At 71.9% G+C, this 113,134-nt stretch carries 106 protein-coding genes, 1 pseudogene and 1 riboswitch (1 of these 108 cut by a window edge); of the genes and pseudogenes, 50 read left to right on the top strand and 57 right to left on the bottom strand.

Annotation, left to right across the window (positions count from 1 at the left end; translation table 11 throughout):
- The 11 genes from ACFY9E_RS33385 to ACFY9E_RS33335 all read left to right on the top strand — a co-directional run.
- On the top strand, positions 1-771 hold the 3' portion of the coding sequence (locus ACFY9E_RS33385; protein ID WP_390990505.1) for an ABC transporter permease subunit. 126 nt of this gene lie to the left of the window's left edge; only the last 771 of its 897 coding nucleotides appear in the window; its start codon lies off the left edge, out of view; it ends in the stop codon at positions 769-771.
- The gene (locus tag ACFY9E_RS33380; protein ID WP_390990502.1) at positions 768-2,054 is read left to right on the top strand and encodes a polysaccharide lyase family 1 protein; all 1,287 of its coding nucleotides are present in this window, start codon (positions 768-770) and stop codon (positions 2,052-2,054) included. Before ACFY9E_RS33385 ends, ACFY9E_RS33380 begins: the two co-directional genes overlap by 4 nt.
- The gene (locus tag ACFY9E_RS33375) at positions 2,051-3,238 is read left to right on the top strand and encodes a Gfo/Idh/MocA family oxidoreductase (protein WP_390990499.1); all 1,188 of its coding nucleotides are present in this window, start codon (positions 2,051-2,053) and stop codon (positions 3,236-3,238) included. Before ACFY9E_RS33380 ends, ACFY9E_RS33375 begins: the two co-directional genes overlap by 4 nt.
- Positions 3,235-4,080 carry a DUF6807 family protein gene (locus ACFY9E_RS33370; RefSeq protein WP_390990496.1) on the top strand — a complete coding sequence of 282 codons (846 nt, stop codon included), beginning with the start codon at positions 3,235-3,237 and terminating at the stop codon, positions 4,078-4,080. Before ACFY9E_RS33375 ends, ACFY9E_RS33370 begins: the two co-directional genes overlap by 4 nt.
- A complete protein-coding gene (locus tag ACFY9E_RS33365) occupies positions 4,077-5,591 on the top strand; it encodes a family 43 glycosylhydrolase (RefSeq protein WP_390990493.1) in 1,515 nt (504 codons plus the stop codon). The genes ACFY9E_RS33370 and ACFY9E_RS33365 overlap by 4 nt, the downstream gene beginning before the upstream one ends.
- A 34-nt stretch (positions 5,592-5,625) precedes the next feature.
- Positions 5,626-7,614 carry a pectinesterase family protein gene (locus ACFY9E_RS33360; RefSeq protein WP_390990491.1) on the top strand — a complete coding sequence of 663 codons (1,989 nt, stop codon included), beginning with the start codon at positions 5,626-5,628 and terminating at the stop codon, positions 7,612-7,614.
- 51 nt (positions 7,615-7,665) lie between these two features.
- Positions 7,666-9,027: an extracellular solute-binding protein gene (locus ACFY9E_RS33355; RefSeq protein WP_390990488.1), complete on the top strand. Its 1,362-nt coding sequence runs from the start codon at positions 7,666-7,668 to the stop codon at positions 9,025-9,027.
- A 116-nt stretch (positions 9,028-9,143) separates the two neighbouring features.
- Positions 9,144-9,941, top strand: coding sequence for a GDSL-type esterase/lipase family protein (locus ACFY9E_RS33350; protein WP_390990485.1), 798 nt, complete (start codon positions 9,144-9,146; stop codon positions 9,939-9,941).
- 29 nt (positions 9,942-9,970) lie between these two features.
- The gene (locus tag ACFY9E_RS33345) at positions 9,971-11,281 is read left to right on the top strand and encodes a polysaccharide lyase family 1 protein (protein ID WP_390990482.1); all 1,311 of its coding nucleotides are present in this window, start codon (positions 9,971-9,973) and stop codon (positions 11,279-11,281) included.
- 95 nt (positions 11,282-11,376) lie between these two features.
- Positions 11,377-12,489: a pectinesterase family protein gene (locus ACFY9E_RS33340; protein ID WP_390990479.1), complete on the top strand. Its 1,113-nt coding sequence runs from the start codon at positions 11,377-11,379 to the stop codon at positions 12,487-12,489.
- A 4-nt stretch (positions 12,490-12,493) separates the two neighbouring features.
- On the top strand, positions 12,494-13,633 hold the full coding sequence (locus tag ACFY9E_RS33335) for a dienelactone hydrolase family protein (protein ID WP_390990476.1): 1,140 nt from the start codon (positions 12,494-12,496) through the stop codon (positions 13,631-13,633).
- 3 nt (positions 13,634-13,636) lie between these two features.
- Here the strand turns inward: ACFY9E_RS33335 and ACFY9E_RS33330 are convergent, their stop codons facing one another.
- A complete protein-coding gene (locus ACFY9E_RS33330; RefSeq protein WP_390990473.1) occupies positions 13,637-15,853 on the bottom strand; it encodes a family 43 glycosylhydrolase in 2,217 nt (738 codons plus the stop codon).
- Between the two features lie 246 nt (positions 15,854-16,099).
- On the opposite strand from ACFY9E_RS33330, the gene ACFY9E_RS33325 reads away from it, so the two are divergent.
- Positions 16,100-17,254, top strand: coding sequence for a pectate lyase (locus ACFY9E_RS33325; protein WP_390990470.1), 1,155 nt, complete (start codon positions 16,100-16,102; stop codon positions 17,252-17,254).
- 227 nt (positions 17,255-17,481) lie between these two features.
- Here ACFY9E_RS33325 and ACFY9E_RS33320 read toward each other — a convergent pair whose 3' ends face one another.
- The 3 genes from ACFY9E_RS33320 to ACFY9E_RS33310 form a co-directional block, all read right to left on the bottom strand.
- Positions 17,482-18,315 (bottom strand): pectate lyase, encoded by an 834-nt coding sequence (locus ACFY9E_RS33320; protein WP_390990467.1) that lies wholly within the window; start codon positions 18,313-18,315, stop codon positions 17,482-17,484.
- Between the two features lie 85 nt (positions 18,316-18,400).
- Positions 18,401-19,252, bottom strand: coding sequence for a hypothetical protein (locus tag ACFY9E_RS33315; RefSeq protein ID WP_390990464.1), 852 nt, complete (start codon positions 19,250-19,252; stop codon positions 18,401-18,403).
- Positions 19,249-19,848 (bottom strand): SigE family RNA polymerase sigma factor, encoded by a 600-nt coding sequence (locus tag ACFY9E_RS33310; RefSeq protein WP_390990461.1) that lies wholly within the window; start codon positions 19,846-19,848, stop codon positions 19,249-19,251. The genes ACFY9E_RS33315 and ACFY9E_RS33310 overlap by 4 nt, the downstream gene beginning before the upstream one ends.
- A 270-nt stretch (positions 19,849-20,118) precedes the next feature.
- Between ACFY9E_RS33310 and ACFY9E_RS33305 the strand changes: the two are divergent.
- Positions 20,119-21,574, top strand: a pseudogene (locus tag ACFY9E_RS33305) (NCS2 family permease).
- Positions 21,575-21,648: 74 nt separating this feature from the next.
- Here ACFY9E_RS33305 and ACFY9E_RS33300 read toward each other — a convergent pair.
- From ACFY9E_RS33300 to ACFY9E_RS33275, 6 genes are all read right to left on the bottom strand, one after another.
- The gene (locus ACFY9E_RS33300; protein WP_390990907.1) at positions 21,649-23,106 is read right to left on the bottom strand and encodes a penicillin-binding transpeptidase domain-containing protein; all 1,458 of its coding nucleotides are present in this window, start codon (positions 23,104-23,106) and stop codon (positions 21,649-21,651) included.
- Positions 23,107-23,181: 75 nt separating this feature from the next.
- Positions 23,182-23,844: a response regulator gene (locus ACFY9E_RS33295; RefSeq protein ID WP_390990459.1), complete on the bottom strand. Its 663-nt coding sequence runs from the start codon at positions 23,842-23,844 to the stop codon at positions 23,182-23,184.
- Positions 23,841-25,094 (bottom strand): histidine kinase, encoded by a 1,254-nt coding sequence (locus ACFY9E_RS33290; protein WP_390990456.1) that lies wholly within the window; start codon positions 25,092-25,094, stop codon positions 23,841-23,843. The genes ACFY9E_RS33295 and ACFY9E_RS33290 overlap by 4 nt, the downstream gene beginning before the upstream one ends.
- Positions 25,091-26,086 carry a hypothetical protein gene (locus ACFY9E_RS33285; protein ID WP_390990454.1) on the bottom strand — a complete coding sequence of 332 codons (996 nt, stop codon included), beginning with the start codon at positions 26,084-26,086 and terminating at the stop codon, positions 25,091-25,093. Before ACFY9E_RS33285 ends, ACFY9E_RS33290 begins: the two co-directional genes overlap by 4 nt.
- 88 nt (positions 26,087-26,174) lie before the next feature.
- Positions 26,175-26,648, bottom strand: coding sequence for a GNAT family N-acetyltransferase (locus ACFY9E_RS33280; RefSeq protein ID WP_390990451.1), 474 nt, complete (start codon positions 26,646-26,648; stop codon positions 26,175-26,177).
- A gap of 3 nt (positions 26,649-26,651) precedes the next feature.
- Complete coding sequence (locus ACFY9E_RS33275; protein WP_031109054.1) at positions 26,652-27,425, bottom strand: IclR family transcriptional regulator; 774 nt, start codon at positions 27,423-27,425, stop codon at positions 26,652-26,654.
- A gap of 132 nt (positions 27,426-27,557) precedes the next feature.
- Between ACFY9E_RS33275 and ACFY9E_RS33270 the strand changes: the two genes are divergently transcribed.
- From ACFY9E_RS33270 to ACFY9E_RS33250, 5 genes are all read left to right on the top strand, one after another.
- Positions 27,558-29,087, top strand: coding sequence for an aldehyde dehydrogenase family protein (locus ACFY9E_RS33270; protein WP_390990449.1), 1,530 nt, complete (start codon positions 27,558-27,560; stop codon positions 29,085-29,087).
- A 99-nt stretch (positions 29,088-29,186) separates the two neighbouring features.
- Complete coding sequence (locus tag ACFY9E_RS33265) at positions 29,187-29,795, top strand: DUF1349 domain-containing protein (protein ID WP_390990446.1); 609 nt, start codon at positions 29,187-29,189, stop codon at positions 29,793-29,795.
- Positions 29,796-29,841: 46 nt separating this feature from the next.
- Positions 29,842-30,336, top strand: a complete 495-nt coding sequence (locus ACFY9E_RS33260; RefSeq protein ID WP_390990443.1) for a GNAT family N-acetyltransferase — start codon at positions 29,842-29,844, stop codon at positions 30,334-30,336.
- 73 nt (positions 30,337-30,409) lie between these two features.
- Positions 30,410-31,132: a DsbA family protein gene (locus ACFY9E_RS33255; protein WP_390990440.1), complete on the top strand. Its 723-nt coding sequence runs from the start codon at positions 30,410-30,412 to the stop codon at positions 31,130-31,132.
- Between the two features lie 96 nt (positions 31,133-31,228).
- Positions 31,229-32,281 (top strand): aminotransferase class V-fold PLP-dependent enzyme, encoded by a 1,053-nt coding sequence (locus tag ACFY9E_RS33250; protein ID WP_390990439.1) that lies wholly within the window; start codon positions 31,229-31,231, stop codon positions 32,279-32,281.
- Positions 32,282-32,366: 85 nt separating this feature from the next.
- Here the strand turns inward: ACFY9E_RS33250 and thpD are convergent, their stop codons facing one another.
- From thpD to ACFY9E_RS33220, 6 genes are all read right to left on the bottom strand, one after another.
- Positions 32,367-33,266 carry an ectoine hydroxylase gene (thpD, locus tag ACFY9E_RS33245; protein WP_390990904.1) on the bottom strand — a complete coding sequence of 300 codons (900 nt, stop codon included), beginning with the start codon at positions 33,264-33,266 and terminating at the stop codon, positions 32,367-32,369.
- 16 nt (positions 33,267-33,282) lie between these two features.
- A complete protein-coding gene (locus tag ACFY9E_RS33240; RefSeq protein WP_390990436.1) occupies positions 33,283-33,681 on the bottom strand; it encodes an ectoine synthase in 399 nt (132 codons plus the stop codon).
- Positions 33,682-33,725: 44 nt separating this feature from the next.
- On the bottom strand, positions 33,726-34,997 hold the full coding sequence (gene ectB / locus ACFY9E_RS33235; RefSeq protein ID WP_390990433.1) for a diaminobutyrate--2-oxoglutarate transaminase: 1,272 nt from the start codon (positions 34,995-34,997) through the stop codon (positions 33,726-33,728).
- Positions 34,998-35,056: 59 nt separating this feature from the next.
- Positions 35,057-35,563: a diaminobutyrate acetyltransferase gene (gene ectA, locus ACFY9E_RS33230; RefSeq protein WP_390990430.1), complete on the bottom strand. Its 507-nt coding sequence runs from the start codon at positions 35,561-35,563 to the stop codon at positions 35,057-35,059.
- 339 nt (positions 35,564-35,902) lie between these two features.
- Positions 35,903-36,439, bottom strand: coding sequence for a DUF664 domain-containing protein (locus ACFY9E_RS33225; protein WP_390990428.1), 537 nt, complete (start codon positions 36,437-36,439; stop codon positions 35,903-35,905).
- A gap of 72 nt (positions 36,440-36,511) precedes the next feature.
- Entirely contained in the window at positions 36,512-37,612 is a 1,101-nt protein-coding gene (locus ACFY9E_RS33220) for an aminotransferase class V-fold PLP-dependent enzyme (RefSeq protein WP_390990425.1), read from the bottom strand.
- A gap of 134 nt (positions 37,613-37,746) precedes the next feature.
- On the opposite strand from ACFY9E_RS33220, the gene ACFY9E_RS33215 reads away from it, so the two are divergent.
- Entirely contained in the window at positions 37,747-38,838 is a 1,092-nt protein-coding gene (locus ACFY9E_RS33215; protein WP_390990422.1) for an amidohydrolase family protein, read from the top strand.
- A gap of 156 nt (positions 38,839-38,994) precedes the next feature.
- Positions 38,995-39,897, top strand: coding sequence for an SCO1860 family LAETG-anchored protein (locus ACFY9E_RS33210; RefSeq protein WP_390990419.1), 903 nt, complete (start codon positions 38,995-38,997; stop codon positions 39,895-39,897).
- Positions 39,898-40,058: 161 nt separating this feature from the next.
- Here ACFY9E_RS33210 and cobC read toward each other — a convergent pair whose 3' ends face one another.
- From cobC to ACFY9E_RS33135, 15 genes are all read right to left on the bottom strand, one after another.
- Positions 40,059-41,114 carry an Rv2231c family pyridoxal phosphate-dependent protein CobC gene (gene cobC, locus ACFY9E_RS33205; protein ID WP_390990416.1) on the bottom strand — a complete coding sequence of 352 codons (1,056 nt, stop codon included), beginning with the start codon at positions 41,112-41,114 and terminating at the stop codon, positions 40,059-40,061.
- Positions 41,104-42,036 (bottom strand): CbiX/SirB N-terminal domain-containing protein, encoded by a 933-nt coding sequence (locus ACFY9E_RS33200; RefSeq protein WP_390990414.1) that lies wholly within the window; start codon positions 42,034-42,036, stop codon positions 41,104-41,106. Before ACFY9E_RS33200 ends, cobC begins: the two co-directional genes overlap by 11 nt.
- Positions 42,033-42,620, bottom strand: a complete 588-nt coding sequence (locus ACFY9E_RS33195) for a precorrin-8X methylmutase (RefSeq protein WP_390990411.1) — start codon at positions 42,618-42,620, stop codon at positions 42,033-42,035. Before ACFY9E_RS33195 ends, ACFY9E_RS33200 begins: the two co-directional genes overlap by 4 nt.
- Complete coding sequence (gene cobJ / locus ACFY9E_RS33190; RefSeq protein ID WP_390990408.1) at positions 42,617-44,308, bottom strand: precorrin-3B C(17)-methyltransferase; 1,692 nt, start codon at positions 44,306-44,308, stop codon at positions 42,617-42,619. The genes ACFY9E_RS33195 and cobJ overlap by 4 nt, the downstream gene beginning before the upstream one ends.
- A complete protein-coding gene (gene cbiE, locus ACFY9E_RS33185) occupies positions 44,305-45,543 on the bottom strand; it encodes a precorrin-6y C5,15-methyltransferase (decarboxylating) subunit CbiE (RefSeq protein ID WP_390990406.1) in 1,239 nt (412 codons plus the stop codon). The genes cobJ and cbiE overlap by 4 nt, the downstream gene beginning before the upstream one ends.
- Complete coding sequence (gene cobM / locus ACFY9E_RS33180) at positions 45,540-46,358, bottom strand: precorrin-4 C(11)-methyltransferase (protein WP_390990403.1); 819 nt, start codon at positions 46,356-46,358, stop codon at positions 45,540-45,542. Before cobM ends, cbiE begins: the two co-directional genes overlap by 4 nt.
- Positions 46,359-46,414: 56 nt before the next feature.
- The gene (cobI, locus tag ACFY9E_RS33175; protein ID WP_390990400.1) at positions 46,415-47,146 is read right to left on the bottom strand and encodes a precorrin-2 C(20)-methyltransferase; all 732 of its coding nucleotides are present in this window, start codon (positions 47,144-47,146) and stop codon (positions 46,415-46,417) included.
- Positions 47,143-48,504: a cobyrinate a,c-diamide synthase gene (locus tag ACFY9E_RS33170; protein WP_390990398.1), complete on the bottom strand. Its 1,362-nt coding sequence runs from the start codon at positions 48,502-48,504 to the stop codon at positions 47,143-47,145. Before ACFY9E_RS33170 ends, cobI begins: the two co-directional genes overlap by 4 nt.
- Positions 48,501-49,100: a cob(I)yrinic acid a,c-diamide adenosyltransferase gene (cobO, locus tag ACFY9E_RS33165; protein ID WP_361935643.1), complete on the bottom strand. Its 600-nt coding sequence runs from the start codon at positions 49,098-49,100 to the stop codon at positions 48,501-48,503. The genes ACFY9E_RS33170 and cobO overlap by 4 nt, the downstream gene beginning before the upstream one ends.
- Entirely contained in the window at positions 49,100-51,097 is a 1,998-nt protein-coding gene (locus tag ACFY9E_RS33160) for a putative cobaltochelatase (RefSeq protein ID WP_390990396.1), read from the bottom strand. The genes cobO and ACFY9E_RS33160 overlap by 1 nt, the downstream gene beginning before the upstream one ends.
- Positions 51,094-54,750: a cobaltochelatase subunit CobN gene (gene cobN / locus ACFY9E_RS33155; RefSeq protein ID WP_390990394.1), complete on the bottom strand. Its 3,657-nt coding sequence runs from the start codon at positions 54,748-54,750 to the stop codon at positions 51,094-51,096. The genes ACFY9E_RS33160 and cobN overlap by 4 nt, the downstream gene beginning before the upstream one ends.
- Positions 54,747-56,255 (bottom strand): cobyric acid synthase, encoded by a 1,509-nt coding sequence (locus ACFY9E_RS33150; RefSeq protein WP_390990392.1) that lies wholly within the window; start codon positions 56,253-56,255, stop codon positions 54,747-54,749. The genes cobN and ACFY9E_RS33150 overlap by 4 nt, the downstream gene beginning before the upstream one ends.
- 1 nt (position 56,256) lies before the next feature.
- Positions 56,257-57,192 carry a cobalamin biosynthesis protein gene (locus tag ACFY9E_RS33145; protein WP_390990390.1) on the bottom strand — a complete coding sequence of 312 codons (936 nt, stop codon included), beginning with the start codon at positions 57,190-57,192 and terminating at the stop codon, positions 56,257-56,259.
- Positions 57,193-57,291: 99 nt separating this feature from the next.
- A riboswitch (cobalamin riboswitch) is annotated at positions 57,292-57,450 on the bottom strand.
- A gap of 116 nt (positions 57,451-57,566) precedes the next feature.
- Complete coding sequence (locus tag ACFY9E_RS33140) at positions 57,567-57,788, bottom strand: hypothetical protein (RefSeq protein WP_059422310.1); 222 nt, start codon at positions 57,786-57,788, stop codon at positions 57,567-57,569.
- 34 nt (positions 57,789-57,822) lie between these two features.
- On the bottom strand, positions 57,823-59,070 hold the full coding sequence (locus ACFY9E_RS33135; protein ID WP_390990388.1) for an inorganic phosphate transporter: 1,248 nt from the start codon (positions 59,068-59,070) through the stop codon (positions 57,823-57,825).
- 538 nt (positions 59,071-59,608) lie between these two features.
- Between ACFY9E_RS33135 and ACFY9E_RS33130 the strand changes: the two genes are divergently transcribed.
- The 3 genes from ACFY9E_RS33130 (at position 59,609) to ACFY9E_RS33120 (ending at position 63,204) form a co-directional block, all read left to right on the top strand.
- The gene (locus ACFY9E_RS33130) at positions 59,609-60,337 is read left to right on the top strand and encodes a class II aldolase/adducin family protein (RefSeq protein ID WP_390990386.1); all 729 of its coding nucleotides are present in this window, start codon (positions 59,609-59,611) and stop codon (positions 60,335-60,337) included.
- An 82-nt stretch (positions 60,338-60,419) separates the two neighbouring features.
- Positions 60,420-61,547, top strand: coding sequence for an alpha/beta fold hydrolase (locus tag ACFY9E_RS33125; protein WP_390990383.1), 1,128 nt, complete (start codon positions 60,420-60,422; stop codon positions 61,545-61,547).
- A gap of 256 nt (positions 61,548-61,803) precedes the next feature.
- Positions 61,804-63,204 (top strand): hypothetical protein, encoded by a 1,401-nt coding sequence (locus ACFY9E_RS33120; protein WP_390990380.1) that lies wholly within the window; start codon positions 61,804-61,806, stop codon positions 63,202-63,204.
- A gap of 24 nt (positions 63,205-63,228) precedes the next feature.
- On the opposite strand, the gene ACFY9E_RS33115 is transcribed toward ACFY9E_RS33120, so the two are convergent.
- Positions 63,229-63,642 carry a VOC family protein gene (locus tag ACFY9E_RS33115; RefSeq protein ID WP_390990378.1) on the bottom strand — a complete coding sequence of 138 codons (414 nt, stop codon included), beginning with the start codon at positions 63,640-63,642 and terminating at the stop codon, positions 63,229-63,231.
- A 252-nt stretch (positions 63,643-63,894) separates the two neighbouring features.
- Here ACFY9E_RS33115 and ACFY9E_RS33110 point away from each other — a divergent pair, with 252 nt between their 5' ends.
- The 3 genes from ACFY9E_RS33110 (at position 63,895) to ACFY9E_RS33100 (ending at position 67,000) form a co-directional block, all read left to right on the top strand.
- Positions 63,895-65,493 (top strand): ATP-binding cassette domain-containing protein, encoded by a 1,599-nt coding sequence (locus ACFY9E_RS33110; RefSeq protein ID WP_390990376.1) that lies wholly within the window; start codon positions 63,895-63,897, stop codon positions 65,491-65,493.
- Between the two features lie 335 nt (positions 65,494-65,828).
- On the top strand, positions 65,829-66,047 hold the full coding sequence (locus tag ACFY9E_RS33105; RefSeq protein ID WP_010037790.1) for a helix-turn-helix domain-containing protein: 219 nt from the start codon (positions 65,829-65,831) through the stop codon (positions 66,045-66,047).
- Positions 66,048-66,196: 149 nt separating this feature from the next.
- Positions 66,197-67,000 (top strand): enoyl-CoA hydratase-related protein, encoded by an 804-nt coding sequence (locus ACFY9E_RS33100; protein WP_390990374.1) that lies wholly within the window; start codon positions 66,197-66,199, stop codon positions 66,998-67,000.
- A gap of 27 nt (positions 67,001-67,027) precedes the next feature.
- On the opposite strand, the gene ACFY9E_RS33095 is transcribed toward ACFY9E_RS33100, so the two are convergent.
- Positions 67,028-67,750: a nucleopolyhedrovirus P10 family protein gene (locus ACFY9E_RS33095; RefSeq protein ID WP_390990373.1), complete on the bottom strand. Its 723-nt coding sequence runs from the start codon at positions 67,748-67,750 to the stop codon at positions 67,028-67,030.
- A gap of 87 nt (positions 67,751-67,837) precedes the next feature.
- Here ACFY9E_RS33095 and ACFY9E_RS33090 point away from each other — a divergent pair, with 87 nt between their 5' ends.
- From ACFY9E_RS33090 to amaP, 5 genes are read left to right on the top strand one after another with little or no spacing between them, the layout of a single operon-like run.
- Positions 67,838-68,311, top strand: coding sequence for an Asp23/Gls24 family envelope stress response protein (locus ACFY9E_RS33090; RefSeq protein WP_390990371.1), 474 nt, complete (start codon positions 67,838-67,840; stop codon positions 68,309-68,311).
- 45 nt (positions 68,312-68,356) lie between these two features.
- The gene (locus tag ACFY9E_RS33085) at positions 68,357-68,539 is read left to right on the top strand and encodes a hypothetical protein (RefSeq protein ID WP_390990369.1); all 183 of its coding nucleotides are present in this window, start codon (positions 68,357-68,359) and stop codon (positions 68,537-68,539) included.
- Positions 68,536-68,919 (top strand): hypothetical protein, encoded by a 384-nt coding sequence (locus ACFY9E_RS33080; RefSeq protein ID WP_390990367.1) that lies wholly within the window; start codon positions 68,536-68,538, stop codon positions 68,917-68,919. Before ACFY9E_RS33085 ends, ACFY9E_RS33080 begins: the two co-directional genes overlap by 4 nt.
- A complete protein-coding gene (locus tag ACFY9E_RS33075) occupies positions 68,916-69,611 on the top strand; it encodes a DUF6286 domain-containing protein (protein WP_390990365.1) in 696 nt (231 codons plus the stop codon). Before ACFY9E_RS33080 ends, ACFY9E_RS33075 begins: the two co-directional genes overlap by 4 nt.
- Positions 69,608-70,195, top strand: coding sequence for an alkaline shock response membrane anchor protein AmaP (gene amaP, locus ACFY9E_RS33070; protein WP_390990363.1), 588 nt, complete (start codon positions 69,608-69,610; stop codon positions 70,193-70,195). Before ACFY9E_RS33075 ends, amaP begins: the two co-directional genes overlap by 4 nt.
- A 6-nt stretch (positions 70,196-70,201) precedes the next feature.
- Here the strand turns inward: amaP and ACFY9E_RS33065 are convergent, their stop codons facing one another.
- From ACFY9E_RS33065 to ACFY9E_RS33025, 9 genes are all read right to left on the bottom strand, one after another.
- A complete protein-coding gene (locus ACFY9E_RS33065; RefSeq protein WP_389969850.1) occupies positions 70,202-70,957 on the bottom strand; it encodes an SDR family oxidoreductase in 756 nt (251 codons plus the stop codon).
- Between the two features lie 5 nt (positions 70,958-70,962).
- A complete protein-coding gene (locus tag ACFY9E_RS33060; RefSeq protein WP_390990361.1) occupies positions 70,963-72,747 on the bottom strand; it encodes a glycoside hydrolase family 15 protein in 1,785 nt (594 codons plus the stop codon).
- A gap of 123 nt (positions 72,748-72,870) precedes the next feature.
- The gene (locus ACFY9E_RS33055; protein ID WP_390990358.1) at positions 72,871-73,668 is read right to left on the bottom strand and encodes an SURF1 family cytochrome oxidase biogenesis protein; all 798 of its coding nucleotides are present in this window, start codon (positions 73,666-73,668) and stop codon (positions 72,871-72,873) included.
- A gap of 49 nt (positions 73,669-73,717) precedes the next feature.
- The gene (locus ACFY9E_RS33050; protein WP_078615365.1) at positions 73,718-73,951 is read right to left on the bottom strand and encodes a hypothetical protein; all 234 of its coding nucleotides are present in this window, start codon (positions 73,949-73,951) and stop codon (positions 73,718-73,720) included.
- A 79-nt stretch (positions 73,952-74,030) separates the two neighbouring features.
- On the bottom strand, positions 74,031-75,032 hold the full coding sequence (locus ACFY9E_RS33045; protein ID WP_390990355.1) for a DEDDh family exonuclease: 1,002 nt from the start codon (positions 75,030-75,032) through the stop codon (positions 74,031-74,033).
- A 360-nt stretch (positions 75,033-75,392) separates the two neighbouring features.
- Positions 75,393-76,370 carry a CopD family protein gene (locus tag ACFY9E_RS33040; protein ID WP_390990352.1) on the bottom strand — a complete coding sequence of 326 codons (978 nt, stop codon included), beginning with the start codon at positions 76,368-76,370 and terminating at the stop codon, positions 75,393-75,395.
- Between the two features lie 95 nt (positions 76,371-76,465).
- Positions 76,466-76,996: a hypothetical protein gene (locus ACFY9E_RS33035; protein ID WP_390990349.1), complete on the bottom strand. Its 531-nt coding sequence runs from the start codon at positions 76,994-76,996 to the stop codon at positions 76,466-76,468.
- Between the two features lie 77 nt (positions 76,997-77,073).
- Complete coding sequence (locus ACFY9E_RS33030) at positions 77,074-78,600, bottom strand: S8 family serine peptidase (protein WP_390990347.1); 1,527 nt, start codon at positions 78,598-78,600, stop codon at positions 77,074-77,076.
- 62 nt (positions 78,601-78,662) lie between these two features.
- Entirely contained in the window at positions 78,663-80,192 is a 1,530-nt protein-coding gene (locus tag ACFY9E_RS33025; RefSeq protein WP_390990344.1) for a S8 family serine peptidase, read from the bottom strand.
- Between the two features lie 254 nt (positions 80,193-80,446).
- On the opposite strand from ACFY9E_RS33025, the gene ACFY9E_RS33020 reads away from it, so the two are divergent.
- From ACFY9E_RS33020 to moaA, 3 genes are all read left to right on the top strand, one after another.
- Positions 80,447-80,803, top strand: a complete 357-nt coding sequence (locus ACFY9E_RS33020; RefSeq protein ID WP_390990341.1) for a DUF485 domain-containing protein — start codon at positions 80,447-80,449, stop codon at positions 80,801-80,803.
- Positions 80,800-82,425, top strand: a complete 1,626-nt coding sequence (locus tag ACFY9E_RS33015) for a cation acetate symporter (protein ID WP_390990338.1) — start codon at positions 80,800-80,802, stop codon at positions 82,423-82,425. Before ACFY9E_RS33020 ends, ACFY9E_RS33015 begins: the two co-directional genes overlap by 4 nt.
- 171 nt (positions 82,426-82,596) lie before the next feature.
- On the top strand, positions 82,597-83,586 hold the full coding sequence (gene moaA / locus ACFY9E_RS33010; protein WP_390990335.1) for a GTP 3',8-cyclase MoaA: 990 nt from the start codon (positions 82,597-82,599) through the stop codon (positions 83,584-83,586).
- Positions 83,587-83,614: 28 nt separating this feature from the next.
- On the opposite strand, the gene ACFY9E_RS33005 is transcribed toward moaA, so the two are convergent.
- Both ACFY9E_RS33005 and ACFY9E_RS33000 read right to left on the bottom strand, forming a co-directional pair.
- Positions 83,615-83,827 carry a hypothetical protein gene (locus ACFY9E_RS33005; RefSeq protein ID WP_390990332.1) on the bottom strand — a complete coding sequence of 71 codons (213 nt, stop codon included), beginning with the start codon at positions 83,825-83,827 and terminating at the stop codon, positions 83,615-83,617.
- 217 nt (positions 83,828-84,044) lie between these two features.
- Positions 84,045-84,440 carry a DUF3099 domain-containing protein gene (locus tag ACFY9E_RS33000; RefSeq protein WP_390990329.1) on the bottom strand — a complete coding sequence of 132 codons (396 nt, stop codon included), beginning with the start codon at positions 84,438-84,440 and terminating at the stop codon, positions 84,045-84,047.
- A gap of 245 nt (positions 84,441-84,685) precedes the next feature.
- Here ACFY9E_RS33000 and ACFY9E_RS32995 point away from each other — a divergent pair, with 245 nt between their 5' ends.
- Positions 84,686-84,961, top strand: a complete 276-nt coding sequence (locus tag ACFY9E_RS32995; protein ID WP_390990326.1) for a GlsB/YeaQ/YmgE family stress response membrane protein — start codon at positions 84,686-84,688, stop codon at positions 84,959-84,961.
- Positions 84,962-85,023: 62 nt separating this feature from the next.
- Here ACFY9E_RS32995 and tyrS read toward each other — a convergent pair whose 3' ends face one another.
- The 3 genes from tyrS to ACFY9E_RS32980 are packed head-to-tail and all read right to left on the bottom strand — an operon-like array spanning position 85,024 to position 89,263.
- On the bottom strand, positions 85,024-86,292 hold the full coding sequence (tyrS, locus tag ACFY9E_RS32990) for a tyrosine--tRNA ligase (protein WP_390990323.1): 1,269 nt from the start codon (positions 86,290-86,292) through the stop codon (positions 85,024-85,026).
- 56 nt (positions 86,293-86,348) lie between these two features.
- Complete coding sequence (locus ACFY9E_RS32985) at positions 86,349-87,743, bottom strand: metallopeptidase TldD-related protein (protein WP_390990320.1); 1,395 nt, start codon at positions 87,741-87,743, stop codon at positions 86,349-86,351.
- Positions 87,740-89,263, bottom strand: a complete 1,524-nt coding sequence (locus ACFY9E_RS32980; RefSeq protein ID WP_390990317.1) for a metallopeptidase TldD-related protein — start codon at positions 89,261-89,263, stop codon at positions 87,740-87,742. Before ACFY9E_RS32980 ends, ACFY9E_RS32985 begins: the two co-directional genes overlap by 4 nt.
- Positions 89,264-89,532: 269 nt before the next feature.
- Between ACFY9E_RS32980 and fabG the strand changes: the two genes are divergently transcribed.
- The 3 genes from fabG to ACFY9E_RS32965 all read left to right on the top strand — a co-directional run bounded on the left by fabG (position 89,533) and on the right by ACFY9E_RS32965 (position 91,523).
- Positions 89,533-90,237: a 3-oxoacyl-[acyl-carrier-protein] reductase gene (gene fabG, locus ACFY9E_RS32975; protein WP_390990315.1), complete on the top strand. Its 705-nt coding sequence runs from the start codon at positions 89,533-89,535 to the stop codon at positions 90,235-90,237.
- A 5-nt stretch (positions 90,238-90,242) separates the two neighbouring features.
- Complete coding sequence (fabI, locus tag ACFY9E_RS32970; protein ID WP_283972160.1) at positions 90,243-91,010, top strand: enoyl-ACP reductase FabI; 768 nt, start codon at positions 90,243-90,245, stop codon at positions 91,008-91,010.
- A gap of 162 nt (positions 91,011-91,172) precedes the next feature.
- Positions 91,173-91,523: a hypothetical protein gene (locus ACFY9E_RS32965; protein ID WP_390990311.1), complete on the top strand. Its 351-nt coding sequence runs from the start codon at positions 91,173-91,175 to the stop codon at positions 91,521-91,523.
- Here the strand turns inward: ACFY9E_RS32965 and ACFY9E_RS32960 are convergent.
- Positions 91,501-92,193 (bottom strand): FCD domain-containing protein, encoded by a 693-nt coding sequence (locus ACFY9E_RS32960; RefSeq protein WP_390990308.1) that lies wholly within the window; start codon positions 92,191-92,193, stop codon positions 91,501-91,503. The genes ACFY9E_RS32965 and ACFY9E_RS32960 overlap by 23 nt on opposite strands.
- A gap of 70 nt (positions 92,194-92,263) precedes the next feature.
- Between ACFY9E_RS32960 and ACFY9E_RS32955 the strand changes: the two genes are divergently transcribed.
- From ACFY9E_RS32955 to ACFY9E_RS32940, 4 genes are all read left to right on the top strand, one after another.
- A complete protein-coding gene (locus ACFY9E_RS32955) occupies positions 92,264-93,631 on the top strand; it encodes a CynX/NimT family MFS transporter (protein ID WP_390990305.1) in 1,368 nt (455 codons plus the stop codon).
- 66 nt (positions 93,632-93,697) lie between these two features.
- The gene (locus ACFY9E_RS32950) at positions 93,698-93,814 is read left to right on the top strand and encodes an SGM_5486 family transporter-associated protein (RefSeq protein WP_097215821.1); all 117 of its coding nucleotides are present in this window, start codon (positions 93,698-93,700) and stop codon (positions 93,812-93,814) included.
- Positions 93,815-93,979: 165 nt separating this feature from the next.
- A complete protein-coding gene (locus tag ACFY9E_RS32945; protein WP_390990302.1) occupies positions 93,980-94,186 on the top strand; it encodes a hypothetical protein in 207 nt (68 codons plus the stop codon).
- 65 nt (positions 94,187-94,251) lie between these two features.
- On the top strand, positions 94,252-94,770 hold the full coding sequence (locus tag ACFY9E_RS32940; protein WP_283972165.1) for a histidine phosphatase family protein: 519 nt from the start codon (positions 94,252-94,254) through the stop codon (positions 94,768-94,770).
- A 59-nt stretch (positions 94,771-94,829) separates the two neighbouring features.
- On the opposite strand, the gene serB is transcribed toward ACFY9E_RS32940, so the two are convergent.
- Together serB and ACFY9E_RS32930 are read right to left on the bottom strand one after the other, a co-directional pair.
- Positions 94,830-96,056 carry a phosphoserine phosphatase SerB gene (gene serB, locus ACFY9E_RS32935; protein WP_390990299.1) on the bottom strand — a complete coding sequence of 409 codons (1,227 nt, stop codon included), beginning with the start codon at positions 96,054-96,056 and terminating at the stop codon, positions 94,830-94,832.
- Positions 96,057-96,186: 130 nt separating this feature from the next.
- Positions 96,187-98,247: a streptophobe family protein gene (locus tag ACFY9E_RS32930; protein ID WP_390990296.1), complete on the bottom strand. Its 2,061-nt coding sequence runs from the start codon at positions 98,245-98,247 to the stop codon at positions 96,187-96,189.
- Between the two features lie 241 nt (positions 98,248-98,488).
- On the opposite strand from ACFY9E_RS32930, the gene ACFY9E_RS32925 reads away from it, so the two are divergent.
- On the top strand, positions 98,489-101,026 hold the full coding sequence (locus tag ACFY9E_RS32925; protein WP_390990293.1) for an FHA domain-containing protein: 2,538 nt from the start codon (positions 98,489-98,491) through the stop codon (positions 101,024-101,026).
- A gap of 90 nt (positions 101,027-101,116) precedes the next feature.
- Here ACFY9E_RS32925 and ACFY9E_RS32920 read toward each other — a convergent pair whose 3' ends face one another.
- The 3 genes from ACFY9E_RS32920 to ACFY9E_RS32910 form a co-directional block, all read right to left on the bottom strand.
- The gene (locus ACFY9E_RS32920; RefSeq protein WP_390990290.1) at positions 101,117-101,845 is read right to left on the bottom strand and encodes a transglycosylase SLT domain-containing protein; all 729 of its coding nucleotides are present in this window, start codon (positions 101,843-101,845) and stop codon (positions 101,117-101,119) included.
- A 342-nt stretch (positions 101,846-102,187) separates the two neighbouring features.
- The gene (locus ACFY9E_RS32915; RefSeq protein ID WP_390990288.1) at positions 102,188-103,231 is read right to left on the bottom strand and encodes an S-adenosylmethionine:tRNA ribosyltransferase-isomerase; all 1,044 of its coding nucleotides are present in this window, start codon (positions 103,229-103,231) and stop codon (positions 102,188-102,190) included.
- A complete protein-coding gene (locus ACFY9E_RS32910; RefSeq protein ID WP_390990286.1) occupies positions 103,228-103,926 on the bottom strand; it encodes an SDR family NAD(P)-dependent oxidoreductase in 699 nt (232 codons plus the stop codon). Before ACFY9E_RS32910 ends, ACFY9E_RS32915 begins: the two co-directional genes overlap by 4 nt.
- Before the next feature lie 236 nt (positions 103,927-104,162).
- Here ACFY9E_RS32910 and ACFY9E_RS32905 point away from each other — a divergent pair, with 236 nt between their 5' ends.
- From ACFY9E_RS32905 to ACFY9E_RS32895, 3 genes are all read left to right on the top strand, one after another.
- A complete protein-coding gene (locus ACFY9E_RS32905; protein WP_390990284.1) occupies positions 104,163-105,308 on the top strand; it encodes a GAF domain-containing protein in 1,146 nt (381 codons plus the stop codon).
- Positions 105,301-105,942, top strand: a complete 642-nt coding sequence (locus ACFY9E_RS32900) for a response regulator (RefSeq protein WP_390990282.1) — start codon at positions 105,301-105,303, stop codon at positions 105,940-105,942. Before ACFY9E_RS32905 ends, ACFY9E_RS32900 begins: the two co-directional genes overlap by 8 nt.
- Positions 105,943-106,098: 156 nt before the next feature.
- Positions 106,099-106,341, top strand: coding sequence for a chaplin (locus ACFY9E_RS32895; RefSeq protein WP_030852293.1), 243 nt, complete (start codon positions 106,099-106,101; stop codon positions 106,339-106,341).
- Positions 106,342-106,462: 121 nt separating this feature from the next.
- Here ACFY9E_RS32895 and ACFY9E_RS32890 read toward each other — a convergent pair whose 3' ends face one another.
- Positions 106,463-107,251, bottom strand: coding sequence for a hypothetical protein (locus tag ACFY9E_RS32890; RefSeq protein ID WP_390990281.1), 789 nt, complete (start codon positions 107,249-107,251; stop codon positions 106,463-106,465).
- Between the two features lie 161 nt (positions 107,252-107,412).
- Here ACFY9E_RS32890 and ACFY9E_RS32885 point away from each other — a divergent pair, with 161 nt between their 5' ends.
- The 3 genes from ACFY9E_RS32885 (at position 107,413) to ACFY9E_RS32875 (ending at position 109,830) form a co-directional block, all read left to right on the top strand.
- A complete protein-coding gene (locus ACFY9E_RS32885; RefSeq protein WP_390990280.1) occupies positions 107,413-108,210 on the top strand; it encodes an ATP-binding cassette domain-containing protein in 798 nt (265 codons plus the stop codon).
- Positions 108,211-108,305: 95 nt separating this feature from the next.
- Entirely contained in the window at positions 108,306-108,737 is a 432-nt protein-coding gene (locus ACFY9E_RS32880; RefSeq protein ID WP_390990278.1) for an NfeD family protein, read from the top strand.
- Positions 108,738-108,870: 133 nt separating this feature from the next.
- Positions 108,871-109,830 (top strand): SPFH domain-containing protein, encoded by a 960-nt coding sequence (locus ACFY9E_RS32875; RefSeq protein ID WP_390990276.1) that lies wholly within the window; start codon positions 108,871-108,873, stop codon positions 109,828-109,830.
- Positions 109,831-109,897: 67 nt separating this feature from the next.
- Here ACFY9E_RS32875 and ACFY9E_RS32870 read toward each other — a convergent pair whose 3' ends face one another.
- The 3 genes from ACFY9E_RS32870 to ACFY9E_RS32860 all read right to left on the bottom strand — a co-directional run bounded on the left by ACFY9E_RS32870 (position 109,898) and on the right by ACFY9E_RS32860 (position 111,990).
- Positions 109,898-110,404, bottom strand: a complete 507-nt coding sequence (locus ACFY9E_RS32870) for an HNH endonuclease (protein ID WP_390990273.1) — start codon at positions 110,402-110,404, stop codon at positions 109,898-109,900.
- A 210-nt stretch (positions 110,405-110,614) separates the two neighbouring features.
- Entirely contained in the window at positions 110,615-111,154 is a 540-nt protein-coding gene (locus ACFY9E_RS32865; protein WP_390990271.1) for a YbhB/YbcL family Raf kinase inhibitor-like protein, read from the bottom strand.
- Between the two features lie 53 nt (positions 111,155-111,207).
- Positions 111,208-111,990, bottom strand: coding sequence for a sporulation protein (locus tag ACFY9E_RS32860; RefSeq protein WP_390990268.1), 783 nt, complete (start codon positions 111,988-111,990; stop codon positions 111,208-111,210).
- A 144-nt stretch (positions 111,991-112,134) separates the two neighbouring features.
- Here ACFY9E_RS32860 and ACFY9E_RS32855 point away from each other — a divergent pair, with 144 nt between their 5' ends.
- Complete coding sequence (locus ACFY9E_RS32855) at positions 112,135-112,776, top strand: DNA-3-methyladenine glycosylase (protein ID WP_390990265.1); 642 nt, start codon at positions 112,135-112,137, stop codon at positions 112,774-112,776.
- Positions 112,777-113,134 lie beyond the last annotated feature (358 nt).

Here is a 113,134-nt window from a genome sequence, read left to right as displayed (position 1 = left end):
GGCATCTACCTGCTCTTCACGCTCGTCCCCTTCTACTGGATCCTGCTCTTCTCGCTGCGCCCGGCCGGCTCGACCTCGCTCGTGCCCTGGCCGATGACCTTCGACCACTTCGAGAAGGTCTGGACGGAGCGCAGTTTCGGCACCTACTTCACCAACAGCGTGCTCGTCGGCGTCGCCACCCTGATCATGACGACGCTCGTCGCGCTGGCCGGCGGCTACGCCCTCGCCCGGTTCGACTTCAAGGTCAAGCGGGCGTTCATGCTGGGTCTGCTGTGCTCCCAGTTCGTGCCGGGCGCGCTGCTGCTGGTCCCGCTGTTCGAGATCTTCGCCGAGCTCCAGATGATCAACTCGCTCGGCAGTGTCATCCTCGCCGAGACGGTCTTCCAGCTGCCGCTGTCGATGATCCTGATCAGCAACTTCATCAAGAACGTGCCGTACTCCCTGGAGGAGGCGGCCTGGGTCGACGGCTGCAACCGGATGACGGCCTTCCGGATCGTGGTGCTGCCGCTGCTGCGGCCCGGTCTGATCGCCGTCGGCTCGTTCGCCTTCGTCCACTCCTGGAACCACTTCCTGTTCGCCCTGATGTTCCTGAACAACCAGGACAAGCAGACGATCCCCGTCGGCCTCAACAGCCTGATGAGCGCCGACAGCGTCGACCTGGGCGCGCTCGCCGCGGGCGGCATCATCGCGGCCGTCCCGGTGGTGATCGTGTTCGCCTTCATCCAGAAGTGGCTGATCACCGGGTTCAGCGCGGGGGCGGTGAAGGGATGAGGGGCAGACATCTGGCCGTCGCGGCCGGCCTGTTGGGGGTGCTCTGTGTGCCCGCGCACGCCGAGGCCCGGGACATCGGCCGCGACACCCTCCCCGCGAACGACGGCTGGGCCGCCGAGGGAGCGGGCACCACCGGCGGCGCCGCCGCCGACGCCGACCACGTGTACACGGTGACCGACCGCGCCGGGCTCGTCCGCGCCCTCGACGGCGGCAGCGACACCCCGAAGATCATCAGGATCGCCGGGACGATCGACGCCAACACCGACGACCACGGCGACCGGCTGGACTGCGCCGACTACGCCACCGACGGCTACCGCCTGAAGAGGTACCTCGCCGCCTACGACCCCCGCACCTGGGGCTCCGCCAAGCCCAGCGGCCCCCAGGAGGAGGCCCGCCAGGCCTCCGCCGCACGGCAGGCCGAGCGGATCGTCCTGCCCGTCGGCTCGAACACCACCCTCGTCGGCCTCGGCGACTCGGCCGCCCTCAAGGGCGCGAGCCTCCAGGTCAAGAACGCGGACAACGTCATCGTCCGCAACCTCGAACTGCGCGACGCCTACGACTGCTTCCCCGTCTGGCAGCCCAACACCGGCGGCCTCGGCGACTGGAAGACGGCCTACGACAACATCTGGCTGACCGGCGCCACCCACGTCTGGGTGGACCATGTGACCCTGAGCGACAAGGGCCACCCCGACGCGAAGGAACCCACCCACTTCGCCCGCAACTACCTGCGCCACGACGGACTGCTGGACATCACGGGCGGCTCCGACCTGGTCACCGTCTCCTGGAGCCGCTTCGCCGGCCACGACAAGGCGATGCTCATCGGCAACGGCGACACCGCCACCGGCGACCGCGGCAAGCTCCGCGTCACCCTGCACCACAACGCCTTCGAGTCCGTCGTCCAGCGCGCCCCGCGCGTCCGCTTCGGCCAGGTCCACGTCTACAACAACCGGTACGACATCACCGGCGACGACCACCGCTACTCCCTCGGCGTCTCCACCGAGTCGAGGATCTACGCGGAGAACAACGCCTTCCACGCGCCCGGCCACGTGGAGGTCGCCGACCTGGTCAAAAGCTGGAACGGCAGCGCCCTGCACCAGAGCGGCACGCTCTTCAACGGCTTCCCGGTCGACCTGCTCGCGATCCACAACGCCTACAACTCGGGCAGCGAGCGCGACCTGACGGCCGACGTCGGCTGGACGCCGACCCTGCACGGGCGGATCGACAGCGCCCAGGTGGCCGACCGGGCCGTGGCACGCGGCGCCGGTGCGGGGAGGATCCCATGACCGGTCGCATGATCGATTCCATGAGTGAAGCCCTGAGCATCCCCCTGCCCGTCGTCCTCGCCGGAGCCCGCGGTCACGGCCGCTGGCACATGGAGAACATCCGCCGCCTTCAGCGCAAGGGCATCGTCCGGCTCGCCGGAGTGTGCGAGCTGACGCCGCTGACCGAGGAGGAGCTCGGCGACCTGGGCAGCCCGGAGCAGTCCGCCGACTTCGGTGCCCTGCTGGACGCCACCGGCGCCCGGCTCGCGGTGATCTGCACGCCGATCCCGACCCACACCGACCTCGCGCTCACGGCGGCCGGGCGGGGCGTGCACCTCCTCCTGGAGAAGCCGCCCGCCCCCTCCTACGCCGAGTTCCGCCGCATGGCCGACGGGGTCGCCGCGGCCGGTGTCGTCTGCCAGATCGGCTTCCAGTCACTGGGCTCGCACGCCCTGCCCGTCGTCCGCGAGCTGGTGGAGGAGGGCGCGATCGGGCAGCTGGCCGGGCTCGGCGGGGCCGGTGCCTGGGTACGCGACGAGGACTACTTCCGGCGGGCACCCTGGGCGGGCAAGCGTCGGCTGAACGGCGTCGACGTGATCGACGGGGCGCTGACCAACCCCCTCGCCCACGCCGTCGCCACCGCCCTCGCCCTGGGCGGCACGACCCGCGCCGAGGACGTCACCGGCATCGAGACCGAGCTGCTGCGGGCCAACGCCATCGAGTCCGACGACACCTCCTGCGTCCGCGTCACCACCGCACAGGGCCACCCGGTCACCGTCGCCGCGACCCTGTGCGCCGAGCAGGCGGACGAACCGTACGTGCTGGTGCACGGCAGCAGCGGCCGGATCACCTTCTGGTACAAGCAGGACCGCGTGCTGCTCCAGCGCGCGGGGCACGGCCCGGAGGAGTCCGAGCACGGCCGCACCGATCTGCTGGAGAACCTCGTCGACCACCTCACCACCGGCGCGGACCTGCTGGTCCCGCCGGACGAGACCGGCGCCTTCATGAAGGTCGTGGAGGCCATCCGCACGGCCCCCGACCCGGTGCCGCTGCCGGACACCGTCTGGCACCGCGTCCCCGGCGAGAGGCGCCGGGTGGTGCCCGGCATCGACGGACTCGTCGCGGCCGCCGCCGACACCCTCTCCCTCTACTCCGAGCTCGGCGCCCCCTGGGCGCACCTGTCGAACGAGGTGAGCACCCGATGACCAGCAACGACACCGCGGTCCTGCGCGTCGCGGGCCGGCCGGTCGGCCGGTACGTCACCCGGCCCGAGCTGCCGGCCCGGCTCTCCCCGCGCCCGTATCTGCACCCCGTCACCACCCTGGCCGGCACGGCCGTGACCGAAGCCGGCCCGGCCGACCACGCACACCACCTCGGCGTCGGTGTCGCCGTTCCCGACGTCGAGGGGTTCAACTTCTGGGGCGGACGCACCTACGTCCGCGACCAGGGCCCGACCGAGCTCGACAACCACGGCGCGCAGCGGCACATCGCCTTCCAGCTGCGCGACCCGGACGGCTTCGTGGAGGAGCTGCGCTGGGTGGCCGCCGGCGGCGAGCTGCTGCGCGAGCGCCGTACGGTCGCGGCCACCGAACTCACCGACCAGGCCTGGGCGCTGGACCTCACGTTCTCCCTCACCAACGTCACCGGGGGCCCGCTGTCCATCGGCAGCCCCGCGACCAACGGGCGCCCGGGCGCGGCCTACGGCGGGTTCTTCTGGCGGGCCCGCAAGGAGTCCGCCGCGCCGGAGGTCCTCACGGCCGGGACCGAGGGCGAGGAGAACGTCCACGGCCGCCCCGCCGACTGGCTGGCCCTCCGGGGCGGCACCTGGACGCTGGTCTTCGCCGGCGCCACCGAACGGACCCGCCGCGACCCGTGGTTCGTGCGCACCGAGGAGTACCCGGGCGTCGGCTCCTCCCTGGCCTGCGACGAGCGGGTGCCGATCCCGCCGGGCGAGACCGTGGTGCGCCGGGTGGTCACCGTCGTCGCCGACGGCCGCCTCGACCGGGACACGGCAGCGGCCCTCGTCCGCAAGGCGGTGAGCCCGTGACCTCCGAGACCTACCGCAACCCGATCCTGGACGCCGACTGGTCCGATCCGGACGTGGTGCGCGTCGGCGACGACTTCTACCTGACCGCCTCCAGCTTCGGCCGCGCCCCCGGCCTGCCGCTGCTGCACTCCCGGGACCTGGTCAACTGGACCCTGGTCGGCCACGCACTCGAACGCCTGGAACCGGCCGCCGCGTTCGAGAAGCCCCGGCACGACTGCGGGGTCTGGGCCCCCTCCCTCAGGTATCACGACGAACGCTTCTGGATCTTCTGGGGCGACCCCGACCACGGCATTTTCCAGGTCAACGCCCCGCAGATCAGGGGCCCCTGGACCCGCCCGCACCTGGTGAAGGCCGGCAGGGGCCTGATCGACCCCTGCCCCCTCTGGGACGAGGAGACCGGAGAGGCCTACCTGGTCCACGCCTGGGCCAAGTCCCGCTCCGGCGTCAAGAACCGCCTCACCGGCCACCGGATGCGCCCCGACGGCACCGAACTCCTCGACGAGGGCAAGGTGATCGTCGACGGGGACCGCATACCCGGCTGGTTCACCCTCGAAGGACCCAAGCTCTACCGGCACGACGGCTGGTTCTGGATCCTCGCCCCCGCCGGCGGTGTGGAGACCGGCTGGCAGGGCGCCTTCCGCTCGCGCGGCTTCTTCGGGCCGTACGAGGAGAGGATCGTCCTGGAGCAGAAGGACACCGGCGTCAACGGCCCCCACCAGGGCGGCTGGGTGCGCACCGCGTCCGGCGAGGACTGGTTCCTGCACTTCCAGCAGCGCGGCGCCTACGGCCGGGTCGTGCACCTCCAGCCCATGCGCTGGGGCCCGGACCACTGGCCGGTGCTCGGGGACGACGGCGCCCCCGTGGCCGAACACCGCCGCCCCGGCCTGCCACCGCAACCGCCCGCCGCGCCCGCCACGGACGACGACTTCCCCGGCGGACGGTACGGCCGCCAGTGGCAGTGGACGGCCAACCCGGGCGAGGGCTGGGCCACCCAGCACTCCGGGGACGGGCTGCGGCTCACCTGCGTCCGCTCGGCGGACGCCCACGACCTGCGGAAACTTCCCCACGTGCTCACCCAGCGGCTGCCCGGCACGCCCTGCACCGCCGAGGTGGAGCTGCGGCTCGACAGCGACCGGCCCGGGGCCCGGGCCGGACTCGCGGTCCTCGGGGACTCCTTCGGATGGATCGGGCTCCAGCGGGGCGCGGACGGCACCGTCCACCTCGTGCACCGGTTCGCCGAGGCCGTCGCGGACGCCGAACGCGACGCCGCCCATCCCCGGCCGGCCCCGGAGGGCCGGGCCCGGCTGCGGATCGAGATCGGCGCGGGCGCCCGCTGCCGCTTCTCCGCCGATGTCGGTGACGGGGACGGCTTCCGCCCGTCCGGCCCCGTCTTCGCCGCCACCCCGTGGCGCTGGGTGGGCGCCCTGCTCGGCCTCTTCGCCCTCGCGCCCGCCGGTCAGGGGCACGCCGGTGCGGCGGCCTTCACCCGGTTCCGGATCAGCGCCTCGTAACGCATCTGACGTCGTACGCCTGTTGGGAGCCGCAATGACGCACCTCCGTAGCAAGCGCTTGTCGAGACCGGGGCACGGCAGGATCGTGGCCGCCGTACTCGGCCTGGTCGCCGCGCTCGGCCTCGGCACGATAGGGGACGCCCGGGCCGTCCCCTCACCGCGGTCCGATCCCGCCGCCGACCGCTGGACCGACCGGCCGCACGGCTTCGCCTCCCTCGCCGGCGGCACCACCGGCGGGGCGGGCGGCAAGGTCGTCACCGTCACCGACCAGGCCGCCCTGGCGAAGTACGCGGCGGCCGAGGAGCCGTACGTCATCCGCGTCCAGGGCGCCGTGACCATGGAGCCCTTCGGCACCGAGATACCCGTCGCCTCGGACAAGACCATCATCGGCGTGAGCGACACGGCCGAGATCGTGCACGGCGGTTTCACCCTCGACCCCGGCACGCACAACGTGGTCATCCGCAATCTCACCATCCGCGACACGGCGATCGACGGCAACTGGGACTGCAAGGACACCGACTACGACGGCATCCGCCTGGACACCGCCCACCACGTGTGGATCGACCACATACGGTTCTCGCGGATCTGTGACGGGCAGCTCGACATCCGCAAGGACAGCGAGTACGTCACCGTCTCCCACAACCAGTTCACGGACAACAACAAGACCTTCGGCATCGGCTGGACCCCGAACGTCACGACGCAGATCACCGTCGACCACAACTGGTTCCGGGGCACCAAGCAGCGCAACCCGTCCGCCGACAACTGTGCCTACGCGCACCTCTACAACAACTACCTGTCCGCGCAGCTGTCCGACGGCGACCCGGTCTGGACGTACGGCAACTGGTCGCGCGGCAGGACGAAGATGGTCATCGAGAACAGCTTCTACGACGGCGTCCAGCACCCCTACCAGGCGGACGCGAGCGCCGAGCTGGTGCAGCGCGGGTCGATCCTGCGCAACACCACGGGCCGGCACGACGCCTGGGGTACGGCGTTCGACCCGCGGGAGTTCTACACCTACCGGCTCGACCCGGCCGCCGCGGTGCCCGCACTGGTGAAGCGGTTCTCCGGGCCGCAGAAGCGGATCGGCGGGCCGGTCACCCTGCACGTCCCGGGCGACTACCCGACCGTGCAGGCCGCCGTGGACGCCGTCCCCGACGGCAACGACACCCCGCTGACCATCGCCGTCGCGCCGGGCACCTACCGCGAGAAGGTGTTCATCCCCGCGAGCAAGCCGCACATCGAGCTGCGCGGCACCGGACGGGACCGCTCGGACACCGTGATCGTCTTCGACACACCCGCCGAGTACGGGGGGTCGACGGGCAGTGCCACCGTCCGGATCGCCGCGAACGACGTCACCGCCCGCAACCTCACCTTCAGCAACGACTTCGACGAGGCCGCGCACGAGCTGAAGGGCGAGCAGGCCCTGGCGATGAAGACGACCGGCGACCGGATCGTCTTCGAGGACACCGCGTTCCTCGGCAACCAGGACACCCTGATGACCGACAGTCCCAAGCTGACCACCGTCAGCCGGGTCTACGTCCGCGACTCCTACATCGAGGGCGACGTCGACTTCGTCTACGGCCGGGCCACGACGGTGATCGAGCGGTCGGTGATCCGGGCGCTGAACCGCGGCTCGGACTCGAACAACGGCTACATCACCGCGGCGTCGACGTGGAAGGGCAACCCGTACGGGTTCCTGATCACCCGGTCGAAGATCGTCAGCGACGCCCCCGCAGGGACCTACCACCTGGGGCGGCCCTGGCACCCGGGCGGCGAGCCGGACGCGGTCGCCCAGGTGCTGATCCGGGACACCCGGCTGCCTGCCGCGGTCAAGTCCTCGCCCTGGACCGACATGAGCGGGTTCTCGTGGAAGGACGCGCGGTTCACCGAGTACCGCAACCACGGCCCGGGCGCCGCGATCACCCCGGACCGTCCGCAGATGAGCGACCGGGACGCGCGTTCCCACACCGTCACCGCCTACCTGGCGGGCAGCGACGGCTGGGCGCCGCACACCCGCCGCTGATCCCCCACACACCCTCAAGTTCCGCTGGATCCAGAAGAAGAGAGCCGACCAATGAAGATCAGCAATCGCACCAGCAGCAGAGGCGGGCGCCGGACCTCGGCCGCCGTGGCCCTGGGGGCCGTGCTCGCGCTGACCGCGACCGCCTGCGGCGACGACGGCAGCGGGGCGGGCGGCGACAAGGGCGCCGACGGCAGCGGCAAGGGCAAGATCGTCTTCTGGGACAACAACGGCGGTGTCCGGACCGAGAGCTGGAAGGAGATCATCGCCGACTTCGAGAAGGCCAACCCGGACATCGAGGTCGAGTACGTCGGCATCGCCTCGACCGAGTACCAGTCCAAGGTCGACACCGCCCTCCGGGGCGGCGGCCTGCCGGACGTCGGCGGCGTGGGCGCGGCGATGCTCGCGGGGTTCGCCGCGCAGGGCGCGCTGGAACCGCTCGACGAGCGGCTCGGGAAGTCGTCGCTGAACGGCAAGCTCAACAAGGACATGGTCGAGTCGCTGAAGGCCGCCGGCGGCGGGGACGACAAGCTGTACTCGATCCCGACCTCCGCGAACAACGGTGTGCTGTACTACCGCACCGATCTGTTCAAGAAGGCGGGGCTCGAAGAGCCCACGACGTGGGAGCGGTTCTACAAGGCCGCTCGGAAGCTGACGAATTCGGGCAAGAACGAGTTCGGCTACACCATTCGCGGCGGTGCGGGTTCCATCGCCCAGGCGCTGGACGCCATGTACGGGCAGTCCGGAATCACGTCGTTCTGGGATTCTAGTGGTGAGAAGACCACGGTCAACGACCCCAAGAACGTGGCGGCGCTGGAGAAGTACGCGGCGCTGTACAAGAAGGTCACTCCGGCCGCCGACCTCAACAACGACTTCACCAAGATGGTCGCGCAGTGGGATTCCGGCACGATCGGGATGCTCAACCACAACCTCGGGTCGTACCAGGACCATGTGAAGGCGCTGGGCGTCGAGAAGTTCCGCGGTATCCCGCAGCCGATCGGTGCCGGCGGCAAGCGGGTGCAGGTCTCCAACCCGGTCGACGGGCTGGGCCTGTTCAAGAGCGGCAAGAACAAGGACGCCGCCTGGAAGTTCATCGAGTTCGCCACGTCCAAGGCGGAGAACTCGAAGTTCAACGAGGCGGCGGGGCAGGTGCCGTCGAACACGGACGCGGCGAAGGACGCCTGGATCTCGAAGGCCGAGCCCACGAAGCTGGCCGCTGACGCGTTGTCGGACGGGTCGACGACGATCGTGCAGCTGCCGTACTACCTGCCGGACTGGAACACCATTTCCAAGGCGGACAACGAGCCGAACTTCCAGAAGGTGCTGCTCGGGAAGATGAGTGCGAAGGAATTCCTGGACACGATGGCCGAGCAGCTGAACGCCGCGCAGGAGGAGTGGAACCAGCGGAACGCGTAGCTCCGGTAAAGGCCGTGGGGCGGCCCGTGGTCCGCAGGGTGCGGGCCGTCCCCGGCTGGTCGCGCAGTTCCCCGCGTCCCTGCGGTTGGACATCCCCCCATTGAAAGGAACTCCGCGTGTCTCTCAGTCGTAGACAGGTTGCTGTTGCCGCGGCCGCTGTGCCGTTGGCGTTCTCCATGTCCGGTACCGCTCACGCCGGTGTTCGTCGCACCCCCACGCTCTACATCGCCGGTGATTCCACCGCCGCGCAGAAATACGCCGGTGCCGCGCCCGAGACCGGGTGGGGCATGGCGATTCCGTTCTTCCTGCAGAGCTTCCGGCTCGCCGTCTCCAACCACGCCGTGAACGGGCGGAGCTCGAAGAGCTTCGTCGACGAGGGCCGGCTGAAGGGGATTCTCTCCGTGATCCGGCCCGGCGACCTGCTTCTCATCCAGTTCGCCCACAACGACGAGAAGGCGGAGGACCCCACCCGGTACACCGAGCCCTGGACGACGTACCAGCAGTACCTGCGGATGTACGTCGACGGGGCCCGGGCGCGGGGGGCACGGCCGGTGCTCGCCACCTCCGTGGAGCGGCGGCGGTTCGACGCCGCCGGAAAGGCGCTGCCGACGCACGGGGAGTACCCGGCGGCCATGCGGGCGCTCGCCGCCGAGGAGCGGGTCGCCCTGCTCGACATCCAGGCGCTGTCCCTCGCCCTGTGGCAGCGGCTCGGGGTCGAGGAGACCAAGAAGTACTTCAACTGGACCGCGACCGAGCAGGACAACACGCACTTCAACCCGCCGGGAGCCATCGAGGTGGCCCGGCGCGTGGCGCGGGAGTCGCTGCGGACCCGGGTGCTCGGGCCGCGTGATGTACGGCGCCTGGACGAGCGGATTCCCGAGTCCTGGATCAGCTGGCCGGACTCCGCCGCCTAGCCCCCTCGAAGAAGGAAGAGAGCCGCACCATGAACGTACGCAAGTGTCATGATCATGCCATGACGAGAGCCGTCGTGCTCGTCGGCTGCACCGCCCTCGTGCTGTCCCTGAGCGGCACCGGCGCCCAGGCCCAGCCGCGGGACGTGGCCCGGCAGACCCTCGGCGCCGGCGACGGGTGGGCCTCCCACGGCACCGGTACCACCGGCGGTGCAGGGGCCGACGCGCAGCACGTCTACACCGTCACCACCTGGGAGCAGTTCCGGGCCGCCCTGAAGGACGGCGGGTCCGCGCCCCGGATCATCAAGGTGAAAGGGGTGATCGACGCCGTCTCCGAGGGCTGTGACGCGTTCGCGGCCGAGGGGTACGACTTTCAGAAGTACCTCGCCGCCTACGACCCCGCCGTCTGGGGCCACGACAAGCCGGTCAGCGGTGAACAGGAGGACCTGCGGGCCGCGTCCGCCGCCGCGCAGGACAAGACCATCAAGGCGAGCGTGCCCGCCGACACCACCATCGTGGGTGTGGGCAAGGGCTCCGGGATCCGCGGCGGCAGCCTCCAGATCAAGGGCGTGGACAACGTCATCGTCCGCAACCTCACCCTCGAGGCCCCGATCGACTGCTTCCCGCAGTGGGACCCAACTGACGACAACAAGACCGGCGCCTGGAACTCCGAGTACGACGGCGTGGTGGTGTACGGCTCCAGCCACGTGTGGATCGACCACAACACCCTCACCGACGGCCGCTACCCCGACAGCAGCCTGCCGGCCTACTTCGGCAAGGTCTACCAGCAGCACGACGGCCTGCTCGACATCGTGCGCGGCGCCAACCTCGTGACGGTGTCCTGGAACTCCTTCCAGAACCACGACAAGACCATGCTGATCGGCAACAGCGACAGCGCGGCCGCCGACGACACGGGCAAACTCAAGGTCACGCTGCACCACAACCGCTTCGAGGGCATCGTCGAGCGGGCCCCGCGCGTGCGCTTCGGTCAGGTCGACACGTACAACAACCACTTCGTGGTGACCCAGGACCAGGCGTACGCCTACACCTTCGGCATCGGCGCCTCCTCGCAGCTGTACGCCACGGACAACGCGTTCTCGCTGCCCGCCGGAGTAGGCGCCGGCAAGACCCTGAAGAAGTGGAAGGAGGCGCCGCTCACCGCCGAGAACAACTACGTCAACGGCAGGCGGACCGACCTCATCGCCGTGCACAACGCGGAGATTCCCGGCGAGATCCTGACGTCCGGTGCGGGCTGGAAGCCGACCCTGCGTACGAAGGTCGACTCGCCGAAGGCCGTGCCGCAGATCGTCGACCGGAAGGCCGGCGCGGACCGGATCTGCTGACCTGGTGACCGGCCGGGGCGGCCCCCACCGTGTCCCCCAGCCCGGGGACGCGCCCGCCCCGGCCCCTCCCGCAGCGCCATCGAAGGAGCACCCGCATGCCCCTGTCCAGAAGAGGATTCCTGACCGTCAGCGCCGGAGCGGGCGCCGCGCTCGGTTCGGCCTCGGCCCCCGCGCGGGCCTACGGCCGCCCGCGTCCGTTCGGCCGGTTCGGCTCACCCGCCGCGCGCCTGACGCCCCGGACGCTGTACGTGCACCCGGGCGGCGCCGGTGACGTCACCACCGTCCGGGACGCCGTGGCCGCGGCGAACGGGGCCGGGCACACCCTCGTCATCGCCCCCGGCACCTACCGGGAGACGGTCGCCGTCGACCGCGCCCGCACGGGCACGACCTGGATCGGGGCGAGCGAGAACCCCCGTGACGTGGTCATCGTGTACGACAACGCGGCCGGAACCCCCAAGCCCGGCGGCGGCACCTACGGCACCACCGGCTCGGCCACCACGACGGTGCAGGCCGACGATTTCACGGCCCGCTGGATCACCTTCGCCAACGACTGGCTGCGCGCCGACCACCCCGGGATCACCGGCACCCAGGCCGTCGCCCTCAAGGTCCAGGGCGACCGGTCCGCCTTCCACCACTGCCGGTTCCTCGGCCACCAGGACACCCTGTACGCCGACTCCACGGCCCTCGGCACCTTCGCCCGCCAGTACTTCGCCCACTGCTATGCCGAGGGCGACGTCGACTTCGTCTTCGGGCGGGCGACCGCGGTCTTCGAACGGTGCCACTTCGAGACCCTGTCCCGGACCGACCTGGCCGGCGCGCCCTACGGGTTCGTCTTCGCGCCGTCGACGGCCGGTGCCAATCCGCTCGGCTACCTGGTGACCCGCAGCCGCGTCAGCGGCGACGCACCCGCCGGCCACTACAAACTGGCCCGGCCCTGGGTGCCCGGCTCCGACACCACCGCCCGCCCCATGCTCACCGTGCGGGACACCCGGCTCGGTCCCGGCATCGACGCGGTCGCGCCCTACGCCACCATGTCGGATGCCCACCCGTGGCAGGCCCAGCGTTTCGCCGAGTACCGCAACACCGGGCCGGGCGCGCACATCACGGTCCCGGCCAACCGGCCCCAACTCACCGCCCGGCAGGCCCGGTCCGCGACCCGCGCCGACTGGCTCGGCGGCTGGGAGCCGTGGAAGGCGGCGTGCCCATGACCCCTTGGGGGGACGGACGTCCGTGCCCGGGCCGGGGGCCGTGCCGCCGGGCGGGCGAGCGGTGAGCGGGGCGGAGGCGGCGGTCGTGGACGGACCGCTGCCGGACTTCCACCCGGCCCTGAAGGACGCCCTGACCTTCCCGCTCGCCTGGGGCCGTTCCCCGATCCGCGACGTCCGCGCCTGGCGGCGTACCGCCCGGGCCACCGTCGAGGAGCACCTCCTCGTCGAGCGGCAGGACGGGACGCCGTACGCGCCGGAGTTCACCGGCCGTTCCCGGACGCGGGACTACACCCGCGAGCTGGTGACCGTCTCCCTCACCCGCTACGGACGGGTCAGCGGCGCCCTGCTCACCCCGCACGGCCGCGGGCCCTTCCCCGCCGTGCTGCTCCTGCACGACCACGGCGCCAGGTTCGACATCGGGAAGGAGAAACTCGTCCGGCCCTGGTACGACGACACGCGGCTCGCGTCCGCCCGTGCGTGGGCCGGCACGTACTTCAGCGGGCGGTTCGTCGGTGACGAACTGGCCCGGCGCGGCTATGTGGTGCTGTGTCTGGACGCGCTCGGCTGGGGTGACCGCGGGCCTGTCGCCTACGAGCAGCAGCAGGCCCTGGCGTCCAGCCTCTACCACCTCGGCTCCTCGCTCGCCGGGCTGATGGCCCGGGAGGACGAGCGGGCCGCCGCCTTCCTGGCCGGGCTCGACCGGGTGGACGCCGGGCGGGTCGCGGCCGTCGGCTTCTCCATGGGCGCCTACCGGGCCTGGCAGACCGCCGCCCTCAGCGACCACGTCGCGGCCGCGGCGAGCGTCTGCTGGATGACCGGCCTGAAGGAGATGATGGTGCCCGGCAACAACACGCTGCGCGGGCAGTCGGCGTACTACATGCTCCACCCCGGCCTGGCCCGGCACCTCGACATCCCCGACGTGGCGAGCATCGCCGCACCCCGGCCGATGCTGTTCTTCCACGGCGGCCTCGATCCGCTGTTCCCGGCCGGCGGCGTGCGGGTCGCGCACGACAAGCTGCGTGCCGTCTGGCGCTCGCACCACGCCGAGGAGCGGATACGGGTGAAGACCTGGCCGGAGTTCGGCCACGTCTTCACCCACGCGATGCAGGACGAGGTCGTCAGCTGGCTCGACGACGTCCTGTGAGAGTCACCGCCGTACCGGCTTGATCCCCTCAAGCGTCGGCACCACCGGCTTGATGCTGCCGTCGGCCGCGAACTCCATGCGGTCGATGGTCGTCTCCCGGTGCATGCCGTCGCCGCCCGGCCTGCCGGGGCCGTTGAGGGCGAAGCGGTGGTAGACGGCGTACCAGTCGTCGGTGCCCGGGGTGTTCACCACCGAGTGGTGGCCGGTGCCGAGGATGCCGTACTCGGGCCGCTTCTCGAGGATCGTCCCGCGCTTGGTCCACGGGCCGAGCGGGGACGGCCCCGTCGCGTACGCCACGTGGTAGTTCTCGCTGCGGGTGTCGTCCTCCGACCACATGAAGTAGTACGTGCCCTTCCGCTTGATCACGAAGGAGCCCTCGCGGAAGTTGTCCGGGGTGATGTCCCGCACCTGGGACGCGTCGTACGACACCATGTCGTCGTTCAGCGGCACCACGTACCCACGGCCGTTGCCCCAGTACAGGTAGGCCTGGCCGTCGTCGTCCGTGAAGACCGCCGGGTCGATCATCTGGCCCTTCAGCGACCCGCCCTTGGCGACCAGCGGCTTGCCGAGCGCGTCCTTGAAGGGGCCGGCGGGGGAGTCCGCCACCGCCACACCGATCTGCTGCTCGGCGCAGTAGTAGAAGTAGTACTTGCCGTTCCGCTCGGCGATGGCGGGGGCCCAGGCGTTCTTGTCGGCCCAGCTCACGTCCGGCCCGAGGTCGAGGATGACGCCGTGGTCCTTCCAGTGGACCAGGTCCCTCGACGAGTACGCCTTGAACTTGGTGCCGCTCCAGCCCTGGAAGCCGTCCGTCGTCGGGTAGATCCAGTACCGGCCGTTCAGGTACTGCACGTCGGGGTCGGCGTTCAGGCCGGGCAGGATCGGGCTGCGGGTGCGGACCGCCTCGACCGTCCACGTGCGCCGGGTGCCGTCGGCGGCCGTCACGGTGTACGTCTGCGGCTTGCGGAAGTCGCGTCGGGTGCCGGACTTCGGGCTGAGCTTCGCGCCCTCGCCGACCCACAGCTTCGGGGCGAGGCCCCGCAGATCGGCGTCCGGCTTCAGGGGCAGGACGACCTTCGAGGTGCTGTCCGTGACGATCGAGTAGCCCTTCTGGTGCTTCGCCGTCGCGTCCACGACCGAGGTGGGCGTGGCCGGGTAGGCGGCCAGCAGACGGTCGTACTCCTTCTGCGTCACCGGCAGGACCGTGCCGTGCCGGGGGCTCGCCGGGAGCTGGTAGTTCTCCGAGGGGGTCCACTTGCCGGAGGCGAGGTCGGTGGTCTCGAAGGGGACGTAGCCGCGGCCGCCGTACTCGTCGATGAACAGGTACCACTTCTTCTCGGTGTTCGACTTGAACACCGTCGGGCCCTCGCCGCGGTCCATCGCTCCCTTGCCGATGCAGTCGGCCACGAAGTCGTACGTCGTCGAGGTCAGGGAGGTGGACTTCTCCCCGGTGATGAACTTCGAGCAGGGGCTGGAGGAGCTGGGGTCCCGCTCGTCCTTGGTGTAGCGGTAGTACTCGTCCTTGTACTTCACGACCGTGGAGTCGATCACCGAATAGCCCGGGTCGTTCCAGACCTTCGGCTCGCTGAAGGTGCGGAAGTCCTTGGTGGTCGCGTACAGCATCTTGTTGTACGTGCTGCCCTTGTGGTCCGGGTCGTCGTCGGCGTACAGCTTCGACGCCCAGAAGACGACGTAGGCGCCGAGCTCGTCGTCCCAGTAGGCCTCCGGGGCCCAGGTGTTGCCCGCACTGTCCGGGGAGACCTTCACCAGGCGCTGGTCGGTCCAGTGGACCAGGTCGGTGGACTCCCACACCATGATCGACTTGCTGCCGTGCCGTTGCACCTGGTCCCAGCTGCCGCTGGAGTTCCGGTACATCCGCAGGTCGGTGGCGATCAGGTAGAACTTGTCGCCCTTGGGGGAGCGGATGACGAACGGGTCGCGCAGGCCCTTCTCGCCGATCGTGGACGTCAGCACCGGCTTGCCGGCGTTCAGTTCACGCCAGTGCAGCGGGTCGTTGCCGCGGCTGAGGGCGTAGCGGATCTGCTCGCCGTCGGCGGTGCCCTCGCCGGTGAAGTAGGCGAAGAGGTAGCCGGCGTACTTGCTGTGCTTCACGGGTGGTGCTCCGGGGTCTGCGGTGCTGGGCGGCGCCGTGAGGAGGGTCAGGAGCAGGCCGGTCAGGGCCAGGAAGGGAAGCAGGAGCGTGCGGGCGATGCGGGAGCGCATGACACTTCCTGTCGGAGTGTGGGGGATTCTGTTGGATAGCGGCCCTCGGAGTTTCACCGGAGGGACGCAGGGCGTCAACGGGTGTGCGTGAGGCCGGTGGTTCCGAAACTTTCGGAACGCCGGGGCCACCGGCGCCGGGACGGCGGCAACCCTTTGCGGCGCGGCGGCGACTGGTGGACGGAAACGAGCCGGAGCGGGCCCCTCCGGACCGTTTCCGTCCCCGGCCCTCCAGGAAAGGAACGCTCCGTGCTACCGAGCACCGGACGCCACCGCAGGACCCGTACGCTCTCCATCGCCGCTGCCGTGGCCTGTGCCGCGGGGGCCGGCGGCGTCTACCTCGGGCTGTCGACCGGCGGCGCCCGGGCCGCCTCGACGACGGTCACCGTCTCCACCGCCGCCCAGCTCGAAAAGGCCGTGAAGAACGCCACCGCCGGCACCGTGATCCAGGTGCGCGGCGGCACCTACCACCCGGCCGCCACCCTCAGATCCACCGCGAACGGCACCGGTTCCGCACCCATCACCCTGCGGGCGTACGGCGGTGAGAACGTACGGATCGACGGGTCCGAGCTGCCCGCCGGTTCCTGGCTGGCCGACATCAACGGCGACCACTGGACCGTCCAGGACCTCGCCTTCGTCAACTCCCCGGCCCAGGGCTTCGTCGCCACGTCCTCCGTCGGCGGGATCTTCAGGAACCTGGTCACCGCGGACAACGGCGACTCCGGCTTCACCCTGCGCGGCGACGGCACCATCGGCAACCTCGTGCAGAACCTGGACAGCCACGGAAACTACGACCCGGCGGGTCACGGCCGGAACGCCGACGGCATCGCGGTCAAGTTCGGCTCCGGCACCGGCAACCGGATCACCGGAGCACGGCTGTACGACAACTCCGACGACGGACTCGACCTGTGGCAGTTCTCCTCGCCGGTCACCATGGAGCACTCCTGGGCCTTCGGCAACGGCGAGAACCGCTGGAAGGACACGGCCTTCCAAGGCAACGGCAACGGCTTCAAGCTGGGCGGCGGGGGCGCGTCCGCCGCCCACGTCGTCAACGACAACGCGGCCTGGGACAACAGGCTGCACGGCTTCACCGAGAACTCCAACACCGCGGCCATCGCCCTGAACCGCAACACCGCACACGCCAACGCCGAGAACGGCTTCTCCTTCGCCACCGGCAAGGCCCGGCTCGGCAAGAACCTCGCCGTCGGCGACAAGGCCGGCCCGGCGCGGCTCGGCACCGCCACGGTCTCCGCCGGCAACACCTGGGACAGCGGCGTCGCCACCCCGCCCTTCAGGTCGACGGACGCGGCCGGCGCGTACGGAGCCCGCCGGGCGGACGGGTCCCTGCCCGCGACGACGTTCCTGACGACCGGCTCCACGGCCGTCGGCTCGACGATGAACTAGAAGCTCGCCGCGGCACGCCCGCACGCAGGGCGACGCCCCCGCCGGTGCGAAACGGCGGGGGCGTCCTGCCGACCGGTCGAGGGGGGCTCGACCGGTACCGTCCGGCCGTCCGGAGGGGGGCTCCGGAGGGCCGAGGTGCCGGGACGTCCGACTGGGGGGTCGGAGACCCGGCATCCGGCCGGCCCGAGGGGGGACCAGGGCCAACCGGAGTCACAAAGGGGCAGGCCCTACTGGTAGCTGATGTCGGAGGCCTTGAACAGGCAGCTCTTGCCGTCCGGGCCGGGCGGCGTCAGCTCCTTGGGCTCCTTGCCCGTGTTGTTGCCCTCGAAGCGCACACACGTCTTGATCTTCTTCTTGCTGTCGCCGTGGATACGGATCTTCGACAGCGTCGCCGTGTCGCCGTAGTTGGCGTTCACCCCGACGATCGAGTTCATCGGCGCCGTCACGTCGATGTCGCTGAGCACGATCGTGCGCTTGTGCTGCGTCTTGCAGTTGCCGCAGGAGCGGACCAGCTTGCCGGCGTTCTGCACCTGGAAGCCCGACACGTTCAGCGTGCCGGCGCCGTTGAACTGCAGCACCTTGTCGTCGGCGTTCTTCGCGCCGCCGCCGATCACCTTGTACACCGCGGACGAGGACTTGCCCTTGAAGCTGGCCGCGTCCTCGCCGACGTCCGTCCACCACACGTTCTGCAGGGTGCAACTGCCCTTGCAGTGCACCCCGTCCGCGGCCGGGGTGCCGATGATGACGTTCTTGAGGACCGCGCCGTCGGCCAGCTCGAAGAGCGGGTCCTGGCCCTCGTCCTGGCTGCCGCCGCCGAGCGCGCCGGTGCCGTAGAACATCTTCATGCCGCCGTCGCGCACACCGGAGACCGGGATGGTCTTGGACACGGGCGTCTTGCCCTTGTCCGTGGGCCAGGAGGACGCGGCGCCCGCCGTCGACAGCATCGACGTGGTGACGATCGCCGCTCCCGTGATGCCGACAGCGGACATCGCGGCGATCACCGCCCGCCGCTTGGTGACACTGCGGCGGTGGCGGACGCGCTGTTCTGCTGGTGCAGTCATGTACCGATTCCTCAAGGGGGGGGTGACTCTTGCGTCTTGTGGTCGTCACCGGTGAAGAAAGGGTTGCCGCCTCTTCAGGTTTTTTTCACGAGTCGCCGTCGCCGTCGGCCACGGCGGCGAACCCGCCGCCCACCGACAGCTGTCGCGAACCGGCGGTGGCCGTCACCGCGTAGGCGTCCTCTCCCGCGTCACGGCCGCCGCGGGCGTGGCCGTACTGGCCGGCGAACACCCACTCGCCCGCCGGGACCGTACGGCCCTTCTTGAGGGTCCAGGTGTAGACGAGGAAACCGTCCCGCTCGGCGACCGTGAGGACGAAGTCCTCCTCCGGCAGGGAGCGCCAGGCGCCCGCGTCGGAGACCCCGCCGGTCTGGGCGACCTGCAACCGCACGCTCAGCGCGGTCAGTTGCTCACGGGTCTTGAGGGTGATGTTGCTCTGCGCCCAGAAGTCGTTGCTGTGCGGGTCGACCGAGCCGTCCGACCACAGCGGACCGTCCTCGGCGGTGGCGGGCGCCCGCTCGGTGGCCGGGGTGCTCGGCGTCCTCGACGGCGGCGGGCCGGACTCGCGGCGTTCCGGCGGGCTGCTCGGCGTCGGCTCCTCGGGAGGCGGAGGCACGGGGGCCCGGCTCGTCGCCTCGGGGGACGGCGCGGGGGTCGGCGAGGTCGCCACCTCCTGCCGACGTGGGGCGGTCTCCTCCTTCACCGCGGACGCCACCGCGTAGCCGCCCACCGCCAGCACACCGGCGACCGCGGCCGTCGCACCGACCACCCGCATCCAGCCGACCACCGGCGGACGCGTCGCCCGGTGGCCTGAACCGGCCGGACCGGCCATGCCGCGCTCGATCCGGGCCAGCATGCGCTCCCGGTCGGGCTCGTGCGTCACGGCCGCCTCGTGCAGCCGGGTGCGCAGTTCCTCGTGCACGTCCCGCCGCATGGTCATCGGTCCCTCCCTCCGCCTTCACCGGTGCGCACGCCCTCCACGGCGGGCGAGCAGTGCGGAGCGCCCAGCGTCACGTGCATCCGCTGCGGCGCTCCCTGGGGTCCCAGCAACCGCTGCAGTTCGGCCATCCCCTTCGAGGTCTGGCTCTTCACGGTACCCACCGACACCCCGAGCGCCAGCGCCGTGTCCTTCTCCGACAGGTCGAACGCGTGCCGCAGCACGACACACGCCCGCTTGCGGAACGGCAGCCTGCGCAACGCCTCCTGCACGTCGACCACACCCGCGACGTCCGGGTTCTCGGTGTTCTCCTCGCGCTGCGACCAGAACAGGGCGATGCGCCGCCGCTCGCGCACCGCACTGCGGATGCGGGTTCGGGCCAGGTTGGCGACCACCCCGCGCGCGTACGCCACCGGATGGTCGGCCGCGCGCACCCGGTCCCAGCGGTGCCACAGCGCCAGCAACGCGTCCGCCGCCAGATCGTCGGCGATGTCCGCCTCGCCCGTCAGGAGGTGGGCGAGACGGGACAGTTCGGCGTAGTGGCGCTCGAAGAAGGCGTGGAACTCCACGGAGGCGGCGTCGTCGACGACTGTGCCCACGGGCGACCTCTCCTCGCAGCGGCTGCGGGCGCTCCCGTCCGGGGCACCCTGTGGCTGTCATGCAGATGACATGTGATCATCCGGGGGAGACCCGGACGCGATCGGGAAGCGTAGCAGCGATCGTCGAACGGTTCGTACGGAGCTTCGAACGGCGTATGACGGGCCGGACTCCGATTCCGTAACACGGAGAAAACCTGAACGGGGTTCAGGGCGGGCACAATCCGGCCAGCATCCGCACACCGATCACCCAGGCACCGAGGAGCACGCGCCATGTCCGAACCGCAGCAGGTCACCGACCGGCCACCCACCAAGGAACCCGGGGCGAACAGCGTCGACCGGTTCTTCCGGATCTCCGAGCGGGGTTCCACCTTCGGCCGGGAGATCCGCGGCGGCTTCGCCACCTTCTTCACGATGGCCTACATCCTTGTCCTGAATCCCATCATCCTGGGCAGCGCGAAGGACAAGTTCGGGCACCAGCTGGACGCCGTCCAACTCACCACCGCCACCGCCCTGGTCGCCGCGGTCATGACGATCATCATGGGCGTGGGCGGCAACCTGCCCCTGGCGCTCGCCGCCGGACTCGGCCTGAACGCCGTGGTCGCCTTCCAGATCGCCCCGCTGATGAGCTGGGACGACGCCATGGGCCTGATCGTCCTCGAAGGCCTGCTGATCTGCGTGCTGGTGGTGACCGGTCTGCGCGAGGCCGTCATGCACGCGATACCCCAGCCGCTCAAGCAGGCGATCAGCGTCGGCATCGGCCTGTTCATCGCCTTCATCGGCTTCGTCGACGCCGGGTTCGTCAGCCGCATCCCGGATGCCGCGAACACCACCGTGCCCGTCCAGCTGGGCGGCACCGGCACCCTCGCCGGCTGGCCGATGCTCGTCTTCTGCCTCGGCGTGCTGCTGACGATCGGACTGCTGGCCCGCAAGGTCAAGGGCGCCATCCTGATCAGCATCGTCACCATGACCGCGCTGGCGATCCTGATCAACTCGCTGGCCGACATCAAGTCCTGGGCTGACCACACCCTCCTGGCCGGACCGGCTCGTCGACGCCCCCGACTTCGGGCTCATCGGCGACTTCGACCTGTTCGGCGCCTTCAGCGCCCCCGGCGTCGGTGTCGTCACCGTCGTCCTGCTGATCTTCACGCTGATCCTGTCCGACTTCTTCGACACCATGGGCACGGTCGTCGGCATCAGCGCCGAAGCCGGCCTGCTCGACGAGGACGGCAAGGTCCCGAACCTGGGCCGGGTGCTGCTCATCGACGGAGCCGCCGCGGTCGCGGGCGGTGCGGCCTCCGCCTCCTCGGCGACCTCCTACATCGAGTCCGCGGCCGGTGTCGGCGAGGGCTCGCGCACCGGCTTCTCCAACCTCGTCACCGGCGGCCTGTTCGGCCTCGCGCTGTTCCTGACCCCGCTGCTCACCATCGTCCCGCTCCAGGCGGCCGCCCCGGCCCTGGTCGCCGTCGGCTTCCTGATGATGACCCAGGTCAAGCACATCGACTGGGACCGCTACGACATCGCCATCCCCGCGTTCCTCACCATCGCGGTGATGCCGTTCACCTACTCCATCACCAACGGCATCGGAGCCGGTTTCCTCGCCTACGTCGTCATCAAGACCGTGCTCGGCAGGGCGAAGGAGGTGCACTGGCTGCTGTGGGGGACCTCGGCGCTGTTCCTCGTGTACTTCGCGATCGACCCGATCGAGCAGCTCCTGGGAGCGAAGTAACGATGACGGGCCGCCCCCGGGGGGAGGGGGGCGGCCCGTCTCGTCTCTACAGACGGCTTATCGGCGGCCGAGGTTCAGTCCTTGAGCGCCGCTTGCATCATCGCCCTGGCGACCGGCGCCGCGAGGCCGTTGCCGCTGACCTCCGAGCGGGCCGCGTCCGACTGCTCGACGACCACCGCCACCGCGACCTCCTTGCCCGACGAGTCGGACTTGCCGAACGACGTGAACCAGGCGTACGGCACCTGGCTGTTGTTCTCGCCGTGCTGGGCCGTACCCGTCTTGCCGCCCACGGTCGCGCCCGGCACCTGGGCGTTCGTGCCCGTGCCCTTGTCGACGACCGTCTCCATCGCCGACTGCAACTGCTCGGCGGTCGAGGAGCTGACGATCTCCTTCGAGCCCGCGTCGTCGTCGTAGTCCTCCAGCACATCACCGCCGCTGTTGGTGATCTGCGCAACCATGTGCGGCGAGACCAGTTTGCCGCCGTTGGCCAGGGCCGCCGACACCATGGCCATCTGCAACGGCGTGGCGGTGACGTCGAACTGGCCGATGCCCGTCAGGGCCGTCTGCGACGGGTCCATGTCCGACGGGTACACGCTGGTGTAGGCCCGGACCGGCACGTCCAGCTGGTCGTCGTCGAAGCCGAACCTGTCGGCCATCGCCTTCACCTTGTCCTGGCCCAGCTTCACGGCCATCTTCGCGAAGACGTTGTTGCACGAGTACTCCAGCGCCGTGCGGATCGTGGCGTTCGTGCAGGGCGCGTTCGGGTTCTCGTTCGACAACTCCCGGCTGGTGCCCGGCAGCGTGTACGGGTCGGGGCTGTCCGTCCGCTCGTCCACCGACGAGTACAGCCCGTCCTCCAGCGCGGCCGCGGCCACGACCAGCTTGAACGTCGAGCCGGGCGGCAGCGGTTGCCGCAGCGCGCGGTTGACCAGCGGCTTCTCCGGGTCCGAGGTGAGCTTCTTCCAGGCCGCCCCCGCCGTGTTGGCATCGGTCAGCGCGGAGGGGTCGTACGACGGCGTCGACACGACCGCGAGGATCTTCCCCGTCTTCGGGTCGATGGCGACGGCACCGCCCTTCTTGTCGCCGAGCGCCTCGTAGGCCGCCTTCTGCACGTCCGGGTCGATGGTCGTGACCACGTTGCCCGGCTCGGCCCGCTGGTTGGTGAGCGTGTCCATCACGGACTTCAGCCGGCTGTCCGTGCCGTTGAGCAGATCGGTGTAAATGCCCTCCAGCTGAGTCGGGGCGTACGCCTGCGACGCGTATCCCGTGACCGCCGCGTACAGCGGGCCGTCCGTGTACGTCCGCTTGTACTTCAGGTCGCCCGTCTTCGTCGGCGTCGAGCCGGTGACCGACCGGCCGCCCACGATGATGTTCCCGAGCGGCGCCGAGTACGTCTCGATCGCGTTCCGCCGGTTGTCCTTGTCGTCTGCCAGCGCCCGGCCCTCGTAGAACTGCACCCAGGTCGCCCTGACCAGCAGAGCCAACACCAGGAGCAGTGCGAAGACCGAAGCGCGCCTGATCGTCTTGTTCATTCCGAACTGGAGGACGAGCCACACCGGGCGGATCGTTCCCGTCCGTCCTGTTTCTCATCCGACGCGCCGGTTTTCTCATCCGCCGTTCAGAAAGCCCGCCTCGTACGCCGCGATCACCGCCTGTGTGCGGTCCCGGGTGCCGGTCTTGGCCAGCACCGCCGCGACGTGCGACTTCACCGTGGCCGGGCCGACCTCCATCCGGCGCGCGATCTCCGCGTTGGTCAGCCCCTCCGCCAGGTGCCGCAGCACCTCCCGCTCGCGCCCGGTGAGCTTCGCCACCCACGCGGGCGGTGCCGGGTGCGCGCGGGCGTGTTCGGTCGCGAGGGTGCGGACGGCCGCCGGGAACAGCAGGCTGTCACTGCGCGCGACGAGCCGGACCGCCTGCACGAGCGCGTCGGCGTCCGCCCGCTTCAGCAGGAACCCGGCGGCTCCGGCGCGCAGCGCGTCGTACACGTAGGAGTCGTTCTCGAAGGTCGTCACGACGACGATCCGGGGCGGCTCGTCCAGGGTGGCGAGGATCTGCTCGGTGGCGCGGATCCCGTCGATCTCCGGCATCCGGACGTCCATGAGGACGACGTCCGGCCGCAGCTCCCGGACGACCGACACGGCCTCCGTGCCGGTGGCCGCCTCGCCCACCACCTCGAGGTCCGGCTCCGCGGAGAGGATGGCGCGCAGCGCGGTGCGCACCATGCGCTCGTCGTCGGCGAGGACGACACGGACGGTGGCCGGGCGGGTCATAGGGGTCCCTTCATCGGCAGGCGGGCGTGCAGCCGCCAGGTCTGTGCCGGGGTCGGTCCGGCCGTCGCGGTGCCGCCCAGCAGCCTGGCCCGGTCGGCGATACCGCGCAGCCCGTGGCCGCCGCCGGTGCGGGAGGGCGCCGGGCCGGTCACCGGATTCTCCACGGTGATCTCCAGGTCCCCGTCCGCCACCGCGATCCGTACCTCGACGGCGGCCCGCTCACCGGCGTGCCTGAGGGCGTTGCTCAGCCCCTCCTGCACGATGCGGTAGGCCTCGCGGGACAGCAGCGGGGGCAGCGCCTCCGGGTCGGCGCCCACGGTGGCGGTCACGCGCCGTCCGCCCGCCCGGGTGCGGCGCAGCAGCCCGTCGAGGTCGGCGGCCAGGGTGGGTGCCGGGGCCGTGCCGGGGGCGCCGCCGTCACGCAACACGCCCAGGACGGCGTCGAGTTCACCGACCGTGCGCCGGGTGGTGTCCTCGATCGCGGCGAGGGCCTCGCGGACGAAGGCCGGGTCGGAGTCGAGCACCCGGCGGGCCGCGCTCGCCTGGAGGGTGACCGCGCTCAGGGCGTGGCCGACGGAGTCGTGCAGCTCCCGCGCCAGCCGGTTGCGCACCGCGAGGTCGGCGGCGCGGGCCTCGGCGGCTGCGAGCCGCTCCCTCGGCGTGGGGCCGAGCAGCGGGGGCGCCCAGCGGGCCAGCAGCGCGCCGCAGCCTGCCGCGCAGCCGGCGAGGGCGATCAGCGACGCCACGCCGGCGACCGGGGCCAGCGCCAGGACCCAGGTGTGGTCGAAGGCCTCGGGCAGCCCGAGCCGGTTGTCGCGCAGTCCCGCGAGGACCGGCAGCACGATCAGCGCGACGGCGAACGGCGGCAGCGCCAGCGACATCCCCGCGATGATGCCGCCGAACCCGAGATGCAGCGTGAACCAGGCCGCGGTCCGGCCCTTCTCGCCCCGCGTCCCGGCCGGCCCGAACGCGAGCCGGTCCTCGTCCACACCGCACAGCCAGCGCACGGCGGCGGACTCCAGCGGCCGCGTGAGCGGGAACAGCGAGGTGACGGCCGCGAGCGGCAGGCCCACGCCGAACGAGGCGAGCTGGAGGGGGAAGGAGCCGAAGACGTCCGTGGCCCCGGCGGCCGGGCCGATGACCACCGAGCCGACGAGGACGTACGGCATGGCCAGCGCACCGCCGAGGATCAGGTGGATCCAGCGCAGGCGCGCCCGCCGGCCGAACAGCGATCGCGCGACCGCGCTCACGCCGCCCGCCGCGCGGCTTCGGCCGAGCGCTCCGCGAGGTGGTAGGCGCCGATGGCGGCGACGAGGAGGCCCACGAGCATCTGGCCAGCGTAGGCGAGGTTCATCAGCGGGGTGGGGCGGTCGGCGAGGTCGGTCACGCCCCCTACGGAGGCCAGCGACAGCCATGCGCCCCAGCAGGCCACGGCACTCGACCCCACCCAGGCGAGACCGAGCGGCACCGACACGGGAAGCGCCCGGCCGCGCCGGAAGGCCATCAGCACGACGCCGGCGACCGCCGCGAGGAGGAAGACGACGTACAGCGCCTCGAGGACGTGGAAGTCACCGCCCCGGTCCGCGGCCCGGCCCTCGCTGAGCCCGGAGGAGACACCGCAGGCCCAGAGGGCGTGGAGCGTGAGCGGCGGCAGGGCGAGCACGGCGGCGGCCACGGCGAGGGCCCGGTGGGCCGGACCGAGGGCACCGACGGGCAGGTCCCCCAGCCGCCCGCGCCACAACCGCCCCCAGCGATCTTGCGCGTAGAGCACGAAGAGGCCACCGAGGGCCAGCCCTTGCGCGATGAACCCCGTGTACACGACGGCGAACACCCACTCGTCGAGGAAGGCCTCCCGGCCCGCCGACGAGCCTCCGCCGCCGCCGAACGCCCTCGCCACCAGCTGCGCCGGGAACCCGGCCATGATCGGTGCGAGCAACCCGGTGGCGACCCACACGGGGAACGCGAGCAGCCAGGCGGGCACCCGCAGCCCCCAGGGCCGGGTCAGCACCAGCGCCAGCACGATCACCGCGCTGTCCAGCAGCATCGACAGCCCGTTGACGACGGCCACGGTCAGGCGGTCGTCCAGCAGCGGGCTCCCCGGCGGGATTCCGAGGTGACTCCCGGCGATCCAGGCGGCCTTGAGAGCGAGGTAGGGCACGCAGGAGACGAGGGCGACGGCACGGAGAATCCGCCGGGGGCGGTCGGCACGGACGGCGGGAGCGGGAGCGATCGACTGCGTCATGCGATCAGGCTCCCGCGGGGAAGGCCCCCGGCACCTCCTGCCCGGCGACGATCCGCCTCCGCCGGGCGGGGGAGAGCCCCGGGGCCGCTCAGCCCTCCAGCATCAGCACCGTCTCGTCGATCTCGGCACCCCGGGCCGTGGCGTACCCCCGGGCCGCCGCCACCACCCGGAACCCGCACTTCTCCAGTACACGCAGCGACCCCGCGTTGTCCGACGCCGCCCGTGCGTACAGCGGGCGCTCGGGCACCTCGGCGAGCAGCGCCCGCAGGGCCTGTGTGGCGATGCCCTGGCCCCAGTACGCGCGGTCGATCCAGTACGTCACCTCGCGCTCGCCCGGCACCCCGTACACCGCCGCGCTGCCGACCACGTCACCGTCGGCCAGGACGGTGCGGGCGACGACGTCGGGAGAGGAGCGCTGCCGGGACCAGCGGGTGTCGAAGGCGGCCCGGTCGGCCGGATCCTCCGGGGTGAAGGCCGCCATGCTCAGGGACTCGGGGTCGTTCAACTGCCGGAAGAAGACCGGCAGATCGCTGTCGTGGACCTCGCGCAGCTCGACGTTCATGCCTCAGAGCCTACGGGTGGCCAGTGTCAGCCGGTCCCGCGCGTCGAAGAGCGCGTCCTTCACCAGCTGTTCGTGCGCCGGGGTCAGCCGCGCCACCGGCACCGAGCAGCTGATCGCGTCGCGCGCCGGTGTGCGGTAGGGGATGGCCACGCCGAAGCAGCGCAACCCCAGGGTGTTCTCCTCGCGGTCCACGGCGAAGCCCTGCTCCCGCACCTGGCGCAGCTCCTCGATGAGCTTCTCCCGGTCGGTGATCGTGTGCTCGGTCAGCGCGGGCAGCGTCTCCGGGAGCATCTTGCGGACCTGCTCGTCGGAGTAGGTGCTCAGCAGCGCCTTGCCGAGGGACGTGGAGTGCGCGGGCAGCCGGCGGCCGACCCGGGTGAAGGGGCGCAGGTAGTGCTGCGACTGGCGGGTGGCCAGGTAGACGACGTTGGTGCCGTCGAGGCGGGCGAGGTGGATCGTCTCGGTCGTGTCGTCCGAGAGCCGGTCCAGCGTCGGGCGGGCCGCCGCGACGACCTCGTCGCCGTCGATGTACGACGTGCCCACCAGCAGGGCCCGCACCCCGATGCCGTAGCGCGTGCCGGTCGCGTCCGTCTCCACCCAGCCCAGCTCGACCAGGGTGCGCAGCAGCATGTAGAGGCTGGACTTGGGGTACCCGACGGCCTCCTGGACCGCCGCGAGGGAGTGCATGCCGGGGCGCCCGGCGAAGTATTCGAGCAGTTCAACCGTTCGTACCGCGGACTTGACCTGCGCCCCGCCGCCCGTCTCGCCAGCCGACATCGCCCTTGACCCCTTCGTTGGACGCGAAATAGTCTCCACAGCATATTCATCATCAGAGACGGCGTTCAGTATATCGAACGCCCCTGGTGGATGACCCAGTACTGCGGCATTACATGTGTGGAGGGACCCGCGGTGGCAGCAGCACCAGTCTGGAGTGTCGACCCCCGAACCGGGAAGCAGCGTGAACAGGTTGCGGTGGAGGCCACAGCCCAGGAGGTGGACGCCGCCGTCCGCGCCGCGCACGAGGCGCGCGGCGCCCTCGCGGACCGCACGGTCCGCGCGGCCTTCCTGCGCAGCGCCGCCGAGGAGCTGGAGGCGGCCAAGGACGGTCTCGTCGAGACCGCCGACGCCGAGACCGCGCTCGGCCCGGTCCGGCTGACCGGCGAGCTCGCCCGCACCTGCTACCAGCTGCGCGCCTTCGCGGACATCGTCGACGAGGGCGCCTTCCTCGACGTCGTCATCAACCACCCCGACGACACCGCGACCCCGCCGATCCCGGACCTGCGCCGCTACAAGGTGGCGCTGGGCGTCGTCGCCGTCTACTCGGCGTCGAACTTCCCCTTCGCCTTCTCGGTCGCGGGCGGCGACACCGCGAGTGCCCTCGCGGCCGGCTGCCCGGTCGTCGTCAAGTCCCACCCGGACCACCCGGCCCTGTCCGAGTACGTCGCCAAGGTGCTGCGCCGCGCCGCCGCCCGGCACGACATCCCCGAGGGCGTCGTGGGCCTGGTCCACGGCTTCGAGGCGGGCGTCGAGCTGATCAAGCACCCGCTGGTCGCGGCGGCCGGCTTCACCGGTTCCGTGCGTGGCGGCCGGGCCCTCTTCGACGCGGCGGCCGCCCGCCCGGTCCCGATCCCCTTCCACGGCGAGCTGGGCTCCCTGAACCCGGTCGTCGTCACGGAGGCCGCGGCCGCCGAGCGGGCCGAGGCGATCGGCGCGGGCCTCGCCGGCTCGATGACGCTGGGCGTCGGCCAGTTCTGCGTGAAGCCGGGCCTCGTCCTCGCGCCGGCCGGTGCCGCCGGGGACGCCCTGCTGAAGTCCCTGACCGACGCCGTCAGCGACACCGACGCCGGGGTCCTGCTCGACCACCGGATGCGCGACAACTTCGTCGCGGGCGTCGCCGAGCGGGCCGAGCTGCCCGACGTCGAGTCCCCCGTCACCCCCGGCGCGGGCGGCGAGCACACCGTCAGCGCGGGCTTCCTCACGGTGCCGGCGAGCAGGCTGGCCGCCGAGGGTGAGCACGACCTGCTCCTGGAGGAGTGCTTCGGGCCGGTCACCGTGGTGGCCCGCTACGAGGACGAGACCGAGGTGAAGGCGGTGCTGTCGCGGCTGCCGGGCAACCTCACGGCGACGGTGCAGCTGTCCGAGGAGGAGGCGGCGGGGCAGGGCCGCGGCGCCGAGATCCTCGCGGAGCTGACGCCGCTGGCGGGGCGCGTGCTGGTGAACGGCTGGCCGACGGGTGTCGCCGTCGCGCCGGCCCAGCACCACGGTGGTCCGTACCCGGCCACGACGTCGACGTCCACGTCGGTCGGCGGGACGGCGATCGAGCGGTGGATGCGGCCGGTCGCGTACCAGAACGCGCCCGAGGCGTTGCTGCCGCCGGAGTTGCGGGACGACAACCCGCTGGGGCTGCCTCGGCGGTTCAACGGGCGTCTGGAGCGTTGATCGCCGTAGGGGTGCGGTGGGCTGTCGGCTTGCGGTCCGTTGTGGTTGATCGCGCAGTTCCCCGCGCCCCTGAGGGGCGGAGCTGAAAGACTCGGTCGAATGGATCTGACACTTCCCGAACTTCCCTTCGGCCTGCGTACGTACGGGCCCGACGGTCACTGGTCCTACGAGGACGGCGTGCTCACCGGATGGGCCGGGTCGCGGCAGGACCGGTTCGTTCCGCCCACCGATGAAGGGCTGGACCCCGCCTCCGACGCGCCCCGGCTGCTCGGGGCGCCCGAAGGCGACTTCCAGCTGATCGCCAAGGTCACCGTCGGGTTCGGCGCGGCCTTCGACGCCGGTGTGCTCTACGTCCACGTGGGGGAGCGGGCCTGGGCCAAGCTCTGCCTGGAGTACTCCCCGGACGTCCCCACCGTCTGCACGGTGGTGACCCGGGGGCACTCCGACGACGCCAACTCCTTCACGGTGGACGGCAGTTCCGTCTGGCTCCGGGTGAGCCGCACCGGCCGCGCCTTCGCCTTCCACGCCTCCCGCGACGGTGAACGCTGGGTCTTCGTCCGTCTCTTCACCCTCGCCGGCGAGAAGGAGACGGAAGCGGCCCTGGTCGGCTTCATGACCCAGTCCCCGATGGGCGAGGGCTGCGTGGTGACGTACGACCACATCGAGTTCAGGCCGTCCTGGCCCAAGGATCTGCGCGACGGCAGCTGAGGCCGGGCCGGGAACCGCCTCCCCGCGCGATCACGTCATCGGTTCCATGATCAGGGACCGAGTGACTCCAGGCCGTGTGATCCGTACCGTCCTGCCCGCCGAGGTGGCGGACGCCGTCGCACTGCACGCGCGGGCCCGGGCGACGTACTACCCCAGCGGGCTGCCGCAGGACGGCACCGACTGGACCGACGCCTGGCGCAGCGCTCTCGGGCGGCCGGACGGGCGGGTGCTGTGCGTCGTGGAGGCGGGGCGCATGATCGGGCTGGCTTCGTTCCGCAGGGCCGAGGATGCCCCGGCGGACACGGTGAAGCTGTTCCAGTTCCACGTCGACCCCGGCCACTGGCGTCGCGGCGTCGGCGCCGCGCTGCACGCGGCCTGCGTCGAGGAGTGGCGGGCCGACGGCCGTCGGGAGGCCGTTCTGGACGTGCACGTGGACAACCTGCGGGCCCAGGGCTTCTACCGGCGGCTGGGATGGGCCCCGGAGCCGGCCGGGCCGGGGGACCACCATCTGCGGATGCGGTTCGCCCTGTCCGGGGAATGAACCTCGCTGCTTGAACGTTCATGCACCTGGCGGAGGGAGTCTCCGCACCGTACGACCTGGAGAGAGCCGAGACATGCGCGTCGAGATCTGGAGCGACATCGCCTGCCCCTGGTGCTACGTGGGCAAGGCCCGCTTCGAGAAGGCGCTGCGGGACTTCCCGTACCGCGACGAGGTCGAGGTGGTGCACCGCTCCTTCGAGCTGGACCCGGGCCGCGCCAAGGACGACATCCAGCCCGTGATCACGATGCTCACCAAGAAGTACGGGATGAGCGCCGCGCAGGCGGAGGCCGGGGAGGACAACCTCGGGACCCAGGCCGCCGCCGAGGGGCTCGACTACCGCACCCGGGGCCGCGACCACGGCAGCACCTTCGACATGCACCGCCTGCTGCACTTCGCGAAGGAGCAGGGCCGCCAGGAGCAGCTCCTCGACCTGCTCTACCGGGCCAACTTCGCCGAGGAGCGCTCCGTCTTCAACGACGACGAGCGGCTGGTGGAGCTCGCCTCGGCCGCCGGGCTGGACGCCGAGGCCGTGCGCGCGGTGCTCGCCGACCCGGTCGCGTACGCCGACGAGGTGCGGGCCGACGAGCGCGAGGCCGCGCAGCTCGGTGCGAACGGCGTGCCGTTCTTCGTCCTCGACCGGAAGTACGGCGTCTCCGGTGCCCAGCCCGCCGAGGTGTTCGCCCGGGCCCTCACCCAGGCGTACGGCGAGCGCTCGCCCCTGAAGATCGTCGAGAGCGGCGACGCCGACGGCGCGGACGCCTGCGGGCCGGACGGCTGCGCCGTGCCCAAGCACTGAAAAGCCCAGCTCGGAGCGCATCCATAAGCGCTCCTTGGCCGCATCACGCAGAAATCGGCAATGGACGGGGAGATCCCGGGGACGCAGAGTGGTCCCATGGAGACCTTCGAGAACCTCGTCCGTGCCGAGTTCACCCCGAAGCACACCTACCTCAACACCGCGAGCAACGGGCTCCTGCCCGCCCGCACCGTCAGCGCCGTGCAGCAGGCGGTGCGGATGCGCGCCGAGGGCACGCCCCTGGGTCCCCTGTACGAGGACGTGGAGGCCGCCCGCGCGTCCTTCGCCCGGCTGGCCGGCGTGCCCGCCGAGCGGGTCGCGACCGGGGCCTCGGTCGCCGAGTACGGCGGGCTGATCGCCGCGTCCCTGCCCGCCGGCGCCGAAGTCCTCACGGCGGAGGGCGACTTCTCCTCGCTGGTGAACCCGTTCCACGCGCGCGGCGACCTCAAGGTGCGGGCCGTGCCGCTGGAGCGGGTCGCCGAGTCCGTCCGCCCCGGCACCGCGCTCGTCGCGGTCAGCGCCGCCCAGTCCGCCGACGGCCGCCTCGCCGACCTGCCGGCCGTGCGCGAGGCGGCCCGGGCGCACGGCGCCCGCACCTACGTCGACGCCTCCCAGTCGGCCGGCTGGCTGCCGATGGAGGCCGACGCCGACGACTTCCTCGCCGCCGTCGGCTTCAAGTGGCTGCTGGGCCCGCACGGCGCCTCGTTCTTCGTCGCGCCGCGGGACTTCGGCGGGCTCACGCCGCTGCTCGCCGGCTGGGTCGCCGGGGAACGCCCCTGGGACAGCTGCTACGGCCCGGTCGAGGAACTCGCCCACTCCGCGCGGCGGTTCGACGTCAGCCCCGCCCTGTTCACCTACGCCGGGCTGCGGGCCTCACTGGAACTGCTCGAAGAGATCGGCATCGACGTCGTGCACGCCCACGACGTCGGCCTCGCCGACCGCTTCCGCGCCGGACTCGCCGGGCTGGGACACGAGCCGGTGCCCGCGCCGGGCTCGGCCATCGTGTCGGTGCCGGGGCTCGGCCACCGGCAGGGCGAACTGAGCCGGGCGGGCATCGAGGTCTCCGACCGGGCCGGGAACCTGCGGGCCGCGTTCCACCTCTACAACACGCCCGCGGACGTGGACCGGCTGCTGGAGATCCTCGCGGCATGACACAACCGGGCGGGGCCTCCCGTCCCACACGAGGAGGCCCCACCCGGCAGCTCTGTCACACGGTCACTTCACCGCTGACCGGCGGTCACTTCACCGGCGTGAAGTCCCGCGCCCCGATGAACTCCGGTCGCCGCACCGGTGCCGCGAACGGTTCCACCGCCGTGTTCTCCACGCTGTTGAACACGATGAACACGTTGCTGCGCGGGAACGGCGTGATGTTGTCGCCGGATCCGTGCATGCAGTTGCAGTCGAACCAGGTCGCCGAACCGGCCTTGCCCGTGAACAACTTGATGCCGTGCTGCGAGGCCAGCTGGGTCAGCGCCTCGTCCGAGGGCGTGCCCGCGTCCTGCATCTGCAACGACTTCTTGTAGTTGTCCTTCGGCGTGGCCCCCGCGCACCCGAGGAACGTCTTGTGCGACCCCGGCATGATCATGAGCCCGCCGTTGGTGTCGTAGTTCTCGGTCAGCGCGATCGAGACCGACACCGTGCGCATCCGCGGCAGACCGTCCTCGGCGTGCCACGTCTCGAAGTCCGAGTGCCAGTAGAAGCCACTGGCGCCGAACCCCGGCTTGACGTTGATCCGCGACTGGTGGACGTACACGTCCGAGCCGAGGATCTGCCGCGCCCGTCCGACGACCCGCTCGTCGCGGACCAGCCGGGCGAACACCTCGCTGATCTTGTGCACCTCGAAGACCGAGCGGATCTCCTGGGACTGCGGCTCGACGATCGACCGCTCGTCCGCACGGATGTCCGGGTCGGTGACCAGCCGGTTCAGCTCGTCCCGGTACACGGCGACCTCGTCCGGGCCGATGAGCTCGTCGATGGCCAGGAAGCCGTCGCGCTCGAAGGACAGCAGGTCGGCCGGCGCGACCGGGCCCGGGGCGTCGGGGGCGCCCCAGACGACCGGGTCCTGACGCGGCGTGAGCACCTCGGTGGCGCCGCGACTGGGATAGAGGTCGGTGATACCGGTGGTGGTCTCGGTGATGGCGGTCATGGAAACGTCACACCTCCTCGGTGAGCAGCGGGTAGACGCCGTTCTCGTCGTGGTCCTCCCGTCCGGTCACGGGCGGGTTGAACACGCAGAGGCAGCGGAAGTCCTGCTTGACCCGCAGCGTGTGCCTCTCGTGCCCGTCCAGGAGGTACATGGTGCCGGGCGTGATGGTGTGCGTCTGCCCGGTCTCGTGGTCGGTCAGCTCGGCCTCGCCCTCCACGCAGACGACGGCCTCGATGTGGTTCGCGTACCACATCGACGTCTCCGTACCTGCGTACAGGACCGTCTCGTGCAGGGAGAAGCCGACCTTCTCCTTGGCGAGGACGATGCGCTTGCTCTCCCACGTGCCGGACGCCGCCTTCACGTGCCGGTCGGTACCTTCGATCTCCTTGAACGAACGGACAATCACGGTGCTGCGATGCCTCCTAGATGGGTGGTGCTCTCGGTTCTGTGTCAGGCGGTCTCTCGGACGGCGCGGGACAGCGTGCTCAGGCCCTCGTCCAGTTCCTCCGGCGTGATGGTGAGGGCCGGAAGCAGCTTCACGACCTCGCTCTCGGGGCCGGACGTCTCGATGAGCAGTCCGAGCTCGAAGGCGCGCTTGGCGACCTTGCCGGCGCGTGCCTTGTCGTGGAACTCCAGGCCCCACACCAGGCCGCGGCCCCGGTACTCCTTCACGTCGGCCAGGTTCTCCTCGGTGATGGAGATCAGCGCCTGCTCGACCTGCTCGCCGCGCTTGCGGGTCTGCTTCTCCATCGCGGAGCCGTCCGCCCAGTACGTCTCCAGGGTCGCGGTGGCCGTGACGAACGCGGGGTTGTTGCCGCGGAAGGTGCCGTTGTGCTCGCCGGGCTCCCAGACGTCGAGCTCGGGCTTGAACAGGCACAGCGACATGGGCAGGCCGTAGCCGCTGATCGACTTGGAGACGGTGACGATGTCCGGCGTGATGCCCGCCTCCTCGAAGGAGAAGAACGCGCCGGTACGGCCGCAGCCCATCTGGATGTCGTCGACGATCAGCAGCATGTCCTGCCGCTCGCACAGCTCGGACAGGGCGCGCAGCCACTCGGGCCGGGCCACGTTGATGCCGCCCTCGCCCTGCACGGTCTCGACGATCACGGCGGCGGGCTTGTTGAGACCCGAGCCCTGGTCCTCCAGGAGCCGCTCGAACCACAGGAAGTCCTCGACCGTGCCGTCGAAGTAGTTGTCGAACGGCATCGGGGTGCCGTGCACCAGCGGGATGCCGGCGCCGGCCCGCTTGAAGGCGTTGCCGGTCACGGCCAGCGAGCCCAGCGACATGCCGTGGAAGGCGTTGGTGAACGACACGATCGACTCGCGCCCCTTCACCTTCCGCGCCAGCTTCAGCGCGGCCTCCACGGCGTTGGTGCCGGTCGGGCCGGGGAACATGACCTTGTACGGCAGGTCACGCGGGCGCAGCAGCAGGTTCTGGAAGGCCTCCAGGAACGTGCGCTTGGCGGTGGTCGACATGTCGAGCCCGTGCGTGACGCCGTCCCGCTCCAGGTAGTCGATCAGCGCGCGTTTCAGGACCGGGTTGTTGTGCCCGTAGTTCAGTGACCCGGCTCCGGCGAAGAAGTCGAGGTACTCATGACCGTCCTCGTCGTACATGCGGCTGCCCACCGCACGGTCGAAGACGGTGGGCCAGCCGCGGCAGTAGCTGCGCACCTCGGACTCGACGGTCTCGAAGACGCTCAGGTCGGGCTGGGTGATGGTCACGACGAATCGCTCCTCGGTACGTGGGGGAAGTCTGCGGGAGTGGGGTGGGGCGGGAAGTCTCAGTGGGGCAGGGGGCCGATGCGGTACAGCACCTCTGCGTCGTGCGGCCCGTCGGGGAACAGGCCCGTGTCGAACAGCACCTCGCGCTCCAGCCGCGCGCCGTGACGCTCGGCGAACGACGTGAACAGGCGCTCAGAGGCGGTGTTGCCCGGAGTGATGGTGGTCTCCACCGTCGTCACCTCTCGCTCGGTCACGGTCCGCGCGACCAGACCGTCGAGCAGGGCGGCGGCCAGTCCGCGCCCGCGGTGGGCCTCGTCGACCGCCACCTGCCAGACCAGCAGGGTGCGCGGGCTGTCCGGCCGCACGTACCCGGTGATGAAACCCATCGGCTCGCCGTGCTCGTCACGGGCCACAGCCGATGTGGCGGCGAAGTCGCGGCACCACAGCAGATAGCTGTAGGACGAGTTCACGTCGAGAACCTTCGAGTCCTTCGCCATCCGCCAGAGTGCGGCTCCGTCAGCCACCGTGGGGCGGTCGATTTGCGGATCTGCTTGTACGGCAGTCATGCGAAATGAACTTACCCAGCGAAATTCAAAATTGCATCGCCGATCGGGGTTACATATGGGCTTCGTCTGTGTTATCACGCGAGCGCGAGAGATCACGCGAAGAGGTGGCGGAACGCCCTGTATTGTCCGGTAATTACCGGGCAAAGTGGTCACGGTGTGTAACGCGTCACAGCCATGTAACCCCCACGAGACCTGCCGGAATTTCCCCGCCGAGTGTCCTCAAAATCTGCGCGTTTAGGACCGGGAAAAGCGGGCAGAAGAATACGGGAAGCTATTCTTGAAAGAATTCTTAATTGTGTGCCAGCTTACATGTGGGATGTATTGGAAAGCACGGGGAATTCAGGCCCCGGTCACTCCGTCGATACGTTCCCGCAGGAGATCGGCGTGACCGTTGTGCCGCGCGTACTCCTCGATCATGTGAATGAGGACCCAGCGCAGACTGACCTCCATGCCGGGCACCGGCCCCTCGGCGACCCGCCCGATGTGGTCCAGCGGCAGCCCGGCGCACAGCTCCCGCCCCCGCGCGATCTCCCGCCGCCAGATCCCGAGCGCCTCGTCGAGCCCCCGCGCCGGATCCAGTGCGTAGCCGGTCGCGTCCTCGAACACGGGCGGTACGGCCAGCCCGCCGGCCACCCGCTGGAACCAGTTCCGCTCGACCTCGGCGAGGTGCTGCACCAGCCCGAGCAGCGTCAGCGACGACGGCTCGGCCGCCGCGACCCGCACCTGAGTGTCGTCCAGCCCGGCACACTTCAGCGCCAGCGTGGCCCGGTGGAAGTCCAGCCAGCTCTCGAGCATGGCCCGCTCGTCACCGGTGAGGTGGGGGACGGGGCGGCCGTCGGGAAGGGTCGGGGCGTCAGCGGGTGTGTCGGCGCTCATACGGGGAGCATGACACGGGGCACCGACAACGGTGCCCCGGTGCCTCGATGCCCGATGCCTTCCGGCCGGGGACTACCGCCACGCCTCCTCGGCGGCCCGCAGCGCGCCCTCCACGTCGACCGGCAGCCCCTGCTCGGAGAGCGCCGTCCCCAAGGCCACCAGACTCGCGCGCACGGCCCCGGGCGTCGCATCCGCGCCGTAGTGGTTGACCCGGATCATCTCCTTGGCCAGCGTGCCTCCGCCCGCGGCCAGCGGCACCGCCGGATCCGCCGCCAGCGCCCGCCGGACCAGCTCCGACGCCACCAGCCCGGACGGCGCCCGCAGCGTCGTGGCGACGGGCGCCGCGTCCCTGGCCTCGTACACGTACGGCTCCAGTCCGCCACCGAGCGCGACCGCCCCGGCCCGCGTCGCCGCCGCGGCGGAGGCGTGCCGGGCCATCACGGCCTCCAGCCCCGCCGTCTCGATCCGTTCCACACACGCCTCCAGCGCCAGCATCTCCAGCTGCGCGGGCGCGTGCAGCAGCGCCGTGCGACCGCCGTCGATCCACCGCTCCTTCCAGTCGAGCAGCGACAGGTACGACCGGCGGGGCGCCTTCGGGTTCGCCGCCATGCGGGCCCAGGCCCGCTCGCTGACCGACACCGCCGACACCCCGGCCGGGCCGCCCATCGCCTTCTGCGCGCCGATCACGCACAGGTCCACGCCCCAGGCGTCCGGCAGCACCGGTTCGGCCCCGATCGACGCCACGGCGTCCAGGTAGAACAGCGCCCCGTGCGCCCGCACGACCTCGCCGATCTCCGCGACCGGGTTGGTGTTGCCGGTCGCCGCCTCCGCGTGCACCAGGGACACGAAGTCGATGGCCGGGTGCTCGGCGAAGGCCTGCCGGATCTCCTCGGCCGTCACGGCCGTGTGGAAGGGCACCGCCAGGTCGATCACCGTGGCGCCGCAGTCCCGCAGCCAGTCGCCGAAGGTCTGCCCGTACGGCCCCGTGATGACGTTGAGCGCCGTCGTGCCCGGACCGGCCGCGGCACGGATCGCGCCCTCCAGCGGCAGCAGCGCCTCGCCCTGCATGATCACGACGTCCTGCTCGGTGTCCATCAGCCGCGCCACACGGTCCTCGATGGCGGCGAAGCGGTCCGCGCCGAGCGGGGCCAGGTCCAGAAACGGATGCGTCACGGCAATGCTCTCTTCACTCACAGCAGGTTCGATCGCATCGAGGGTAACCGGCGGCCCTCACCCCCTCGCGTGGCGAGTCCCGCGGACACCGGCCCCCTTCGAGGCCCGGCGGCCGGCTCACTAAGGTGCGGTGCATGAGCGATCGCACGGTGCTGCACGTGAAGGGACGGGTGCTCGTCGGGCCCGAGGACGTCCGGGACGAACTGTGGGTGGTCGACGGCCGCGTCTCCTACGACCGTCCCGCCGGCGCCCGCGACGTCCGCACCGTCGTCGGCTGGGCCCTGCCCGGCCTCGTCGACGCGCACTGCCACGTGGGACTCGACCGGCACGGCCCCGTCCCCGCGGACGTCGCCGAGAAGCAGGCCCTGACCGACCGGGACGCGGGCACGCTGCTCATCCGCGACGCCGGCTCGCCCTCCGACACCCGCTGGATCGACGACCGCGAGGACCTGCCGAAGATCATCCGTGCCGGGCGGCACATCGCCCGCACCCGCCGCTACATCCGCAACTACGCCTGGGAGATCGAGCCGGAGGACCTGGTCGCCTACGTCGCCCAGGAGGCCCGGCGCGGCGACGGCTGGGTCAAGCTGGTCGGCGACTGGATCGACCGCGACCTCGGCGACCTGTCGGCGTGCTGGCCCCGCGACGCCGTCGAGGCGGCGATCTCCGAGGCCCACCGCCTGGGAGCCCGCGTGACCGCGCACTGCTTCGCGGAGGACTCCCTGCGGGACCTCGTCGAGGCGGGCATCGACTGCATCGAACACGCGACGGGGCTGACCGAGGACCTCATCCCGCTGTTCGCCGAGCGGGGCGTGGCCATCGTGCCGACCCTGGTCAACATCGCCACCTTCCCGCGGCTCGCCGAGGGCGGCGAGGCCCGGTTCCCGCGCTGGTCGGCCCATATGCGCCGGCTCCACGAACGCCGCTACGACACCGTCCGGGGCGCCTACGACGCCGGGATCCCGGTCTTCGTCGGCACCGACGCCGGCGGCGGCCTCGCCCACGGCCTGGCCGCCGCCGAGGTCGCCGAACTGGTCACCGCCGGCATCCCGCCCGTCGAGGCCCTCGCCGCGGGCACCTGGACGGCCCGCACCTGGCTCGGCCGCCCCGGCCTGGACGAGGGCGCCCCCGCCGACCTCGTCGTCTACGACGAGGACCCGCGCGCGGACGTACGGGTCCTGGCGTCGCCGCGCCGGGTCGTGCTGAACGGGCGCGTGGTCGGGTAGCCGCGAGGGTGACGGCGGGGAACGTCTGTGCCGGGGGATTCGAATGGATCCACGGTCTCGCCACGTTGGAGTGAAGAGCCGTCGGTTCGCTGACGCCGTACGCGCGGTGCGGCGATTCTTTCCGGGTCCCGAGCCTGTCTCTCCTGGAGTCCCGCCGTGAACAGCTCTTCCTTCCGCATGCCCGCACGCCGTCTGGCGACCGTCGCGGCCCTCGCCGCCGGGCCCGTGGCACTGACCGGCGTGAGCCCGGCGCACGCCACCGGCGACCACGGCCGCGCGAGCGCCGTCGTGCTGCGCACCGGCCTGGACGTGTCCCTGCTGAACAAGTCGGTGAACGTCCCCCTCGCCGTCTCCCTCAACGACGTACAGGCCCCGCGCAGCGCCGAGAAGGCCACCCTGACGGCCACCCTCGACGCGGTGGACGGAGGCAGGCCCTTCAGCGTGCTGCGCGCGGAGGCGGCCGAGGCCGGAGCCACGGCGACCGCCACGAAGGCCGAGGGGACCACCACCCTGGCCCACGCCCGGCTCCACGTCCCCGGCCTGCCCCTGCTGTCGCTGATCGAGGTCGAGCAGGTCACCTCCAGGGCCACCTGCGAGGTGGGGAAGAAGCCCGTCGCCACCACCTCCCTGCCCGGCTCGGTGACCGTGCTCGGCAAGCGCGTGACCCTCACCGCCGGCGGTCCGACGGACGTCGAGGTGCCGGGCGTCGGCGACGTGCGCCTGGACCTCTCCAGCACCCGGACCACCGGCCGTACGGCCGCGGCCACCGCCCTCGAACTCAAGGTGTCCGTCAACCCGTCGAAGCTGAACGTCGCCGAGGTCGACGGCACCGTCACCCTGGCGGAGGCCACCTGCAGAACTCCCCGGCCCGAGGTCGCGGCACAGCCCCCGGCCGAGCCATCCGCCCCGCCCGCCGACGTCGAGCCGCAGGGAGAGCCCGCCGGGACGGACCTGGCCGAGACGGGCGGCAGCTCGGCCACGCCGTACCTCGTGGGCGCCGCGGTCGCCCTGCTCGCGGCGGGCGGGGGAGCGGTCATCCTGGCCCGCCGCCGGGGCTGATCCGACGCGGCCGGGGCCGACGGCGGGAGTTCGAGGGGGCAGTCCATCAGATGCGGCGGGGCTTCGCCGGTGCCTACGATCTCACGTGCTGCGGGGTGTGCTCCCGTGCCGCGGGTGCCCGGGTCTCGCCTACTCCGATGCCGTGGAGACCCGGGGCGGCCTCAGTGCTCCAGCGCCTGCTCCAGCGCCCGCAGGAACCCGTCGGTCGTGGCGCGGTCCCGCACCGCCAGCCGCAGCCACTCCTCGTCCAGGCCGGGGAACGTGTCCCCGCGGCGCACGGCGTAGCCGAGCTCGCGCAGGCGCCGCCGTACCGCGGACGCCCGCTCCAGGCGGATCAGGACGAACGGGCCCTGCGCCGGCCCGGCCACCCGCAGCCCGGCCGGGGCGAAGCGGGCGAGACCGGCCAGCAGATGCGCGCGGTCCGCGGCGATGCGATGGGCCGCGTGGGCCGCCTCCGCCACCGCCCGTGGCCCCACGCACGCCTCGGCCGCGGCCAGCGCCGGCGTCGACACCGGCCACAGCGGCTGCGCACGCTCCAGGTCCTCGACGGTCTCCGGCGCCGCCAGCACGTACCCGATCCGCAGCCCGGCCAGCCCCCATGTCTTGGTCAGACTGCGCAGCACCACGAGGCCGGGCACGTCGACGCGGCCGGCCAGGGCCTCGCGCTCGCCCGGCACCGCGTCCATGAACGCCTCGTCCACCACCAGCACCCGCCCGGGCCGGGCGAGTCCGGCGATCGTGTCCGCCGGGTGCAGCACCGACGTCGGGTTCGTCGGGTTGCCGATCACCACCAGGTCCGCGTCCTCGGGGACGGCCGCCGGGTCCAGCCGGAAACCGTCCTCCTCCCGCAGCAGCACCCGGCCGACCGTGTGCCCCGCGTCCCGCAGCGCCGCCTCGGGCTCCGTGAACTGGGGGTGGACGACGACCGGCCGGCGCACCTTCAGCGCCCGCGCCAGCAGCACGAACGCCTCCGCCGCTCCCGCCGTCAGCAGCACCCGCTCCACGGGCAGCCCGTGCCGGGACGCCACCGCCGCCCGCGCGGCACGCCCGTCCGGGTAGGCGGCCAGGCCGCCGAGCGACGCGGCGATGTGCTCCCGCAGCCACTCCGGCGGCGTGTCCGCGCGGACGTTCACGGCGAGGTCGACGAGCGAGCCGCCGTCGTCCCGGACCTCCGCGTCGCCGTGGTGGCGCAGATCGTGCCCGCTGTCAGTGCGCATGCGAGTGAGCGCCGTGGTGGTGGTGCCCGTGACCGTGCCCGTGGTGGTGGTCGTCGTCGTCCGGGTGGAAGTGCGGCTGCTGCGGCATGCCCACCTTGTCCTCGAAACCGGGCAGCGCGATGCGGTACACGCACGAGTCGCAGTTCATCCGCAGATCGCCCTTGACGGCCTCCTCGTACCGCTCCCACACCAGGTCCAGCAGCTCCGGCTCGGGCCCGATGACGTCGGCCGAGAGCACCTCGACCTCCGGGTGCGCGGCGGCCCAGCCCTCCGTCTGGTGCCGCACCCGGTCCGGCAGGATTCCCGTGAACAGGAAGTAGGGCAGGACCACGATCCGGCGGGCGCCCAGCCGCACGCAGCGGTCGAGCCCGCTCGGCACGTCCGGCGCCGCCAGCGACACGAACGCCGTCTCGACACCGGCGTACCCGCGCCCCTCCCACAGCAGCCGGGCCGCCTTGTGCACCTCGGCGTTGGCGTCCGGGTCCGTGGAGCCGCGCCCGACCAGCAGCACCGTCACGTCGGCCCGGTCCCCGGGCGTGCGGCCCGCCGACCCCAGGGCCTCGTCCAGCCGCCGCTCCAGCACGTTCAGCAGCGCCGGATGCGGGCCGAGCGGACGGCCGTAGGTGTAGGAGATGCCGGGGTGCCGCTCCTTCTCGCGGGCCAGGGCCGCCGGGATGTCGCCCTTGGCGTGCCCGGCGGACACCAGCATCAGCGGGACGGCGGCGAACCGGCGCACGCCCTGCTCCACCAGCTCGGTGACGGCCTCGCCCAGCGGCGGCGGGGACAGTTCGATGAAGCCGCCCGCGACGGGCAGTTCGGGGTGCCGTGCCCCCAGCCGCCGTACGAAGTCGCGGAACGCCTCCGCTCCGGCGTCGTCCCGGGTGCCGTGGCCGGCGATGAGCAGGGCGGGCGGGGTGGTCACAGTTTCTCCTCGGCGGAAGTGGGGTGGTACAGCAGGGCGTTGAGCGCGGCGGCGGCGACCGCCGACCCGCCCTTCTCGGACACGTTGCTCACGGCGGGCAGTCCGCTCTCGCGCAGCGCGGCCTTCGATTCGACGGCTCCGACGAAACCGACGGGCAGACCGATGACGAGGGCGGGGTCGGCGTCGAGCGTCAGCAGTTCCTCCAGCGCGGTCGGCGCGTTGCCGATCACCCAGAGGGCGCCGGGGCCGACCTGCTCGTGGGCGAGCCGGATCGCGTGCGCGGACCGGGTCAGCCCCGGACCGGCCTCGGCGTCCTTCAGACGGCAGACGGTCTCCCGCCGGGTGATCCCGGCGCCGACCATCTCCACGTCCACGACCACGGGCGCCCCGGCGTGCAGCGCCGCGTGCGCCTTCTCCAGGGCGGCCTCGTCCATGACGAGGTCGGTGGCGTAGTCGAGGTCGGCGGCGGAGTGGATGACCCGCTCCACGACCGCCCGGGTCAGCGGCGGGAAGTGCGAGGTGTCCAGCCGGGCGCGCAGACGCCGGTAGGACTCCACCTCGATCGGATGAACGACGCGGTTCACTCGGCACCCTCCTGCGCCGACTGCCAGCGGTAGCCGCGCGGGGTCACCATGCGCCCCGCGATGTCCCTGGTCGCCGTGTTGCCCACGGTCACGACCGTCATCATGTCGACCGTCGCCGGGTCGAGAGCCCCCAGCGTCGTGAGCCGGCTGGACTCGTCCGGCCGCGAGGCGTTGCGTACGACACCGACCGGTGTGGTCGGCGTCCGGTGCTCGGCGAGGATGCCCAGCGCCTTGGGGAGCTGCCAGTCGCGGCCGCGCGACCGCGGGTTGTAGAAGGTGACCACGAGGTCGGCCTCGGCCGCCGCGCGCACCCGCCGCTCGATGACCTCCCACGGTGTGTGCAGGTCGGACAGGCTGATCGACACGTGGTCGTGGCCCAGCGGGGCGCCCAGGATCGCGCCGGCCGCGAGCGCCGCGGTCACGCCGGGCACGCCGACCACGTCGATGTCGTCGGAGGCCTCGGCCAGCGCGGGGGAGGCCATGGCGTAGACGCCCGCGTCCCCGCTGCCGATCAGCGCGACGGCCTGCCCCTTGCGGGCCTCCTCGACCGCCGTGCGCGCCCGCTCCTCCTCGGCCCCGAGTCCCGACTCCAGGATCAGGGTGCCGGGCCGCAGCAGGTCACGGATCTGGTCGACGTACTGGTCGAGCCCCACGAGCACGCGGGCGCGCCGGAGTTCGGCCTTCGCGCGCGGTGTCAGCAGGTCCCGGGCGCCCGGCCCGAGCCCGACCACCGCGAGCCGCCCGCGCCCAGGCCGCCGTACGACGGCACAGGTCGCCATCGCCGGGCTCGCCGCAGACTTCCGCTTGGGGACGAGCAGTTCGCCCCCGCCGACGAGCGCGGCGGCCTCCGCCACGGACGGGGTCCCGACGGCCGCGAGCGGCGCGTCGGACGGGTTGGGCACGTCGACCCCGGCCAGCTCCTCGGCGGAGTACGTCACCAGGGGCACCCCGAGCCGCCGCGCGGCCTCGACGATGCCGGGCTCCGCGGCCTTGGCGTCGACGGTGGCCAGCTCGGCGACGGACGCCAGGGACAGCCCGGCCTCCCGCAGGGCGTCCCCGACCAGCCCGAGGACCTCCTCGACGGGGGCGCCCTTGGACGCCCCGACCCCCACGACCAGCGTCGGCGGCCGCAGCACCGCCTCCCGCCCGGCCGCCTCCACGAGCCGGTCGGTGAGCCGGATGGTGTACGGCCCCTCGTCCGTCACCGGCAGCGGCGGCAGCGGCCAGACCACCTCGGCCCGCAATGCCACCGCCTCGCCGTCCAGCAGGGCCCGCGACACCCCGGCGACATCGCCCTCGACCGGCAGGCCGAGGGTGTCCAGGCCCGGCAGGCCCACGGCGTCCGTGGCCGTCGTCACGACCGGCTCGGCGCCCAGCACCTCGCCCACCTCGCGGGCCAGTTCATTGGCCCCGCCCGCGTGCCCGCCCAGCAGGGACACGGCGAACCGCCCGCCCTCGTCGACGCACACCACGCCCGGGTCCTCGGTCTTGCCGGACAGCAGCGGTGCCACCAGCCGCACCACCGCCCCCGTCGCCAGGAAGCACACGAGCTGCTCGCACTGCGCGAACGCGGTCCGTACGGCGTCCTGGACGGGACCCTCGTACACACGCGTGCGGTCCGGCCACGCCGCGGCCAGCCGGTCCCGCGCAGCCGCTCCCGCCGCGGTGGCGGAAATGAGGCCGATCACTGAGCGACTCCTTCTTCGACAGCTGCCGGAGGCCGGACGCCCCACAGCAGGAAAACGGGGTTGGTCGCCGCGAGCCGGGTCACGTCCCCGGGCAGCGGCGCGAGCCGCGACGACTGCAACAGCACGCCGTCGCAGGTGAGACCGGCGCTCGTCAGGGCCTCGCGCGCGGCCGGTACCCGGTCGAGCGCCGCCATGGCGACGACCACCGTGCGCCGGGCACGCCGCGCACACGCGGCGACGACGGCGGGCAGTTCCCGCCCGCCACCTCCCACGAACACGGCGTCCGGAGCCTCGGCGAGATCCGCCAGCGCCTCGGGTGCCGCGCCCCGCACCACCCGCACGTCCACACCGTGCGCGGCGGCGTTGGCGCGGACCCGCTCCACTCCGTCCGCGGCCTTCTCCACGGCGGTGACGGCGGCGCCCAGCCGCGCGCACTCCACGGCCACGGACCCCGAGCCCGCGCCCACGTCCCACACCAGGTCACCCGGACGCGGCCCCAGCCGGGCCAGGGCCAGCGCCCGCACCTCGAACTTGGTGATCATCGAGTCCCGGTGGGCGAACTCCGCCTCCTCCAGGGCCCAGCCGGCGGGCCGCTCCCCGGGCCCCGCGACGGTCCGCACGGCCCCGAGGGCGCGCCTCTCGTCCAGGCACAGCACCACGTTCACCGCCGTGCCCCAGTCCCGGGCGGCGGCCTCGGCGGGCGTCACCCGCTCCACGCGCTCCGCGTCCGAGCCGAGCCCGGAGGCCACGATCAGCACCCGCGGCGCGTCCCGCAACGCGGCACCCAGCTCCGCAGGGCCCGCGCCCGGCCCGGTCAGCACAGCCGTCTTCGCCTGCGCCCGGCACACGTTGACGGCCGTTCGCAGCTCCCGCCCATGGGCGCTCACCACCACGGCGTCGTCCCAGGGCAGCCCGATCCGCGCGAACGCGGCGGCCACGGACGACACCCCGGGCCGCACCTCCAGCCGCTCCGGCCCGAACCGCTCGGCCAGCACCCGCACGATCCCGAAGAACCCCGGATCCCCGGACGCCAGCACGACGACCCGGCCGCCCACGCCGACCTGCCGTTCGACGGCGTCGAGCGCGGGCGCCAGCGGCCCGAGCACGATCCGCTCGGCCGTTTCCGGCAGCCGTACGGCGTCCAGGTGCCGCTGCCCGCCGACCACCAGCCGGGCCCCGGCCAGGACGTCCTCGCCCACCAGGGCCCCGGTGCCGGTCCCGACCACGGTGATCATGTACTGGCACCCCGTTCACGCAGGGCCCTGCGGGCCTCGGGGTCGGCCTTGCGGTAGCCGTGGAAGTGCCCCGGGTGGTACAGGTGCGAGCGCGTGCCGTGCGCGTCGAGCGCCGGGCCGACCAGGAACAGGGTGTGCTTCCAGAGCTTGTGCTCCTTGACCGTCTCCTCCAGCGTGCCGATCGTGCACTTCACGATCAGCTCCTCCGGCCAGGTCGCCTGGTACGCCACCACGACCGGGGTCGTCGTCGGGTAGCCGCCCTCCAGCAGCTCCCGCACCAGCTGGCCGCTGCGGGCGGCGGAGAGGAACACCGCCATGGTGGTGCCGTGCTTGGCGAACTCACGGACCTCCTCCCCGGGCGGCATGGGCGTCTTGCCGCCGCCGAGCCGGGTCAGCACGACCGACTGGGCGACCTCGGGGATGGTCAGCTCGCGCTGGGCGAGCGCCGCGACGGCCGAGAAGGAGGACACCCCGGGCACGATCTCGGTCGTGATGCCGATCTCGGCACAGCGGTCGACCTGCTCCTGCGTGCCGCCCCACAGGGCCGGGTCGCCGGAGTGGATGCGGGCGACCTTGAGGCCCTCGGCGCGGGCCCGCTGGTACACGGCGACGACGTCCTCCAGGGACATGGTCGCCGAGTCCAGGATCTCCGCGTCCTCGCGGGCGTGTTCCAGGACCTCCTCCTGGACCAGGCTGGCCGCCCAGATCACCACGTCGGCCTCGGCGATGGCGCGCGCGGCGCGGAACGTCAGCAGGTCGGCGGCGCCGGGGCCGGCGCCGACGAAGGTCACTTTGCCGGCGGGGGCGTCGGCCATGGGATGGGTCCTCTCGTACAGGGGGTTGAGCGGGGGTGGGGTGGCGGACGGGCGGGTCAGAGCTTCCCGCCCCGTCCGCCGTCGCGCCGGGCGGGTGCGATGAGCGTCGACAGATAGGGCAGGGGCGCGTCGCCGAGCTCGGCGGCCGGACGTACCGACTCCTCGGGCAGCCCGAGCGCCGAACCCCACACGGCGTCGCCGAGCCGCCCGGTCTCCCGCAGCGCCTCGGCCACCTCGTGCGCCTGCCGCCCGAACTTGTAGGCGACCACGGTCCCGGGCCCGGCCAGGGCGTCCTTCAGCACGGCGGCCCCGGCGGTGACGGGCACGAGCGTGAGCGGCTCGGTGCCCTCGGTCAGCACGGCACCCGACCGGGCGGCGAGGTCCTGCATGGCGGTGATCCCGGGCACGGTCTCCACGACGGTCCCCGGCACCGACTCGGCGATGGTCTGCGCGAGATACGTGAACGTCGAGTACACGTTGGGATCGCCGATGGTCGCGAAGGCCACGGCGGCATGACGGCGCAGCAACTCGGCGACCCGTTCCCCGGCCGCGTCCCAGGCGGCCTCGCGCCGCCCCCGGTCGCTGCGCTCGTTCAGCGCGAACACGACCCGCACGACCTTCTCCTCGGGCACGTAGTGCAACACCGTCGCCTCGGCCCGGCCACGCTCCCCGCTGTCCATCACGGGGACCACCACGACATCGGCCTCCCGCAGGGCGTTGACCCCCTTGACGGTCACCAGCTCCGGATCCCCGGGCCCTACCCCGACTCCGATCAGCCTGCTGCTCATGACGTCCGGCACCTCTCGACGAACCGACGGGCGACACCGGGCTCGGACGCCCAGTGCGTGTGCAGATAGCTCGCGTGCACACCGCGCTGTACGAAACCTTCGACCCGCGGCCGGGGGCCGCGGACCCCCCAGGCGGGCTCCGTCCCCGACCCGGGCTCCACGACGGTCCGGTGGAACTCGTGTCCCCGCATCCGTGTCCCGGCCACCGCGAGCACACTGTGGCCCACGGCCACGGCGTCCCGGTAGCCCAGAGTGAGCCGCTCGGTCATCCGCGCCCCGGCGTCCAGCACCCCGCACATCGGCAGCCCGTCCAGCTCCCGGCACAGGTACAGCAGCCCCGCGCACTCGGCGGCGACGGGAGCGCCGCTCTCCGCCAGGGCGGCGACGGCCTCGCGCAGCCGAACGTTGGCGGACAGCTCGGCGGCGTACACCTCGGGGAATCCGCCCCCGATCACCAACCCGGCGGTGTCCTCGGGCAGTTCCTCGTCCCGCAGCGGATCGAAGGCCACCACCTCGGCACCGGCGGCGGCGAGCAGCTCGGTGTGCTCGGCGTAGGAGAAGGTGAACGCTTCACCGCCCGCGACGGCCACGCGTGGCCGGGAGCCGTGGGCGGGCGAGGAGACAACCTCAGCCGCGTCCCACGCCGCACACGACAACGCGCCCGCACTCCGCGCCAGCCCCGCCAGCGCGTCCAGATCGCACCCGTCGGAGACCTGTGCCGCCATCGCCGCCACGGCCTCCACAGCGGCGGCGTGCCGCTCGGCGACCGGCACCAGCCCCAGGTGCCGCGACGGCGTGTCCACCTGCGCCGCCCGCCGCAACACCCCGAGCACCGGCACCCCGGCCTGCTCCAGCGCCTCCCGCAGCAACTCCTCGTGCCGGTCCGAGGCGACCTTGTTCAAGATCACGCCCCCGACCCGCACCTCCGGGTCCCAGGACGCGAACCCGTGCACCAGCGCCGCCACCGACCGCGACTGCGACGACGCGTCGACGACCAGCACCACCGGCGCCCGCAACAGCTTGGCGACATGAGCCGTCGAGGCGAGCTCACCCTCTCCGGCGGCCCCGTCGTACAGCCCCATCACGCCCTCGACGACCGCGATGTCACACCCCCGCGCCCCGTGCAGGAACAGCGGCCCGACCAGCTCGGGCCCGCACAGGTACGCGTCGAGGTTCCGTCCCACCCGCCCGGTCGCGAGCGCGTGGTACCCGGGGTCGATGTAGTCCGGCCCGACCTTGTGCGGGGACACGGCGAGCCCCCGCGCGGCGAACGCGGCCATCAACCCCGTGGCGACGGTGGTCTTGCCGCTGCCCGAGGAGGGCGCGGCGATGACCAGCCGAGGGACGGAAGCACTCACCACTCGATGCCCCTCTGGCCCTTCTGGCCCGCGTCCATCGGATGCTTGACCTTGGACATGTCGGTCACGAGATCGGCGAAGTCCACGAGTTTTTCGGGCGCGTTCCGCCCGGTGATGACGACGTGCTGGGTCCCGGGACGCTCCCGCAGCACGGAGATCACCTCGTCCGTGTCCACCCACCCCCAGTGCATCGGGTAGGCGAACTCGTCGAGCACGTACAGCTTGTACGTCTCGGCGGCCAGGTCACGCTTGACCTGCTCCCAGCCCTCCCGGGCCTTCTCCTCGTTGTCCATCTGGGCATCGCGCTGCACCCAGGACCAGCCCTCGCCCATCTTGTGCCAGTCGACGGACCCGCCCTCCCCGGACGCCCCCAGCACCCGCAGCGCGTTCTCCTCGCCGACCTTCCACTTCGCCGACTTGACGAACTGGAACACCCCGATCGGCCACCCCTGGTTCCAGGCCCGCAGCGCGAGCCCGAAGGCGGCGGTGGACTTGCCCTTGCCGACGCCCGTGTGCACGACGACCAGCGGACGGTTCCGGCGCTGCCGTGTCGTCAGCCCGTCGTCCGGCACCACACTCGGCTGTCCCTGCGGCATTACGCGGCCCTCCTCTGTACGTCCTTCACGAGACCGGCGATGCTGTCCGCCCGCAGCTCGTCCAATGTCACGGCCGTACCGCCCAGTTCACCGGCGAGCTGCCCGGCGAGCCCCAGCCGTACCGGCCCCGACTCGCAGTCCACGACCACCGAGGCGACACCGTCGGCCGCGAACAACCGTGCCGCACGCCCGGCCAGGGCGACGGGCTCCGGGCCACCGGTGGCCCGTCCGTCCGTCACGACCACGACCAGCGGCCGCCGCGCGGGATCGCGCAGCCGCTCCACGCGCAGCACGTCGTGGGCGCGCAGCAGCCCGGCGGCGAGCGGTGTGCGCCCGCCGGTCGGCAGCGTCTCCAGGCGGGCCGCCGCCGCGTCCACGGACGAGGTCGGCGGCAGCGCGACGTCCGCGCCCGACCCCCGGAAGGTCACCAGTCCCACCTTGTCGCGCCGCTGGTAGGCGTCCAGCAGCAGCGACAGCACGGCGCCCTTCACGGCACTCATCCGCTGCCGCGCCGCCATCGAACCGGAGGCGTCCACGACGAACAGCACGAGATTGCCCTCGCGCCCCTCACGGGTGGCCTGCCGCAGATCGTCCCGGCGCACGACCAGGCCCGGTCCGGAGCGTCCGCGCGCCCGCTGGTGGGGTGCCGCGGCCTGCACGGTCGCCGCCAGGTGCAGCTTGGTGAGCGCGCCCCGCGGCCGCCGGGCCCCGGTCGTCCGCCCCTGCTCGGTCCGCGCCCGCGATCGCCGCCCGGCGGCACCCTCGCCGATCCCGGGCACGCTCAGCACCTTCGTCCGGAACGGTTCGGAAGCCCGTACGGCCGACTGCTCGCCGGCCCCCGAGGGCTGCGGCTGCCCGTTCTCCCCGGCCTCGGGCCGGGCCCCGGTGTCGCCGTCGCCCTGCGGAGCGTCGTCGGGTTCCGGCTGTCCGCCGCCCCCGCCGGGTCCGTCCGGCCCGGGGTCCGGGTCCGGATCGTCGTCGTCCGAGCCGCCGAACTCCTCCAGCGTCTCGTCCAGTTTGTCCTCGTCGAGCCCCGGTGCGTCGAAGGGGTTGCGCCGCCGCCGGTGCGGCAGGGCGAGCAGCGCCGCCTGCCGGACGTCCTCGGCGAGCACGTCCGTGCGCCCGGCCCAGGCCGCCAGCGCGGTGGCGGTCCGCGCCATCACGATGTCCGCGCGCATGCCGTCGACCTCGAAGGCCGCACAGGTCGCCGCGATCTGCCGCAGCGCGCCGTCACCCAGCCGCACGGACGGCAGCAGCTCCCGCGCCGCGATGATCCGTGCCCGTACGGCGGCCTCCTCCTCGGCCCAGCGCGCGGCGAAACCGCCGGGGTCGTCGTCGTAGGCCAGGCGCCGCCGGACGACCTCCACCCGCTGGTCCGGCTCCCGCGAGGCCGCGACCTCGACGGTCAGCCCGAACCGGTCGAGCAACTGCGGCCGCAGTTCGCCCTCTTCGGGGTTCATGGTGCCGACGAGCAGGAAGCGGGCGGCGTGCCGCACGGAGACGCCCTCGCGCTCGACGTACGAGGCGCCCATCGCGGCGGCGTCCAGCAGCAGGTCGACCAGGTGGTCGTGGAGCAGGTTGACCTCGTCGACGTAGAGGATCCCGCGGTGCGCGTCGGCGAGCAGGCCCGGCTCGAAGGCCTTCACGCCCTCGGACAGGGCCCGCTCGATGTCCAGCGCGCCCACCAGCCGGTCCTCGGAGGCGCCGACGGGCAGCTCGACCATGCGGGCGGGCCGCTCGGCGCCGGTGCCGGGCTCGTGCGGCCCGTCCGGGCACGCCGGGTCGGGGGAGGCGGGATCGCACGAGAAGCGGCATCCCGGAACGACCGGGACCGCCGGCAGCAGCGCCGCCAGCGCCCGCACCGCGGTCGACTTGGCCGTGCCCTTCTCACCGCGCACCAGCACACCGCCGACCGCCGGTGACACCGCGTTCAGCAGCAGCGCGAGCCGCAGGTCGTCCTGGCCCACGACGGCCGTGAACGGAAAGGGGGTGGTCACTTCTCGTCGCCCTCCAAGTCGCCTTCGAGTTCCAAATAGGTGGCCCGCAGCCGCTCCAGCGTCTCAGCGTCCGGCTCGGCCCACAGTCCGCGCTCGGCCGCCTCCAGCAGCCGCTCGGTGATGCCGCGCAGCGCCCAGGGGTTGGACTTCTTCATGAAGTCCCGGTTCTCCGGGTCGAAGACGTACTCGGCGCTGAGCTTCTCGTACATCCAGTCGTCCACGACCCCGGCCGTGGCGTCGTACCCGAACAGGTAGTCCACGGTCGCCGCCATCTCGAAGGCGCCCTTGTAGCCGTGCCGCCGCATGGCCGCCATCCAGCGCGGGTTGACCACGCGGGCGCGGAAGACGCGGTGCGTCTCCTCGCCGAGCGTGCGGGTCTTCACCTGGTCCGGGGTGGCCGAGTCACCGACGTACGCCTCAGGGCTCGCGCCCGTCAGGTGGCGGACCATGGCGACCATGCCGCCGTGGTACTGGAAGTAGTCGTCGGCGTCGACGAGGTCGTGCTCACGGGTGTCGACGTTCTTCGCGGCGACGGCGATCCGCTTGAACGCCGTCTCCATGTCCCCGCGCGCGGCCCGCCCGTCGAGCCCGCGGCCGTAGGCGTAGCCGCCCCACACCGCGTACACCTCGGCGAGGTCCGCGTCGGAGCGCCAGTTGCGGGCGTCGATCAGCGGCAGCAGACCGGCACCGTACGCCCCCGGCTTGGAGCCGAAGATGCGGGCCGTGGCCCGGCGGCGGTCGCCGTGCTCGGCGGTGTCCTGGTCGGCGTGCGCCTTGACGTGGTTGGACTCGGCGGGCTCGTCCAGCTCGGCGACCGTGCGGACGGCGTCGTCGATCAGGCCCACCACGTGCGGGAACGCGTCCCGGAAGAATCCCGAGATGCGGACCGTGACGTCGATGCGCGGCCGGCCGAGCTCCGCCAGGGGGATCACCTCGAACCCGGTCACGCGCCGCGAGGCGTCGTCCCACACCGGCCGGCAACCCAGCAGCGCCAGGATCTCGGCGATGTCGTCGCCCTGGGTGCGCATGGCCGAGGTGCCCCACACCGTCAGACCGACGGACGTGGGGTACTCGCCGGTGTCCTGCAGATACCGCTGCACCAGCGAGTCCGCGAGCGACTGCCCGACCTCCCAGCTCAGCCGGGACGGAATGGCCTTGGGGTCGACGGAGTAGAAGTTCCGGCCCGTCGGCAGGACGTTGACGAGCCCGCGGGTCGGCGAACCGGACGGTCCGGCCGGGACGTAGCCGCCCTCCAGGGCCCGCAGGATGTGCCCGATCTCGTCGGTGGTCTTCTCCAGCCGCGGCACGACCTCGGCGCAGGCGAACTCCAGCACGGCGACGGCCTCGGGCAGTTCGGTGCCGAGGACCTCCCGGATCAGCGGCGCGCTCTCGGCTACCGCCCAGCCGCGCTCCTCCATGCCCTCCGCGATCCGCCGGCACAGCTGCTCCAGCAGGTCGATCGCGTCGGCGGCGCTGCGGGCCGGGCCGTCCACCAGGTCCGTCAGCTCGACGGGCACCTTCACCGGAGCGCCCGGCTCGGCCAGCAGTTCCTTCTCCACCAGCCCGAAGTGCCGCGCCAGCGAGGCCCTGAGCCCCGGCAGCGCGTTGGCCTGCCCGCCCCACACCTGCGAGGCGCGCAGCACGGCCAGCACGAGGTTGACGCGCGGCTCACCGACCGGCCCGCCGCCCAGGATGTGCAGACCGTCGCGGATCTGCACGTCCTTGATCTCGCACAGATAGCCGTCGATGTGCATGACGAACTCGTCGAACGCCTCGTCGTCCGGCTGCTCGTCGACATGCAGGTCGTGGTGGAGTTCGGCCGCCTTGACCAGCGTCCAGATCTGGGCGCGCACGGTGGGGGCCTTCGTCGGGTCCAGGTCCGAGACGAGCGCGTACTCGTCGAGGAGCTGCTCCAGCTTGGCCAGGTCGCCGTAGGTGTCGGCGCGGGCCATCGGCGGCACGAGGTGGTCGACGACCGTGGCGTGCCCGCGCCGCTTGGCCTGGGTGCCCTCGCCGGGGTCGTTGACGATGAACGGGTAGATCAGCGGCAGGTCCCCGAGGACCGCGTCCGGCGCGCAGCCGCCGCTCAGCCCGAGGCCCTTGCCCGGCAGCCACTCCATCGTGCCGTGCTTGCCCATGTGGACGATGGCGTCCGCGCCGAAACTGTTCTCCAGCCACCGGTAGGCCGCCATGTAGTGGTGGGACGGCGGCATGTCCGGGTCGTGGTAGATCGCGATCGGGTTCTCGCCGAAGCCGCGCGGCGGCTGGATCATCACGACGACGTTCCCGAACTGCAGGGACGCCAGCACGATGTCGTCCCCGTCGACGTAGAGGCTGCCCGGCGGCTCGCCCCACGCCTCCGTCATGGCGTCCTTCAGCTCCGGGTCGAGCTTCTCGAACCACGCCCGGTAGTCGGCCAGCGGCACCCGCGCGGGCGCGGCGGCCAGCTGCTCCTCCGTCAGCCACTCCACGTCGTGCCCGCCGGCGTTGATGAGCCGGTGGATCAGCTCGTCACCCTCGTCCGGATGTCCCTCGACGACGTACCCGGCGTCCCGCAGCGCGTCCAGCACCCGCACCGCCGAGGCCGGGGTGTCGAGCCCGACCGCGTTGCCGACCCGGGAGTGCTTGGTCGGGTACGCGGTGAAGACCAGAGCCAGCTTCTTCTCGGCGTTCTCCTTGTGCCTCAGCCGCGCGTGCCGTACGGCGATGCCGGCGACGCGCGCGGCCCGCTCCGGGTCGGCGACGTACACGGGCACGTCGTCCGGGCCCTGCTCCTTGAAGGAGAACGGCACGGTGATCAGCCGCCCGTCGAACTCCGGGATCGCCACCTGCATCGCGGCGTCCATGGGGGAGAGGGCGGCGTCCGACTCCGCCCAGGCCTGCCGCGAGGACGTCAGACACAGGCCCTGCAGCACGGGGATGTTCAGCTCGGCGAGGGCGCCGATGTCCCAGGCCTCCTCGTCACCGCCGGCCGAGGCCTGCGAGGCGTGGGTGCCGCCGGCGGCGAGCACGGTCGCGACCAGGGTGTCCGCCTGCCCGAGGATCTCGTACAGCCCCGCGTCCGCGCCGCGCAGCGAACCGCAGTACACGGGCAGCGCGTTGGCGCCCCGCGCCTCGATCGCCTCGCACAGGGTGTCGACGAAGGCGGTGTTGCCGCTCAGGTGGTGGGCCCGGTAGAAGAGCACGCCGACGGTCGGCCGGCCCTCCACCCGGGCGCGCTCGCCGTGGACGCCGTACTCCGGCATCGTGCGCGGCTCGACGAACCCCTCGCCCGTCAGCAGCACGGTGTCGGAGAGGAACCGGGCGAGTTCGGTGAGGTTGTCCGGCCCGCCCTCCACGAGGTACTTCAGCGCCTCGGCCACGACACCGGCCGGGACGGACGACTCGGCCATCAGCTCCGCGTCCGGCACGGCCTCGCCGCCCAGCAGCACGGTGGGGATACCGGAGGCCTTCAGGGCGGCGAGCCCGTCCTCCCAGGCCCGCTTGCCGCCGAGCAGCCGGACGACGGCGATGCCGGCTCCGTCCAGCAGGGCCGGAAGCTCCTCCCGGACGTCCACGCGGGTGGGGTTGCCGATCCGGTAGTCGGCACCGGAGGCGGCCCGGGCCGCCAGCAGGTCCGTGTCGGCGGTCGACAACAACAACACAGTGCTCATGCGGGCGCTCCCGGTGGAATGAAGGGCAGTCCTTGCGGCGCGCCGGACTCGATGAGCCGCCACAGCGCGTCCGTGTCCGCGTGCTGTTCGATCAGATCGCCGAGCCGGTCGAGCTGCTCCTCGCGCAGCGCGGCGAACGAGGTGTCCGGAGCGGGCACGAAGCGGCGGCCCGCGGCGGCCGCCACCTCCCGCAGGAACGCCCGCCGGAAACCGTCCGACTCCAGTGAGCCGTGCCAGTGCGTGCCCCAGGTCTGGCCGACCCGGCACCCGTCCAGGAAGGGGTCCCCGCCGGTCACGTCGGCGACCCCGTGGTGGATCTCGTAGCCCTCGACCTGCTGGCCGAGGGCCTCGCCCGCCGGCCGGGTGAGGGTCTTCTCGCGGGCGAACCGCACCCGCACGGGCAGGATCCCGAGCCCGTCGACGTGACCCTTGCGGCTCTCGACGTCGTCCTCGATGTGCTCGCCGAGGATCTGGAAACCGCCGCAGATGCCGAGGACGGGCCGCTGCTCGGCGGCCCTGCGGGCCAGCGCGCCGGCGAGGCCGCGCTCGCGCAGCCACTCCAGCGCACGGACCGTTCCCCGGGTCCCGGGCACGATGACGAGGTCGGCGTCGGACAGCTCCTCCGGCCGGTCCACGAACCGCACCACGACGCCCGGTTCGGCGGCCAGCGCGTCCACGTCGGTGAAGTTGGACATGAGCGGCACGGCACAGACCGCGACCCGCAGCACGTCCTCCCCGACCGGCGGGGCGACGACGGACTCCCGCACCGCTCCCCGCAGGGACACCCGAAGCCCGTCCTCCTCGTCGATGCCGAGCCCGTGCCGGAACGGCAACACGCCGTACGTACGCCGCCCGGTGAGGCCTTGCAGCATGTCCAGGCCCGGCTCCAGCAGGGAGACGTCCCCGCGGAACTTGTTGACGAGGAACCCGGCGACGCAACGCTGGTCCTCGGGCGACAGCAGCGCCAGGGTCCCGAAGAACGAGGCGAACACACCGCCCCGGTCGATGTCGCCGACGACGAGCACGGGAAGCCCGGCGTTACGGGCGATCCCCATGTTCACGATGTCCGTCCGCCGCAGATTGATCTCGGCGGGAGAACCGGCCCCCTCACAGATCACCGCGTCATACGTGCCCCGCAACTGCTCCAGACAGTCCAGCACCGTCCCGAGCAGCCTCTGCTGCCGCCCGCCGTGGTAGCCGCGCGCACTCATCTCCCCGACCGGCTTGCCCAGCAGCACGACCTGACTGCTCTGCTCACCCCCGGGCTTGAGCAGCACGGGATTCATCAGCGCGGTCGGCTCGACCCGGCAGGCCTGCGCCTGCATGGCCTGCGCCCGCCCGATCTCGGCCCCCTCCTTCGTCACGAAGGAGTTCAGGGACATGTTCTGCGCCTTGAAGGGCGCGACCTTGACGCCCTGCCGCACCAGCCACCGGCAGATCCCGGCGGTCACGACGCTCTTGCCCGCGTCGGAGGTGGTGCCGGCGACGAGAAGCCCACCGCTCATGTCATTTCCCCCTCTTCAGCAACCGCGCACCGGCGCACACGCCGAGCGCCAGCCAGGTGACGCGCCGCGAGAGCCGCACAGCCCGTGCGACGTCGTGCGTGCCGACGGCACGCCCCCCGGTGTTCAGCACGGGCCGGTCCTCCACCCGCCCGCCGTACGAGAGCGTCCCGCCCAGCCGCACCCCGAGAGCCCCCGCGAAAGAGGCCTCCACCGGACCGGCGTTGGGGCTCGGGTGCTTCGCCGCGTCGGCCCGCCAGGCCCGCACGGCACCCCGGGGATCCGGCCCGGCCAGGGCTGCGAGGACCGCGGTCAGCCGTGCTCCCGGCCAGCCCGCGAGGTCGTCCAGCCGCGCGGAGGCCCACCCGTACCGCCGGTAGCGGGCCGACTTGTGTCCGACCATCGCGTCCAGGGTGTTGACGGCCCGGAACCCGAGCAGCCCCGGCACCCCGCCGACGGCTCCCCACACCAGGGCCCCCACCACCGCGTCGGAGGTGTTCTCGGCGACCGACTCGACCACGGCCCGGGCGATGCCGTCGGCATCGAGGGCCTGCGGGTCCCGCCCGCACAGATGCGGCAGCCGGGCCCGGGCCGTCTCGACGTCACCGGCCTCCAGGGCCCGCCCGATGGCCTGCGCCTCCCGCGCGAGCGAAGTCCCCCCGACGACGGCCCAGGTGGCGGCACCCGTCAGCGCGACGGAGGCGACGGAGGACGTCCGCACGGCCCGCGCGGCGACGGAGCCGAGGGCGACGGCCCCCGAGGTGCACACGGCGGTGTGCAGCGCGCCCCACCCGCGGTGGTCCCGCCACAACACCCGTTCCACGGCACCCGCGGCCCGTCCGAACGCGGCGACCGGATGCCCTCGGCGAGGATCACCGAGCAGCAGGTCACCGATCAGACCGGCGGCGGCACCGTACGCGAAGACGCGACCGGCACCCATGGGCTCAGCCGGCCGGAAGGGCAGGCGGAGGCGGGGTGTTGGAACGGGATCGGCAGCCGCGCATGGCGATACGTGTCCTCACTCAGGGTGTCCACGCCCTGGTTCGACGAGACCGGCGGCGAGAGTTCCTGGCTCCCGGGGATCACTACCCCGGTGACAGTGGCGGGACCGCGCCGGACTCTCACCGGCTTCCTCTCCTGCCGCCGTACTGGCCCCGGCAGTCCACCACGGCCGGCAACCGCCGTCAACTTGCCGTTGACCTGCGAGGGGAGAGTGTGGAGAACCCCACACCGGCCCCTTCCCGCACACGACGACCGGGCGGCGCGGGACCGGAGTCCCGCGCCGCCCGGCGGACACGATGTGCGGTCGGGCCGTCAGGCCACGATCAGGTAGATCCCGTAGCCCACGGCCGCCGCGCACGCCGCGAAGCACGCGTACGCTCCCGTGACCGCGAGCCCGGCGGACCCGCCCTGCGCCACCGCGCGCTCGCGGCGCGACAGGCCGGTGATGCCGAGGGTGAACAGGCCGACGAGGGCAACGGTGACCACGAGGCTGACACCGAAGACGGAGCCGAGGGCCGCCCAGTCGATCTTCATCTCAGAGACTCTTCCTTGTAACCGGTGGGCGGGGTCAGACCGTGGTGGTCGTGGTCGGCGTCCGTTCGGCCGTGGCCTGCGCCGGGAACGAGGGGACCGGCTCCTCGGCGACCGTGCCGCCCGCAGGCGGCGGCGTCACCGCGGCCATCGCGGTGGTCACCACGCCGGCCGGCTCCGCCTCGTCGGCGTCGTTGACGTTGGTGTGGTCGACGACCTCACGCCGGGACAGCTTCCAGATCGCCGCGCTGGAGGCGACGAGGAAGACGGCCACCACGGCGGTGCCCCAGTTGCCGAAGCCGGTGACGTACTCGGCGAGCGCGCCCACCAGGGCCGCCGCCGGGAGCGTCAGACCCCACGCGACGAACATCCGCGTCGCGGTCGACCAGCGGACGACACCGCCCTTGCGGCCGAGCCCCGCGCCCATCACCGAGCCGGACACCGAGTGCGTCGTGGAGAGGGAGAAACCGATGTGGGAGGAGGCCAGGATGACCGTGGCCGCGGAGGTCTGGGCGGCGAAGCCCTGCTGCGGCTGGAGGTCGGTCAGTCCCTTGCCCATGGTGCGGATGATGCGCCAGCCACCCAGGTACGTGCCGAGCGCGATGGCGAGACCCGCCGAGAGGATGACCCACATGGGCGGGTCGGAGTCGGGGGCGACAGCGCCGCCGGCGACCAGGGCGAGGGTGATGACACCCATCGTCTTCTGGGCGTCGTTGGTGCCGTGGGCCAGGGAGACCAGGCCGGCGGAGGCGATCTGGCCGGCTCGGTAGCCCTTCTTGGACGCCTGGCTGTCGGCCTTGCTGCCGAGGGAGTAGGTCAGCCGCGTGGCGAGCATCGCCGCGATGCCCGCGACCAGCGGGGCGGCGATCGCCGGGATGAGCACCTTGGTGACCAGCACGTCGCCGTGCACCGCGCCGACGCCCGCCGAGGCGATCGTGGCACCGATCAGGCCGCCCATGAGGGCGTGGGAGGAGCTGGACGGCAGGCCGACCAGCCAGGTCAGCAGGTTCCAGAGGATCGCGCCGACCAAGGCGGCGAAGATGACCTCGGGACGGATGCCGGCCTCGTCGACGAGGCCCTTGGAGATCGTGTTGGCGACTTCGACGGACAGGAAGGCGCCGACCAGGTTGAGGACCGCGGACATGGCCACCGCAACCTTGGGCTTCATGGCGCCCGTGGAAATGGTCGTGGCCATGGCGTTCGCGGTGTCGTGGAAACCGTTCGTGAAATCGAACGCGAGTGCGGTTACTACCACAATCGCGAGGATCAGCGAGAAGCTTTCCATTTACCCAGGCAATCGTTCGAGGTCGTTGACGGTACGAACGTAGGCAACCTGAGTGAACGGAAGATGAACTGGGAGGGGCGCAGGGGTGACCGCAAAGGGGGGTCGTGACTCCGCCCCGGAACGGCGGTCCCGGCGCCCGTCGGTCAGGCGCCTCGCGCGAACCGCTTCAGCCGATCGAGCGACCCGTCGAAGAGATTCTGGTCACCCGGCAGGGAGCCGCTGTCGCCGGCGCGGGTGATCTGGCCGGCCCCGCCCGGCGAGCCAGGCCGTAGCAGCCGTGCTTCTTGTCGTACGGGTTGTATGCGATGTCGAGCGCGGGCGGGCCGGCGGTGCGAAGTGGTAGGCGCCGCGCACCGGGCCCGCCCCGCGCACGCCGTCGTACTGCCGGCCGCGGCGGGGATCTTCCCCCAGGAATGGCGACGTGTACGGCGAAATCCTCCGGAGTGTACGGAAAGATCGGTGCATGTCCGAAGATCTCCGGCCGGGCAACACGCCCCGGCCGGCGGCGCGTTGAGTCTCCGCCTGGCAGGATCGCGGCATGGCTGAGCAGCGAGGCGACGAGCGGGGCACGGGAGACGCACGGCAGGCCGGACCGGGAGCGGGGGAGCGGCGCGGGAGTGCGCGCCCCGAGGAGGCGCGTGCCTGGGAGGACCTCGTCGCGACGGCCCGCCGGACGGTCGCGGACGGACTCGTCGTCGGCACGTCCGGCAACGTGTCGGTGCGCGTCGGCGACACGGTCCTGGTCACGCCGTCGGGCGTGCCCTACGACCGGCTGGCGCCGGACGACGTGACCGGCGTCGACCTCGACGGCCGGCAGGTCCTCGGCACGCTCGTCCCGACCAGCGAGCTGCCCATGCACCTCGCCGTCTACCGCACGACCGGCGCCCTGGCCGTCGTTCACACCCACGCCGTGCACGCCACGGCCGTCTCGACGCTCGTGAGCGAGCTCCCGCTGATCCACTACATGGCCGCGGCGCTCGGCGGTCCCGTCCGGGTCGCCCCGTACGCCACGTACGGCACCGACGAGTTGGCCGAGAACATGCTCCGCGCCCTCGCCGGCCGCTCCGGCTGCCTCCTCCAGAACCACGGCACCGTCACCCACGGCGGCACCCTCGACCAGGCCTACGACCGCACCGCCCAGCTGGAGTGGATGTGCCGCCTGTGGCTGACCGCCTCCTCGGTGCCGGGCCTGACCCCCGGCCTGTTGTCCCGGGAACAGCTCACCGAGGTGGAGGAGCGCCTGAGCGGCTACGGCCAGCGAGGCTGAGCCGTCCGCAGGGCCGCCGCGGACGTCACCCCGCGGCTGCCCCCCACTGGTCGCCCACGGCATCCGCCGGGACACTGGAGCCGTGCGCACTGTCAAAGCGACGGCCGCTGCCGTCACCGCCGTGATCGGGGCCGGTGCCGCCGCGGTGGCCGCCGGCCGGCTCGCCAGCGACGCCGCGCTCAAGGCGCCCCCCGGCAGGCCCCTGCCCACCGAGCCCCGGCTCACCGTGCACGGCACCGCCGACGGGCGCATCAGCCTCACCCGGGACCTCGCCGCCCTGCGCCCCGGCCGCTACGGCCTCTCCGGGGACGGCTCCCACGCGGTCGTCGGCCCCGTCCTGACCGGTGCCTCGCACCCCGCCGACACCGTCGTGCGCCGCCTGGAGAGCGTCACGCACGGCACGCTGGCGTCCGGCGACAAGGTGTGGCTCACACCGAACGTGTACGTCGGCGACCCCGGCGCCGCCCTCGGGCTCGAACACGCCGACGTCGACATCCCCGGCGAACTCGGCGCCCTGCCCGCGTGGTTCGTGCCGGGCAAGCGGGACACCTGGGTGATCGCCGTGCACGGACTGGGCGCCACCCGGGAACTCGCCCTGAACGTCATGGGATTCCTGCACGGCAGCCAGTTCCCGGTGCTCGCCCTCGCCTACCGCGGCGACCTGGGCGCGCCCCGCCCGCCCGACGGCCTCAACCACCTCGGCGAGACCGAGTGGCGCGACCTCGACGCGGCCATCCGCTACGCCGTGCGCTACGGAGCCCGCCAGGTCGTCCTGCACGGCTGGTCCACCGGCGCCACCATGGCCCTGCGCGCCGCCGCGCGGTCGGGCCTGCGCGACCGGATCTCCGGGCTCGTCCTGGACTCCCCGGTGCTCAGCTGGGAGGCCACCCTGCGCGCCCTCGCCTCGGCCCGCCGCACCCCGGGCGTGCTGCTGCCCCTCGCGGTCCGCGCCGCCCAGGGCCGCACCGGCCTGTCCCCCGACCGCGTCGCGGGCACCCTCCCGGCCGGCGAGCTCCGGGTCCCGGCGCTGGTCCTCCACGGACCGGACGACACCGTCGCCTCCTGGCAGCTCTCGCGCCGCCTGGCCGGAGCCCGCCCCGACATGGTGGCCCTCCACACCGTCCGCAACGCCCCTCACGGAGCCATGTGGAACGCCGACCCCAAGGGCTACGAGGAAGCCCTCAGGCGCTTCCTGACCCCTCTCATGTGACCTCGTTCACAGCCGTCGCTGGGTGCGGCCCCCCGTCGCGGCTTCTCGCGCACCCCCGTTCACGCCCCCTTCACCCCGTCGCAACCACGCACCGCCCCCCTTCCCGCCGACCGGTCGCGAGGATTCCGTTTAGCGTCGTACCACTGGCCGGTTCCCGGCCCTCGACCACTTCCGGCAACCGGTGCGTTGGCCATCCCCGTAGCCCGCCGTGACATTCCGTTTGGGTTTTCGGACCGTCAACCGGAAGACTGCACCCGTGACGTCCCGTATCCCGCGCGACTCCAGGCTTCGACTCGTCCGCCCGCGACCCCTGGCCGCCGCCCCTCCAGCGATGAACCAGCGGCGCTCGCGCCGACCCGCACCACGCCCCCCGGAGGGCACTCCGGCACCGGCGGAACTGGCCAGAATGGCACGCTCAGGTCTCGCCGACGCGGCCCGCGTCGCCCGCTGGGCCGACGCCGCGCTCGGCCCCGGCCGGGACAGCGCCACCGACGACGGCAAGGCCACCCTCTCGGACGCGACCGCGGAACGGGCCGCCCGCGAGCTGGGTCTGACCCCGGCTCAGGTCAGAGCCGACTGGGACACCGCCCGCCTCGCCGGTCTCGTCGAGGTGCACGGCGACAGCGCCCGCCCCGGCTGGCGGTTGCGCGCCTGGGACCGCGACGACAGTGCCGTGCTGCGCGGCTGGGTCGCGCTCTTCGACGCCTGGTCGCTCGCCCATCCGGAGCCCGCGGAGCACGAGCCTGCCGCCGTCGCCGAGGTCGTCTCGGCCATGCCGCAGGTGCTCTCCTTCCTCCAGCTGTCCGCCGGGCCCGTCCCCGTCGAACAGCTCCTCGACCTCCTGGAGCAGCGCGTCACCGAGCTGCGCACCGCCCGCTGCGAGATCCCCTACGGCCCCCAGCCCGAGCCGCCGGCCGAACCGGAGCCCACCGACGCCCCGCTCGCCCCCCTGCTCGACTGGGCCCTGCGCGCCCTCGCCTCCGTCGGCGCCCTGACCTACGGCGACGGCCAGGCCACGCTCACCCCGCTCGGCAGCTGGGCCGTCTGGGTCAAGCTGGAGCAGATCTGCGTCGCCGCGCAGAGCCCCGCCGGGAACATCGAGCAGGCCGCCGAGGACATGCTCCGCGGCTGCGCCCAGCTGCGCCCCAACGCGGCCCGCGCCGAATACCGCGCCTGGCTCGCCGCCCGCCCCGTCGGCAGCGCCGTCACCGAGCTCCTCGGCGCCGCCCGCGGCGAGGACGCCCTGCTGCGCGGCCTCGCCTTCGAGGCCCTGCGCGTGGTCGGCGCCCCCGCCGAGCCGGACGTCCGCGCCGTGCTGACCGAGCCGACGCTCAGGCCGTACGCGCTGCTGTGGCTGGCCGAGCACGACGGGGCCGACCCGGAGGACGCCCACGAGGTCCTCACCCGCCAGGAGGCGACCTGGCTGTGGGTGGACACCGCCGCCGCCGTCGCCGACCACGGGGAGGCGCCGCTGCTGGTGCGCCACCTGGAGTCCGCGGTGCAGCCGACCGTCCCGATGCTCCTGGACGAGGTACGCGCCGTCGGGCACCCGCGCACCGTGCAGGTCCTGGTGGCCCTCGCCGCCGCACACCCCGACCCGGCCCTGGCCAAGGCGGTGCGCCGGGCCGCCTTCCAGGTGCACACCGGCGGCAGCTGATCCCGCGGCCCGCCCCGCGGGCCGTCAGCCCGCTGTCTCGGGCGCGTACGTCCCGAAGCTCCACACGTTGCCCTCGAGGTCCCGGGCCATGTAGTCCCGCGATCCGTAGTCCTGGTCCGTCGGGGGCATCAGGATTTCCACGCCGTGGTCCACGGCGTGCCGGTGGTGGCCGTCGACGTCGTCCACCACCACGTACACCCCCGTGGTGCCCGCGTTCTTCATGGCCGCGTCGAACACGCCGCCGCGGCCCTTGGTGCCGACCATCACCGCGCCGTTGCCCTGCGCCAGCTCGGCGTGCATCACCGAGCCGTCCTCGCCCTCGTACACCGACAGCTCCGTGAAGCCCAAGGCCTCCGTGAGCTGGCGGATCGCCGCCTTCGCGTCGGCGTACAGCAGCGTCGGGTAGATGGTCGGACGCCCGCCGGACGTGCCTGCCATGGCGATCACTTCCTCGTGTCTCGCTGCGTGTCCCACCGCCGGGAGGAGCCGGAGTCCGGCCCGCTGCCCAGTCTTCCACCGGGTACCGACAACGGCCCTCCGTCCGGCCGCCGGTGATCGAACACCCGCACACAGAAAAAGTGGTTGCACGTCCCCGTTAGACTGTCCTCATGGCCATTCTCCTCGCGCATTAGACGGCGGGAACGTCCTCAGCCGTCCATCCCGCCCCCGTATCCGCCCTGGAGTCTGTCCGTGATTTCCGCCTCCGGTATCGAGCTGCGCGCCGGTGCCCGCGTCCTCATCGAAAACGCCTCGTTCCGCATCGCCAAGGGTGACCGCATCGGCCTGGTCGGCCGCAACGGCGCGGGGAAGACCACCCTCACCAAGTGCCTGGCGGGCGAGGGCATCCCGGCCGGCGGCACCATCACCCGCTCCGGCGAGGTCGGTTACCTCCCGCAGGACCCCCGCACCGGCGACCTCGACATCCTGGCCCGCGACCGCATCCTGTCCGCCCGCGGCCTGGACGTGCTGATCCGCAAGATGCGCGACAACGAACAGCGCATCGCCAACGGCACGGGCGCCACCCGCGAGAAGGCGCTCAAGCAGTACGAGCGCCAGGAGACGGAGTTCCTCACCAAGGGCGGGTACGCCGCCGAGGCCGAGGCCGCCACCATCGCCGCCGCGCTCAACCTGCCCGACCGGGTGCTCGGCCAGCCGCTGCACACCCTCTCCGGCGGTCAGCGCCGCCGTATCGAGCTGGCGCGGATCCTCTTCTCCGACGCGGACACCCTGCTGCTCGACGAGCCCACCAACCACCTCGACGCCGACTCGATCGTCTGGCTGCGCGACTACCTCAAGACCTACCGCGGCGGCTTCATCGTGATCTCCCACGACGTCGACCTGGTCGAGACGGTCGTCAACAAGGTGTTCTACCTGGACGCCAACCGCGCCCAGATCGACATCTACAACATGGGCTGGAAGCTCTACCAGCAGCAGCGCGAGGCCGACGAGAAGCGCCGCAAGCGCGAGCGGCAGAACGCCGAGAAGAAGGCCTCCGCGCTGCATTCGCAGGCCGACAAGATGCGGGCCAAGGCCACCAAGACCGTCGCCGCGCAGAACATGGCCCGCCGGGCGGACAAGCTGCTGGCCGGCCTGGAGGCCGAGCGCAAGTCCGACAAGGTCGCCAAGCTGCGCTTCCCCGAGCCCTCGCCGTGCGGCAAGACCCCGCTCATGGCCGAGGGCCTGTCGAAGTCCTACGGATCGCTGGAGATCTTCACCGACGTCGACCTGGCCATCGACAAGGGCTCGCGCGTCGTCATCCTCGGCCTCAACGGCGCGGGCAAGACGACCCTGCTGCGCCTGCTCGGCGGCGCGGAGAAGCCCGACACCGGCAAGGTCATCGAGGGCCACGGCCTCAAGCTCGGCTACTACGCGCAGGAGCACGAGACCCTCGACCCGGAGCGCACGGTCCTGGAGAACATGCGCTCGGCCGCCCCCGACCTGGACCTGGTCGAGGTCCGCAAGACGCTCGGCTCGTTCCTGTTCTCCGGCGACGACGTCGACAAGCCGGCCGGCGTCCTGTCCGGCGGTGAGAAGACCCGTCTCGCCCTCGCCACGCTGGTGGTGTCCTCGGCGAACGTGCTGCTCCTCGACGAGCCGACCAACAACCTCGACCCGGCCAGCCGCGAGGAGATCCTCGGCGCGCTGCGCACCTACAAGGGCGCGGTCGTCCTCGTCACGCACGACGAGGGCGCGGTCGAGGCGCTCCAGCCGGAGCGGATCATCCTGCTGCCGGACGGCGTCGAGGACCTGTGGGGCGCCGACTACGCGGATCTCGTCGCTCTCGCTTGATCGAATGCGTGATCAACGGCGTATGGATCATTCGGCCCAGCGGTGATCCATCATCTGTGTGAGATCTCCTCGTACCGAGGTGTGTCCTACATCGATTTCGCGGCCGAGCCCCCGATTCTTCGGGACTCGGCCGCGCCGCCTTTCTGACCTGGCCTTTTCCTCCACCATCCGTTCGGCCGTACGGACAGCACTCGCCGGAATTCTGCATTCCGCATGTGGGGGTGTGCTCCCGTCGTCACAACCTTGTCTCACGGACCTTGCCGAATGGGTGGCCATGACGGCCCGGAGGGGTGATCATGAGGAGACCAGAGCGCACTTCCCATGAGGAGGCACGGGTGGCCGAGACTCTGAAGAAGGGCAGCCGGGTGACCGGCGCCGCGCGCGACAAGCTCGCGGCAGACCTGAAGAAGAAGTACGACGCCGGTGCGAGCATCCGGGCGTTGGCCGAGGAGACCGGCCGCTCGTATGGCTTTGTGCACCGCATGCTCAGTGAGTCGGGTGTCACGCTCCGAGGGCGTGGCGGGGCGACCCGGGGCAAAAAGGCCACGGCCTGACCCCGGGTGGCCCCTCGGCTTCGATGGTGGCCACCCGGTCGGTCGTCTGATCGACCGGGTGGTTACTGTGCAGTCACTTAAGCGTGGCCTGCTACGGCGGTGAAGCCGCCGTACGGCACGAAGGCGACCGCACACATCGGAGGCGTCCCATGGCTTCGCCCGACAAGGACCTCGTTCCCGTACTCGACAAGGACGGCGTACGGCTCACCGTCGACGACGCGATCGCCACGGTGACGCTGACCAACCCGGCCAAGCGCAACGCGCAGAGCCCCGCTCTGTGGCGCGCGCTGACCGAGGCCGGGCGGCAGCTGCCGGGCTCCGTCCGCGTCGTGGTGCTGCGGGCCGAGGGCAAGTCCTTCTCGGCCGGGCTCGACCGGCAGGCGTTCACGCCCGAGGGCTTCGACGGCGAACCGTCGTTCATCGACCTCGCGCGCGGCGCGGACGCCGAGTTGGACGCGACCATCGCCGAGTACCAGGAGGCGTTCACCTGGTGGCGGCGCAGCGACATCGTCTCCGTCGCCGCTGTCCAGGGGCATGCCATCGGGGCGGGCTTCCAGCTCGCCCTCGCCTGCGACCTGCGCGTCGTCGCCGACGACGTGCAGTTCGCCATGCGCGAGACCAGCCTCGGGCTCGTGCCCGACCTGACGGGCACGCACCCGCTGGTGGGACTCGTCGGATACGCCCGCGCGCTGGAGATCTGCGTGACCGGGCGCTTCGTCACGGCCGAGGAGGCCGTGAACACCGGTCTCGCGAACCTCGCCGTGCCCGCCGACCAGCTCGACGGCACCGTCCGCGACCTCGCCTCGGCCGTGCTCGCCGCGCCGCGTGACGCGGTCGTCGAGACCAAGGCCCTGCTGCGCGGCGCCCAGGACCGCACCTACGAGGAGCAGCGCGCGGCGGAGCGCCAGTCCCAGGCCCGCCGGCTGCGGGACCTCGCGGGCATCGGGGACTGAGAGCCGCCGGACCGGCCGGGAGCGCGGTCAGCCGATCGCGCTCACCACGACCGCCACCGTCGGGTGATCCGGCAGCACCCTCCTGACCGCCGTCCGGACCGCGCGGGCCACGTCCCTGGCCCGCTGGTCGGCACCCACCGCCAGCTCCAGCCGGACATGGCGGTGCGACAGCGCGGCGTCCGCGCCGGGGAGTTCGTCGATGTGCACGGGGTGGCCCAGCGTGCCGGTCAGATGGAGTACGCCTTGGACTGCGAGCGCGGCGGCGGCCACCCGGGCCTCGTCGCCGCCCTCGGCCCGCGCGGCGCCCGGCAGTTCGGGGAGAGGCACGGCGGGCCCCGCCTCAGCCGGCTCCTGATCGTCCAGCAGCCCCGTCACCCGCAGATCCACCTCCGTCACCGCCAGACCGAGCCGCTGGGTCGCGGCGGTCGCCAGCGTCGCCCGCAGCAGGGAGGCCGTCGCCGGCAACGGCTGCGCGGCCGTCGCCGCGAACTCCGCCGTCACCCGCAACGGCCCGGGCGGCAGGGCACTCGGCGGAGCCGGTACGGCCGGCTCCGCGATGTCCCCCGTGTCGCAGAGCGCGACACGAAGCGCGGCGAGGCGTACGCCCGGCGCGTCCCACGCCGCGCTCCGCAACACCGCCTCGGCTGCCCGCTCCGCGATCCATGCGCCGTCCCGCGCGTCACCCAGCGGCAGCAGCCTGCCGATTACCAGCTGATGTCTCACTGCCTGCGTCCATCGATCGGCCGTCATTCCTCCAGCCTGCCGCATCAGAGGCGCGCTCCCGCGTAACCGTGCTTACGGTGGTCCCAGGACGACGACCGAAAAGGACGTACGGCGATGACTGACATGACCGAGAACCGGGGCGGGGAGTCCGAAACGCCGGCGGTGCGCAGGAGTCCGCTGGTCAAGCGCGGTGGAGGAGACCCGGGTTCCCGGGGCCGGACGACCATCGCGGACGGCGTGGTGGAGAAGATCGCCGGGCTGGCCGCCCGTGACGTCGACGGCGTACACGCCATGGGCAGCGGCCTGTCCCGCACCTTCGGCGCCGTGCGCGACCGCGTGCCCGGCGGCCAGAAGTCGGTGTCGCGCGGCGTGAAGGCCGAAGTCGGCGAAGTGCAGGCGGCCCTCGACCTGGAGATCGTCGTCGAGTACGGCGTGTCGATCGCCGATGTGGCCCGCGACGTACGGGAGAACGTCATCACCGCCGTGGAGCGGATGACCGGTCTGGAGGTCGTCGAGGTCAACATCGCGGTGAGCGACGTGAAGCTGCCGGACGAGGAGGAAGAGGAACCGGAGCGCCGGATCCAGTGAGGTACGGGCATCGGACGGCACAGCGGCTGAGGAGCTGAGGAGCGCATGAGCATGGCCGTGGTCGGCATGATCGCCGGCATGGCGCTGGCCTTCGCCGGATATTTCGGCGGATTCGGTGCCTTTCTGCTGGTGGCGGCACTGGGCGCCGTCGGCTTCGTCGTCGGGCGGTTCCTGGACGGGGACCTGGAACTCGGCGACTTCTTCCGTCCCCGTGAACGGCGGCGGTGACGCCGGTGAGCACGGGCACCGGTGAGCTCGACAGACCTCGGACCGCCGTCCCGCCGGCCGAGCGCGGCGCGACCCGGATCGCCGACCGGGTGGTCGCGAAGATCGCCTCGCAGGCGGCCCGCGAGGCCGTGGGCACGCTGCCACCCGACGCCGACCGGCCGTCCGCGTCGGTCGTCGTGCACCGTGAGGTCGCCCACGTCCGGGTCCACATCGAACTGGACTACCCGTGTGACATCGGTGCCCGCTGCCGCAAGGTGCGCCACCAAGTCGTCGAGCGGGTGGGGTCCTTGGTGGGCATGCAGGTGCCGGAGGTCGTCGTCCAGGTGGAGCGGCTGCATCTGGTCGCGGCGCCCGGCGCGGGAGAGGGGAGGACGCGATGAGCGAACCGCAGGGCACGGAGCCCCCCGAGGGCACCACACAGCGGCTGCCCGTCCTCGGCCGGCAGGAGACGCAGAACGGCGACGGACCCGACCCGTCCGGGACGCCGGCCGCCGACGGACCACCACCGGCGTCCCGGGACGAGGGCGGCCGCGTGGGCCGCTTCTGGTCGGCGCGCCGCGTCCCCGCGGGCATCGTCGCCCTGCTGCTCCTGGGCCTCGCCGGGCTGTTCCTCTACGACGTCGTCTCCGTGCGCGCCGGCCGGCCCGGCATGCACTGGCGCCGGGCACTGGCCCGGCAGCTCGCCGAACGGCCCCTCGACGACACGTGGGTGCTCGTCGGCGCCGGGATCGCCGCCGCCCTCGGTCTCTGGCTGCTGACCCTGGCCGTCACACCCGGCCTGCGGGCCGTGCTCCCCATGCGGCGCACACACGCCGACGTACGCGCCGGACTGCACCGGGACGCCGCCGCGACCGCGCTGCGGGACCGGGCCGTGGAGGTGGCCGGTGTGCAGTCGGCGGGGGTCCGGGTGCGCCGCCGGCGGGCGGTCGTCCGCGCCATGTCGCACTTCCGGGAACTGGACGACGTACGAACCGATCTGGACGCCGTGCTCGGCGACGCGGTCCACGGGCTGGGGCTGTCCAAGCCGCCCTCGCTGTCGGTGCGCGTCCGCCGGCCCGGCCGGAAGGGGTGAGAGCGGTGCTCAGGAGCGTCAACCGCGTGTTCCTCGGGCTGGTCGGCCTGATCCTGCTGGTGCTGGGCGGCTCCGTCCTGGCCGTCGGCCTCGGCGCCCCGGTGCCCTCGTGGTGGATCCACGACAGCAAGCACGACGTGCTGCTGAACGACGCCGAGCGCACCCGCTGGCGCGACGACGGCTGGTGGTGGCCGGTCGTCATCGCCGCCCTCGCGGTCCTGCTGCTGCTCGCCCTGTGGTGGCTCGTCGCCGTACTGCGCCGGCGCCGCCTCGCCGAGGTCCTCGTCGACACCGGCGACGGCGAGGGCGCGCTGCTGCGGGGCCGGGCCCTGGAGAACGTCCTCACCCAGGAGGCGGCCCACATCGACGGCGTGGACGGGGCCCGTGCCCGTCTCAAGGGCCGCCGCAGCACCCCCGAGGCCCACGTGCGCCTCGCACTGGAACCACACGTGGACCCGGGGGCGGCCCTGAACGACTTCACGACCGGCGCCCTGAGCCACGCCAGGGCGTCGGCGGGCCTTGCGTCACTTCCGGCGGAAGTGCGGCTGAAGGGCGTCAAGCACGGTGCGGAACGGGTGAGTTGAGCGGCCTCAGAATCCGTGCCGCGCGCCGCCGTCGACCGGCACCATGACCCCGGTCAGATACGAGGCCGCCGGCGACATCAGGAACGCCGCCACCCGCCCGAACTCCTCCGGCGCCCCGTACCGCCGCAGCGGAATGCGGGACTCCGAAGCCGCCCGGGTCGCCTCGGGGTCCGCCGACAGCGCATCCAGCTGCCGCACCCGGTCGGTGTCGATCCGGCCGGGCAGGACACCGACCACCCGGATACCGCGCGGCCCCAGCTCGTCGGAGAGCGACTTGGCGAAGCCCGCCAGCCCCGGCCGCAGCCCGTTCGAGATGGTCAGCCCCGGAATCGGCTCGTACACCGACCCGGACAGCACGAACCCGATGACACCCCCGGCCTCCATCTCGGCGGCCGCGGCGCGAGCCAGCCGTACCGCACCGAGGAACACCGACTCGAACGCCGTCTGCCACTGCTCGTCCGTGTTGTCCGCGACGAACCCGGCCGGCGGCCCGCCCACGCTGACGAGGACGCCGTTGAAACGGCCGAAGTGCTCCCGCGCGGCCCCGATCAGCCGGGCCGCCGCCTCCGGGTCGGCGTTGTCGACGGCGACCCCGACCGCGTTCGGTCCCAGCTCGGCCGCCGCCTCGGCCACGCTCTTCTCGTCCCGCCCCGAGACGACCACCTTCGCCCCGTCCGCGACGAGCTCACGCGCGGTGGCGTTGCCGAGGCCGCGGGTGGCCCCGGTGACGACGTACACCCGGTCCTTCAGTCCAAGATCCATGGTCCCTATCCTGCCCCGTCCTCGCCGAACAGGGCGAGGGCGGTGTTCACCAGGCCGATGTGGCTGAACGCCTGCGGGAAGTTGCCGAGCTGCCGGCCGGTCGCCGGGTCGAACTCCTCGGAGAGCAGCCCGACGTCGTTGGCGTGCCCCGCCAGCCGCTCGAACAGCTCGCGGGCCTCCTTCGTACGGCCCGTCATGTGCAGGGCGTCCGCGAGCCAGAACGAGCACACCAGGAAGGTGCCCTCGCCACCGGGCAGCCCGTCGACCTCGCCGTCGTCCGTGCTGTAGCGGCGCAGGAAACCGCCGTGGGACAGCTCCTCGCGGACCGCGTCGATCGTGCCGATCACCCGCGGATCGTCCGGCGGCAGGAAGCCGACGCGCGGGATGAGCAGCAGCGCGGCGTCCAGTTCGCGTGAGCCGTAGGACTGCGTGAAGGTGTTGCGTTCCGGGTCGTAGCCCTTTTCGCACACCTCCTGGTGCACCTCGTCGCGCAGGGCGCGCCAGCCGTCCGGATCGCCGTGCAGTTCCGGATGGCGCTCCAGGGTGCGTACGGCACGGTCGGCGGCCACCCACACCATCACCTTCGAGTGCACGAACTGGCGGCGGCCGCCGCGTACCTCCCACAGCCCCTCGTCCGGCTGCTGCCAGTGGGTCCGCAGGAAGTCCAGCAGGGCCGTCTGCAGCGCCCACACGTCCGGCTGGGCCGACAGGCCCGACTCGCGGGCCAGCGACAGGGAGTCCATGACCTCGCCGTAGACGTCCAGCTGGAGCTGTTTCACGGCGTCGTTGCCGATGCGCACGGGGGCCGACCCGGCGAAACCGGAGAGCCACGGCAGCTCGAACTCGGGCAGCCGCCGCTCACCCGCCAGGCCGTACATGATCTGCAGATCGGCAGGATCGCCGGCGACCGCCCGCAGCAGCCAGTTCCGCCAGGCCTCGGCCTCCTCCTGGTAACCCGCCGCGAGCAGCGCGTTCAGGGTGAGGGTGGAGTCGCGCAGCCAGCAGTAGCGGTAGTCCCAGTTGCGCACCCCGCCCGGCTCCTCCGGCAGCGAGGTCGTGGGGGCGGCGACGATGCCGCCGGTGGGGGCGTAGGTGAGCGCCTTGAGCGTGATCAGGGAGCGGACGACGGCGTCCCGGTGGGGGCCGTCGTAGCGGCAGCGCGACACCCAGGCCCGCCAGTCCTCCACGCTGTGGCGCAGCGCGTCGTACGGGTCGACGAGTGGTGGGCGCTCCTCGTGGGAGGGGTGCCACGTCAGGACGAAAGCCACCTTTTCGCCCTTCTTGACGGTGAACTCCGCGTGCGTGCCGAAGTCCTCGCCCCAGCTGTGCACCTCCGGCTCGCTGCGCAGCCAGGTCGAGTCCGGGCCCGCCACGGCGACCCGGTGACCGTCGACGCGGCGCACCCAGGGGATGATCGAGCCGTAGTCGAAGCGCAGTTTGAGGACGCTGTGGAGCGTCACCTCGCCGTCGAGGCCCTCGACGACACGGACGAGGTCGGGGGCGCGGTCGCGTTGGGGCATCAGGTCGGTGACCCGGACCGCCCCGTGCTCGGTCTCCCACTCGGTGTCCAGGACGAGGGTGTCGCGGCGATAGGCCCGCCGGGTGCAGCGGTCCGCCCCCACGGGGGCGATGCGCCAGTGTCCGTTGTCCTCGTCGCCGAGCATTCTCGCGAAGCAGGCGGCCGAGTCGAAGCGGGGCAGACACAGCCAGTCGACGGATCCGTCCGTGCCGACCAGGGCCGCGGTCTGTTCGTCGCCGATGAGCGCGTAGTCCTCGATGCGGGGGTGCACGGAGTGCGGGTTCCCGGCAAGTCACCACGGCAATCCGGGCGGGGGCCGGGGGAGTGATGTGTCCTTGCCGGCAGGGGCGGTGCGTCGGGTCCCGGTGCCCCGGGGCCGAACCGTCGCCGGTGGCTACACCGCTGCCGGCTCGGTCTCCGTCGCACCGGACCGGGCCGCCGCCTCCTGAGCCCGCTCCCGTGCCTCGCGCCGGGCCAGGACGACCCAGCCGACCGGGACGGCCGCGGAGAACAGCCACCACTGGACGGCGTAGGCGTAGTTCAGCGCGGCGTCCTCCTTGCCGGGGTCGCCCAGCAGCTCGGGGACGTCGCCCTTGGGCTCGGGAGCCGTCTGGGCGATGTAGCCGCCGAGCACCCGGGCGTCCAGGCGGCGGGCCTGCTGCTCGCTGTTGATCAGCATGATCTGCCGGTCCGGCAGGCCCTGGAGGTTCTTGATGCCGCTCGCCGCGGTCGTCTCGTCGGGCATCAGCCGCCCCTCGACGGTCACCTCGCCACCCGGCGGTGCGGGGACCTTCGGGAACGTGGTCTGGCTCGGGCCCTCGGAGGGGATCCAGCCCCGGTTGACCAGCAGCACCTTGCCGTCGTCGAGGACGAACGGAGTCAGGACGTGGTAACCGACCTCGTCGTCGGAGTTGGTACGGCGCCGGACGACGACCTCGTCCTCCGTGTCGAAGCGGCCCTTCGCCGTCACGGTGCGGTAGCGCTCCGCGCTGGTGACGGTGTGCCCGGGGGTGGTCAGCTTCTCCACGGGCACCGGCTCGGCCGCCAGCGCTTCGGTGACCAGCTGGTTCCGGGCGGTGCGCTCCTCGTAGCGGTGCATCTGCCAGATGCCCAGCCTGATCATCGTGGGGATGAGGAGCAGGGCGACCAACGTCAGGATCACCCACTGCCGGGACATCAGGAAGCGGTACACCCCACGACCGTACAACTCGGTCGTGGGGTGCATTCAGGTGGGTACGGGTTCACACCTTGTCGACAATTCCTGCCTTTCCCTCCGCGCGGGCGCAGTGGGCGCCGCAGTACCAGTGGCCCTCGACCTCGACGCCCTGGCCGATGATCTGCACCCGGCAGTGCTCGCAGATGGGGGCCATCCGGTGGATCGCGCAGGAGAAGCAGTCGAAGACGTGCACCGCGCCCTGCGCGTGCACCTCGAAGGTCATTCCGTACTGATTGCCACATACCTCACAGGTCGCCATGCGCCACAGGGTGAGCCGTCGCCCCCGCGCGGGCGAGCGGTCGCCGGGCGAGTCGCCCGGTTATCACCCGTCCGTACGGTCATCCCTCCGACGCCGGCTCCACATCCGCGAGGAGTTGCCCGAACGCCGCCTCGTCCACGACCGGCGTCCCGAACTGCCGGGCCTTGACGACCTTCGACGTGCCCGAGTCCGGGTCGTTCGTGACGAGCAGGCTGGTCAGCCGGGACAGACTCGTGGCCACGTGCAGCCCGGCCTCGGTCGCGCGGTCCTCCAGCAGATCCCGCTCGACGGAGGTGTCACCCGAGAAGGCGACCCGCATGCCCTGCTTGAGCCGCCCGCCCGGCTCGTAGCGGCCGGGGTTGGGGTGGGGGCAGGCGGGGCGCTTGCGGGCCGGGCGCCAACTGCTCGGCCGGTAGCTGCCGTATCCTCCCGGGCCCGCCTGCTGTCCGATACGGGGGGCGGCGGGGCGGTCTTTCCACTCGGTCAGCGGCCGGCACTCGTGCAGCGGCAGCCGCACGTTGTTCGCCGCCGCGGCCCGCAGGCTCGGCCGGAACGCCTCCGCCAGCACGCGGGCGTCGTCCAGCGCGTGGTGCGCCCGCTGCTGGACGACGCCGAAGTGCGCGGCGAGGGACTCCAGCTTGTGGTTGGGCAGCGGCAGCCCGAGCTCCTTGGAGAGCGCGATGGTGCACAGCCGCTGCCGCACCGGCGCCTCGCGCTCGGCGCGCGCGTACTCCCGGGCGATCATCTGCCAGTCGAAGACGGCGTTGTGGGCGACGAGCACGCGTCCCGCCAGCCGGGCCGTGAACTCCTCGGCGATGTCCGGGAAGAGGGGCGCGCCTTCGAGCGCCTCGCTCGTCAGCCCGTGGATCCACACCGGGCCCGGGTCACGCTCGGGGTTGACCGTCGTGTACCAGTGGTCCTCGACCTCGCCGCGCTCGTCCAGCCGGTAGACCGCCGCGGAGATGATGCGGTCGTCCCGGGCCAGGCCCGTGGTCTCCACGTCAACGACCGCGTACCCCTTGGGATACGCGGCCGGCCACGGCGTGGCAGAGAACACTGCGGTCGTCAGGTCTTCCAGCATGGTTCCTGAGGATACGGGCCACGACTGACACCGCCGTCCGCCAGGGGCATCCGTCCGTTCTTCCGATACTCCCTCAGGCGTCCTGTCCGGTCTGTCCGTTCGTGGGGCGTACGTCTGATCGACACTCAGTCGATCAGCGGGGCGTCTCGTGCGCGGGCGTCCGTCGTCGCCCCGTACCGGACCGGCGGATATCGGCCGCCCGGGCCCGGCCGGCGGCACGCTCGGCGCGCTCGGCGCGCTCGGCGTGGCCTTCGCGCGCGGCATGAGCGGGTCCCGGGCACCCGGCCCGAGCCCGACCACCGCGAGCCGCCCCCGGGCGCGACATGAGGCGGGGTTCGGGCCGTCCGAGACGTCTCGGCGTCACCAGCGGATGGGCACCGGAAGCACCGTCAGCAGCCCGGACGCCGCGACGACCAGGCCCAGGGCGACGACCTCCGCCCGGGCCGGAGCGCAGGCGGTCAAGGGGTCGGCCGCCCGGCGCAGCCGTCGCCGGGCCCACAGGGCGAGGGCGGCGACCGTGGCCACGAGAAGCACCTTGGCGAGCAGCACACGCCCGTACGCCGTCCCCGTCAGCTGCTCCAGGATCGTCTCCGGCGGCATCCGGCGCAGGGAACTGCACACGCCCGTCGCGGTGATGGCGGCGAGCAGTACGACCGCCACGCGCGCGTAGAGCCCCAGCAGGGCCACGCCCGCCGCCGTGCCGTTCCGGGCGTGCCGGAGCCGCAGGACGCGCAGCGCGTGCAGCAGTCCGCCCGCCCACAGCGCCGCACAGAGCAGATGGACGACCGTCAGGCCGGAGCCGATGAGGGGGCTGTGCTCGGTCGTGGGGTGTGCGCGCAGGGCCTCGGCCACGACCACGGCGGCCAGCGGCCACACCTGGGTGGCCGGCCGGCGCGACCCGGAGCACAGCCCCGCCAGCAGGAACGCGTTGACCTCCAGCAGGGCGAGCTTGCCGTCCCGGGAGGCGTAAAGTCCCCCGGCGTCGATGTCCGCCAGGTCGTCCGGCACGAGATTGCCGGTGGCCACGACCGAGGCGAGCCCGAGGGCGGCGAGGAAACCGGCGGTGGCCGCGAGCGGGGACCAACTGCGGGGCACACCCCAGGGACCGCTGTCCGGCCCGGGCAGGGATCGCGCCAGCCGGTTCACGAACAGTTCGCCGACGGGTATGCACAGCGCCGCGAACAGCACCGTGCGCAGCAGGCCCATGCCGCCGGCGCCGGGCGCTTCGGCCTCCCCGGTGCCGCGCAGCGCGGCGGAGGGGCCGAGCAGCGGGATCAGCGCGGCCAGCGTCACCAGCACCAGGACGGCGACGGCCCGGCCCGTACCGGTGCGCCACACGGGCCCGCCTGAATCGGTCACCCCGGGTACGGGTCTTGGCGAAGTCACCCCAGGATCTTCACCAACCTCCACACGACCGGGCAAGTCGGCGGAACTCAATCACCCCGGGATGCGGCCGCCCACCACAGCCGCACCTCCTTGTGCGCGTCCGTCGGCCGCAGCTCCCACCCCTGTGCGAGCGCGACCTCGGCGACGTACCGGCCGCCGACGCCTCGGTAGTCCCGGAGGGGTATCGCACACTCCACGGGCGGCCGCGGCTTCTTCGGCTCGACCGGTGCCGAGGCCCGGGCGGTCCACTTGGCGACCGCCTTGTCCACACGCGCCTTGTAGTGGTCGACGTCGCCCTCATGACGCAGCTCGGGCCACGACACGCACCAGGAGGCCAGGCGCGCCACGCCACCGAGCACCCTGTCCGTGGCCTTCAGGAAGCGCCCTTCGAAGGAGTCGCTGAAAGGCGTGACGGCATCGGCGAACAGACTCAGTACGAAGATCACAGCCGCCACCGCCGCCCACAGCACACACACCACCGGGAACCACACCACGCTCCCGGCGAACCGCAGGGCCAACTGCCACTGCGGCCGCACGGGTCGAGCCGTCCACGTCGCCGGATCCTCGTACACGTCCATGACAATGAATCCTGCCGCAGACACGAAGCGGGCCGGGCGGGTGTCCCCGCCCGGCCCGGATCGCCTTCACACGAGCTCTACTTGGTGACCGCGTCCAGCGCGTCCGCGATGCCCCGGCCGTAGAAGCCGTTGCGGTTCTTCGAGCCCTCGCACACCGCGTCGATCTTGCCGTCGGCGTCGATGTCGTACGGGTCCGTGCACGGGGTGGCGTCGGCCTCCGCGTACAGCAGGGCCTTCACCAGGGCCGGAGAGGCGTACGGGTGCGTCGACTTGATGAGGGCGGCGACGCCCGCGACGTGCGGGGACGCCATCGACGTACCGGCCATGTAGCCCCACTTGCCGCCCGGCAGCGTGCCCAGGATGAGGCCGCTCGTGGCCGGCGCGTCCGGCTTCTGGTAGGCGGTCGAGTCGCCGCCCGGGGCGGCTATGTCGATGACGCCCAGACCGTGGTTGGAGAAGGACGACTTGATGCCCTTCGCGCCCGTGGAGGCGACCGTGACGACACCCGGCAGCTGGGTCGGTATGTCGAGGCACTCCGAGGGGTCGACGACCCGGTCACCCGGGGTGGTGTCGTTCGGGGACGACGGGTCGGTGATCTCGTCGGAGGCCAGGTCGTAGTTCTCGTTGCCGGCCGCGGCGACGTTGACCGCGCCCTTCTTCTCCGCGTACCGCGAGGCCCGCTTGACGGCCTCCACGAGCGCCTTCTGGTCCGGGTCGTTCTTGCAGTTGAAGTACCAGGGGTCCGTGTAATAGCTGTTGTTCGTCACGTCGACCCCGTGCTCGGCCGCCCACACGAAGCCGCACACCACGGCCTCGGTGTAGAAGAAGCCGGCCGTGGTGGACACCTTGATGCCGGAGACCTTCACGCCGGGCGCGACACCGGTCATGCCGACGCCGTTCTTGGCGGCGGCGATCTCACCGGCGACGTGGGTGCCGTGCGGGCTCTCCGCCGCGCTCGGCCGCCAGGCCCCGTCGGCCGTGTCCGGCTTGCCCGACACACAGTTGACCGACGCCTTACGGTCGAAGTTGGGCGCGATGTCGGGGTGGGTGTCGTCGACACCGGTGTCGATCACGGCGACCGTGACCTTCTTGCTGCCCAGCGACTTCTCGTGCGCCTTGTCCGCCTTGATGGCGGGCAGGTCCCACTGCTGGGGCTCCAGCGGGTCCTGCCCGGCGGGCGCCTCGGCCCGGGCGACCTCCGCCGCGCTCAGCACCTTCGGCGCGCCCAGGTCGCCCGTCGACGCCGAGGGCAGCGGCGCGGTGCGGGTGGCACCCGCCGACTGCACGCCGCGCACCGTGCGGATGGTCTTGGCGAAGTCGGCGTTGGAGGAGTGGACGACGATGACGCCGATCTGGTCGTACGACGTCACGATCGTGCCGCCGGCCTTGGCGACGGCCTTCTTCACATGCGCCGAAGTGCCGTGCCCCGGCTTGACGTTGACGACGTAGCTGAGCGGGGTCGCGTCGGCCCGGGCCGCAGCGGGAGCAGGGGCGTCCTCGGCGGCCGTGGCCATGGTGTTCGGCAGGAACGCGAGGGCCGTGGCCAGGGCCATCCCGGCCGGGATCGCGACGGCGCGACGGTGGCGCGCGTACGGCGCAGTCATGGTGTCTCCAGTTCGTTCACGGTACGAGCTGATCTTGCGGAAGGTCTCGGTGGCGGGTCGGGTCACTTGACCGCGCGCAGCGCGTTGACGATGCCGTGGCCGTAGAACCCGTTGACGCGCTTGCCGCCCTTGCAGACCGCGTCCTGGGTGCCGTCGCCGTCCTGGTCGTAGGCGGCGGGGCAGGCGGTCTCGTCGGCCTGGGCCTTCATCAGGGCCTGGAGCTGGGCCGGAGACGCCCAGGGGTGCTTGGACTTGAGCAACGCGGCGACACCGGAGGCGTGCGGCGAGGCCATCGAGGTGCCCTGCAGGAAGCCCCACGTGCCGTTCGGCAGGGTGGACAGGATGCGGCCGTCCTTCGAGGGCGTGTCCGGGATCTGGTAACGCCGGTCACCGCCCGGCGCCGCGACGTCGACGACACCCTTGCCGTACGTCGAGAAGTACGACTTGACGTTGTCGACACCCGTCGAGCTCACCGTGACGACACCCGGCAGCTGGTTCGGCACGTCGAAGCACTCGTGCGGGTCGATGGTGCGCTCGACCGGGGTGGAGTCGTCGGGGCTGGAGTCGTCGACGATCGCGTCCGCGTCCAGGTCGTGGTTGGAGTTGCCGGCCGCGGCGACGTTGAGCGTGCCCTTCTTCTGGGCGTACAGCTGCGCCCGGTTGACCGCGTCGACGATGGCCCGCTGGTCCGGGTCGTCCATGCAGTTGTACAGCCACGGGTCGACGTAGTAGCTGTTGTTGGTGATCTCGACGCCGTGGTCGGCGGCGAACACGAACGCGCACACGACGCTCTCCGGGTAGAAGAGGCCGTTCGCCCGGTCGGTCACGTTGATGCTGGACACCTTCACACCGGGAGCGACGCCCGCGACGCCGACGCCGTTGCGGGCGGCGGCTATCTCACCCGCGACATGCGTGCCGTGGTAGTCCTCGGCGGTGTAGGGCCGCCAGGCGCCCTCGCTGGTGTCGGGCTTGCCGCCGGCGCAGTTGGCGGACTGGGACGCGGAGAAGTTCGGGGCGATGTCCGGGTGGGTGTCGTCCACGCCGGTGTCGATCACGGCGACGGTCACCTTGCGGCTGCCCGGGTTGATCAGGGCGGCCTTGTCGGCGCCTATCGCGCGCAGGTCCCACTGGTCGGCCTCGAGGGGCTCGCTCTGGGGCGTCTTCGCCGAAGCGGCCTCGGCGCGCCTGGCCTGGGCGGCCGTCAGGTACTCGACCGCGCCCTCCTCCTTCGTCCCCGCGGCCGCCAGCGGCGTCGTCCGCGTCGCACCCGCCGACTGGACCCCGCGGGCCTTGCGGATCGTCTTGGCGAAGTCGGGGTTCGAGGAGTGGACGACGATCACGCCTATTCGCGCGTACGTGGCCACGACCGATCCGTCGGCCTTGCCGATCGCCTTCTTCACCGACGCGATCGTGTGGCGGTCCAGCTTGGTGTTGACGACGTACGCCAGCTTCGGCGCGTCCGCCGTCCGGGTGGCCGACTCCGTGTGCGGGGCCGCCGACGCGGCGGCCGGCAGGAAGCCCAGCGAGGCCGTCAGGGACAGCACGACGGGCACGGCGAGGGCGAGCCGGCGTCTGGAACGCAAGTGAGACATGGGGTCTCCACATCCTCCGGAAACGAAACCGGCCCGAGGCACAGGTGGTGCTCGGGCAGGTACATGACGTGGTGGTGCAGGGCGAAGCTATCCCGGCCCCTCGCTGGCCAGCAACGCTTTGTCGAAACGACTTCGGAAAGAACGCCGGGCCGTTGAACCGGTTCTCGCGTGCCGCCGTGACGTTGAACAGGGAGCGCGAGGACACTCGCCCCCGTCCCCGTTCACAACCGCTTCCTTCATTGCGAGGAGACTCCGTGGCCACCGACGCACCGCCCCCCTCGAAAGAGCAACACAAGCTCCCCTCACCCGAGGAGTTCGCCGAGGTGCACGAGAGTGCGGAGTTCGGTGAACTGCGCCGCTCCTACCGCTCGTTCGCCTTCCCGCTGACCGTCGGCTTCATCACCTGGTACCTGCTGTACGTCCTGCTCTCGAACTACGCGGGCGGCTTCATGGGCACCAAGCTCTTCGGCAACATCAACGTCGCCTTCGTCCTCGGCGTCGCCCAGTTCCTCACCACGTTCCTCATCGCCTGGTGGTACTCGCGGCACGCCGCCGCGAAGCTCGACCCCAAGGCCGAGGCCATCAAGACCCGGATGGAGAGCGGCGCATGAGCCCCGTACAGCACACCTTCCTCGCCGCGAACGAGGCCAGCGAGCACCGCCCGCTGATCATCACCCTGTTCGCGCTGTTCGTCCTCGCGACCCTCGGCATCACCATCTGGGCGGGCCGCCAGACCAAGGACGCCGCCGACTTCTACGCCGGCGGACGCCAGTTCAGCGCCTTCCAGAACGGCCTCGCCGTCTCCGGCGACTACATGTCCGCCGCCTCGTTCCTCGGCATCGCCGGCGCCATCGCCATCTTCGGCTACGACGGCTTCCTCTACTCCATCGGCTTCCTGGTCGCCTGGCTGGTCGCCCTGCTCCTGGTGGCCGAGCCACTGCGCAACTCCGGCCGCTACACCATGGGCGACGTCCTCGCGTACCGCATGCGCCAGCGCCCAGTCCGCACCGCGGCCGGTACGTCCACGATCGTGGTGTCGATCTTCTACCTGCTGGCGCAGATGGCCGGCGCGGGCGTCCTCGTCTCGCTGCTGCTCGGCATCACCTCCGACGCCGGCAAGATCCTCATCGTCGCCCTCGTCGGCCTCCTGATGATCGTCTACGTCTCCATCGGCGGCATGAAGGGCACCACCTGGGTGCAGATGGTCAAGGCCGTGCTGCTCATCGGCGGCACCCTCCTGATCACCTTCCTGGTGCTGCTGAAGTTCAACTTCAACATCTCCGACCTGCTCGGCACGGCCGCCGAGAACAGCGGCAAGGGCGCCGCCTTCCTGGAGCCCGGCCTCCAGTACGGCGCGACCGGCACCTCCAAGCTGGACTTCATCTCCCTCGGCATCGCCCTGGTGCTCGGCACCGCCGGTCTGCCGCACATCCTGATCCGCTTCTACACGGTGCCCGACGCCAAGGCCGCCCGTAAGTCCGTGAACTGGGCGATCGGCATCATCGGCGGCTTCTACCTGATGACGATCGCGCTCGGCTTCGGCGCCGCCGCGCTCATCTCGCAGGAAGAGATCATCGCCTCCAACCCGTCCGGCAACACGGCGGCACCCCTGCTCGCGCTGCACCTGGGCGGCGTCGACTCGACCTGGGGCGCGATCCTGCTCGCGACGATCTCGGCGGTGGCCTTCGCGACGATCCTCGCCGTCGTCGCCGGCCTCACCCTCGCCTCGTCGTCCTCCTTCGCGCACGACATCTACGCCAACGTCATCCGCAAGGGGAAGGCCTCCGGCGCCGAGGAGGTCCGCGCGGCCCGCTGGGCGACCGTCGCCATCGGCATCGTCTCCATCGGTCTCGGCGCCCTCGCGCGCGACCTGAACGTGGCCGGCCTGGTCGCCCTCGCCTTCGCCGTCGCCGCCTCCGCGAACCTCCCGACGATCCTCTACAGCCTGTTCTGGAAGCGCTTCACCACGCAGGGCGCGCTGTGGTCGATCTACGGCGGTCTGATCGTCGCCGTCGGCCTGGTGCTGTTCTCGCCCGTCGTCTCCGGCGACCCCAAGGCGATGTTCCCCGAGGTCGACTTCGCCTGGTTCCCGCTGAAGAACCCGGGCATCATCTCCATCCCGTTCGGCTTCCTCATGGGCTGGCTCGGCACGGTCCTGTCCAAGGAGGAGCCCGACGCCAAGAAGTACGCGGAGCTGGAGGTCCGGTCCCTGACCGGCACCGGAGCCCACTGAGCACGACCCGTCCCGCGCGGCCGCGTCGTAGGAACCTCCAGGTTCCCGCGGCGCGGCCGCGTCCCGCGTCGTGGGATCGGGCCTGTGGCGTTGTCGGTGGGGTCACGTAGGCTCGCAGGTGTCGGAGAAAAAGTGCCGCACGCACGATCCGCGACGAGGGAGGGGGCCCACGTGCTCATCGACACCTACGGCCGGGTGGCCACCGACCTGAGGGTCTCACTGACCGACCGGTGCAACCTGCGCTGCACGTACTGCATGCCCGAGGAGGGCCTGCAGTGGCTGGCCAAGCCTGACCTGCTCAACGACGACGAGATCGTCCGCCTGATCGACATCGCGGTCACCTCCCTCGGGATCGAGGAGGTGCGCTTCACCGGCGGGGAGCCCCTGCTGCGCCCCGGCCTGGCCGGGATCGTCGAGCGCGTCGCGGCCCTCGAGCCGCGCCCCCAGATGTCCCTCACCACCAACGGCATCGGCCTCAAGCGCACGGCCGCCGCCCTGAAGGAGGCGGGCCTGGACCGGGTCAACGTCTCCCTCGACACACTCCGCCCGGACGTCTTCAAGACCCTCACCCGCCGCGACCGCCACAAGGACGTCATCGAGGGCCTGCACGCCGCCCGCGACGCGGGCCTCACCCCGGTCAAGGTCAACTCGGTCCTGATGCCCGGGCTCAACGACGACGAGGCCCCCGACCTGCTGGCCTGGGCCGTGGAGCACGACTACGAGCTGCGCTTCATCGAGCAGATGCCCCTGGACGCCCAGCACGGCTGGAAGCGCGACGGCATGATCACGGCCGGGGACATCCTGACCTCCCTGCGCACCCGCTTCGAGCTGACCGCGGAGGGCGAGGAGAAGCGCGGCTCGGCCCCCGCGGAGCGCTGGCTGGTCGACGGCGGACCGCATGTGGTCGGCGTGATCGCCTCCGTCACCCGCCCCTTCTGCGCGGCCTGCGACCGCACCCGCCTCACCGCCGACGGCCAGGTCCGCACCTGCCTGTTCGCCCAGGAGGAGACGGACCTGCGCGCCGCCCTGCGCTCGGGCGCTCCGGACGAGGAGATCGCCCGCATCTGGCGCCTGGCGATGTGGGGCAAGAAGGCGGGAGCGGGCCTGGACGACCCGACGTTCGTCCAGCCCGACCGGCCGATGTCGGCCATCGGAGGCTAGGCACCCGGGCCGGGAGTTCCGGGACCTCTCAGTCCTGGGACTCCCACTCCTTCAGCAGGACCACGTCCTTCAGAAAGCCCCGCACCCCGAGGAACTGCGACAGATGCTCGCGATGCTCCTCACAGGCCAGCCACGTCTTGCGCCGCTCCGGCGTATGGATCTTCGGGTTGTTCCACGCCAGCACCCACACGGCCTCGGCACGGCAGCCCTTCGCGGAACAGATGGGCGTCTCGTCACTCACAGCTTCGTCTCGCAGAAAAGGCGACGCCGAGCAGCCACGGGGGGAGCTGCCCGGCGTCGGTCCGTCGCTCCGACGGGGGATGCGGAGCGCGTACGAAGTATGTCACGGGTAACCCCGAGCCCGGCACTGGAACAACATGATTGATCTGAGCTTTTCTTGAGCTTGGCGGGAAGATGACTTCCCTTCGCGATCTCCCGTGATCTCACCCCGGGAGCCCCTATCGCTCGTGCGACTCGCTCCGCGCACCCGCACCCGGCCCGGACACGGCATCTTCCGCGACGGATTCCGCCGGGCCCTCACCCGGCCCCGGCGGCGCGATCATCGGACGCACCGGCGCCGCCACGAACGTCGACGGCAGAGACGGCGCGTTCTCGCGCCCGGCGTTGGCGATCACCACCGCGATGTACGGCAGCACCAGACCGAGCACCAACGCCACGGCGGCGACGTGCCGTTCGACGTTCCACAGGGTGGCCGCGAGGATCACGGAGATCGTGCGGACCGTCATCGAGATCACGTAGCGGCGCTGTCGCCCGCGTACGTCTTCCTGGAGTCCCGTCCGGGCACCGGTGATCCGGAAAACCTGGACGTTGCCGCCGCCACGCTGCTTCCGCATCGCATTCCACCATCCGCCCGTATCGGACTCTCCCCGCCCCGTAGCCGCCCACGGCCGGTCGGGGAAACCTGACCGGGACACCTTCCACGGTACGCCGCGCCTGCGCCGCCCACGAGACCGGGTGGCGCCTCACCCGGGCGGACAGCCTGCGCCGTAGCGCGGACGGCCCCCGTCGGCATGCGGCGTAGGGCAGGCGGGCCGACACTGGCGGTAGTGCTCACGTCGAGCCGTACGAGGAGGAAGCGATGGGCTGGTTGTGGGCGATCGTCGTAGGACTGGTGCTCGGTCTGCTCGCCAAGGCGATCATTCCGGGCAAACAGCATATTCCGCTGTGGCTGACCGTCATCCTGGGCATGATCGGCGGCATCGCCGGCAATGCCATCGCCCGGGCGGCCGGTGTCGAGGCCACGTCGGGCATCGACTGGTGGCGGCACATCTTCCAACTGGTGGCCGCGCTCATCCTCGTCGGTCTCGGTGACCGGGCCTGGACGGCGGCCCGGGGGGACAGACGCAGGGCGTAACGGGACACACGAGAAGGGGGCGGCCTCCGGCACCGCCGGAGGCCGCCCCCTTCACCGTGCTCTCAGGCGCCCGTGACCTCGACCGCCGCCAGATTCTTCTTGCCCCGGCGCAGCACCAGCCAGCGGCCGTGCAGCAGGTCCTCCTTGGCGGGGACGGCGTCCTCGCCGGCGACCTTGACGTTGTTCACGTAGGCGCCGCCCTCCTTGACCGTGCGGCGCGCGGCCGACTTGCTGGCCACCAGGCCGACCTCGGCGAAGAGGTCGACGGCCGGGCCGAGCTCGGCGACCTGGACGTGCGGCACCTCGGAGAGGGCCGCGGCCAGGGTCCTCTCGTCGAGCTCCGCCAGCTCGCCCTGCCCGAAGAGGGCCTTGGACGCGGCGATCACGGCGGCCGTCTGGTCGGCGCCGTGCACCAGCGTCGTCAGCTCCTCGGCGAGGGCCCGCTGCGCGGCCCGGGCCTGCGGACGCTCCTCCGTCTGCCGCTCCAGCTCCTCCAGCTCCTCGCGGGAGCGGAAGGACAGGATGCGCATGTACCGGGAGATGTCCCGGTCGTCCACGTTCAGCCAGAACTGGTAGAACGCGTACGGCGTCGTCATCTCCGGGTCGAGCCAGACGGCGCCGCCCTCGGTCTTGCCGAACTTGGTGCCGTCCGCCTTGGTCATCAGCGGCGTCGCCAGCGCGTGCACCGTCGCGTCGGGCTCCAGACGGTGGATCAGGTCCAGGCCCGCCGTGAGGTTGCCCCACTGGTCGCTGCCGCCCTGCTGCAGCGTGCAGCCGTGGCGCCGGTAGAGCTGGAGGAAGTCCATGCCCTGCAGGAGCTGGTAGCTGAACTCCGTGTAGCTGATGCCCTCGGAGGACTCCAGGCGGCGGGCCACGGAGTCCTTCGTCAGCATCTTGTTGACGCGGAAGTGCTTGCCGATGTCCCGGAGGAACTCGATCGCGGAGAGCCCCTCCGTCCAGTCGAGGTTGTTGACCATGACGGCCGCGTTCTCGCCCTGGAAGTCGAGGAAGGGCTCGATCTGGGCACGCAGCTTGGCGACCCAGCCGGTGACCGTCTCCGGGTCGTTCAACGTGCGCTCCGCGGTCGGGCGCGGGTCGCCGATCAGGCCCGTGGCACCGCCGACCAGCGCCAGCGGCCGGTGACCGGCCTGCTGGAGCCGGCGCACGGTGAGTACCTGCACCAGGTGCCCCACGTGCAGCGACGGCGCCGTCGGGTCGAAACCGCAATAGAACGTGACGGGACCGTCCGCGAGCGCCTTGCGCAAAGCGTCCTCGTCAGTGGACAGGGCGAACAGCCCGCGCCACTTCAGCTCGTCGACGATGTCCGTCACGGTTCTCGTGTCTCCTCGATGATCTTCGGGCAGTCGGGTGACAGCCGACTACGAGGTTATACGCCCTGGCTGACAGAGCTCATATTGAAATCGGGGACGCGCAGCGCGGGCATCGCCGCCCTGGTGAACCAGTCGCTCCATTCCCTCGGCAGGGTCTTCTCGGTCCGCCCCGCCTCCGTGGCCCGGCCGAGCACCCCGACCGGCGACTCGTTGAACCGGAAGTTGTTCACCTCGCCCGTCACCTCGCCGTTCTCGACGAGGTAGACGCCGTCCCGGGTCAGGCCCGTCAGCAGCAGCGTCGCCGGGTCGACCTCCCGGATGTACCACAGGCAGGTCAGCAGCAACCCGCGCTCGGTGTTCGCGACCATCTCGTCCAGGGAGCGGTCCTCGCCGCCGTCCAGGACGATGTTGTCGATGCCCGGCGCGACGGGCAGCCCGGTCAGGCCGGCGCTGTGCCTGCTGGTCGTCAGGTGCCGCAACTCGCCCTCGCGCATCCACTCGGTGGCCGCGAGCGGCAGCCCGTTGTCGAACACCGACTGATCACCCCCGGAGGAGTGCGCGATCACGAAGGGCGCCGACTCCAGGCCCGGCTCGTTCGGGTCGCTGCGCAGGGTCAGCGGCAGGTCGGTCAGCTTCTCGCCGACCCGCGTGCCCCCGCCCGGCTTGGAGAACACCGTGCGGCCCTCGACCGCGTCCCGGCCCGACGCCGACCACATCTGGTAGATCAGCAGGTCCGCCACGGCCGTCGGCGGCAGCAGCGTCTCGTAGCGCCCCGCCGGCAGCTCCACACGCCGCTCGGCCCACCCGAGGCGCACGGCCAGCTCCGCGTCCAGCGCCGCCGGGTCGACGTCCTTGAAGTCCCGGGTGGAGCGCCCGGCCCACGCGGACCGGGTGCGGTCCGGGGACTTGGCGTTCAGCTCCAGCGTCCCGTTCGGCTGGTCGTGCCGCAGCCGCAGCCCCGTGGACGTGCCGACGTACGACGACACCAGCTCGTGGTTGGCGAAGCCGTACAGCTCGCGGCCGCCCGCACGCGCGCGGGCGAAGGCCTCGCCGAGCGCCGGGGCGAAGTCGGCGAACACGGCCGAGGAGGTCTCGGCGGGGGCCTCCGTGAACTCCGGCGACCGCTCCACGCCCGTGACCAGCGGCTGTGCGTCCTCGGCGGGTGCGGCGCCGCGCGCCGCGGCCTCGGCGGCCCGCACCAGGGGCTCCAGCTCGTCGGCGGTCACGGCCGAGCGTGACACGACCCCGGAGGCCGTGCCCTCCTTGCCGTCGACCGTGGCGACGACGGTGAGCGTGCGCCCGCGTGTGACGCCGTTCGTGGTCAGCGCGTTGCCGGCCCAGCGCAGGTTGGCGGTGGACTGCTCGTCGGCGATGACGACACAGCCGTCCGCCCGGGACAGCTCGAGGGCGCGCTCGACGACCTCGTGCGGCTTGCTGGAACGCGCGCTCATCGACCGGCCTCCTGGGTCGTGTTGAGGATGTTGACGCCCTTGAAGAGGGCCGACGGGCAGCCGTGCGAGACGGCCGCGACCTGCCCCGGCTGGGCCTTGCCGCAGTTGAAGGCGCCGCCGAGCACATAGGTCTGCGGCCCGCCGACCGCCGACATCGAGCCCCAGAAGTCGGTGGTGGTCGCCTGGTAGGCGACATCGCGCAGCTGCCCGGCGAGCCGCCCGTTCTCGATGCGGTAGAAGCGCTGACCGGTGAACTGGAAGTTGTAGCGCTGCATGTCGATCGACCAGGACCGGTCGCCCACGACGTAGATGCCGCGCTCCACGCCGCCGATGAGGTCCTCGGTGGACATCCCGGCCGGGTCCGGCCGCAACGACACGTTGGCCATACGCTGCACCGGCACGTGTCCGGGGGAGTCCGCGTAGGCGCAGCCGTTGGACCGCTCGAAGCCGGTCAGCTTCGCGATGCGCCGGTCCAGCTGGTAGCCGACGAGCGTGCCGTCCTTGACCAGGTCCCAGGACTGGCCCGCGACGCCCTCGTCGTCGTACCCGATGGTGGCCAGGCCGTGCTCGGCGGTGCGGTCGCCGGTGACGTTCATCAGCTCCGAGCCGTACCGCAACTTGCCCAGCTGGTCGAACGTGGCGAACGAGGTGCCTGCGTAGGCCGCCTCGTAGCCGAGGGCCCGGTCGAGCTCGGTGGCGTGCCCGATGGACTCGTGGATGGTCAGCCACAGGTTGGACGGGTCGACGACCAGGTCGTACAGGCCCGGCTGGACGCTCGGCGCGCGCATCTTCTCGGCGAGCAGCTCCGGGATGCGCTCCAGCTCGCCCTCCCAGTCCCAGCCGGTGCCCCGCAGGTACTCCCAGCCGCGTCCCACCGGCGGCGCGAGGGTGCGCATCGAGTCGAACTCGCCGCTCGACTCGTCCACCGACACCGCGTTGAAGACCGGGTGCAGCCGCACCCGCTGCTGCGTGGTCACGGTCCCGGCGGTGTCGGCGTAGAACTTGTTCTCGTGGACCGTGAGCAGCGAGGAATCGACGTGGTCGACCCCGTCGGCCGCCAGCAGCCGCGCGCTCCACTCCGCGATGAGGCCGGCCTTCTCCTCGTCGGGCACGGAGAAGGGGTCGATCTCGTACGACGAGATCCACGTCTTGTCCGCGTGCACCGGCTCGTCGGCCAGCTCCACCCGCTCCTCCGAACCCGCCGCCTTGATCACCTGGGCGGACAGCTTGGCCATCGCCACCGCCTGCCCGGCGACCCTGGCGGCGGCGTCCATGGTGAGGTCGACGCCGGACGCGAAGCCCCACGTACCGCCGTGCACCACCCGCACCGCGTACCCGAGGTCGGTGGTGTCCGACGACCCGGCGGGCTTGGCGTCCCGGAACCGCCAGGAGGCGCCCCGCACCCGTTCGAACCGGAAGTCCGCGTGCTCGGCGCCCAGCGCTCGCGCGCGTGCGAGGGCCGCGTCGGCGAGGGCGCGTAGGGGGAGGGCCGTGAAGGCCTCGTCGATGGTATGAGGCACCGCCGTCTCTTTCTGTCGAGGTGACCGTGGTTGCCGTACGTATGACTGCTCCGATCATGTCGTCCATCCCGCGCGCGGGCCATGAGTTTGATGGGCCGGACCCGCGGCTTTCTGTAGGGATCCGACAGTGAGTCCCGTACGCCACTGTCGGTGCCCGATTGTCCGCGGGGCTGCCCGGACCGATAGGTTTTCGAGGAAGCCGCCTGTCATCACCGCCTGTCGTCCAGGCGCCGGGCGGGGTATCAGACCGCTATCGAAAGGGTGATCCGTTGAGCCGCTCGGTTCTCGTCACCGGAGGCAACCGGGGCATCGGCCTCGCCATCGCCCGTGCTTTCGCCGATGCCGGCGACAAGGTCGCCATCACATACCGCTCGGGTGAGCCGCCCACCGGCTTCCTGGCGGTCAAGTGCGACATCACCGACGCCGAGCAGGTGGAGCAGGCCTACAAGGAGATCGAGGAGGCTCACGGCCCCGTCGAGATCCTCATCGCCAACGCCGGCATCACCAAGGACCAGCTCCTGATGCGCATGTCCGAGGAGGACTTCACCTCGGTCATCGACACCAACCTCACCGGCACCTTCCGCGTGGTGAAGCGCGCCAACCGCGGCATGCTGCGCGCCAAGAAGGGCCGTGTGGTGCTCATCTCGTCGGTCGTCGGACTGTACGGCGGTCCCGGCCAGGCGAATTACGCCGCCTCCAAGGCCGCGCTGGTCGGCTTCGCGCGTTCCCTCGCCCGTGAGCTGGGCTCGCGCAACATCACCTTCAACGTCGTCGCGCCCGGCTTCGTCGACACCGACATGACCAAGGCGCTCACCGACGAGCAGCGCGAGAACATCGTGAAGCAGGTTCCGCTCGGCCGGTACGCCCAGCCGGAGGAGATCGCCGCGACGGTGCGGTTCCTCGCCTCGGACGACGCCTCGTACATCACTGGAGCCGTCATTCCCGTTGACGGCGGACTGGGAATGGGTCACTGATCACCATGAGCGGAATTCTCGAGGGCAAGCGCGTCCTGATCACCGGTGTGCTGACGGAGGCCTCCATCGCCTTCCACACCGCCAAGCTGGCCCAGGAGCAGGGCGCCGAGGTCATCCTCACGGCGTTCCCGCGGCCCACGCTGACCGAGCGCATCGCCAAGAAGCTGCCCAAGCCCACCAAGGTCATCGAGCTCGACGTCACCAACGACGAGCACCTCGGCCGCCTGGCCGACATCGTCGGCGAGGAGCTCGGCGGCCTCGACGGGGTCGTCCACTCCATCGGCTTCGCCCCGCAGGACGCCCTCGGCGGCAACTTCCTGAACACGCCGTTCGAGTCGGTGGCCACCGCCATGCACGTCTCGGCGTACTCCCTGAAGTCGCTGACCATGGCCTGCCTGCCGCTGATGCAGAACGGCGGCTCGGTCGTCGGTCTGACGTTCGACGCGCAGTTCGCCTGGCCGCAGTACGACTGGATGGGCCCGGCCAAGGCCGCCCTGGAGGCCACCAGCCGCTACATGGCCCGTGACCTGGGCAAGCAGAACATCCGCTGCAACCTGGTCTCGGCCGGTCCGCTCGGTTCCATGGCCGCCAAGTCCATCCCGGGCTTCGGCGAGCTGGCGTCCGTGTGGGACTCCCGCTCCCCGCTGGAGTGGGACCTGAAGGACCCGGAGCCGGCCGGCCGCGGTGTCGTCGCGCTGCTGAGCGACTGGTTCCCGAAGACCACGGGCGAGATCATCCACGTGGACGGTGGTCTGCACGCCATCGGAGCCTGATCTCCCCTGCGTCCGGCGACGCCCCGTTCCCCGCAGCGCGCGGGGAGCGGGGCGTCACCCGTTCGGCTCAGCAGGCCAGGCGGGGGAGGCCCGCAACTGGGCACCCTGGAGTACGCGTTCACCACGCGAGCCCCTCCCCAGCACGGCCGAGGAGGTCCCCTTGTGCGCTTGTCCCGCCGAATGGCCTCACTGTCCGTCGCCGCCACGCTCGTGCTGACCGTGGCGTACGAGGCCGTGCCCCACGCGCGCGTGCCGGCCGAGGAGCGCGAGTCCGCCGAGCCCTTCGGCGCGGCCTGCCGGATCCGCGTGACCGGCTCCAAGGTGACCGTGTACTGCCACAACCCGTACCCGGTGACCGACCGTGTGAGCCTGCACGTGGAGTGCGCACGCTGGTGGGACATCGACACCGACAGCTCGCCGGTCGCGGCCGGGCCCGCGCAGACCGTGCGGCTGACCGGACGGTGCTGGAAAGAGGTCGGCGACGTGTGGATCAGTCACCGGAGGGAGAGCTGATCCCGCCCAGCCGGCACAGGAACGGATAGCGCGCGGCCTCCGCCGCGGCCGCGTCCGCCTCGCCCGCGCGAATCGCCTCCAGCAGCCGCCCGTGGTCCATGTGCGTCTCCGGCGTCAGCTTCTCGCCGACGTCCTCGCGCAGCCAGTCCCGCAGCACCTCGCCCAGATCCGCGTACATGGCCGTCATCACGTCGTTGTGGGAGGCGGACACCACGGCCAGGTGGAAGGTCGCGTCCGCGGTCACGAACGCCTCCTTGTCACCCGACTCCCAGGCCTGCTCGCGCCGCAGCAGCAGCGCGTCGAGCTGCTTGAGGTCCCTCTCCGTGCGCCGCTCGGCGGCGAGCCGGGCGGCGGCCGACTCCAGCGTGGAGCGCAGCTCGGCGATGTGCCGGGGGTCGGCCTCGGCGAACCGCCGCTGCATCACGCCCGCCAGCTCGCTCGTCGCCACGACGTACGTGCCGGAACCCTGGCGGATGTCCAGCAGCCCGTTGTGCGACAGGGCGCGAACGGCCTCACGGACCGTGTTGCGCGCGACGCCCAGCTGCTCGACCAGTTCGGGCTCGGTCGGGATCCGGGAGCCGACGGGCCACTCGCCCGAGGTGATCTGCGCCCGCAGCGCGGCGATGACCTGCTCGGACAGGGCCGAACGACGGGGATGGCTCAGGGGCATGGCACACCTTCCCACGACCGGGGTGCCGGAGGGCAGCCGACCACTGGACAGTCAATCATCCTATGATTCTATGATGGGCCTCATGCCTAGTGAGGAAACCCGGACGATGACGCCCCCGCCCGTACGCGGCTCGGCCGCGCACGACGACGGGAAACCGGGCGGCGCGTCCACGCGCGTGTGGACGATGCGGCTGCTCGTCCTCGGCATCGTGCTGTCCGCGCTGAACCTCCGCCCCGCCATCACCAGCCTCGGCGCCCTCTTGGAGGAGGTGCGCGACGGACTCGGCATGAGCGGCAGCGTGGCCGGACTGCTCACCTCCGTGCCGCCGCTGTGCTTCGCCGTCTTCGGCGTCATGGCCCCGCGGCTGGCCCGCCGCTTCGGAGCGGGCGCCGTGGTGTGCGCCGGCATGGCCGCCATCGCCACCGGGCTGATCGTCCGCCCCTACGCCGGCGGCACGGCCGGCTTCCTGGCCGGCAGCGCCCTGGCCCTCATGGGCATCGCGGTCAGCAACGTCCTGATGCCGGTCATCGTCAAGCACTGGTTCCCCGACCGCGTGGGGTCCATGACCGGCCTGTACTCGATGGCCCTCGCCCTCGGCACCGCCCTCGCGGCGGCCGTGACGGTGCCCCTGACCGACGCCCTCGGCGGCAGCTGGCAGACGGGCCTGGTCCTGTGGGCCGGGCTCGCCGTGGCGGCGGTCCTGCCCTGGCTGCCCTTCGTCCGGGGGCGCGTGACGCCGCCCGCGACGGGGGAGAGGACGGCGGACGCGGAGACCGGCGGCGACGGGCCCGTGCGGGGCCGGGAACCGCAGGCCCCCGCCTCGGCCGAGCACGCGCGCGAGGAGGCGCCCCGGCTGCGGATGACCCGCAGCCGTACCGCCTGGGCCCTGGCCGTCTTCTTCGGGCTCCAGGCCACCGCCGCCTACATCACCATGGGCTGGATGGCGCAGATCTTCCGGGACGCCGGTGTGCCCGCCGGCACCGCGGGCCTGCTGCTGGCCGTCACCATGGTCATGGGCGTCCCCCTGGCCTTCGTCATACCCCGCCTGGCCACCCGGCTGCCCCACCAGGGCCCCATCGCGCTCGCCCTGGGCGTCTGCGGCCTCGCCGGCTACGCCGGGCTGTACCTCGCGCCCGCCGCCGGAGCCTGGGCCTGGGCCGTGCTGCTCGGCATCGCCAACTGCGCCTTCCCGCTCGCCCTGACCATGGTCGGCATGAGGGCCAGGACCGGCCCGGGCGTGGCCCAGCTGTCGGCGTTCGCGCAGAGCACCGGCTACCTGATCTCCATCCCCGGACCGCTGCTCGTGGGCGTCCTCTACCAGCACAGCGGCGGCTGGGGCCTGCCGATCGCGCTGATGAGCGCCCTGATGATCCCGCAGATGGCCGTCGGCTTCCTGGCCGGCCGCGACCGCACGGTGGAGGACGAGGCCGCCCGCTGACCCCGCCCCACACCTGGGGTCACCCCCGGGGCGCCCGGCGGGCACGGCGGGTGGGAGACTGGCCCCATGCCAGTGCTCGACCCGAACCCCCAGCACGGTCAGAAGAAGATGCTGCTCGTCTTCGGCGCCTTCTTCGCGATCTTCATCGTCATCGCCGTCATCGCGACCATCGCCTCGCCATGACCGGCGCTCACACGGCCCATGGTGGGGTTAGCCCCCCTGTCCCCTAGGGGGTGAGGGTCAGGGTCAAGTGGGTGGATCACCGGATGGGTCGGCAGCCGCCGATTCCGTAGCTTCGAGGGTGTGACCGCGAGACGGTCACCGACCACTCGGAGAGCGGAGGCACCCATGTCGGCCCCTACGCACACCCGGCCCTGTCCGGCGACCCGGGCCGGTGCCGCCGATCGGCTGCCCTGGTGGGCCCTCGCCCTGCCCGTGCTCGCCTTCACCGCGCTGCTCGCCCTGATCCTGAACCCGTCCGACGCGCACGCGGCCACCGGCGGTCCCGCCATCGCCCACCTCCTCGAGCGTGTGCAGCAGCTGACAGTCCGCTGATCACAGCCGAAGCCGGTGGTCAACTCCCTGCGCCACATGGCGTGTTTCATGCGAAGCTGGATCTCATGAGCGTCGCAGAACCCCGCAGGATTGTCCTCTTCCGCCATGCGAAAGCCGACTGGCCGCAGGTGACCGACCACGAGCGTCCGCTCGCCGACCGGGGCCGCATGGACGCGGCGGAGGCCGGGCGCAGGCTGACCGACACCGGTCTCGCCTTCGACCTGGCCCTGTGCTCCACCGCGGTCCGGACCCGGGAGACCTGGAAGCTCGCCGTCCAGGAGTTCCCGCAGCGGCCGAAAACCGTCTACGAGGAGCGGATCTACGATGCCTCGCCGGGCGAGCTGATCGCTCTGCTCAACGAGACCCCCGACGACGCGCAGACCATCCTCATGGTCGGGCACAACCCGGGCATCCAGGGCCTCGCCGAAGTCCTGGCGGGCTCCGGCGAGGACGAGGCCCGGGAGCGGATGGCGCGCCGTGGGTTCCCGGCCGCCGCCTTCGCCGTGCTGTCGTTCACCGGCGCGTGGAAGAGCCTGGAGCCGGGCGTGGCCACGCTGCGGGACTACTGGGCGCCGGCCGAGTGACGATCCCCGTGTGACAGGGGCCCGGCGCCGGTGCGGTGCCGGGCCCTTCCCACGCGGGTTCAGCCGAGGTCGAGGATGTCCGCCGCCTCGACCTCTTCGCGTGTGATGCCCAGCAGGTACAGGACCGTGTCCAGGAACGGGAAGTTCACCGCGGCGTGCGCGGCCTCGCGCACCACCGGCTTGGCGTTGAAGGCCACCCCGAGACCGGCCGCGTTCAGCATGTCCAGGTCGTTCGCGCCGTCACCGATCGCCACCGTCTGCGACAGCGGCACACCCGCCTCCGCGGCGAACCGGCGCAGCAGCCGTGCCTTGCCCGCCCGGTCGACGATCTCGCCGGTGACCCGGCCCGTCAGCCGGCCGTCGACGATCTCCAGGGTGTTGGCGTGGGCGAAGTCCAGCCCGAGCCGCTCCTTCAGGTCGTCGGTGACCTGAGTGAAGCCGCCCGAGACGACACCGACTTGGTAGCCGAGCCGCTTCAGCGTACGGATCAGGGTGCGGGCGCCGGGCGTCAGCCGCACCTCGCTGCGCACCTTGTCCACGACCGAGGCGTCCAGCCCCTCCAGCAGCGCCACGCGCGCGTGCAGGGACTGCTCGAAGTCCAGCTCCCCGCGCATCGCGGCCGCCGTCACCTCGGCGACCTTGTCCTCGCAGCCGGCGTGCGCGGCGAACAGCTCGATGACCTCGTCCTGGATCAGCGTCGAGTCGACGTCCATCACGACCAGGCGCTGCGCGCGCCGGTACAGGCCGGCGGCGACGACCGCCACATCGATGCCGAGCCTGGCCGCGTCGGTCATCAGGGCGGTGCGCAGCGGCTCGGTCTCCACGCCGGAGACGGCGAACTCGACGGCGGTCACGGGGTACTTGGCGAGCCGGAAGATACGGTCGATGTTGCCGCCGGTCTTCGTGATCCGCGCGGCGATCGCGGCCGTCGCCTCGGCGGTGAGCGGGTGCCCGAGCACGGTGACCAGGGAGCGGCCCAGCCCGCGAGGGCGGTTGTCGCCGAGACCGGAGATGATCTCCGCCTGCATCTTCATCGACTCGGCCCAGCTGTGGACGGTCGCCCGCAGATCCCCTTCGAGCCCGGGGGGCGGCTCGGTCACGAGCGCGCACAGCACCATCCGGCCACGGGTGACGACCTGCTCGATGTCGACGACGTCGACGGAGTAGGCGGCGAGGGTGTCGAAGAGGCCGGCGGTGATGCCCGGCCTGTCCTTGCCGAAGATCTTCACGAGGAGAGTGGGGACGTCGGCAGGGACGTCGGAAGACGAGGTCTGCGAAGCGCTCATGGTGGTTCCACCGTATCCGGCGGGCGGGGCGTACCGCCCTGGAGGTCCGTCTGGCGGACAGCGAACACTGCATGTCGCCTCGGTGGCGTGAACCTTACGTACCGGTACGGCGTCCTGTTCCCCTCGCCGCTCACCTCCCACCCCGCGGCTTCCGCGGCGGCGGAGGAGGCGGCGGAGGCGGCGGCCCGTCGTCGGGCCGCGCGGGCGGCCCGTTCCCGCCCCTCGGCCCCGGCGCCTGCCGGGGACCACGCGGCGGCGGGCCGACGGGCCGCACGACGGTGGGAGCGCCGTAGACGTCGCCGGGGGCGGAGGGCTTCTCGTCCGCTGGGGTGCCGTACTCGGGCCCGGACCCGGCATCGAAGGGACGCTCCGCCCCGGGCGGCCGAGCGTCCTCCGCTTCCCGCAGCTCCTCCGGCACCCGGAGGTAGGGATTGGTGCCCGGGTTGGGCGGCCGGTACGGCGTACCAGGTGCGTACGGCCCAGCCTCCTCGGCCTCCGAAGCCCACCCGCCTCGCGCACCGGGCCACCCGGCGCCAGGGTCGTTCCCGGGTCGCCGTGCCGCGTCGCCGGGCCCTGGCACACCATGCCCTGCCGGCGTGGGGCCGCCCGGTGCGTCGGTCTGCCCGCCACCGGGGTCGTTGCCGGTCCGCCGTGTCGCGTGGCCGGGCCGTGGCCACGCCCGCCCGTCGCCCACGTCGCAGCCCACCGTCCCGGAGCCGCTCCAGGTCTCCGCTTCCCCGGCCCCGGCCCCGTGCTCGGCCCACTCGGCACCCGCCACGGCCTCCGGCCCGGCCGCCCCGGCGAACCCCTCTCCCCGAGCCGGCGCCGTAGCGCGTCGTCCCGCCGCCCCGGATGCCCAGGCGAGCGATGCCCCGACGGCCCCGGCCCCCGCGCCCCACACCGCGCCCAGGAGCAGGGCCGTGCCGAGGTGGCCGTGCAGTGCGATGCCCGCGCCGAACGCGTCGAAGCCGAGCACGGACAGGGAGGCGGTCACGGACACGTCCGTCAGCCAGGCCAGCAACGGCAGGGCGAGCGCGGTCGCGACCCCCAGCCGCACCGCACACCGGCCGGCGAAACGAAACCCACCCGTCCCTTCCCCGGCCGGCGTCCGCACCCCGGCCAGCACCCCCGCCAGCAGCATCGTCAACGCTGCGGCCACCCCCAGCAGCCACACCCGCCCGTCCAGCTCGGCCAGCCGGCCCAGCGTCACCGGCTGGTCGGCCCCAGCGCCGAGGAGGTCGTCCAGCGGGTCCGGCAGGAAGCGGGTCAGTTCGCCCGTCGCGCGCCCGTCCCACGTCACGAACAGGCCGATCGGGATGCCCAGCCACACCCCGTTCGGCGCCCCGAGCAGCGCCGCGCCGGCGATACGCGCCGGATGGTCGTCGCCGATCGCCGCGTACGCCGCCGCCGCGAACCCCGCCACCACCGCCACCAGCAGAACGGTCACCACCGCGGACACGGCCGGCCGGACGACCCGGTGCACGGCCTCCCAGCCCGGCGGCAGCGGCGTGCGGCGCGAGGCCAGCAGGGCGATGACCAGAATCCCGGCCGACCAGCCGAGCCCGCCCAGCAGCGTCGGCGCCGTGTCGACCGTGAAGCCGACCGCGGCCCGCGCGTCGACCAGGTCGCCGAGCCGGTCCGGCAGCAGCCCGCCGATGTCTCCCAGGCCCGGGATCTCGACGCCGCCGCTCCCGCCGGTCACGTCGTCCAGGCCCAGCGACCCCCCGTCGATCGTGATGACGTCGTGACCCGCCCACGCGAGCCCGCCCAGCATCGCCACGAACAGCGCCACCACCGTCCCCGCCCGCGCGAGCAGTTCGGCGGGTGAGATCACAACTCCCGCCGCCCGCAAGGACCGTAGGAAGAACCACGACAGCAGCACCGCCCCGACCAGGCTCACCCCCAGTGGCGTGATCTCGATGGCCGTGTCCGCCTCCGCGCCCGTGAGGCCGAACGCCGACACATCACCGGACGGTGTGACCGACCCACCCGCCCCGAGAGCCACCACCGCCGCGGTCATCGGCCCCAACGACCCGGCCGTGTCCGCCTCCAGCAGCCGCAGGCCGAGCGCCGCCGTCCCGGCCATCCCGATCAACGCCCAGCTCACAGCGGCGACGGCGGACATCAGCACGTCCCCCCACGGCACGCGCGCATGGCCGCTCGTGCGCTCGGTACCTGTCGCAGCACTCATGGCAGACCCCCCGATCCGCTGCGCGGCGGGAACACCGCGCATGTCCCCCTCGCGTCGAAATACCACTCTCCGGTCCGGTTTCAACCCCGTCAACGGAATCGGCCGACGCGTCCGGACGCGGTCTTCACAAGGCCCGACTTTCGGTCAGAGGCCAGCTCCTGAAATAGTTCCCCCCGATGTTCGACATCCCTAGACTCCCCATGTCGGGGGTAAATCGGGGGACAACTCAGTGGGGCATGGAGTGCCGGAACTCGTACTGGAATCAAACGGACGTACCTGGACGCTAGATCCGTCCAGGCCATACACCCTCGGACGTGATCCGCAGGGGGACGTCGTCTTCGACGACGCCAGGGTCTCCTGGCGTCACGCCACGGTCAGCTTCAACGGCCGCAGTTGGGTCATCGAGGACCACGGCAGCACCAACGGCACGTTCGTGCAGGGGCAGCGCATCCATCACATGGAGCTCGGCCCCGGCTCGGCCGTCAACCTGGGCAACGCGACCGACGGCCCGCGCCTGAGCCTGTCCGGCGCCGCGGCCTCCGTCGCCACGCCGCAGGCCGAGCCCCAGCAGCAGCCGTACGCGGCGCAGGGCGCGAACCCCGGCTGGGGCCAGCAGGCCCCGGCCCAGCAGCCACCGCACCAGCAGCCGCAGCAGCAGGCCCCCCAGGCCGGCTGGCAGCAGCCGCAGCAGGCCGCGGCGCACATCCCGCAGCAGCAGGGTCCCGGCGGTGTCGCGGGGGCGCCGCCGGTCTACGGCGACCGCAGCCCGACCACGTTCCACGAGTTCTCCCTCGGCCGTGTGATGCGCATCGGCCGTGCCCTGGAGAACGAGCTGGTCGTCTCCGACCTGCAGGTCTCCCGGCACCACGCCGAGTTCCACGCGACGCCCGACGGGCGTATGGAGATCCGCGACCTCGGCTCCCACAACGGCACGTACGTCAACGGCCAGCCGATCGCCAAGGGCGGCTCGCAGCTGCTCGGCCCGACCGACGTCGTCGGCGTCGGCCACTCGACGTTCCGTATCGTCGGCGACCGGCTCGAGGAGTTCGTCGACACCGGTGAGGTGTCCTTCTCCGCCCGCCACCTGACCGTCACGGTCGACGGCGGCAAGCAGATCCTCAAGGACGTCTCCTTCGGCGTCCCGGAGAAGTCGCTGATCGCGGTCATCGGCCCGTCCGGCTCCGGCAAGTCGACCCTGCTCAAGGCGCTCACCGGCTACCGCCCCGCCAACCAGGGCGAGGTGCTGTACGACAACCGGAACCTCTACAAGCAGTTCGCCGAGCTGCGCCAGCGCATCGGTCTGGTCCCGCAGGACGACATCCTGCACAAGGAGCTGACCGTCAAGAAGGCCCTCAAGTACGCGGCCAAGCTGCGCTTCCCGGCCGACACCACGGGCGCCGAGCGCGAGGCCCGCATCGACGAGGTGCTGCGCGAGCTCAAGCTCGACATCCACAAGGACAAGAAGGTCACGTCCCTCTCCGGCGGCCAGCGCAAGCGCGTCTCGGTCGCCCTTGAGCTGCTGACCAAGCCGTCGCTGATCTTCCTGGACGAGCCGACCTCCGGCCTCGACCCGGGCATGGACCGCGACGTCATGCAGCTGCTGCGCGGCCTGGCCGACGACGGCCGTACGGTCCTCGTCGTCACCCACTCGGTGGCCGAGCTGGCGATCTGCGACAAGCTGCTGGTGATGGCGCCCGGCGGCTCGGTCGCCTACTTCGGCCCGCCCGAGGAGGCGCTGAACTTCTTCGGCTACGACACCTGGGCCGATGTCTTCTCCGCCTTCGAGAACTACCGCGACTACGACTGGGCGGGCCGCTGGAAGGGCTCGCAGCACTACCAGATGTACGCCGCGGACATCGACGCCGTTGCGCCGCAGTCCGTACAGGTTCCGCAGATGCAGGCGATGAAGCCGCCGAAGCCGCAGGGCTGGATGTCCCAGTTCGTCACGCTTGTCCGGCGCTATGTCTCGGTGATCGTGTCCGACAAGGGCTTCCTCGCCCTGATGGTGATCCTGCCGGCCGTGCTCGGCGCGGTCAGTCTGCTCATCGACGCCGACAAGGGCCTGCTGCCGAACCCCGTCAACCCGCAGACCGGCCGGATCATCCCGAACGGCACGGCCACCACGGTCCTGCTGATCCTCGCGGTCGGCGCCTGCTTCGCGGGTGCGGCGAACTCGGTCCGAGAGCTGATCAAGGAACGCGTCATCTACGAGCGGGAGCGTGCCACCGGCCTCTCGCGTTCGGCGTACCTGATGTCCAAGGTGTTCGTGCTCGGCATGATCACCGTGCTCCAGGGCCTGCTGGTCGGCGTCATCGGCTTCTCCAGCCGCGAGATCCCCGAGGAGGGTCTCGTCTTCGGCAGCGCCACGCTGCTGGAGCTGTCCGTGCCGATCATGGCGCTGGGCTTCACCTCGATGATGTTCGGCCTGATCATCTCCTCGCTGGTGAAGACCGCCGAGAAGACCATGCCGCTGCTGGTGATGTTCGCCATCATCCAGGTCGTCTTCACCGGCTGCCTGTTCGCGCTGCACGGCTCGATCGGCGTCAACCAGTTCTCGTTCCTGATGCCGTCGCGCTGGGCGGTCGCCGCCTCCGGTGCCACGCTGGACTTCAACAAGATCAGCCCGCCCGAGACGGCCGGCGACACCGACCCGCTGTGGGAGCACACGGCAGGGGCCTGGGCCATGGACATGGGCGCGCTCCTCGTCCTCGGCGTGATCTGCGGCTTCTTCGTGGCCCGCTTCCTGCGCCGCCACGAGCCCGAGGTCATGCGCAAGTAGTCACCGCCGTACCACGCCCGAAGGGCGGCACCCCGTCAGGAGGGTGCCGCCCTTCGGCGTCCGTACAGCGAGCAGAGGTCCGCGCCGGCCTCAGTACGCGCTGTCGACGTTGTCCATCGAGCCGTACTTGTCGGCCGCGTAGTTGCAGGCGGCGGTGATGTTGGCTACCGGGTCGTAGATGTCCCAGGAGGTGCCGGGGACGTGCCAGTGCTTGAAGGTCGGCGGGATGACCTGGAGCAGGCCCTTCGACGGGATGCCGTTGATGGCGTTGATGTCCCAGTTGTTGATCGCCTTCGGGTTGCCCGAGGACTCCCGCATGATGTTGCGGTGGATGCCGTCGTAGGACGCGGGGATGTCGTGCTTCTTCAGGATGGCGAGCGACTCGCGGATCCAGCCGTCGAGGTTGTTCGGGTAGCTCTTGACGGCGGCCTTCTTGACCTGGGCGCGCTTGGCGTCGCGGCTCGCGGCCTCCTTGGCCTTGCGCGCGGCCTCGGCCTTCTTCTTCGCCGCCTCGGCGGCGGCCTTCTTCTTGGCGGCGGCCGCGGCGTCGGCCTTCTTCTTCGCCGCGATCTGCTCCGCCTTCAGGCTGGCGCCGGCCATCTGGTCCGTGACGCTCGCCTTGACGTCCTTGATCTGCTGGTTGCTGTACGCCACCGCAGCCGGCTGAGCGGCCTCGGTCGTGGTCTTGGTCGAGGCGCCGCTCGGTACCGCGGAGACTCCGATGGCGACGGCGCCGAGGGTGGCGACACCGGCCATGGCGATCTTGTGGTGACGGGTCAGGCTACGACTCTGAACACGGCTGAAGATGTTCTTGGGCATGCTGCTGTGGACCTCTTCGAATAGCGCGGGAGTCGCTCGGCGTCCGGCGTTGGACTCGGTGTGTTTCCGACACAAACGCCGCGGAGGTGAACCCACGGCGCTGAGCGACGTCGCCAATTCTTAGCGGCCGCAAAATGGCGTGGCAAAGGTGTGACGTACGAAGGAAGATAGTGGATCAGGGAGGGGTAAACCGGGGCAGATTGGACTTCTTGGCCGCTCAAAAGGTGCGGCTTTGTCTCCTACGCACTTTCGTACGTGACGTGCGCCCTATGCGCGGGCTCACATCGGGCGACATGCGTTCTCACGGCCCGTTGCACAAGCGATGCTCAGTGTGAGGACTGTTCACCGCAGCACGAGGTGTACGTCCCCGAACTCGTGCCAGAGGTACCGGCCCTGGAGCGCGGCCCGGTACCCCCGCTCGATCGCCACCCGCCCCGCGACGGCCTCCAGCAACAGCAGATGGGAGGCCTCCGGCTCGTGCAGCCCGGTCAGCAGCCCGTCCACCACCCGCACCCCGCGCTCCGGCGTGACGACGAGATCCGTCCACCCCGCACGGGCGCGTACGGCACCGTCGGCGCCCACCGCCGACTCCACCGCCCGCACCGCCGTCGTCCCGACCGCCACGACCCGGCCCCCACCGGCCCGCACGGCGTTGATCAGCCGCGCGGACGCCTCGGGCACCGCGAAACGCTCCGGGTACGGCGGCTCGTGCGCCTCCGCCGAGGCCACCCCCGTGTGCAGCGTGACCGGCGCGAACTGCACCCCCCGGCTCACCAGCTCCGCCACCAGCCGTGCCGTGAAGGGCCGCGCCGCGCTCGGCATCTCCGCACTGCCCGTCCCGTCCGCCGACGGCAGCGCGAACACCGTCTGGTAGGCGGACAGCGGCTGGTCCCGCTCCGTATAGGCGTAGCGAACGGGCCGCCCGTACTCCCGCAGCAGCCCCGGCACCCCCGGTCCGGACACCCGCGCCCACCACAGCCGCTCGCTCCGCCCGCTCAGCGGCTCCTCCAGAACCAGCCGTACACCCCCCGGCAGGCACACCTCCCTCCCCGCGGGCCCACCCGCACGCGCGCGCGTGGTGCCGCGCCCGTCGGGCTCCCGCAGCTCCACCGCCCAGCGGCCGTCGTCCCCGCGCGTGGAGAAGTGCACCACCACACGCGCGTGCCCCGTCCATCCGTCCACGGCCGCCGCCAGCGTGGCCGAGGTGTTGACCACGAGCAGATCCCCGGCCCGCAACAGCAGCGGCAGCTCCGTGAACGCGTGATGCGCCACCTCGGCACCCCGCGACACCAGCATCCGTACGGAGTCCCGATCCAGCCCTCGGCCCCGCTGCTCGACCGGCACCCGCGCCGACAGCTCCTCCGGCACCCGCACCGCCAGTGTCATCGGACCCCGCCCAGCAGCGCCGGAGCCCCATAGCGCCCGCTCACCGGACGCTCGTCCAGCAGTCGCAGGAACCCCGGCACCACGGTGGCCGGCTCGGGCCGCGGGTCCCGGTCGTCCGGTACGGCCGCCGCGTACAGGTCCGTGGCCATGTCCCCGGGATCCACCGCCCAGACCCGAAGCCCCGGCTCCTCCACGGCGAGCACCGCCAGCAGATGGTCCAGGGCCGCCTTGGACGCCCCGTAACCGCCCCAGGTCTCATAGGCCTCGGCGGCCGCGTCCGAGCTGACCGCGACGACGCTGCCCGTCCGCGAGGCCCGCAGCAGCGGCAGCGCCTCCTGGACCAGACCCAGCCCCGCCACCAGGTTCACCTCCAGCGCCCGGCGCAGCCCGTCCAGCGCCAGCTCCGCCAACCGCACCAGCGGCTCGGCGCCCAGCGCGCTCGCGTTGTGCACCAGCAGGTCGACGCCGCCCAGCCGCCGGGCCGCCGACACCACCTCCGCCCGGTGCGCCGCGTCCGTGACGTCCCCGGCCACGGCGGTCACACGCGTGCCGTGCGCGCGGACCGCCCCGGCCGTGTCCGCCAGCGCCTCGGCGCCCCTGGCGTCGAGCACCAGGTCCCAGCCCCGCCCTGCCAGGGCCTCGGCCAGGGCCCGGCCCAGCCCTTTCGAGGCTCCGGTGATGATCGCAACCGGCATGATCAGCTCCCTCTACGTGATCGACGTGCCCTCACCGTAGGAACCGGGCCGGCCGGACCACCTCGGACGCGGGCCGCAGTCCGCCGGGTCCCTTCGCCCTACGCCACGGGTCCGGCGCCCCCGGACCTACATCTCGGCAATCGGCCCTCTCGGTCTCGCGGCCTAGGCCCACCGGCCGGGCGCCCGCCGCCACTGGTCCGATCCGCGCTGTCACAGCCCGCCGGTACCGTGAGGACATGAGTCACGGTCCCCGGTCCGGCCTCGCCGCGGTGAGCTCCGCGTTGCTGGCCATGAGCAGGCATCTCGAGGTGCGCGACGTCCTCAAGACGATCGTCGCCTCGGCCCGCGAGCTGCTCGACGCGCAGTACGCCGCGCTCGGTGTCCCGGACGACCACGGCGGCTTCGCCCAGTTCGTCGTCGACGGCGTCAGCGAGGAACAGTGGAAGGCCATCGGCCCCCTCCCGCGCCAGCACGGCATCCTCGCCGCGATGCTGCACGAGGCCAGGGCCGAGCGCCTCGCGGACGTCCGCAAGGACCCCCGCTTCGAGGGCTGGCCGAAGGCCCACCCCGACTTGGTCGACTTCCTGGGCCTGCCGATCCGTGACGGCGACGAGGTCATCGGCGCACTGTTCCTCGCGAACAAGAACTGCCCTAAACCCGAGGGCGGTTGCGGCTTCACGGCGGACGACGAGGAGCTGCTCGGCATCCTCGCCCAGCACGCCGCGATCGCCCTCACCAACGCCCGCCTCTACGAGCGCAGCCGCGAGCTGACCATCGCCGAGGAGCGCTCCCGCCTCGCCCACGAACTGCACGACGCGGTCAGCCAGAAGCTGTTCTCCCTGCGCCTGACCGCCCAGGCCGCGGCCCGGCTGGTCGACCGGGACCCCTCCCGCGCCAAGGGCGAACTCCAGCAGGTGGCCGTCCTCGCCGCCGAGGCCGCCGACGAACTGCGCGCCGCGGTCGTCGAGTTGCGTCCCGCCGCCCTCGACGAGGACGGCCTCGTGGCGACCCTCCGGACGCAGATCCAGGTCCTCGACCGCGCCCACAGCGCCCGCGTCACCTTCGCCGGCCACGGCGTGAAGGCTCTGCCCGCCTCCCAGGAGGAGGCCGTTCTGCGCGTCGCCCAGGAGGCCCTGCACAACGCCCTGCGCCACTCCGGCGCCGACCACGTCGACGTGACCCTGGACCGCCGCGGCAGCGGAGCCGTCCTGCGGGTCGCGGACGACGGCGGCGGTTTCGACCCGAGCGTGGTCCGCCGCGCCGGGCGTCATCTGGGCCTGGTCTCGATGCGGGACCGGGCGAGCGGCGCCGGCGGCACGCTGACCGTGGAATCGGCGCCCGGCAAGGGCACCGTGATCGAGATGGAGGTCCCCGGTGGCTGACGCAATCAGGGTGCTGCTCGTCGACGACCACCAGGTGGTCCGACGGGGCCTGCGCACCTTCCTCGAAGTGCAGGACGACATCGAGGTCGTCGGCGAGGCGGCGGACGGCGCCGAAGGAGTGGACCGCGCCGAGGAGTTGCGGCCCGACGTCATCCTCATGGACGTCAAGATGCCGGGCATGGACGGCGTCGACGCCCTGCGCAGACTCCGCGAGCTGGACAACCCCGCGCGCGTGCTGGTCGTCACCAGCTTCACCGAGCAGCGCACGGTGGTCCCGGCCCTGCGTGCCGGCGCCGCCGGGTACGTCTACAAGGACGTCGACCCCGACGCCCTCGCCGGAGCCATCCGCTCGGTCCACGCCGGGCACATCCTCCTCCAGCCGGAGGTCGCCGGCGCCCTGCTGGCGCAGGAGGAGACCAACTCCGGCACGGGCAGGGCCGGTTCGCTCACCGAGCGGGAGCGCGAGGTCCTCGGCCTCATAGCGGACGGCCGCTCCAACCGCGAGATCGCCCGCGCGCTCGTCCTGTCCGAGAAAACGGTCAAGACCCATGTCTCGAACATCCTGATGAAGCTCGACCTGGCCGACCGGACGCAGGCCGCGCTGTGGGCCGTTCGCCATGGCGTGACCGGCTGATCCGCTCATCGCACGACAACGCGGAAGGTTGCGTTCCGGACCGAGATTCATACTGTCGTGGGAACGTCCCCCGGATGGCGCAACCTCGGTGGATCGCCGCCGTTCTCCAGTGCGTGCTGCGGCGCCTGCCGCGGCAATCGCAAGGAGGGCTCAGAAGTGAAGAACCTGAAGAAGGCAGCGGCCGTGACGATGGTGACGGGTGGCCTGCTGGCCGCCGGCGCGGGCATGGCCTCCGCCACCAGCGCGCACGCCGACGGCCAGGCCGTGGGCTCCCCGGGCGTCGGCTCGGGCAACGTCGTCCAGGCCCCGGTGCACGTCCCGGTCAACGTGTCCGGCAACAGCGTGAACGTCGTGGGCATCCTGAACCCGGCCTTCGGCAACCTCGCCGTCAACCACTGACGCTCCACCTCCGTCTCCGAGCCGGAGGTGACACCGGCCTCCCGGTCCTGCCCGGGAGGCCGGTCAGTCGTGTACGGCCTCGCCCGGCCCCTCACGGCGCCGGGCACCGCGAAGCCCTCGCTCAGCGAACCCCGCGCTCCCGCTCCTCCACCACGGAGTTGTACGCCGCGACCTGCGCGCGCCGGGCCGTCCGCTCCACCGGCCGCAACGCCTCCTGCCGCGCGAAGATCTCGGACGAACTCACCGCGCCCCCGTGCCCGCTCTCCGTCGCCACGGTGATGAGCGTCCCCACCCGCTGCGCCAGCTCCAGCACCCGCACCGCCCGCGGCGGATACCCCGGCGCCAGGACCTCCCGCCCCCGCTCGGCCCGCGCCCGGTACGCGTCGATCGCCGCCTCCGCCACCGGCCCCGACCCGGCCACATCCAGCCGCGTCAGCACCTCCGTGGCATCCCGCAGGGCCTCCGCAAGCTCCCGCTCCGCCTCGCCCAGCGAGGGCACATCCGCGGGCGGCGCCTCCCGCACGGGCAGCACATGCCACACCACCTCGACGTGCACATCACCCTCGGGCCCGGCCTCGTACACCTCCGGCACCAGTCCGAACGCCGCCCCGTAACAGAGCACCGCCTGCTCGGCCTCCAGCGCCCGCGCGTTGAACTCCGGTGGCCCGCTCAGCCCCAGTGGATGCCCCGGCGCCGGCAGCGCGACCCGCAGCCCGGTCACCCCGAGCGCCCGCAGCCGCCCCAGCGCCAGAGTGAGCCCGACCTGGCCCGACTCACCCGGCAGCCCCTCCACCCGGTGCACCGCGTCCTCGCCGACGATCGCGAGCACAGCGTCATCCGGAGAGACATGTCCGGCCAAAAGGGCATTTCCCCAAGCTGCGAGACGTCCAGCACGTGGTTCCGAGAGCATGCCTCCACCCTAGGACCCTCCAAGGACCGGACCGAGGGAATGTGCGGGCCGGCCGGTGGCGTAGATTTCATGGAGGGCTGCGCCCACCGGCGCGGCGGACCGAGCCACAGGCTTACGCGACAGCCGAGACCGGCCACACTGCAAGGGGAGACAACGCGCTCATGAGCGATGTTCTGGAGCTTCAGGACGTATCCGTGGTCCGCGAGGGCCGGGCTCTGGTGGACCAGGTCTCCTGGTCGGTCAAGGAGGGCGAGCGCTGGGTCATCCTCGGCCCGAACGGCGCCGGCAAGACCACCCTCCTCAACCTCGCTTCCACCTACCTCTTCCCCAGCGCGGGCACCGCCGCCATTCTCGGCGAGACCCTCGGCCGCCCCGGCACCGACGTCTTCGAGCTGCGCCCCCGCATCGGCATGGCCGGCATCGCCATGAGCGAGAAGCTCCCCAAGCGCCAGACGGTCCTGGAGACGGTCCTGACCGCCGCGTACGGCATGACCGCCACCTGGCACGAGGACTACGAGGACATCGACGAGCAGCGCGCCCGCGCCTTCCTCGACCGCCTCGGCATGAGCGAGTACCTGGACCGCAGGTTCGGCACCCTCTCCGAGGGCGAGCGCAAGCGCACCCTGATCGCCCGCGCCCTGATGACCGACCCCGAGCTGCTCCTGCTCGACGAGCCCGCCGCCGGCCTCGACCTCGGCGGCCGCGAGGACCTGGTCCGCCGACTCGGCCGCCTCGCACTCGACCCGATCGCCCCCTCGATGCTCATGGTCACCCACCACGTCGAGGAGATCCCCCCGGGCTTCACCCACGTCCTCATGATCCGCCAGGGCAAGGTCCTCGCCGCCGGCCCGCTGGAGCTCGAACTCACCTCCCGCAACCTCTCCCTCTGCTTCGGACTCCCGCTCGTCGTCGAACAGTCGGGCGAGCGCTGGACCGCGCAGGGCCTCCCGCTCTCCTGATCCGGCCCCGCGCCGCGCAAATCCCCGACCCGGAACGGCATTTCGCACGCTGGGCGCCCTGTCGGCGACAGGGCCCGCGGACCTACCATGACCATGTGGAAATCGACGCATGGCTGTGGTGGCTGATCGGCGCGGCAGCGCTCGGCATCGCGCTCGTGGTCACCGCGATGCCCGAACTCGCGATGCTGGCGGTGGGCGCCGTCGCCGCGGCGGTGGTCACCGGCGTCTTCGGCGGCGGAGCCGTCGCCCAGGTCGTCGTCTTCGCCGCCATCTCGACCGCGGGCATCGCCGTCGTACGGCCCATCGCGAACCGGCATCGCGCCCAGCGGCCCCAATTCGCCTCGGGTGTCGACGCGTTGAAGGGAAGACAAGCCGTCGTCCTGGAACGCGTCGACTCCTCCGGCGGCCGCATCAAGCTGGCCGGGGAGGTCTGGTCGGCCCGCGCCCTCGACACCGACCACGCTTACGAAGTGGGCCAGGAAGTGGATGTCGTGGACATCGAGGGAGCCACAGCGATCGTCATGTGACCTCGCACGACGTAACTGGAGTGAACTCCTCGCCAGCTACGCGACGGTCTGTCAGACTCGACCAGCAAGATCTTCGACAACCACAAGATCTGCCGAAGGCGCCGAAGCGGAGAAGGGATACGGGGAAACGACGATGGAACCGGTCATCATCGTCCTGATCATTCTGGTGGTGTTGGTCTTCATCGCCCTGATCAAGACGATCCAAGTCATCCCACAGGCCAGCGCGGCCATCGTCGAGCGCTTCGGGCGCTACACACGGACACTCAACGCGGGCCTCAACATCGTCGTCCCGTTCATCGACACCATCCGCAACCGCATCGACCTGCGCGAACAGGTCGTGCCCTTCCCGCCGCAGCCGGTGATCACCCAGGACAACCTGGTCGTGAACATCGACACCGTCATCTACTACCAGGTGACCGACGCCCGGGCCGCGACGTACGAAGTCGCCAGCTACATCCAGGCGATCGAGCAGCTCACGGTCACCACGCTCCGCAACATCATCGGTGGCATGGACCTGGAGCGGACCCTGACCTCCCGCGAGGAGATCAACGCGGCCCTGCGCGGCGTCCTCGACGAGGCCACCGGCAAGTGGGGCATCCGCGTCAACCGCGTCGAACTCAAGGCGATCGAACCGCCCACCTCCATCCAGGACTCGATGGAGAAGCAGATGCGCGCCGACCGCGACAAGCGCGCCGCCATCCTCCAGGCCGAAGGTGTCCGGCAGTCCGAGATCCTGCGCGCCGAGGGTGAGAAGCAGTCCCAGATCCTGCGCGCCGAGGGTGAGGCCAAGGCCGCCGCCCTGCGCGCCGAGGGCGAGGCCCAGGCCGTCCGCACGGTCTTCGAGGCCATCCACGCCGGCGACCCGGACCAGAAGCTTCTCTCCTACCAGTACCTCCAGATGCTCCCCAAGATCGCCGAGGGCGACGCCAACAAGCTCTGGATCGTCCCCAGCGAGATCGGCGACGCCCTCAAGGGCCTCTCCGGAGCCATGGGCAACTTCGGTGGCCTCGGCGGCGGTTCCGGCGGCAACGGCGGCGCGTCCTCGGGCGGCGTCCCCGCCCAGGAACGCCGCGAGAAGCCGTCCATCGACTGACCCGGCAGGCACGCACGAAGGGGCCCGCTTCCCCAGGGAAGCGGGCCCCTTTCGTACGACGACGGCTCTAGGCCGCTGGCTGGGCCAGCCAGCCCGGCAGCGCGTCGAAGTCGTCCTGCCCCAGCGCCAGCAGCATCGCGTCCGCCGGAGTCGGCTCGAACGGCTGCCGCAGCAGCGGCATCCCCGCCTCCTCCGGAGTCCGGTTCGCCTTACGGTGATTGTCCTGCGCACACGAGGCCACCGTGTTCAGCCACGTGTCCTGACCACCCTGCGACCGCGGCACCACGTGGTCCACGGTCGTCGCCCGCCTCCCGCAGTACGCGCACCGGTGCCGGTCCCTGACCAGCACACCCCGCCGTGACCACGGCGCTTGTCTTCGGAACGGCACCCGTACGTACTGGCAGAGCCTGATCACACGGGGCGCCGGTATGTCGACCGCAGCTCCCCGCATCCGCAGTTCGGGGTGGGCCTGCTCGACGACGGCCTTGTCCTGAAGCACCAGAACGACGGCTCGGTTCAACGTCACCGTCGACAGCGGCTCGAAGCTCGCGTTCAGTACCAGCGTGTCCCGCATACCAGCCCACCTCCCGTGTGCACCGGCCCACCCCCTGGCGGGCTGGGATCAACTCTGGCCGGGCACGCCGAGATGGACAACGCAATATCTGCTGCTCCCACAGGGGGCGACCCCCGCGACCCCCGGCAACAAAAATGCCCGCTCCTGATCAATTCCAAGACCAGGAGCGGGCAAACGTTCCATGAACGCCGGGATCGCCCGGCGGCTTGCTCAGCCCTCGGCGGGCACCTCGTACTCACCGATCAGCTGGGCCCGCCCGATCGTGTGGAACCGCAGGTTGAAGCCGACGGCGGCGGGCGAGGCGTCCGCATCCGGACCGAGCTTCTCCTGGTCCACGGCGTACACCGTGAACACGTACCGGTGCGGCCCGTCCCCGGGCGGCGGAGCGGCCCCGCCGAACTCCTTGCCGCCGTAGTCGTTACGAGCGTGGATCGCGCCTTCCGGCAGCCCCTCGAACGTGCCGCTGCCCGCACCCACCGGCAGCTCGGTCACCGACGCCGGGATGTCGAACAGCACCCAGTGCCAGAACCCGCTGCCCGTCGGGGCGTCGGGGTCGTAGCAGGTCACGGCGAAGCTCTTGGTCTCGGGCGGGAAGCCCTCCCACCGCAGCTGCGGCGAGGTGTTACCGGCCGCGTAGACCTGAGCGTCCTTGAGCGCCGCGCCTTCCTCGACGTCCTCGCTCGTCACCGTGAACGACGCGACGGGCGGATGGAAGTCGTGGGGGAGCGGCCGCCGCTTGAGCTCGGTCACCTCGGTACCTCCTGATCGTTTCTTGCAGTCGCCCCCGAGCCTAGGGCCTGTCCCTAGAACCAGTTGCGCTTGCTGCCGACCTCGGAGAGCCACTGGTTGAGGTACGCGGTCCAGTCGGTCCCCTGGTAGTCGTTGAGACCCACCTGGAAGGACCGGAAGGTGTCGCTGCCCTCGCTGAACAGCCCCGGCTTCTTGTCCATCTCCAGCACCACGTCCATGGCGTTCTGGTCGGCCACGAAGCTCAGCTCGACCTGGTTGAGTCCCCGGTACTGCTGCGGCGGGTAGAACTCGATCTCCTGGTAGAACGGCAGCTTCTGCCGCGTGCCCCGGATGACACCGCGCTCCATGTCCGCGTTCTTGAACCGGAAGCCCAGCTGGAGGAAGGCGTCGAGGATCGCCTTCTGCGCCGGCAGCGGGTGCACGTTGACCGGGTCCAGGTCACCGGAGTCCACCGCACGCGCGATCTCCAGCTCGGTCGACACCCCGATGTTCATGCCGCGCAGGGCCTGACCGTCGATCATCGTGATCGGCGTCTCCCACGGGATCTCGAGGCCGAACTGCACCGCGTGCACGGCGTTCGCCTGGAGCTCGAACGCCCCGCCCAGCCGCGACTTCGTGAACTCGATGTCCTGCTTGTACTCCTGGTCGCCGCTCTCCACCTCGACCTTGGCCTGCAGCCCGACCGAGAGCCCCTCGATCTGCTGGTTGACGGAGCCGCCCTGGATCCGCACCTCACCCTGGACGACCCCGCCCGGGACGACGTTGACCTCGTGCAGCACCGTCTCGACCGAAGCCCCGCCGGCCCCCAGGCTCGCGAGCAGCTTCTTGAACGCCATGTCTCTCCCTCTCGCCCACTACGGGTGGATCCCTGATCCCTACAAACGCGATCCGGCCGTGGCCGGTTCCATGCCCCACCCTGGCAAGGCCGGTGACCGACGGCCACCCCGCCGCACCATTCGTCTCCAGTACCCTCGGACGGCATGATCGCGACCCCCGACCGTACGCCCCTGCCCAGGGAGTTCTTCGACCGGCCCGTCCTCGATGTCGCCCCCGACCTGCTCGGCCGCATCCTGGTACGCAGCACCCCGGACGGTCCGATCGCCCTCCGCCTCACCGAGGTCGAGGCCTACGACGGTGCCGATGACCCCGGCTCCCACGCCTTCCGCGGCCGTACGGCCCGCAACGGCGTGATGTTCGGTCCGCCCGGTCATGTGTACGTCTACTTCACCTATGGCATGTGGTTCTGCATGAACCTGGTCTGTGGCCCCGAGGGGAGGGCGAGTGCGGTCCTGCTCCGCGCCGGCGAGATCATCGAGGGCGCCGAGCTGGCCCGCACCCGTCGACTCTCGGCCCGCAACGACAAGGAACTGGCCAAAGGCCCGGCCCGTCTCGCCACGGCCCTGAACGTGGACCGCTCCCTGGACGGAACGGACGCGTGCACCGCCGAAGACACCCCGCTGCGCATGCTGACCGGCACTCCCGTCCCCTCCGACCAGGTACTCAACGGTCCCCGCACCGGTGTCGGCGGTGACGGGGCCGTGCACCCCTGGCGCTTCTGGGTGGCCAACGACCCGACGGTGAGCCCGTATCGAGCCCATGTGCCCAGGCGCCGCCGAAGTTGACGCGCCCTGCCAGGGTGCGTAATGTAGTCCGAGCCGTTGAGCCGGGTATGGCTATCGCCAGCAACCGGAAGCGGCCAAACCACTACCTAGCGACTCCCCTCAGCAGGGGCGAATTCGGCGTGCCCGCATGCCCGAATTCGACGCCGACGGACTCGATTATGAGTCGGACGGGGAATCCGCTAACGTAGTGAATGTCGAAAGGCCGACGAGCGAAAGCCCAGGTCGAACGGCAAATCCCGCCGACAGGGAATCGGATCGAAAAGGATCTGATAGAGTCGGAAACGCAAGACCGAAGGGAAGCCCGGAGGAAAGCCCGAGAGGGTGAGTACAAAGGAAGCGACCGTTCCTTGAGAACTCA

This window comes from Streptomyces sp. NPDC012466, assembly GCF_042955215.1.
In the GTDB taxonomy this organism is placed as follows: Bacteria; Actinomycetota; Actinomycetes; order Streptomycetales; family Streptomycetaceae; genus Streptomyces.
Note: the sequence above shows the minus strand (reverse complement) of the source record. Positions and strands in the feature narration are given on the sequence as shown.

Excerpts from the sequence above, each read along its gene's own strand:
- ACFY9E_RS33380 (WP_390990502.1), top strand. The coding sequence starts at position 768 with ATGAGGGGCAGACATCTGGCCGTCGCGGCCGGCCTGTTGGGGGTGCTC.
- ACFY9E_RS33375 (WP_390990499.1), top strand. The coding sequence starts at position 2,051 with ATGACCGGTCGCATGATCGATTCCATGAGTGAAGCCCTGAGCATCCCC.
- ACFY9E_RS33370 (WP_390990496.1), top strand. The coding sequence starts at position 3,235 with ATGACCAGCAACGACACCGCGGTCCTGCGCGTCGCGGGCCGGCCGGTC.
- ACFY9E_RS33360 (WP_390990491.1), top strand. The coding sequence starts at position 5,626 with ATGACGCACCTCCGTAGCAAGCGCTTGTCGAGACCGGGGCACGGCAGG.
- ACFY9E_RS33355 (WP_390990488.1), top strand. The coding sequence starts at position 7,666 with ATGAAGATCAGCAATCGCACCAGCAGCAGAGGCGGGCGCCGGACCTCG.
- ACFY9E_RS33345 (WP_390990482.1), top strand. The coding sequence starts at position 9,971 with ATGAACGTACGCAAGTGTCATGATCATGCCATGACGAGAGCCGTCGTG.
- ACFY9E_RS33340 (WP_390990479.1), top strand. The coding sequence starts at position 11,377 with ATGCCCCTGTCCAGAAGAGGATTCCTGACCGTCAGCGCCGGAGCGGGC.
- ACFY9E_RS33330 (WP_390990473.1), bottom strand. The coding sequence starts at position 15,853 with ATGCGCTCCCGCATCGCCCGCACGCTCCTGCTTCCCTTCCTGGCCCTG.
- ACFY9E_RS33320 (WP_390990467.1), bottom strand. The coding sequence starts at position 18,315 with ATGACTGCACCAGCAGAACAGCGCGTCCGCCACCGCCGCAGTGTCACC.
- ACFY9E_RS33315 (WP_390990464.1), bottom strand. The coding sequence starts at position 19,252 with ATGACCATGCGGCGGGACGTGCACGAGGAACTGCGCACCCGGCTGCAC.
- ACFY9E_RS33300 (WP_390990907.1), bottom strand. The coding sequence starts at position 23,106 with ATGAACAAGACGATCAGGCGCGCTTCGGTCTTCGCACTGCTCCTGGTG.
- ACFY9E_RS33295 (WP_390990459.1), bottom strand. The coding sequence starts at position 23,844 with ATGACCCGCCCGGCCACCGTCCGTGTCGTCCTCGCCGACGACGAGCGC.
- ACFY9E_RS33285 (WP_390990454.1), bottom strand. The coding sequence starts at position 26,086 with ATGACGCAGTCGATCGCTCCCGCTCCCGCCGTCCGTGCCGACCGCCCC.
- ACFY9E_RS33280 (WP_390990451.1), bottom strand. The coding sequence starts at position 26,648 with ATGAACGTCGAGCTGCGCGAGGTCCACGACAGCGATCTGCCGGTCTTC.
- ACFY9E_RS33275 (WP_031109054.1), bottom strand. The coding sequence starts at position 27,425 with ATGTCGGCTGGCGAGACGGGCGGCGGGGCGCAGGTCAAGTCCGCGGTA.
- ACFY9E_RS33265 (WP_390990446.1), top strand. The coding sequence starts at position 29,187 with ATGGATCTGACACTTCCCGAACTTCCCTTCGGCCTGCGTACGTACGGG.
- ACFY9E_RS33260 (WP_390990443.1), top strand. The coding sequence starts at position 29,842 with ATGATCAGGGACCGAGTGACTCCAGGCCGTGTGATCCGTACCGTCCTG.
- ACFY9E_RS33255 (WP_390990440.1), top strand. The coding sequence starts at position 30,410 with ATGCGCGTCGAGATCTGGAGCGACATCGCCTGCCCCTGGTGCTACGTG.
- ACFY9E_RS33250 (WP_390990439.1), top strand. The coding sequence starts at position 31,229 with ATGGAGACCTTCGAGAACCTCGTCCGTGCCGAGTTCACCCCGAAGCAC.
- ectA (WP_390990430.1), bottom strand. The coding sequence starts at position 35,563 with ATGACTGCCGTACAAGCAGATCCGCAAATCGACCGCCCCACGGTGGCT.
- ACFY9E_RS33225 (WP_390990428.1), bottom strand. The coding sequence starts at position 36,439 with ATGAGCGCCGACACACCCGCTGACGCCCCGACCCTTCCCGACGGCCGC.
- ACFY9E_RS33215 (WP_390990422.1), top strand. The coding sequence starts at position 37,747 with ATGAGCGATCGCACGGTGCTGCACGTGAAGGGACGGGTGCTCGTCGGG.
- cobC (WP_390990416.1), bottom strand. The coding sequence starts at position 41,114 with ATGCGCACTGACAGCGGGCACGATCTGCGCCACCACGGCGACGCGGAG.
- cbiE (WP_390990406.1), bottom strand. The coding sequence starts at position 45,543 with ATGATCACCGTGGTCGGGACCGGCACCGGGGCCCTGGTGGGCGAGGAC.
- cobM (WP_390990403.1), bottom strand. The coding sequence starts at position 46,358 with ATGGCCGACGCCCCCGCCGGCAAAGTGACCTTCGTCGGCGCCGGCCCC.
- cobI (WP_390990400.1), bottom strand. The coding sequence starts at position 47,146 with ATGAGCAGCAGGCTGATCGGAGTCGGGGTAGGGCCCGGGGATCCGGAG.
- cobO (WP_361935643.1), bottom strand. The coding sequence starts at position 49,100 with ATGCCGCAGGGACAGCCGAGTGTGGTGCCGGACGACGGGCTGACGACA.
- cobN (WP_390990394.1), bottom strand. The coding sequence starts at position 54,750 with ATGAGCACTGTGTTGTTGTTGTCGACCGCCGACACGGACCTGCTGGCG.
- ACFY9E_RS33150 (WP_390990392.1), bottom strand. The coding sequence starts at position 56,255 with ATGAGCGGTGGGCTTCTCGTCGCCGGCACCACCTCCGACGCGGGCAAG.
- ACFY9E_RS33145 (WP_390990390.1), bottom strand. The coding sequence starts at position 57,192 with ATGGGTGCCGGTCGCGTCTTCGCGTACGGTGCCGCCGCCGGTCTGATC.
- ACFY9E_RS33140 (WP_059422310.1), bottom strand. The coding sequence starts at position 57,788 with ATGAAGATCGACTGGGCGGCCCTCGGCTCCGTCTTCGGTGTCAGCCTC.
- ACFY9E_RS33135 (WP_390990388.1), bottom strand. The coding sequence starts at position 59,070 with ATGGAAAGCTTCTCGCTGATCCTCGCGATTGTGGTAGTAACCGCACTC.
- ACFY9E_RS33130 (WP_390990386.1), top strand. The coding sequence starts at position 59,609 with ATGGCTGAGCAGCGAGGCGACGAGCGGGGCACGGGAGACGCACGGCAG.
- ACFY9E_RS33115 (WP_390990378.1), bottom strand. The coding sequence starts at position 63,642 with ATGGCAGGCACGTCCGGCGGGCGTCCGACCATCTACCCGACGCTGCTG.
- ACFY9E_RS33100 (WP_390990374.1), top strand. The coding sequence starts at position 66,197 with ATGGCTTCGCCCGACAAGGACCTCGTTCCCGTACTCGACAAGGACGGC.
- ACFY9E_RS33095 (WP_390990373.1), bottom strand. The coding sequence starts at position 67,750 with ATGACGGCCGATCGATGGACGCAGGCAGTGAGACATCAGCTGGTAATC.
- ACFY9E_RS33090 (WP_390990371.1), top strand. The coding sequence starts at position 67,838 with ATGACTGACATGACCGAGAACCGGGGCGGGGAGTCCGAAACGCCGGCG.
- ACFY9E_RS33085 (WP_390990369.1), top strand. The coding sequence starts at position 68,357 with ATGAGCATGGCCGTGGTCGGCATGATCGCCGGCATGGCGCTGGCCTTC.
- ACFY9E_RS33075 (WP_390990365.1), top strand. The coding sequence starts at position 68,916 with ATGAGCGAACCGCAGGGCACGGAGCCCCCCGAGGGCACCACACAGCGG.
- ACFY9E_RS33065 (WP_389969850.1), bottom strand. The coding sequence starts at position 70,957 with ATGGATCTTGGACTGAAGGACCGGGTGTACGTCGTCACCGGGGCCACC.
- ACFY9E_RS33050 (WP_078615365.1), bottom strand. The coding sequence starts at position 73,951 with ATGGCGACCTGTGAGGTATGTGGCAATCAGTACGGAATGACCTTCGAG.
- ACFY9E_RS33045 (WP_390990355.1), bottom strand. The coding sequence starts at position 75,032 with ATGCTGGAAGACCTGACGACCGCAGTGTTCTCTGCCACGCCGTGGCCG.
- ACFY9E_RS33035 (WP_390990349.1), bottom strand. The coding sequence starts at position 76,996 with ATGGACGTGTACGAGGATCCGGCGACGTGGACGGCTCGACCCGTGCGG.
- ACFY9E_RS33030 (WP_390990347.1), bottom strand. The coding sequence starts at position 78,600 with ATGACTGCGCCGTACGCGCGCCACCGTCGCGCCGTCGCGATCCCGGCC.
- ACFY9E_RS33025 (WP_390990344.1), bottom strand. The coding sequence starts at position 80,192 with ATGTCTCACTTGCGTTCCAGACGCCGGCTCGCCCTCGCCGTGCCCGTC.
- ACFY9E_RS33015 (WP_390990338.1), top strand. The coding sequence starts at position 80,800 with ATGAGCCCCGTACAGCACACCTTCCTCGCCGCGAACGAGGCCAGCGAG.
- ACFY9E_RS33000 (WP_390990329.1), bottom strand. The coding sequence starts at position 84,440 with ATGCGGAAGCAGCGTGGCGGCGGCAACGTCCAGGTTTTCCGGATCACC.
- ACFY9E_RS32995 (WP_390990326.1), top strand. The coding sequence starts at position 84,686 with ATGGGCTGGTTGTGGGCGATCGTCGTAGGACTGGTGCTCGGTCTGCTC.
- ACFY9E_RS32985 (WP_390990320.1), bottom strand. The coding sequence starts at position 87,743 with ATGAGCGCGCGTTCCAGCAAGCCGCACGAGGTCGTCGAGCGCGCCCTC.
- fabI (WP_283972160.1), top strand. The coding sequence starts at position 90,243 with ATGAGCGGAATTCTCGAGGGCAAGCGCGTCCTGATCACCGGTGTGCTG.
- ACFY9E_RS32960 (WP_390990308.1), bottom strand. The coding sequence starts at position 92,193 with ATGCCCCTGAGCCATCCCCGTCGTTCGGCCCTGTCCGAGCAGGTCATC.
- ACFY9E_RS32955 (WP_390990305.1), top strand. The coding sequence starts at position 92,264 with ATGATGGGCCTCATGCCTAGTGAGGAAACCCGGACGATGACGCCCCCG.
- ACFY9E_RS32950 (WP_097215821.1), top strand. The coding sequence starts at position 93,698 with ATGCCAGTGCTCGACCCGAACCCCCAGCACGGTCAGAAGAAGATGCTG.
- ACFY9E_RS32945 (WP_390990302.1), top strand. The coding sequence starts at position 93,980 with ATGTCGGCCCCTACGCACACCCGGCCCTGTCCGGCGACCCGGGCCGGT.
- ACFY9E_RS32940 (WP_283972165.1), top strand. The coding sequence starts at position 94,252 with ATGAGCGTCGCAGAACCCCGCAGGATTGTCCTCTTCCGCCATGCGAAA.
- serB (WP_390990299.1), bottom strand. The coding sequence starts at position 96,056 with ATGAGCGCTTCGCAGACCTCGTCTTCCGACGTCCCTGCCGACGTCCCC.
- ACFY9E_RS32930 (WP_390990296.1), bottom strand. The coding sequence starts at position 98,247 with ATGAGTGCTGCGACAGGTACCGAGCGCACGAGCGGCCATGCGCGCGTG.
- ACFY9E_RS32920 (WP_390990290.1), bottom strand. The coding sequence starts at position 101,845 with ATGCCCAAGAACATCTTCAGCCGTGTTCAGAGTCGTAGCCTGACCCGT.
- ACFY9E_RS32915 (WP_390990288.1), bottom strand. The coding sequence starts at position 103,231 with ATGACACTGGCGGTGCGGGTGCCGGAGGAGCTGTCGGCGCGGGTGCCG.
- ACFY9E_RS32910 (WP_390990286.1), bottom strand. The coding sequence starts at position 103,926 with ATGCCGGTTGCGATCATCACCGGAGCCTCGAAAGGGCTGGGCCGGGCC.
- ACFY9E_RS32905 (WP_390990284.1), top strand. The coding sequence starts at position 104,163 with ATGAGTCACGGTCCCCGGTCCGGCCTCGCCGCGGTGAGCTCCGCGTTG.
- ACFY9E_RS32890 (WP_390990281.1), bottom strand. The coding sequence starts at position 107,251 with ATGCTCTCGGAACCACGTGCTGGACGTCTCGCAGCTTGGGGAAATGCC.
- ACFY9E_RS32885 (WP_390990280.1), top strand. The coding sequence starts at position 107,413 with ATGAGCGATGTTCTGGAGCTTCAGGACGTATCCGTGGTCCGCGAGGGC.
- ACFY9E_RS32875 (WP_390990276.1), top strand. The coding sequence starts at position 108,871 with ATGGAACCGGTCATCATCGTCCTGATCATTCTGGTGGTGTTGGTCTTC.
- ACFY9E_RS32870 (WP_390990273.1), bottom strand. The coding sequence starts at position 110,404 with ATGCGGGACACGCTGGTACTGAACGCGAGCTTCGAGCCGCTGTCGACG.
- ACFY9E_RS32860 (WP_390990268.1), bottom strand. The coding sequence starts at position 111,990 with ATGGCGTTCAAGAAGCTGCTCGCGAGCCTGGGGGCCGGCGGGGCTTCG.
- ACFY9E_RS32855 (WP_390990265.1), top strand. The coding sequence starts at position 112,135 with ATGATCGCGACCCCCGACCGTACGCCCCTGCCCAGGGAGTTCTTCGAC.